The following is a 114,510-nucleotide window of genomic DNA, read 5'->3' on the forward strand; positions in this document are numbered from 1 at the left end:
ATACTGTACAAACATACAGTATTTTCCGCAACTGGCCTGCGATCTGCCTTTTGGCCGACTATACGCGCCGTCAGCGATGGATCACGATCAACAAGGCCCGCGCTTCGGTCTTGCCGGGGTTGCGGATCGCATGCGGCTCGTCGGCCGGGTAGCGCGCGGTGTCGCCCGCCTTCAGGCGTCGGCTGGCCGCGGCGGCCTCGATTTCCATCGCGCCCTGCAGCACGGTGAGGTGCTCGCGCGTGCCGGGTTCGTGCGCGTTCGATACCAGTGCGCCGCCGCTTGGCAGCGTCAGCTCGTACCACTCGAACTTGCCCGCGAGGTCGATCGGGCCCCATACGCGCAACTGGTACCGGCCGTCGTGGCCGGCGAGCGTCGGAATGTCGTGCGGGCCGTCCACGCGGATCGTCTCGGGCGCCTTCGGCTGCGAGAACAGTTCATCGAGCGTGATGCCGAGCGCGTTCGTCAGCCGCCACGCGACCGCGATCGTCGGGTTGGCCTTGTCGCGTTCGATCTCGGAGAGCATCGATTTCGATACGCCGGCTGCGCGCGAGAGGTCGTCGAGCGTCAGCTTGCGCTCGTTGCGCAGCCGCTGGATCTGCTCGCCCACGCGCGGCGGGGTCGCGGCCGGCGGTTGCGGGGCGGCGCCGGCAGGCGTGCGCCGCGATCCGGGGGAACTTGCCATTTGAATTCCGTTCGCTTAGAGTTGTTCGATATTTCGAATTCTAGTTCGGAATATCGGATAAATGCGGTCAACCGAACGACCGACTATAACAGTAGCAGGCCGTTGCGCCGCCACGAGCGGTGCGCTGCGGAATGCGAAACCCTGTCAGGAGCTTTGCGATGCGTGATGCCTTTCTCGCCCAGGTGCGCGGGACGCTCGACCAGATCCGCGCGGACGGTTTTTACAAGACCGAGCGCGAGATCGCGAGTCCCCAGGCGGCAGCCGTGCGGCTCGCCGGCGGTGCCGGCGTGCTCAATTTCTGCGCGAACAACTATCTGGGCCTGGCGAACGATCCGCGCCTGGTCGACGCGGCGAAGGCCGGCCTCGACCAGGACGGTTTCGGCATGGCATCGGTGCGCTTCATCTGCGGCACGCAAACCGTCCACAAGCAACTGGAAAGCGCGCTGGCCGCGTTTCTGGGCACCGAGGACAGCATCCTCTATTCGAGCTGCTTCGACGCGAATGGCGGGCTGTTCGAGACGCTGCTCGACGAGAACGACGCGGTGATCAGCGACGAGCTGAACCACGCGAGCATCATCGACGGTATCCGCCTCTGCAAGGCGAAGCGTTTTCGCTACAAGAACAACGATCTTTCCGACCTCGAGGCGAAGCTGAAGGAAGCCGACGCCGCGGGCGCCCGCCACAAGCTGATCGCGACCGACGGCGTGTTCTCGATGGACGGCATCATCGCCGACCTGAAGGGCATCTGCGATCTCGCCGATCGCTACGGCGCGCTCGTGATGGTCGACGATTCGCATGCGGTGGGCTTCATCGGCACGCATGGCCGCGGCACGCCCGAGCACTGCGGCGTCGAAGGCCGCGTCGACATCATCACGGGCACGCTCGGCAAGGCGCTCGGCGGGGCGTCGGGCGGCTATGTCGCCGCGCGTCGCGAGGTGATCGAGCTGCTGCGCCAGCGCTCGCGTCCGTATCTGTTCTCGAACACGCTCACGCCGAGCATCGCCGCGGCGTCGCTGAAGGTGCTGGAACTGCTCGGCAGCGACGAAGGCGCGAAGCTGCGCGAGCGCGTGCGCGAGAACGGCGCGCGGTTCCGCAAGCAGATGACCGAAGCCGGCTTCACGCTCGTGCCCGGCGCGCATCCGATCATCCCGGTGATGCTTGGCGACGCGCAGCTCGCGACGAACATGGCCGACAGGCTGCTCGGCGAAGGCGTCTACGTGATCGGCTTCTCGTTCCCCGTCGTGCCGCGCGGCCGTGCGCGCATCCGCACGCAGATGAGCGCCGCGCATACGCCCGAGCAGATCGACCGGACGGTCGCCGCGTTCGTGCGCGTCGGCAAGTCGCTCGGCATCATCTGACGGAAGCGCGACCATGAAAGCACTGGCAAAGCTCGAACGCGGCCCCGGCCTCACGCTCACGCGCGTGAAGCGTCCCGACGTCGGCCACAACGACGTGCTGATCAAGATCCGCCGCACGGCGATCTGCGGCACCGACATCCATATCTGGAAGTGGGACGACTGGGCGCAGAAGACGATTCCGGTGCCGATGCACGTCGGCCACGAATACGTCGGCGAGATCGTCGAGATGGGGCAGGAAGTGCGCGGCTTCGCGATCGGCGATCGCGTGTCCGGCGAAGGCCACATCACGTGCGGTTTCTGCCGCAACTGTCGCGCCGGGCGTCGGCACCTATGCCGCAACACGGTGGGCGTCGGCGTGAACCGCGAAGGCGCCTTCGCCGAATACCTGGCGATTCCGGCGTTCAACGCGTTCAAGATTCCGCCGGAGATCTCCGACGATCTCGCGTCGATCTTCGATCCGTTCGGCAACGCGACGCACACGGCGCTGTCGTTCAACCTGGTCGGCGAAGACGTGCTGATCACCGGCGCGGGGCCGATCGGCATCATGGCCGTCGCGATCGCGAAGCACGTCGGCGCGCGCAACGTCGTCATCACCGACATCAACGACTATCGGCTGGAACTCGCGCGCAAGATGGGCGCGACGCGCGCGGTCAACGTCGCGCGCGAGTCGCTGCGCGACGTGATGGCCGACCTGCACATGACCGAAGGCTTCGACGTCGGTCTCGAGATGTCCGGTGTGCCGAGCGCGTTCACGAGCCTGCTCGAGGCGATGAACCACGGCGGCAAGGTCGCGCTGCTCGGCATCCCGCCCGCGCAGACGGCGATCGACTGGAACCAGGTGATCTTCAAGGGGCTCGAGATCAAGGGCATCTACGGCCGCGAGATGTTCGAGACCTGGTACAAGATGGTCGCGATGCTGCAGAGCGGCCTCGACCTGTCGCCGATCATCACGCATCGCTTCGCGGCCGACGATTACGAGCAAGGCTTCGCCGCGATGCTGTCCGGCGAAAGCGGCAAGGTGATTCTCGACTGGACGGTCTGAGTCGGGTGTCGAGAGACGGGGCGGCGCGGCACGTTTGCCGGCTGCCCCGTTTTCGTTTGCACACACGCACCGTCGCGCCGCGGACGCACGATTGAACGCTTGAGGTGAGATTTTTCGGGAGCCGTGTTCGTGCGCCGAATCATCACACGATCGCACATAGGTGATGCGCAATAGCAGACTCGCGTCACCTGTCGGCAATTGCTTCGCTTCTCCCCGCCATAGCATTCGGCGCCCGTTTCTCCTCTTCCACGCGCTTCCCCGCTTCGCCTGGCGTGCGAGGGTTCGCTCGCGACCGTATGCGAGATCGTACCGACCCGGCACGTCCACCGTGAGCCGCACGCTGCGTTGCGACTCACTGATACGAGGCGTCATCGACATCGATCGGTGCGCCGACCCCTACCTGATCCGTTCACCTTCCCATCCGCACGGCTCGAACGGAAGGCTCACCCCGACGAGCCAGCGCTTCGGGCACGATTCAGCCCTCCCGCCGACAGGGCTTTTTCATCCGGATATTGACAGGGTAGAACGATCGTTCTACCGTAAACCCATGAATCCACTTCTCGACTCCTCCGGCGAACCGGGCGTTCGCGAGCGGCTGCTGGACGCGGCCGAAGCGCTGATCTATTCGGGCGGCATCCACGCAACCGGTGTCGATGCGATCGTCAAGCGATCCGGCGCGGCGCGAAAGAGCTTTTATTCGCATTTCGAATCGAAAGAGGCGCTGGTGGTCGCCGCGCTCGAACGTCGCGACGAGCGCTGGATGCGCTGGTTCGTCGACGCCACGCTGGCGCGGGGCAAGACGCCGCGCGCGCAACTGCTCGGCATGTTCGACGTGCTGCGCGACTGGTTCGGGCAGCCCGACTTTCACGGCTGCGCGTTCCTGAATGCGTCGGGCGAGATACCCGACGCCGAGGATCCCGTGCGCGTCGTCGCCCGTATGCACAAGGCACGCCTGCTGGCGTTCGTGCGCGAGCGCTTCGACGCCTATGCCGACGAAACCGGCATCGAGCGCCGCGGGCTCGCACGCATCGCGCGTCAGTGGCTCGTGTTGATCGACGGCGCGATTGGCGTGGCGCTCGTCAGTGGCGATGTAAACGCCGCGCGCGATGCGCGCGCGACGGCTGAACTGCTGCTCGATACCGTATCGCGGTAGCCGACGCAGCGAATCCGAACCGGCCGCGTGCGTTCGCGGCCGTCACCCTGAACAGGAGCAACCCATGTCCGCTTCCCCCGAAGTTCGTCCGCCCGTTCCGCCCTTCACGCTCGAAACGGCGCGCCAGAAAGTGCGCGCCGCCGAGGACGCATGGAACACGCGCGACCCGCAACGCGTGTCGCTCGCCTATACGCCGCAAAGCCGCTGGCGCAATCGCGCGGAATTCGTGACGGGCCGCGACGAGATCGTCGGGCTGCTGCAGCGCAAGTGGGCGCGCGAACTCGACTACCGGCTGATCAAGGAGCTGTGGGCGTTCGACGGCAATCGCATCGCGGTGCGCTTCGCGTACGAGTGGCATGACGATGCAGGCAACTGGTTCCGTTCGTACGGCAACGAGAACTGGGAGTTCGATGAAAACGGCCTGATGGCGCATCGTCACGCGAGCATCAACGATCTGCCGATTCGCGAGGCGGACCGTCTTTATCACTGGCCGCTCGGCCGTCGCCCCGACGATCATCCGGGGTTGTCCGACCTCGGGCTGTGATGCGAGCACGCGGTCAACGGACCGGCGAACGCATCACCGGGGTTCGATGGTGAGGAAATTCGGGAGCCGTCCGCTGAAGGTGAGATTTTTCGGGACGAGGTGAAATGTCGCGTCGAGCTGTGTGCCTCGAACAGGTCGACGCGGCGTTGCGCCCGGTGAGGCGGCGTATGTGGCGACGTGCAGCGGTGTGCTTCACCGCGTGAGGCATCTCACCGATCGCGTCGATGCGATCGTGTGTTGATGATCGGCGTGTGCGAGTGCGGCGTGCAACTCACCGGTCGGATCGACTTCGATTTTCAACGACAAACTGTGCAAGCAGTGCGCGTTGCGATGCGTCGTTGCTCACCGCTCGATTTGACTGCCGACGCATCGACGGAGTCCGCACAAGTGCGCAACCGTATCGCGTGTCGCTCACCGCAGCCGGATTCACGCGACGCCGCCCGGCGCGAGCGCCGGGCATGACCGTCAACCCGCGACCCGCGCGGCGATTGCCTCGCCCACTTCCTGCGTGCCCGCCTTGCCGCCGAGATCGCGCGTATGCGGCCCCGTGCGCAGCACGTCCTCGATCGCGGCGACGATCGCATCGTGCGCGTCGCGTTCGCGGCCCGTGCCGTTGCCGAGGAAGTCGAGCATCATCGCTGCCGACCAGATCATCGCGACCGGATTCGCGATGTATTGCCCCGCGATGTCGGGCGCCGAGCCGTGCACCGGCTCGAACAGCGACGGGAACGTCCGGTCCGGGTTCAGGTTCGCCGACGGCGCGATGCCGATCGTGCCCGTACAGGCCGGCCCGAGATCCGACAGGATGTCGCCGAACAGGTTCGACGCGACGACGACGTCGAAGCGGTCCGGCTGCAGCACGAAGCGCGCGCACAGGATGTCGATGTGCTGCTTGTCGACCGCGATCTCCGGATAGCGTTCGGCCATCTCGGCCGCGCGCGCATCCCACCACGGCATGCTGATCGCGATGCCGTTGCTTTTCGTCGCGACGGTGACGCGCTTCGCGCGCCGCTGCGCGAGCTCGAACGCGAATTTCAGCACGCGCTCGGTGCCGTGCCGCGTGAAGATCGACTGCTGCATCACGACTTCGCGCTCGGTGCCTTCGAACATCGTGCCGCCAACCGACGAATATTCGCCCTCGGTGTTCTCGCGCACGATCATGAAATCGATGTCGCCCGCGCGGCGGCCGGCGAGCGGCGACGGCACGCCGTCGAACAGGCGCGCGGGCCGCAGGTTGATGTACTGGTCGAATTCGCGGCGGAACTTCAGCAGCGAGCCCCACAGCGAAATGTGGTCGGGCACGGTCGCGGGCCAGCCGACCGCGCCGAACAGGATCGCGTCGACGCCCGACAGTTGGGCCTTCCAGTCGTCCGGCATCATCGTGCCGTGCTGCGCGTAGTAGTCGCAGCTCGCCCAGTCGATCTCGACGAAGTCGAAGTGGATGCCGAAGCGCGCGGTCACGGCGTCGAGCACGCGCCGGCCCTCGGGCATTACTTCGCGGCCGATGCCGTCGCCGGGGATCACGGCGATCCTGTAAGTCCTGTCGGTCATGCAAATCTCCTTGGCTGTTCGGCCGGCTACCGGGAAGGCAGCGGCCCGTCACGTCATTCTATTTGTTTCAATCTGGATTAAAATCACGCAAAAGTTAATCGACTTTCCACGAATCGTGAATAAATCGCCGAACCTCGACGACCTGCGCGTGTTCAGCCTGGTTGTCCGACTGATGAGCTTCAGCGCGGCCGCCGAGCAGCTCGCGGTGTCGCCCGCGTATGTCAGCAAGCGCATCGCGATGCTCGAGGCGCAGCTCGGCACGCGTCTGCTGCATCGCTCGACGCGCCGCATGACGGTGACCGAGGCCGGCGAGCGCGTGTTCGCGCGTGCGGAAAAAATTCTCGACGACGTCGATCATCTCGTCGAGGACGTGTCGACCACGCGCACGGTGCCGCGCGGCACGCTGCGCATGTCGAGCAGCTTCGGCTTCGGCCGGCACGTCGTCGCGCCGGCGCTGCTCGACTTCAGCGCGCGCTATCCGCAACTGAACGTGCGGCTCGATCTGTTCGACCGGCTCGTCGATGTGGCCGGCGAAGGCTACGACCTCGACGTGCGCATCGGCGACGACATCGCCGATCATCTGATCGCGCGCCGACTCGCCGCGAATTACCGCGTGCTGTGCGCGTCGCCCGACTATCTCGCGCGCCGCGGGACGCCGCGCTCGCTCGCGGATCTCGCGTCGCACGACTGTCTCGCGATCAAGGAGCGTGACCATCCGTTCGGCGTATGGCGGCTGAACGTGCGCGGCGAGACGGCCACGGTGAAGGTCGGCGGTGCGCTGTCGACGAACCATGGCGAGGTGGCCGTGCAGTGGGCGCTGGCCGGGCGCGGCATCGTGCTGCGCTCGATCTGGGAAGCCGGGCCGCTGATCGAACGCGGCGCGTTGTGCCGCGTGCTGCCGGACGCGATCCAGCCCGCGAACATCTGGGCCGTGTATCCGGAACGCGTCGCGGCATCGGCGAAGGTGCGCGTGTGCGTGGATTTTCTGGTGGAGACGCTCGCCGGCCTGAATGCGGCCGCGGGTGACGATGCGGCCTGAAACCGGCTAAAGGTGAGCTTTTGCGGGAGACGTGCGCAGGCACCGTCGACGATACCCGCGGGCGCGTCACGCCGCGCCTGACGCGCCGAGCATCAAGTCGAGATTCTGCACGGCGGCACCGGATGCCCCTTTGCCGAGATTGTCGAACACGGCGGACAGCAGCACCTGGCCACGATCTTCGTTGACGAACACGCCGAGCCGCAGGTCGTTGGTGCCGTTCAGCGCTTGCGGGTCGAGATGCGTTGCCGCGCGTGCGTCCGCGAGCGGCATCACGTCGACGTAATGCGCATCCGCGTAGTGATGCGCGAGACACGCATGCAGGCGCTCGCCCGTCACGCCGGCCGGAAGCAGGCGCAGCTCGATCGGGATGGTGAGCACGATGCCTTGCCGATAGGCACCGTAGGCCGGCACGAAGAACGGGCGGTGCGCGAGCCCCGCATGCTGACGGATCTCGGGCACGTGCTTGTGCTCGAGCGCGAGGCCGTAGACCTGCAGCGGCAACGCGTTGGCGGCGGCGTCGCCCGATTCGAATGCGTCGACGGCGGCCCTCCCGCCGCCCGAGTAACCGGACACCGCGTGGATGCTCACCGGGTAGTCGCGCGGCAGCAGGCCCGCCTGCAACAGCGGACGAAGCAGGCCGATCGCGCCTGTCGGGTAACAGCCGGGATTGGTCACGCGCTTCGCATGAGCGATGTGCCGTGCATGTCCGTCGGCCATCTCGGGAAAGCCGTAGACCCAGTCGGGCTGCGTGCGATGGGCCGAACTCGCATCGATCACGCGTACCGCCGGGTTGCGGATGAAGCCGACCGCTTCGCGCGCGGCCGCGTCGGGCAGGCACAGGATCGCGATATCGCACGCGTTGAGCGCGTCGGCACGCCGCGCCGCGTCCTTGCGTTCGGCGGCGGGAAGCGTGAGCAGTTGCACGTCGGTGCGGTCGCGCAGCCGCGCGTGGATCTGCAACCCGGTCGTGCCCTGGTCGCCGTCGATGAAGACAATGGGGAGGCTCATGATGGTCGTGTGCGTCGCGTTCGATCGTCGGGGGAAGCCGTATCGTCCACCGAACGCCTAGAATAGGAAAAGTTGAATTTACTGACCGTCCGATTCAGCTTTCCTGAACAAGAGGTGTGTGATGCGCGAGATCAGTCTGGACCGTCTGCGTACGCTGGTCGCGATCGCGGATCACGGATCGTTCGTGGCGGCGGCGCAATGGCTTCATCTCGCGCCGCCGACCGTCAGCCTGCATGTCGCCGAGCTGGAAAGCCGCGTCGGCGCGCCGCTGCTGTCGCGCACGCGCGGCAACGTGCGCCCGTCGGCGATCGGCGAAGTGCTGGTGGAGCGGGCGCGGCGTCTGCTGGCGGAAGTCGAAGCCACGCTGGACGACGTGCAGCGACAGGTGCAGGGGTTGACGGGGCGTGTCCGCCTCGGCGCATCGACGGGTGCGATCGCGCATCTGTTGCCGCAGGCGGTGGCCGGATTGCGCGCGCGGCATCCGGATATCGACGTGCAGATCGCGGTGCTCACGTCGCAGGACACGCTGGCGCGCATTGCACAAGGCACGCTCGATGTCGGGCTGGTCGCGCTGCCGCAGGCGCCGGTCGCGGGGCTGTCGATCCGCCCATGGCGTCGAGACCCGGTGATGGCTTTCCTGCCTGTGGACTGGCCGCTTCCGGCTCGGGTGACGCCGGCGTATCTGGCCGCGCGGCCGCTGATTCTCAACGATGCGACGACGCGTCTGTCGCGGCTCACGGCCGAATGGTTCGCGCTCGCCGGCCACCGGCCCGAGCCGCGGATCGAACTCAACTACAACGATGCGATCAAGAGCCTGGTCGCCGCAGGGTACGGCGCGACGCTGCTGCCGCACGAGGCCGGGGCTCCGCTGCCGGATGCGCGCATCGTCATGCGGCCGCTACGGCCGGCGTTGTGGCGCGAGTTGGGCATTGCGCATCGGGCGGGCTCGGTCGAACGGGCGACGCAGCACGTGCTCGATGCGCTGTGGGCGCTCGGTGCGCGATAGCGGGCCGTCGTGCGGCTGGCCCGTGCCGGCCGCGCGGCCCGCACGCGTTCAGAGCCGGTTGTCTTTCGCCAGCGTGAGCACGCGCGCCCAGCGCCGCGCATCGCGCTTGTCCATCATCGGCAGCCTCCATTCGCCGTGCACGGCGTCGCGCACGCGCACGACGAGATGCCAGCGGCCGTCGATCGGCGCGGCCTCGCAACCGTCGAGTTGCGACAGCGTATAGCGGCCGTCCGCGCCGTCACGCGACAGCCACAGCAGCCCTTGCGTCGCGGACACGCGCAACTCGCCCCACGCGCGATGCACGACGTGCGTCCAGCCTTCTTCCTTCGTGTTCGGCGCGATGTCGCGGCGGCGCTTGAGCCACCATGCGATCAGCGCGATCAGCAGCGCGGCGGCCAGCACGGCGGCCGCGATCGCGACCGGCTGGCCGAACTGCGCGGCGATGACGTGAAACAGATGAACGGCGCCCCAGCCCAGGGCGATGAGCGCGAATAGCGCAATGAAAATCGGCATGTCGAATCGGAAAGGAGGACGGGCCGGCGCACGCGGCGCACCGGCCCGTCGTACACGGCATTACCGGCGGCGGTGAATGTCGTGCGTGACGAAGCCCGCGTCGTTGACGGGCAGCGCGAGGCCGTCCTTCACCGCGAGCGTCTTGCGGATGTCGTCGAGACCCGCGGACCAGTGGTCGCGCATCGTCGACAGACCGAACTGATAGTCCTTGTAGTGATGCTCGTACGCCTTCTGCTGATAGATCAGGTGCTGGATGTTGTACTTCTTCCCGCTCGACATCGCTTCGGCCTCGACGCACCACGGGTCGTTCTTGCGCTGCGCTTCCGGCACCTGTTCGAGCACGTGGCGCAGCACGTTGCGGTAGCGCTGTTCGCGCTGCAGCGTGTCGGTGACGAAACGCGTGCGGCTCGAATACTGCACGTCCTTCGTGCGCTCGGCGACGTCGGCCATCGTGCGCGGCAGCGGCCCGCGCGCGCTCCACAGATCGACCTGGAACGCGAGCGTGTCGCGGCGCGGATGCGCGCGGAGCACTTCCATCAGCGGCGTGTTCGACACGACGCCGCCGTCCCAGTAATACTCGCCGTCGATCTCGACGGGCGGGAACGCGGGCGGCAACGCACCGGACGCCATGAAATGCTCGGGCGCGAGACGGATGCGCGAGTTGTCGAAGTACACGAAGTTGCCGGTGCCGACGTTGACCGCGCCGACCGACACGCGCGTCTCGCCCGAATTGATCCGGTCGAAATCGCACAGTTTCAGCAGCGTCGTGCGCAGCGCCGACGTGTCGTACCAGCTGATTTTCTCAGGATGGTCGGACACACCCGGCAGCGGCGGCGGAAAGCGCGGCACGAAGAAGCCCTGCTGGCCCTGCATCATCGCGCTGGCGGCCTGCGACGCGGTGAAGAACGTCCGGATCTGATCGATGCTGTTGAACAGCGCGAATTCGAACGCGGCCGGAATCGTCGGAAAGAACGCCGGCTGGCAGATCGTTTCCCAGAATTCACGCAGGCGCTCGACGCGGTGCTCGGGCGCATTGCCGGCGATCAGCGCGGTGTTGAGCGCGCCGATCGAGATGCCCGCGATCCAGTCGAGCGGAATGCCTGCTTCATGCAGCCCTTCGAATACGCCGGCCTGATACGCGCCGAGCGCGCCGCCGCCCTGAAGGACGAGCGCGATCGTTTCGTACGGCAGCGACCGCGCAGCGGCCGGCGCGCCGGCTTCGTGCTGCAGATCCGCCGCATCGACGGCCTGCTTTTCTGTACGCGCGTGCGGTTTCATCAGTTGCTCCGAGAAAGCCCGCCGTGGACGGCGGTGAGGGATGGCATGACGTCGATCGACGGGACGCCATCTCGAGAAGGGAGGCGCGGAAGTCGCCTCCCGTCGGGGGAGCCGACGGCGTTACTGCATGAACCAGCCGTGGCTGACGATGAACGACTGGCCCGTGAGCGCGGCGCTCGGGAACGCCGACAGGAACAGCACCGTCTGCGCGACGTCCTGCACCGTCGTGAACACGCCGTCGACCGTGTTGCCGAGCATCACCTTCTTGATCACGTCCTCTTCGCTGATGCCGAGCTCCTTCGCCTGCTCCGGAATCTGCTTGTCGACCAGCGGCGTGCGCACGAAGCCCGGACACACGACGTGCGAACGCACGTTGTGCTTCGCGCCTTCCTTCGCCAGCACGCGGGCCAGGCCGAGCAGCCCGTGCTTGGCCGTCACGTACGCCGACTTCAGCGGCGACGCCTCGTGCGAGTGAACCGAACCCATGTAGATCACGACGCCGCCGCGATCGTCCTTGTACATGTGCTTGAGTGCGGCCTTCGTCGTCAGGAATGCGCCGTCCACGTGGATCGCCTGCATCTTTTTCCAGTCGGCGAACGAGTAGTTCTCGATCGGGTTGACGATCTGGATGCCCGCGTTCGACACGAGGATGTCGACCGAGCCGAACGCTTCGGCCACCTTGTCGATGCCGCTGTTCACGGCGTCTTCATTGGTCACGTCCATCGCGACGCCGATCGCCTTGCCGCCTGCCTTGACGATCTCGTCGGCGACCGCGTTCGCGCCGTCCTGGTTCAGGTCGGCGATCGCGACGGCCGCGCCCGCCTTGGCGAGCTCGAGCGCGATTTCCTTGCCGATGCCGCTCGCGGCGCCCGTGACGACTGCGGTCTTGCCATTCAGGTTGCTCATGTTCGAATTCCCGTGGTGAAAGGATTGACAGGGAGAAGGGACTGCGGACGCGTTACTGGCCCAGGTAATCGTAGACGACTTCGCCGAGGCCCAGCGTCAAATCCGCGACGATGTGGCGGGCCTCGACGATCTCGAGCACGGGCAGATCGGCCACCGGCGCGAGCGCGTGCGGCGCCAGCTCGAGCGATGCGGGACCCGTCCATGCGCCCTTCATCTTGATGTCCTGCATGTAATAGCGCACCAGTTCGCAGACGCGCGCGGTGCCGTCGACGTGCGGAATGATCTTCAGCAGGAAATTGGGGCCGGCGAGCCGCTTTGCCTGCTCGTCGATGTCGAGTTCCTTATGCTTGTAGCCCATCGTGCCGGTCGCGACGCGCACCTTGCCGTAATCGAGTGTGCCGAGGAGGTGATCGGTGTTTACGTGCAGCGTGGGCGACGCGAGCTTCTTCGGGAAGCCCCACAGCTCGCGGCCGCCGGCGATCGGCGGGTGATCGTCGAGATACATCGCGAGCGTATAGCCGCCCGGCTGGCCGTCGTATTCGACGGGGATCACCTGGCCGCTTTCGGTGTAATCGCCGAAGCCGGTCGAATCGGCCATGCGGATGAATTCGTAATGGACGAGCGGCTCGGTAACCTGCAGCGGCTCGGGGACGATTTCACGAAGGCGGTCCGGATCGGTGCGGTACGTGATGATCAGAAACTCACGATCGACGAAACGGTACGGGCCCATCGGGAACGCAGGGCTGGTCAACGGCATCGCAAACGCTTTCGATCGGACATCGCTGGGTTTCATGCGGACTCCTTGTTGTTGATCGCTTCGTGGATGAGTGGTCGTAATCGTATGCCTGTGCGTTGCCGTTGTGCGATGCCGCATCTGGAATTAATTGTTGCCGATTTCGAATAATTTGCGGCGTCAATATTGAGATGAACGATGCAAACGGCCGGGGCGGCACGCCGGCCGGGGCGATGGTCGCACGCGCCGATGACGCCGTGACGTGAAAAGGTGAGCCTTTACGGGAATCGCGGTGAGCTTTTACGGGAGACGGTGGCGCCAGAATATGACAATTGTGTGAACTTGTGTTGCAGTGCAGGCTCTAAGTGCGTTCGCCGCGCGGGCCTTGTCCGGGCGGCGGCCGCATCAGGTACCGCTCGAGCGGCCACGCCCTGGCATCGTTCGTATCCGACCGGGCAACCGGCCGATCTTTTTACGCCCCACGCAACCCGATTCATGCAGAACGTCAATCTCGCCCTCTTTTCCGCCATCAACGCCGGGAGTGCACCGCACCCGGGCATTGCCCGCCTCGCGATCTTCGCCGCCGACTGGCTCGTTTATGCGCTGCCCGCGATGCTGCTGCTGACCTGGATCTTCGGCGCGCGCCCCGCGCGGCGTCAGGCGATCGAGGCAGGGGTCGGCGTTTGCGTGGCGCTTGCGCTCGCGCAGGTACTCGGGCATGTCTGGTTCTCGCCGCGCCCGTTCATGGCGGGCGTCGGCACGCAGCTGATTCCGCACGCGCCGGACAGCTCGTTCCCGAGCGATCACATGACGTTCGCGTGGAGCATGGCGGTTGGCCTGCTGCTCGGCGGTACGACGCGGGTGACCGGCTTCGTGATGGCCGCGATGGCCGTGGCGATCGCATGGGGGCGCATCTATGCGGGCGTGCACTGGCCGTTCGACATGGCGGGCGGCGTGCTGGTCGGCACGGTCGGCGCACTGGCCGCGCACCTGTACGGGCAACGCGTGACCGCGCTGCTCGAACGGCTCGGCGATGCCGTGCATGCGGTCGTGATGGGGCGCCGGCAGGCGCCGTAAGCGGAAGGAAGCCGGGACGACGCGGTCAGCCGGATTAGGGCCAGCGCAAGCCCGTTATTAGCGTGAGCAGGCCCTAGCCGGGTGTGCGGGCCGATTCGGCCGAGGCGGACGGGCCGCCGCCCGCATCGTGCAGTTCGGGCGTATCGGCCGGATGCCGCGCGGCATCGCGGTCGAGGGCGCTTTCCGTCAGGATCGCGCACATCGCGACGAACAGCGCGACGACTACCGCGGCGAGGCCGCAATAACCGGCGATCTTCAGGTGGCGAAGGAAAGGCGAAGCGTGGCTTTCTTTTGTCATGACCGGGCGCTCCTGGGCGGGCTGCGGCGGCTGTCGCCCGACAGCGGCGTCGCAGTCATAGATATATACCAGCCGCGATGCCGGTGCCAAGCCCGCCGCTGCGCCGGCGCCACGATTGTTTCAGCCGCCCGGCAACCGGGCGCCCATCCCCGGTCAGTCTTCCAGCGTTTCGTGCACGGCTGCCGCGCCGCGCTTCCAGTAGGCCGCCGCGCGGATGCGCGACTTGTCGACGCCGCGTTCGCCGGTCAGGTGCTGGCGCACCGCGCGTATCGACAGCGCTTCGCCGGCCGCCCATACGTAGCCGTCGCCGGACGACGGCAGCGGCAGGTCGCGCACGGCATTCAGCAGTACGTCGCCGTGCGCCGCGTCGGCTTCGGCGCGGAAGCGCCAGATTTCGTGCACGTCGGCACGCGTATCGAACGAGATCTGCGCGGTGCGATCGGCCACTTCCAGCACGACCGCCGCGCGCGCACCGGCCGGCAATTCCTCGAGACGCCGCGCGATGGCCGGCAGCGCCGTATCGTCGCCGATCAGCAGATGCCAGTCGAAATCGGTCGGGACCACGAATGACCCGCGCGGGCCGCCGATGCCGAGCCATTGGCCGACGCGTGCCTGCGCGGCCCACTGCGATGCCGGGCCCGGATGGTTCAGCACGAATTCCAGATCGAGCTCGCAGGCGGCGCGGTCGAAGCGGCGCGGCGTGAAGTCGCGCGCGACCGGCTTCGGTTCGCCTTCCGGAAACTCGGGGCCGTTCGCGCCGAGCGTCGGCAGCGCGGGCCGCTCCGCGCCGGGCGGCGGGAAAAATACCTTCACGTGATCGTCGAACGACGCGGATTCGAAGTCCGCGAGATCGGGGCCGCCGAGCGTGACACGCAGCAGGTGCGGCGTCACGGCATGCACGCGCAGCACCTGCAGCAGGCGGAACTTGAGGGTGTGGCGCACGCGGGTGACGGTGCGTTCGGACGTGTTCTGCATCAATCCGTTCTCCTTGGGTGGTGACGGGGCGGCGCGGCTCACGCGCCGGCGCCGCCTTCGATTTCGGCCGTCGCGCGGCGCAGGATGGCGGCGATGCGGCGCTGTTCGTCGGTATCGGCGGCGCTCTTGTGCAGCAGCGCGCGCTTGAGCGCGAGACGCGCCTCGACGAATTCCGGCAGCCAGCCGGCTTGCGATTCCTCCTGCGCTTCGTTGCCCGCCGATTCCCCGGCGAACGCGCGGCGCATGAATTCCATCTTGCGGGCAAGGTGCGTGAGACGCGCGAACAGCGTATCGACGCGTTCACGCTGGGTATCGAGGTGCGCGCGGCCCGCGTCGGTCAGCGCATAGCGCTTGCGGTTGCCTTCCGCCTGCGACGCGACGAAGCCGACTTCTTCGAGGTACGTGAGCGCTGGATACACCATGCCGGGGCTTGGGCTGTAGAAGCCGTTCGAACGCGTGTCGAGCGCCTTGATCAGCTCGTAGCCGTGGCTCGGTTGCTCGGCGAGCAGCGCGAGCAGCAGCAGTTGGAGATCGTCGGAGCTGAACTGGCGGCCGCGCGGCATGCCGTCGTCGCCGAAATCGCCGAAGCCGCGCCCGCCGCGGCCGCCGAACGGACCGCTGCCGAAAGCATCGGGGCCGCCGCGACGGTGGCGGCCGATCGCGTACCAGAGACCGGCGAACCCGTCGGGGCGGGCATACGTACCATGACTGTCGCAGCGGGCATGGCCGCGGAAGAGGTTGTGCCGCATGATCGTGTCCTATGTGTCGCAAAACATATCTAAAGATATATATCGAAAGATAGGGCGTCAAGGGGATTATTGGGGGCGGGATGGTGGCGTTGGGCGGGAGTGGAGGGCTTGTGGTTGACGTTTGCAGAAAAGGTCGCCTTGCCCGCAGTTGGCAGAATCTTCTGCCGAAAACGTGTCCAGCGTCTCGAGACGGAGATCGTGGCCGTAGCTTTGAGAACCCGGATCCGGTGATGGATTTTTCTCGGAGATGCTGTCCGGACCCTCATCGAGGAGGCGGCATGAGATTGGCGTTTTCAAAGTGCCGCCAATGAATGTTCGATGGCCGCAAGTAATTCGGATCGCGTACTAATGCGGGCAGGTGCATGCCTGGTAACGGCGCTATTTCAGATCAGCACATTGCTCAACGGAGCGTAATGGTAGCTGCGCCAGTCCGTCGTCCAGAGAGTCCGGGCCGGTGTCACGCTATGTACCGGCGGGGTAGGCGGGCGATCGGCCGATAAATATCCCTTTCGACATCGATCGGCAGTTCGAGTGGTACCACGAGGGAATGGATGCCGACGCTTTGCGGTGCATGTGGCCGCGGGCGATTCCGTGCAATACGGCGAGCCGGACGATTCGATCGCGCTGCGCCCGCGGTGCGACTATTAACACCATCGTATAAGGTCCAAACTCCCACGAGGTGATATTGCCGCGGCCGACTGTTCTCTAGACTTCCGGTTAATCCTTCTACCGCAACGATTTCCGGAGAACAGCATGGACCGTACTCTGCATGCGATGTCAGTGTTTAGTCACGTCGCCCGACTGGGCAGTTTCACAGCAGCGGCTGAGATGCTCGGTATCAGTGCAGCGTCGGCCAGCACGCTGGTCCGTCGATTGGAGGAGCATCTCGGCGTCACGCTGCTTCAGCGGTCCACCCGTTGTGTTCGCCTCACCACGGAGGGGGAGCAGTATCAGGAGCACTGCCAGCGCATTCTCGGCGAGATCGAGCATATGCAGCAGCAACTCAGCGGGGCGGGGAAGATCGCGCGTGGGCGGCTGGCGGTGGACCTCGACCAGGAGGTCGCGCATTCGGTTTTGCCGCTCGTGCCGGCTTTCCACGCTAGTTACCCCGAGGTGGGCTTGCGCGTGGACGTCGGCGGGGATGCGGACGGCCTGATCGCCAACGGCGTGGACTGCGCCGTCGTCGTCGGACAACTCGCGGATTCGTCGCTGCGTAGCCGGCGCGTCGGGAATTTTCACGTGGTGACCGTCGCCAGTCCGGACTATCTGCGTGTTCGGGGCACGCCGGCCGACCCGGATAGCCTTCATTGCCACGATGTCATCCATTACACCCCGAGGCGCTTCGGCCCAGCCCGGGAATTCCGCTACACCGTGGACGGAGCAGAGACACGGCTCAAGCTGGCGGAGCGCATTTCCGTCAATGACGTCCGTTCGGCGGTTCGTTATGCGGTGGAGGGTGTCGGTATTGCCCAGGTCAGCGAGCGTATGGTGACGGAAGAGCTCGCAAAAGGGCGGCTCGTCACCGTGCTCGACGAGTATGGTCCGCCGCCGCTACCGATTTCTGTCCTCTATCCGGACCGCCGGCAGGTGCCGATGTCGATACGGGCGTTCATCGACTGGATTCAAGCCCAGCTTCGCGATCTGGAGACTGCCAGCTTCGACGGCACGCCCGCGATCGACGGCGGGCGCGACGCAGCGCCATACTGGATGGCGGGCAGTGGCCGACACGACTCGCGGTTCATGCCCAAGGGGCTGCAGCAACTGGCAGCGACTGCCGCAACTGCATGACACACGCGGGCAACGCACGACGGTGTTGGCCGAGACGGCACTCATACCGAAGTATAGTTTGCGCGCCGATTGCCGGCGGCATAGGATGCGGTCGAGCCGCCGACCTCAAATGCTCGCGTTCTCGATATTTTTACTGAATTGAAGGTCAAGGACCGCTCGTATGCCGAACCAAGGTATTGTTTCCATCGTCGATGATGACCGGTCCATCCGCAGGGCCACGCGAAGCCTCGTTCGCTCGCTCGGCTGGGAGGTCAGGGTCTACGAATCCGGCGAGGAGTTCCTTGACGCCGACTTGATAATGGACGTCGCGTGTATCATTTCGGACGTCCAGATGAAAGGCATCACAGGGCTGGAGATGTATGAAGCGCTTCTCGAGCGCGGACCGGCTCCGCCCGTGATCTTCATCACGGCTTTTCCATCCGAAACCACCCGCGAGCAAGCGATGAAGCTTGGCGCGATCTGCGTATTCAGCAAACCGGTGGATCCGGCGCAGATCAAGCAGCGCCTGGAGGAGATCGGCTCGGAGAGCAATCGGACCTGATCCGGAAATCCGTCTTTACCGAGTGACTCTATGAATAACGACCGCCAGGCGGGTGACGGCCACGGCGCATACGCGGATCCGATCATCGCTCCGGCCGAACTCGCGGCGGCGCGTGCGTCCGAGCTCGGGCCCAATCTCCAGGCGCAGCTCCGAAACAGTCAGCCCGCGGTGTACGCGGTCGCGATCGCGTTGGGCCTCGCGGTATTCCTTGTCGACGCGTTTGCGCCTGTCGACGTCGCCGTCGCGGTCCTGTATGTCGTCGTGGTGCTGCTGGTCGCGTCGGTCGCGTCCCAAACGGTCACCGTCGGCGTGGCCTGGGCCTGCGTATCCCTGACGGTCCTCGGATTTCTTCTGGCTCAGAGCGACCAGATAGCCGTCAGTTCGCTCGCGCGCTGTATCGTGAGCGTCATTGCGATCGTGACGGTCTCGGCATTGGCGTTGCGCAATCAGAGCAGCAGGGCGACGCTGCAGAACCAGGTCGACTTGCTCAATCTGACCCACGACGCGATCGTGGTGTACGGGCTCGACGGGCGTATCCGATTCTGGAGCAAAGGCGCGGAGCGCCTATACGGATGGAGCGCGCAAGAAGCGTTCGGGAAAGCGTTCCATGAGCTGACGCGCACCGGCGCCGCGCTGCCGATTGCCGACCTGATCGAGAAGACGGTGACGCACGGCAACTGGCAGGGAGAGCTCACGCGCATTCGCAAGAACGGCGAGCGCGTCGTGATTTCCAGCCGATGGATCGTGTCGCGAGACAAGTCGGGCTTGCCCGTCGCCATTCTTTCCACCGATAGCGACGTCACTCAGGCGAAATCGCTGGAAGCCGAATTGCGCCGCCAGAAGGAAGAGCTCGTGGCCACCGTCGACGCGATTCCCGCGATGGTCTGGAGCACGGACGAAGACGGGCGCTTGCTGTACCTCAATCGGCGCTGGACGGATTACGGTGTGCGGACCAGTGACGGCACGGATGTATGGCGCGATATCGTTCATGCCGACGACATCGAGACGTTGCGCGCCGCGTGGCGCCAGGCGATTTCCACGGGAAGCCCGTTCGAGGTGACGGCGCGCGTGCAGCTCGGCAGCGGCGAGTATCGTTGCATGATCGTCGGTGCCGCGCCCTTGCGCGGCGGAGACGGCCGGATCCTGCGCTGGTACGGCGTCAACACGGACATCGAGGCGCGCCGGCAAGCCGAGCAGGCGCTCGAGCGATCGCGCGCGGAGCTGGCGCATGTCACGCGGGTAACGATGCTCGGCGAGCTGGCGGCTTCGATCGCGCATGAAGTCACCCAACCGCTGGCTGCGATAGTCACGTCGGGTGAGGCAGGGCTGCGCTGGCTGGACCACGACGTGCCGGATCTCGTCGAGGTGCGGGATTCCGTCGAGCAGATGACCGACGACGCGAGACGGGCGACGGATATCATCCGGCAGATCCGTGCGATGGCCAAGCGCAGAGACAGGGACGACGCGCTCGTCGACGTGACGTCCATCGTCGAACAATCGATCGATCTCGTGCGCCGCGAGCTTCAGATTCACGGCGTCGAGGTCGCGCAAAGCTGCGAGCCGTCGCTCTGGGTCCGCGGAGATCGTGTCCAGTTGCAGCAGGTCATCATCAACCTCCTGATGAATGCCGTTCAGGCGATGAGCGACGTCGCGGACCGCAAGCGGACCCTGGTCGTGTCGACCGGGCTGGTCGATGGCGCGAACGTGCAGGTACGCGTGGAGGATTCCGGCCCCGGCATTCGCAGCGAAGACGTCAATTCGTTGTTTACGCCGTTCTTCACCACCAAGAAGGAGGGCATGGGCATGGGGCTCTCGATTTGCCGTTCGATCGTTGAGGGGCATGGCGGCCGCATCTGGGCCGAGTCGCAAGAAAACAAGGGGGCATCGATGCAGTTCGTTCTACCGCTTGAAGGAATCACGCAGTCATGAGCCACGGTCCCGATCTCATCGCAACAAACTCCGTCGTGTACGTTGTCGACGATGACGATTCCATGCGCAAGGCGCTCGGCCGGCTGTTTCGCTCGGTTGGCTTGAGTGTCGAGCTCTTTGGCTCCGCGCAGGAGTTTCTAGATTTCGACAAACCCGATGTGCCGAGCTGTCTGATTCTCGACGTCCGGCTCAAAGGACAGAGCGGACTGGCGTTGCAGGAGCAGATCGTCGCGGGCGACGTGCAGCTGCCGATCATCTTCATTACGGCTCATGGCGATGTCGAGATGTCGGTGAAGGCGATGAAGAACGGGGCGCTGGATTTCCTGTCCAAGCCCTTTCGCGACCAGGACATGCTCGATGTCGTCCAGAATGCGTTGCTGAAGGATGAGAAGCGGCGGAAGTCGGAGAGCCGTGTCGCCGACGTGCGCCGCCGCTACCAGACGCTGACGCCGCGCGAGCGCGAGGTGATGAAATACGTCGTGAGCGGCCTCCTGAACAAGCAGATTGCCGCAGAACTCGGATTGAGCGAAATCACCGTGAAGATCCATCGCGGCCACGCAATGCGGAAGATGGGCGCGCGAACCCTGCCCGAGTTCGTGCTGGGCGCGCAATCGCTGGGGCTGGATCCTGCCGCGGAGTAGCAGTACCGATCTCGACGCGCGTCGGCGCCGCGCCGCGTCAGCGCAACGGAACACGCCGGTGGGGCGATCCGGCCGCATCGCCCTGTCGATCCGGAGCGAACCGGAATCGCGGCCCGGGGGCTATCTGTTGACGATGTGTTTCGGCAACGACAGCGTCAGGCAGAAGCCCAGCAACAGGCACGCGATCATGCACGAGACGGGAAGCGCGAAGCTCCCGGACGACTGTTTGAGAACGCCGACCACATAGGGGCCGAAAAAGCCGCCGATGTTGCCGATCGCGCTGATCCATGCGATGCCGCTGGCGGCGTTGCCGGGGCCGAGAACCGCCGTGGGCATTCCCCAAAACACCGGGGGAAGAGAAAGCAATCCCGCATTCGCGATGCACAGTGCCATCACGGTAAGCCACAGATTGCCGTGCCAGACGAGGGCGAGTGTCAGCCCCAACGCCGCCAGCAAGAATAGGGCGGCGGTGTGGATGCGCCGCTCTCGGCGGCGATCCGCGCTTTGTCCGGCCGTGATCATCACGATCATCGCGAACGCGTTGGGCAGCGCCGCAATCAATCCGATGAAGAGATCCCTGCCCACGCCGAGCGACTTGATCATCGTGGGCGCCCATAGCGTGTAGCCGTAAATGCCGACGACGTCGAGGAAATAGATCAGCCCGAATACCCAAAAGATCCAGCTGCCGAACATCGCGTTGTTGTTCGCCGAAGCGGCGAGAGCACGATCTTCGGCAAGCGTTCGGGTGAGGTAGGCTCGGTCGGCCTCCGTCTCGTGGCGGCTTTGGGTGACATCGTCCTCGAGATACTTCCAGCAGAGAAGCGCGGCGACGAACGCCGGCAGCGCCTCGACCATCAACATCCATTTCCAGCCGGAAAGCCCGCCGATTCCGTCGAAGTACTCCATGATGAAGCCGCTCAGCGGCGAGCCGATCAGACCGGACAGCGGCAGCGCCGCGTAGAAGGTGGACAGCACCCGCGCGCGGTGGTATCGCGGGAACGACTGGGAGATGTAATAAACGATACCGGGCACGAGCCCGGCCTCCGCCACCCCGAGCAGATAGCGCATGACATAGAACTGCTTGGGCGTCGCGATGAAGGTGGTCAATGCCGAAACGATCGCCCACGACAGGATGATTCGCGTGAGCCATCGCTTGGCGCCCACCCGCTGCAGGATCATGTTGCTCGGAACTTCGAACACCACGTAGCCCAGCGCGAAAGTACCCGCACCGAATCCGAACACCGCATCGGTGAAACCCAGGTCGACCCCCATCTGGAGTTTCGCGAAGCTGACGTTGATGCGGTCGACGTATGCGGCAACATACGCAAACATGAAAATGGGCAGGATTCGCAGCGCGAGATGCCGCGAAATACGATTTTCCCGCGCTTCGTCGTTCGGGTCGTTGCTATCGACCGGATGACCGGATGCGCGCGTCGCGTTCAGATCCAAGAGGTTCCCCCGTTGCTCGGCGAGCAAGGCCGCACAAATGTGTCGACATCGACGCCAGTGATCGTCGATATCGGATGCCAGCAGCAATTCATGTATCCACTCCACGACGCACGGCCGTGCCCGCACTTCGTTCGCGTCGGTAACGAGGCGCAGGCAATGCTGGATGAGGTGGAAGAACGGCGACTTTGCCCATCGTTCACTCGAGGCGTCCGGACCGGGACGCCGGTGTTGACGAAGGCATATTTTTCTCAGGGCCCGCGATCGCGGAACTGCCCGTGCGGCACATGACGGGCTGGCGTTGCGCGATTCGAACTCGTCCGGAGATTTTACCGGATAGTGTCGATCGCAGGAGAGCGGCTGTCAGCATTTTTATCGTGGCGGCGACGACTGAATTGGAAGCGCGAAAGCCGCCGCGACGCAAAGCGCGTCGTGGCGGCACGAGCATCGGGCTGGCCCCGCGTTCGGTGGGGCAAGCCAGGCAAATGGCAAAAGCACTCGCTTATTTGATGGTGGCGAAGAGCAGATTGAGGCCTTCGGCGAGAAGCGGATGGGCGATGATGGCGTCGCGCACGGACGTGTACGGCAGGTTTCCGATCATTGCCATTTGCACGACCGACATCACTTCGCCCGCCCCCGAGCCGACCATCGTGAACCCCAGGATCTGTCCGGTTTCGGGCGCCACGAGTGCCTTCATGAAGCCTCGCGTCGTTCCGTTGGTGCGGGCTCTCGGCACGGCCGCCATCGGCAATTTCGCGACGATGACGGGCGTGTTGCGCGCCTTGGCGTCCGCTTCGTTCAGGCCGATGCGCCCCAGTTCCGGATCGGTGAACAACGCGTACGGAATGATGCGCGCTGCCGTGCTGCCTGCCCGCCCTTCGATACCGGCCTTCAGTACGCGATAGTCGTCGAACGACGCGTGCGTGAACATCGGCGTGCCGGCGACCTCGCCGATCGCCCACGTTCGTTCCGCGGTGGTCGCGAGCGCGTCGTCGACCTTGATGAAGCCCCGCTCGTCGCGATCGACGCCTGCCAGATCCAGGCCGATGCCGTCGGCGACCGGCCGCCGGCCTGCCGCGACGAGCAGATGACTGCCGTCGATCGATGTGCCGTCGTCGAGCTTGACCGTGACGCCTGTACCCGAGCGCCCGGTTACGCCGGCAATCCGGGCAGACAGATGCAGCGAGATGCCGTCGTCCTCGAGCGCGCGCTGGATTTCGACGCTGACGTCCTCGTCCTCGCGAATGGCGACCCGCGGTGCGTCGTGAATGAGTGCGACCTCGCTGCCGAGGCGCCGAAACGCCTGGGCCATCTCCAGGCCGATGTAGCCGCCGCCGATCACGATGAGCTTTTTCGGCAGCACGTCGAGGTTCAGCGCTTCAACGTGTGTGAGCGGGCTCGAGTCACGCAGGCCGGGCACGTCCGGAACCGCCGCCACGGTGCCGGTGTTGATATAGACGTTCTCGCCTTCGAACAGCTGTTCGGAGCCGTCGCCGGCCCGAACGAGGATGCGTCGCGGCGCGACGAACCGACCGGAACCGATCACGAGATCGAGGCCCGACTGTTCGAAAGCGCGGCGGTTGATATCCACCATGCCGTCGACGACTGCGCGGACGTTCGCATGCACGCGCGCCATGTCTGCAAGATGGTGCGCGTCGGCAGACGCCGCTCGCCACGCATGCATGTTGCGCGCGTTCTGAATCAACGTCTTGCTGGGGATGCACGCGACGTTGATGCATGAACCGCCGATCATGCCGCGTTCGATGACGGCGACGCGCTTGCCGCTTCGGGCGAGGTCCATCGCCAGGGATTTTCCGCCCTTGCCGCCGCCGAGGAACAGGTATTCGTATTGCTTCGCGCTTTCCATAACGTTACTCCTTGATTAAAGACAGACGAATCCGCGAGATCGACGCGCGACGTCCGCTCGGCGCGCGCACGCCGGCCTTACTCGGCCCAGATCGCAGTACGGACACCGGCGGCATACGCCGGATCGATGCGCTCGAGATGGGCGAGCACTCTGTCGACCACGTCCTGCGGGACGCCGCTGATCGCCCGCCCGATGTTGGCGAACAGTCTCTCCTTCTGGTCGGCGCTGAACAGACGGAACAGCGCGCGGGGCTGGCTGTAATAGTCGTCATCGTCACGATGGTCGTAACGGTCGACCGTGCCTGCCTGCACCGGCGGTTCGGCCGCTGCTGGATTCGCGGCGAAGTCGCCGTGACGGCTGGGTTCGTAGTTCACGGTGCTGCCGAGGTTGCCGTCGACACGCATCGCGCCATCGCGATGGAACGAGTGAAACGGGCAGCGCGGCGCATTGACGGGGATCTGGTGATGATTGATGCCGAGCCGGTAGCGCTGCGCGTCGCCGTACGAAAACAGGCGCCCCTGAAGCAAGCGGTCCGGCGAAAACCCGATTCCGGGTACGACGTTCGCCGGCGTGAACGCGGCCTGCTCGACGTCCGCGAAATAATTCTTGGGGTTCCGGTTCAGCTCGATCGTCCCGACGTCGATCAGCGGGTAATCGTTGTGCGGCCAGACTTTGGTGATGTCGAACGGGTTGTACGGCACCTTCGATGCGTCCGCTTCCGGCATCACCTGGATGCGGAAATGCCATCTCGGGAAGTTACCGTGTTCGATCGCCTCGTAGAGATCGCGCTGCGCGGACTCGCGATCCTGACCGACCACGCGAGCGGCTTCCGCATCCGTATAGTTTTCGATGCCTTGTGCGGACTTGAAATGGAACTTCACGTAGAAGCGTTCGTTCGCCGCGTTGACGAACGAGAACGTGTGCGAGCCGAAGCCGTGCATTTGCCGGTAGTTCTTCGGGATGCCGCGATCGCTCATCAGGATCGTGACCTGATGCAGCGACTCGGGATGGCGCGACCAGAAATCCCACACCGCGACGTTGTTGCGCATGTTCGTCCGCGGATCGCGCTTTTGCGTGTGGATGAAATCCGGAAACTTGAGCGGATCCCGCACGAAGAACACGGGCGTGTTGTTGCCGACGATGTCCCAGTTCCCTTCCTCCGTGTAGAACTTGATCGAGAAACCGCGCACGTCGCGCTCCGCGTCGGCGGCGCCGCGCTCGCCCGCGACCGTCGAGAATCGCATGAAAATCGGCGTTTCCTTGCCAACCTGGTCGAAGACCTTGGCTTTCGTGTAGCGCGAGATGTCGTGCGTGACCTTCAGCGTTCCGAAGGCGCCCGATCCCTTCGCATGTACGCGACGCTCGGGAATTACCTCGCGGTCGAAATGGGCCAGCTTTTCAACGAGCCACATGTCCTGCAATACGACCGGGCCACGCGCGCCGGCTGTCATCGAGTTCTGGTTGTCGGATACGGGGGCGCCGGCGGCGGTCGTCAGGCTCTTGTCGGACATTGTTGTCAGCCTCAAGTCGTTTGTCGTTCGGTGAGTGATCGAATTGCGGGGGGCGGAAGGCGGCGTCGCAGGGCCGCCTTCCGGAGTCCTTCTTCGCGGCGGCTCAGGCTACCGGAATGGGGTTCTCGACGAGCGCCTGATTGAACTGATCGACGAACGCATACTCGTCGGGGCCGACGTTGTTACGCAGCGGCTGCGCCATCTCGACCACGACTTCCGTCGTCGCGGTTTCGAGACGCTGGATCGTCTCGGCGATGAAGGCGTCCAGCGGCATTGCTCGCGGATCACCGCTCTTGTGGATCAGATCCGTGTCGACCCACGGCGGGGCGATTTCCAGCACGCGGACACTCGTATTGCGCAACGCAAAGCGTTGCGACATCGTGTACGAGTGAATGGCCGCTTTCGTCGCGGAGTAGAGCGCCGTGGCGGCAAGCGGGACGAATGCCAGTACGGAGCTGTTGTTGATGATGAACGACTCGGGTTGCGCCTTCAGATGTTCGACGAGCGCGGCGCTGACACGCACCGGCCCGAGCAGGTTCGTGTTCACGAGCCGGACGGCTTGCGCGTCGTCCAGCGCACCGCCGGCGTCATCGAACGGCATGATGCCCGCGTTGTTGATCACGACGTTCAGCGTCGGATAGTCCGCGATCAGCTGTCGCGCGACACGCTCGATCTGCGTGGGATCGCCGACGTCCAGCTCCACGGTGTCGATACCCGGATTGGCCCGAGCGATCTCGTCCAGCAACGCCTTGCGACGCCCCGCGACAATGACCTTGTTGCCACGCTTGTGAAGGTTTTCTGCGAAAGCGCGGCCGATACCCGACGTGCCGCCGGTGATGAAGACAGTGTTTCCGGTGAGTTTCATGATCGGAGTTCCTTTGAATGGACGACTGGAGCGGTTGCGAAAAAGGTTTGCTGCGTTTATTGCGCGACGGCGTAACGCGCCGCGGGGGTATTGCTCGAGAGATGGGGAATCATCACGCGGCGGGCGGCGTCGTATGCGGCCCATTCGTCTCCTGCGTGCAGGGATGGAATCGTGACGAGTTCCTGACGGTCGAAGCCGGTCAGCGCTGCGTCGACCATGTCGGAAGCCGACATGACGATCTCCTTCGGGAGGTTGTCCAGCGGGAGCCCGCCGATCTCCCAGAATTCCGTCGCCGTCGCGCCCGGGAGAACGGCCTGAACCTGCACGCCCTTGTCTGCCAGTTCGTGATGAAGGGACTGCGTGAACGCGAGCGTGAATGCCTTGCTTCCGCCATACACGCCGTTCAGCAGCTCGGGCCCGATCGCAACGATGGACGAGATGTTGATGATCGCGCCGTGGCCGCGAGCGACGAAGCCGGGTGCTGCTGCATAGGTGAGGCGCGTCAGCGCCGTGACGTTGAGATCGATCATGCGCGTCATTGCGTCGACGTCGCTTTCGAGCAGCGGCTTATGCGTGCCGACACCGGCATTGTTCACGAGCAGCGTGATGCTCGCGTCCGTGCGCAGCTTCGCTTCGATGGCGGCCAGCGCGCGCGAATCGCCGAGATCCGCGGCGATCACTTCGACACTGCGCTGCGTGTCGTCGGTCATGCGCTTCGCAAATGCGTCGAGCCGATCCTTGTTGCGTGCAACGAGAATCAGATCGAACCCGCGGCGTGCGAGTCGTTCGGCATAGACCGCACCGATACCCGACGATGCGCCCGTGATCAGTGCGGTACCTTTGTGTGCTTGCGTCATGATGTTGTTCCGTCGATGGTTACGAAGTGAATGACATCTGCCGGGAAACGCCGAGCCGGTTGCGTCATCTCGGCCGGCTCGTTTCAGCCTTCTGTTTCTCGGCGATTGCGATGTAGTGCGATGCAGTTTATTGGCGAGGCGACGTGTCGATCAACGCGCTCCGCCCATAAAGTCATTTCACTTACTCCGAATATTCGTTCGCGCGAACTGCATAACGGCCGTCGACGTTCGCGGCGGTTTCGGTCGATACGCGTCGTCTACGCGTTCGTCACCGACGGTGCTCGCCCGTGGCGCCTCAGGTCGTTCGCGGCGAGCCGGTGCGTGAGAGGACATGGTCCAGACGGCTCGTTTCCCGATTGCCGAGGCTGAGAGTGCGTAGTTCGGACAATGCGGCCAACGGGATCGCGTCAAGCGACGCATTTCTGACGATCAACGTGGCGTCGTCCGTGCCGCCGAGCAGACCCTTCGGGTCCTTGAGTTCGCGGATGGTGTATTGCTCGTGAAGGTACTGTGGAGTCCAAAGCGGAACCACCACCCACCGGCGCGCGGCGACGGCCTCCTCGAAGGCGCGTACGCAATCGTCGAGCGTGCCGTTTTCGAAGTGATACCCTGCGTCCGCCAGGCCGTACTGCGCGACGATTTCGCGGGAAAATCTGCTGATGCCCGCGCCGGGATTGATGCCCTGGATCCGCTTCACCATCCGTGACGCCACATCCGGCCGTTTCAGATCGGAGATGGAGCTCACCGCGCTATCGGGCACATAGTCGGGTACGCCCCACAATGCATATGGCTGGTAAAGGACGGTGATCTTGTGCACGTCCTGCTCGAACGGAGCGAGGTAGAGACTATGACTGCTCGGGAGCCACGCGCTGCTCAGCATGTCGGCTCGCCCTTCCCGCAGAATCCGGAAGGCTTCTTCGTGTGGTGCGAATATTTCGTCGACCGTTACGCCATGCTCGTTCAATATCCGCCGCACGACGCCGGAGGCCGCGCGATGGAACGACAGGTCGATGGTAACGAGCGTGAGTCTGGGTTGAGTCGGGTCGAGATCGACCATGGCATTCTCCTGGTTCAGACGATCAAGGTCAGCGTGATGCGATAGAGAGCGCGATGCCGGCCACGATGAGAACGACGCTTGCCGCAAGCCCCATCGTGAGATGCTCGTGAAGAAAGAGGACCGACGTCATGAGGCCGACGACGGGAACGCCTAACATCGCCGTCGCCATGCTCGTGCTCGACATGCGCGTGTTGGCGGCATTCACCGCGCAAAAGCAAAATGCCGTCGCAATCGGACCGATGTAGATCAGCGCCGACGTCAGGCTGAGGCTGCCGTCGCCCGTGTAGGGCCCCTCGAGCACTCTGGCAAGCACGGCGAGCGGTACGGCGGCAACGAGCATTTGCCAGGGCGCGAGCACGTAGGCGCTCGACGCGCTGCGGAAATGCCGGAGATGAAGAATGCAGACCGCCCAGCACAGCGACGCGCCGAGCAGCATGACGTGTGCGACAACGGCCTGACGATCGTGCCAGTCGACATCGAGCGGATTGAAAAGCAGCAGCACCCCGGCCACGCCAAGTGCCGTGCCGAATGCTTTACGCGCGGACAGGTGCTCGCGAAATACCAGCACCGACACGGGCGTCACCCAGATCGGCGTCGTATAGGCGAGCACGGCGGAACGGCCGGCGCTCACGTGGTGCAGCGCGACGGCGCTCATCGCGGTGAACGCCAACATCTGAAGCAAGCCGACGCTGACGAGAAACGGCAGGTCGGCGCGCTTCGGCAAGCGCAGCGTCCCGGTCGCCGCTTGCACGACGAACAGGCACAGCGCCCCGGATGCGAACCTTGCTGCCGACAGCCACAGCGGTGTGACGTGCGCGAGGCCGAGCTTCATCGCCGGCCAGTTCGCGCCCCACAACAAAATCGCCGCGCCCAATAACAGCGCACCGCCATATCTGGACGAGGGCACGGTCGCAGTGCGGCCGTGCGTGTCCATCCGAATCAATTCGGACATGATGACGCTCCTCGAAGTCGTGCAGCCGAGCGTGCGCGAAACGGTAGCTCGGAACGCTTGCCGCGCGGGCGGCAAGCCTGCTTCGGGTGATCAGATGAATGTGAATATCCGTTCGCGCGGCAGCCGCGATTTGGGCAGATCCGCGTTGAAGTCGTCGCCGCTGCGGAAACCCAGGGACACGATGACGACGCTCGTCAGGCCCTGTTCGCGCAGGCCGAGGCTTGCATCGAGCGCGCGGCTGTCGAACCCTTCCATCGGCGTTGCATCGACGCCGAGGACCGCCGCGCCGAGCAGCAGGCCGCCCAGCGCCAGATAGACCTGCTTTTCCATCCATTGCGGCGTATCGCGCAGCTCGTATTTGTGCATGTCGACGTACGAGCGGCGGCTCTTGTTCTGCGCGGCGCGCATTTCGGCGGTCTTGAATCGGCCATCCACCGATTCGCGCTCCAGAATGGCGTGAAGGTGTTCGTCGTCCATGTCGGTCCGCATGCACATCGCGATGACGTGCGATGCATTGACGACCTTGGCCTCGTTGTACGCGTAGGCGCCCGTTGTGGCGGCCGCGATGCGCGCGCGGCCTTCCGGTGTCGCGGCCACCACGAAATGCCACGGTTGGGAATTCACCGAGGACGGCGACTGGTGAAGCAGCGACAGCAATGTTTCGACCTGCGCGGCGGGAAGCGACTTGCCGCCCTCGAAGGCTTTGACGGTATGGCGGGCATGAATGGCGTCGGCGAGATTCATGTGCGGAACTCCGGTTGTCGGCGATGGCGAAAGGGATTAACGGGTCGGTGCGGGACCTGCGCCGATGCGTACGCGGAACAATGCGTACGGCTTCTGGCGCTCGTCCTTGCCGCCGTGGAATACCGGTTGGCGGTGAAGCTGGTTCGCGGTGAAGTAGAGGTAACCGTCCGGGCCGACCGACAGCGTGTCGGGCCACAGCACGCGCGGATCGTGCAGGATCGTCTGCCATTCGCCGCCCGGTTCGAGCTTGCGAATCGAGTTGTGCTCGTAATCGCCGGCATAGACATTGCCGTTCGCGTCGCTGGCAAGACCGTCGGACGCCCCTTTCTCCCCGAGATCCTTCACCGCGGCCGCCAGTTGCGCGTCGCTGATCGCCGGATCGCGCAGCATCGCGGTCGGAATCGAGTAGAGATGGCGGCTCGACAGCGGGCAGTAGTAGAGGGTCTGGCCGTCCGCGGAGAGCGCGATGCCGTCGGACGCCACGGAAAAGGGCTTGGTGGTCCCGTTCGGGTCGCGGACTTTCAACGACTGGCCTTCGACGACCGGGACGAAGCGAGGATCCGCCGATGTCGACACGTCGCCGGTCAGGCGGCGTATCGCCTTTCCGCTGTCGAGGTCGATCACGATCAGGCCGCCGATGCCCGACAGCGAGGAGTCGGTCACGTAAGCGACCCCGGCCTTTCCGATGCGAAAATCGAAGCGCATGTCGTTTACATAGGTCTGGGCCCGCATCACGTTCGCGGGGAACACGATCGTCTTGACGACGCGGTTGGTCGCGAGATCGATGGCGACGAGCTTCGCGCCGCCCGCGACCGGCTCCGAAAAGTTCGGTGCGGCGGTATCCAGAACCCAGAGCTTGCCGTGACCGTCGGCAACGACGCTTTGGACACTCAGGAAGTGCGTGGACGGGTGCGCCGCATCGGCATGGTTGATCTCGGCGTTTGGATAGGCGACGACGCGGCCGTCACGCAACTCGCCAACGGTGAAAGGCACGGCGTCGCCCCAACGCGGGAAATTGACGAAAATCCGGCCGTTCTCGGCAACCGTCACGCCGGTGGGCATCGGGCCGGAAAAGGTGGCCACCGTGTCCATCGCGCCGATGGTGCGGTCGGTCGCCTGAACCGCCGGCGCCGTTGCCGGCGCGGACGGTTGCGCCAACACCTGGTTGACCAGCAGCGTGAAACTCAAGCCGGCTGCCAGTGCGGTTGCGGTTCGGCGGAGGGAAGTGAATCTCGTGATGCGTCGATGCGGGAAGTGCATGTTTGTTCTCCGGTCTTGTCCAGCATGTTCGGAATGGCGATACAGGGCGTCGTCGGCGTGCGTCAGAAGCCTTCCAGCACGATCTTTCCTCGCGCGTGACCGCTCTCGATGAGGGCATGGGCGCGCCGGAGATTTTCGGCATTGATGGTTCCGAAGTGATCGGCCATGGTCGTGCGTAACGTACCGTCGTCGATCAGGGTGGAGACGCGATCGAGGATTTCGTGCTGCCTGACCATGTCCGCGGTTTCGAACAGCGATCGCGTGAACATGAGTTCCCAATGAAGCGAAATCGACTTGCGTTTGAGCGGCATCGCGTCCAGCGTGTCGGGGTCGTCGATCACGGCAAGTCGGCCCTGCGGCGCCAGCGCCTCGACGAGCTGCGCGTAATGGACGTCCGTCTGAGTGAGGCTGGCGACGTAGCGCACTTGCGGGGCGCCGATGCGGCGCAGCCCCTCGAGTAGCGGCTGCGTATGGTCGATGACGTCGTGTGCACCGAGCGCTTGCGCCCATGCGCGCGTTTCGGGGCGGGACGCCGTCCCGATTACACGCAACCCCGTCAGTTGACGCGCCAGTTGCGTCAGCATGGAGCCGACGCCGCCGGCCGCACCGACGATCAGCAATGCATCGCCGGCACCGGCGCCCTCGGCGATCCCGAGGCGATCGAAGAGCAGTTCCCACGCCGTCAGCGACGTAAGCGGCAACGCTGCTGCTTGAGCATCGGAGAGCGTCGCGGGCTTGCGGCCTGCAATACGCTCGTCGACGAGAACATATTGCGCATACGCGCCGGGCCGGGCGATCGAGCCCGCGAAGAAAACCTTGTCTCCCGGAGCGAACATGGAAACGTTGCTTCCGATTGCCTCGACGGTTCCGACGGCGTCCCATCCCAGGATCCGCGGCTGCTCGGTGGGCGACCCCATACGAACCTTCGTGTCGACGGGATTGACGGCGATCGCGTCGACCTTCACCAGCAAGTCGCGCGGCTCGGCTTCGGGCTTGGACACCTCGGCATCGAAAAGGGACTCGGGATGGTCCGCGGGCAGGCCATGCTGTGTATAGACAACCGCTTTCATGGTTGAACTCCGAATGATGGTTGAGTGGCGCTGGGCTGCTCGCTGCAGACCGGGCGCCAGCGTGTGAGTGAAATACTGCTCGACCTCGACTGCGGGAAAAACGCGTTACATTAGGGAGGACTTTCACTCCAGGAATGAAAATGGTGCGGCTCGAGGACCTTCAACTATTCGTGAGAGCCGCGGCGCTCGGCAGCTTCTCGAATGCGGCGAGGGAAGCCGATCTGCTGCCAGGGCAGGTGAGCGCCGCGATTCAAAGGCTCGAGCGCGAGCTGGATACCCGTCTCTTTGCACGCTCCACCCGAAGCCTGAAACTCACCGCGGAAGGCGAGCAGTACCTGCCCTATGCGGAGGAAGTGCTCTCCATGGTTCACGAGGGGCGTGAGCGGTTGCACGGAGGAAAGCACGCGTTGCAAGGTACGTTGCGAATCGCCGCACCGTCGGATATCGGACGCAATGCATTGCTTTCCTGGCTCGGCGTGTTCCGCGATGCGCATCCGAAGCTGGTGCTGAAGCTTTCGTTGTCCGACTACGTGACCGACGTATTTCGCGATCCGGTGGACGTGGCTATCCGCTATGGCGCGCCGGAGGCCGCAAGCTACGTCGCGCTTCCGCTGGCCGAAAGCAACCGAAGAGTGCTCGTCGCCGCTCCGGAATACGTGAAACGGCACGGCGCGCCTGCGTCGCTCGACGAGCTGGTTTTGCACGACTGTTTGCCCTACGTGCTCGGTGGGCGTGTCTACGATCGCTGGCTGTTCCCCGCAAGCGGCGTGAGGCGGCAGGTCACGGTGAAGGGTGTGCTGCTGTGCGACGATGCCGAAATTGCGAGGCGCTGGGCTGTCGAGGGCAGGGGCATTGCCTACAAATCCTGGCTCGATGTCCATGACGACGTCAGAGCGGGGCGCCTGACAGTATTGCTGCCCGATCAGCGAGGCGAGGCGGCCCCGCTGAGCCTCGTGTGTCCGCATCGTCGCCAGTTCTCGCCGGCGGTCAGATACCTTCATGCGCACCTCCGCGAACGAATTTCGCCGATGATCGCCGCGATGCGCGACTACGTTGGCGACGCGATGGAGTAGCACGGCCTTTTTAGCCGCGCGAGCCGTGACGTGCGGAGGTGAACGGAGAACGGCGCGCAACGGGGTATTCATCGGCTTCTCGGCTCCAATTCGGGACGCTGTCTGGTCCGCAGGTTTCGTTAACGTCCAGTCGCGATAGTCCACGGCAACCGGGTTCCCGCTGGCAGATCGCCCACGTTCGAACGTCGTTCAGGCGCCTTTCGGGTCATCGGGCAACACATGCAGCCAGTTTGGCGTTTCGGAGTTGCCCGGAAAATCGTCTCGCCGTGTATTCGAGCTAGTCGAAAATAATGAATGCACCTATGCGCAGGTATAGGTGGCTTGCGAGCATCGGTGCGGGAAGGCGAAGAACGCGCGTTGAAAGCTGTTTTCAGGGAGAGGCCATTGAGGTCGCCCAATTGTCTTCCTACCATTCACTCGGGTTTTATCCCTTGATAACTTTACGTTCACGTTGTTTAAGGAGAGTGTGATGAAGAAGACGATCGCGTCGATGCTGTATGTCAGCTATTTGGCCTTCGGTATTTCAGCCCATGCGGCGGAGCAGAATACTGCTCCGCCGCCGGAGCAGGTCGTCAGCCAGAAAGATGTGACGAAGAGTGAAAAGAAGGCGCAACGCGCGGCCGATCGCGCGCTGTCGCGGAAAATCGTATGGGCGCTGTCGAAAACGAAAGGATTGAATGCAATCAACGTGCGGGTGCTCGCTCGCCGGGGAGCCGTCACCCTGACCGGATACGTGCCCGACAGCGAACAAGTCCAGCTTGCCGGCGATAGCGCCGCGCGGGTCGCGGGCGTGACGTCCGTCGTCAACAATGTGGTGCCGGGCGAACCGGGCCGTTGATTGCCGTCACCGGAGGCCGACGTGCGCGTACCGATGCGTTCGCGCGTCGCTCGGTGTTCGCGGCGGCTCGCAGGCCGAGTTCCGATTTTGAATGTTGCATGGCGCCATGCACGGAAAACGGGTGTGTTCGTCGCGCCGAAATAACGTCCTTTTTGCCGGGTAATTGGTGGGTCGATATCGCGCCGACACGTTCATGACGTGCCTGAAAATGAATGATCTGCACGCGAAATGGGCCGGCCCCGATGTTGACGAGCAAAGTCAGTTTTTCGGTAAATCGCATTCAAATTCAAGCGGCGAATTTTTATGATGACAACTGCTGCGATTAAATCGGGTCGTGGGTTTTCGATGTCGATAATTGTCGTGCGCGTTGCGTGACGCGACCTGTTCGGCATTTGGCGCGGTTATCTGGCAGTAAAACCAGGGGCGTGGGCTCCGACTCGTCATCGTCGCTATCCTGCCGGCCGTTTCCGGTCGGCACTTCGTTATCCAACTCGTTGAGAGATATATGACACGCTTGACTACCCTGAAGCCGTCGGAAGCTACCGGCGAAACCGCAGCTGTGTTCGGTCAGATCAAGGCCGCACTTGGGAAGGTCCCGAACGCCTACGCGACCATCGGCACGCACAGCCCGGCCGGTCTTTCGGCCATGTTGAACGTCGATGCGGCGATCGCGGCAAGTTCTCTGGATCAGGCCGATATTGAAACGGTGCGCCTTGCGGTAAGCGCGCTGTCCGGTTGCGACTATTGCCTGGCCGCTCATACGATGCTCGGCAGGATGTCGGGTCTCACGCCGGAAGTGATGAAGAATATCCGCGCCGGTCGCGCGTCGGGGGAGGCCCGGCGTGATGCGCTGCTCTCGTTCGTGCGATCGGTCGCGACGACGCGCGATACCGTGCCCCCGGGCGTGCTGGAGGCGGTGCTGGACGCGGGGTATACCGAGCGACAGGTCATCGAGATCATCCTGGTCATGACATCGATCACCTTCACCAACCTGGTGAACCGCGTGAACGACACTACGCTGGACTTTCCGGCAGTCGACTGAACGTGTCGGGCGTCGGCTCGACTGACGGCCAATACCCGGTGTCGTTCCGGAACGCCACACAGCGCCCGTCGGGCGCTGTGTGCATTGACGCTCGCGAAGCAGTTCGAAGACTGAATGAGCGACGGGGCGCCATGCGGACGAACCGATCTGTCCGATCGTGTCGTCGTACTGGCGTGTCAAACGAAAGCAGATGCTCGCAAGATCCCTTTACGATGGAGAATGAAAATGTCAAAGCAGTTTGTCGTTGCCACGATTACCGCGGATCCGCAACACGCGAAGGCGGTGGAAGCGGCGTTGTTGGCGGCCGTACCGGCCGTCCGGACCGAGGATGGGTGCGAGCAGTATGAGTTGCATCGAGACCGCGAGGCGGCTCATCGCTTTACGATGATCGAGCGGTGGCGGGACGAACGTGCGCTGAAGGTCCACGGCGAAGCACCGGCGTTCCAGAACCTGGCGCGCGAACTCGCGGGCAAGGCGACGCTCGATGTCGTGCTGCTCGAGAAACTGATCTAGGCGAACCGAAATCATTCTGGAACAAGCCTGCGGCCGGATCGATTTCCGGCCGCCGTTATTTTTCGTTCGTTCGATCGAGGCCGGACGTCGCGTGCGCGACGTCGATCATCGAACGAGCACCGCGAGTACGGGCGCGACGAGTGCGGTCAGGACGCCGTTCATTCCGATGGCCTGCTCGCGTATCCGCGGGCCGGTGCTTGTCTCGATCGCGTCATGATTGAAGCGATTCCCGACACCCGGCCGCGCAGGTCTTCGCGTTGACCGACGCACGGGACACGAGCAGGCTGCCGGTCGCCAGCGCGAGAAACGCCAGTGAACTGCCGATCGACCCTGCCAAACCGAACGCGGGATACACCCACCCCGCGACGGCGGAGCCGACGCCGATGCCGCAAAACACGAAGGATGCGGTCAAGGCCAACGCAATGCCTCGCCATTGCGGTACGAGTTCGACGATGCGCCGTTGCTGTGAAGGCCACAGCAGGTCGGTCGCGAACGCCCACGCCGTCAGTGCGACAAAAAGCAGGTGCAGGCTCGGGGGCGTGAACCAGAGAAACACCAGGTCCGCTGCAAGCAGGGCGAGGCCGGCGAGCAGCATCGTTTCCGCGCTATGGCGCCGCGCGGCGCGCGTCACGAACAGGTTGCCCGCGACGCCGGCGACGCCGAGCACCACGAGCGAAGTCGACACCATGTCGGCGCCTGCGTGGAATACGTCGCGAATGATGGGTGCGATAAAAGCGTACGTCGAATAGACGCCGGCCGCGATGAAGAACACGACCAGAAATGCACTGAGCGTAGCGGTGCGCGTCAGAAGAGAGACCATCGTCGCGAATTCGATGTTCTCGCCCCGGCTCGTGTCGGGTACGGCCCATACGATGAGAGCGGCGGTCACGGCGCCGGCGAGCCCGACGGCGACGAAGAGCGATCGTGCGCCCCATGCGTGCGCGATCCATGCGGACAGCGGCATGCCGACCAGGCCGGCGACGCTCAAGCCGAGCAGCACGGTGGCAATCGCGCTGCCCTGCTGGTCGCGCTCGACGAGGCTCGAACCCAAGGCGCCGAGCACGGGGCCGATGAAACCCGCGCCGAGCCCCATCAGCACGCGCGACAGCAGCAGCACGGGATAATTCGGCGCGGCCGCCAGCAGGAGGGCAGCCGTACTGAACAGCGCCAAGCCGAGCAAAACCTGGCGACGGCGTCGCAGATGTCCAAAACCGACTTGCAGCAGCGGAGCGGCGAAAGCGAACGTCACACCGAACACGGTAACGAGGTAAACGCTTTGCGAATCGGCGAGCCCCCATTGACGCGATATCGAGTCGAGGCTGCCGACGACGGAGAGCGCGCCCGTCGCCTGTACGAAGTACGCGAGGCTGAGGGTGTGGAGTGCGCGCGCCGTCCGCGCGGAAAAGGGCGTAGTCATGAGAGAGTCCTTTCGAGGCTTGAGAAGCACGCGGCGCCGCAGACGAGACGGGCACGCACCGATCAACCGACTAGCTGCCGAGCGCGTGCAGAACCAGCGCGGCCGCGGCGTGGAATGCGCCCGCGGCGACAATCAACAGTCCGAGCGTTCGACGCAGAAGGCCGGGCATCTGGGTTCAACCCTGCGTCAATGGCGTGTAATTCGACGCCTTCGTGACGTCGGCCCGCGGGTTCGAGATGGCGTTTTCCATCAGGCCGACCACCTTCCCGCCGCTCACCAGCGCGGGCACGTCGTGGCTTGGCAGCAGGAAGCGGCTCGTTGCAAGCGCGCGCTTGATCGCGCGCTTCTCGTCGAGCGTCGACATCGCGCGGTTCGCGGTAATGGTGGGTTCGTGCGCGGCCTGGTCGAGGATCGGGTCGATCAACTGATCCTTCAGGTTGTAGGCGATGTCGCCGCAGATGTTGGCAATGCCTTCGTCGGTTTCGACGAGCACCGACAGCGAACCCGGCGTATGGCCACCGGAGAGACGGACCGCGACGCCCGGAATGACCTCTTCCTCGAACGTGCCGTCCACGTCGAACAGCCGGATTGCGCCGCGCGTATGCAGGCGGTCGATCAGATGCTTCGTATCGGCCGCGGTGTACATCAGCGGGCCCATGATCCCGGATGCCGCGAATTCCAGCTCGCGACGCGAGATACCGACGGTTGTCGTCATGGGAAATCGGTCGGTCATGCCGACGTGATCGATATGTGCGTGCGTATGGACGATGTGACGGATGTCGCTCATCTTCAGGCCGTGTTGAGCGAGGTGATACTCGATCGTCATCTCTGGCGTGACTTCGTAGGGCAGACCGAATTCAGCGTACTGCTCGACGCTGCGCGAACCCGTATCGACGAGCACGGGATGCGCGCCACCCGTGATCAGAAACCCGAGCACCGGTATCGTCACCTGCTTGCCGGGTTCGCGAAACAGGACGAGGCCGCTCGAATCGAGCGACATGTTGCCGAAGTTGATCGGGTGAATCTTCAAGCTCATGGCTGCTCTCCGCTGTAGATCGGTACTTTATTGAACCGATCGGTTCAGTATGATCAAGCGGGCGAGGCGGGGCCAATTAAAAAAACCAATCGGTTCAAAACGATTGGTCTATCGCGAAGCGGGCCGACCGCGGACGAGCGTCAAAGGAGGCGTAGCGCTTGCATGAATGCGCCGACGGCGTCGCCTTCGGCCTCGGCGGGCAAATTGCGCTCGATGCAATAGCCGGCAAAGAACACCGTCACGATCGTGGCGATGGTCGCGGCAGGCAGGTGATGAGGCTCGGCCTCGATATTTTCGATGATCTGCGGGATCAGCCGATGGTGATACGCGCCGACGACTTCGCGCACGCGGTCGGACAACGACGGGAATTCACGCAGCGAATTGACGGAGAAACAACCTACGCAGCCGTCGTCTTGCGCATCGCCCAGCCGCAGGAAGCGCTCGATGTTGCCGTAACTTTTCGGCTCCGCGGTAAGGATCTGCAACGCCCCGCGATGTTCGTAGTAGTAGAGGAGGGTATGCAGGAACAAGTCTTCCTTGTCTCCGAACTCCGCATAGAGCCCGGACTTGTTGACGCCCGACGCCCGTTCCAGCTGCTGGAGCGACGTGCCGGCGAAGCCGTACTTCCAAAAGAGCGGGAGGACCTTTTGCAACACGCCTTCGCGACTGAATTTTTTGGGTCTGCCCATGCCCCTCACACCATGAGATGATTTGCAAACATTTTAAACCGAACGGTTTTTTTGGGGGGCCGGGCGAATCGATACGACGACCGGCGGGGTGCGGGGCTGTATCCGGTGTCGCGGCCGTTCGGTCGACTACCCCATGTGCATCGTCGCGCCGACATACCCGCGTTAGCCGGCTATCCCGAAAGGCATGAGCGGCGCGGCTTGATTTACGGACGGGTTAAACGGCATCGATTATAAAAACGCCAGGGAAAATTATTTAAACAATCGAAACGGTGTGATTTTATTTTCGCTCGGGCAAACAAAATTTCCGCGTTGGCAAAGGTCATTAATCCCGCTCTGTCATTCAATGTCGCCATACCGGTCAGATGTATGTCTGGTGGCGGTTTGCGAGACGATGAATAATTTCGACCCCTTATTGGCAACCCGGAAATTTATCGGAAACGTAAAGGATTGCAATATGAAGTCGTTATCCGTGCATTCCGGTTGCGGGGCATGATTTTATTTGGCAGGATTTCATCGGGCGCCCGATTTTAAAACAACAAAGCGATCGACAGTTCAATTTGCTGAAATAACGTGCGATGCCGGGGCGACCCCTTGCAAGACAGCTGATCGGAAAAACAGGTAACGAGGCGGCGAACGTGCGACCGTTCGCGATCATTGAATCAATCGCTTGTCCGGCAACGTCGATGCGGCACTCGAACGATCCGGGCGAATCCGACACGGGGCGGCCATGGCGATACTCAAGAACGACGCTTCCGGAGAAGCATGCCTGCTCCGCGCGTATCACGTGTTCGGCCGCGACGACGCGCGCTGCGACACGGTCATCCGGGACGGCTCGGTGTCCCGCGTCCATGCCCATGTCCGCTGGGCCGGCGGGCTCTGGGAACTCCACGATCACAGCAGCAACGGCACGTCGGTATCGGGCGTATCGTTGCGCGACGGCGAGCATGCGGTGCTGCGGCAAGGCGACGTGATTCGCTTCGGCAGGGCCGGCATCGCGCCCTGGCGCGTCGAATCGCTCGACGATCCGGCCGATACGCTGTGGCCGATCCGCGGCGCCGTCGCGCCGATCGTGCTCGCGCCGCGCCAGATCCTGCCGGCCCCTGCCGCGCAGCCGGTCACGATCGTCCGATCGCCGGCCGGCGAATGGCTGTGCGACGACACGCTGCCGCCGCGCGCGCTCCATGACGGCGACGAAGTGTCGACCGGCGACTGCGCATGGCGCCTCGCCCTCGCGCGCCAAGGCTCGACGGTGACGCTCGCCGCCCACGCCGATCCGGCCGCGCCGGCGCAACTGCTCGAATTCTTCGTCAGCCGGAACGAGGAGCACGTGCGCATGCTGCTGCATGTCCGCGGCGGCATGGTCGACCTCGGCGAGCGCGCCCATCACTACAGCCTCGTCACGCTCGCCCGCGCGCGCTCGGCCGACAGGCAGGCCGGCCACGACGCCGCCACGCAGGGATGGATCGAGCTCGACCGGCTCGCGCGCATGCTCGGCATCGACACATCCCACGTCAACGTGCAGATTCATCGCGCCCGGAGCCAGTTCGCGGCGCTGCCCGGGCTGGGCGCCAGCCAGCTCGTCGAGCGTCGGCGCGGCAGCGTCCGCTTCGGCGATGTTCCGTTCCGGATCGTGCGCGGCGAGCATCTCGAATGCGAGTGGGTGCCGAGCGGCGGGTCGCGTCCCGGCGCGCCGCGCGCGGTGCCGGGCCCGGTCGTCCATTGTCCGTGAACGCCGGAGGCCCGGCCGTGCTGCCGATCGTCTCCCGCGCGCCCGCCGGGCCGGATGCATCTGAACCGCCGAGGCATGCGGCGCCTTTCGCGACGCTCGCCGGCAGATGGCATTACCGGCTCGGCGCGCTGCTCGGCGAAGGCGGCAACGGCGTGGTGTTTCGGGCGACCTGCGACGAGACGGGGCTCGCGGTCGCGATCAAGCTGATGCGCGACGACGCCGCGTTGATCGCGCCGGAGCGCATGCGCCGGCGTGCGCGCTTCCGGCGCGAGACGAGCCTGTGCGAGGCGCTGCGGCATCCGAACATCGTGGCGCTGCTGGACCAAGGGCAGGCGCCCGACGGGCGGCTGTTCGCCGTATTCGAACTGGTCGAGGGCCGGACGCTGCGCGACCGGCTCGCGGCGGACGGGCCGCTGTCGGCCATCGACACCGGGCGGCTGATGACGGAAGTGCTCGACGCGCTCGCGGCCGCCCATCGGCGCGGCATCGTGCATCGCGATCTGAAGCCGCACAACGTCGTGATCGCGATGGCCGACGACGGGCCGCACGCGAAGCTGCTCGATTTCGGCATCGGCGCGTTGCTGCCCGGTACCGAAGACATCACGCGTCGGACCGCGACGCTCGCGACCGAGGTGCTCGGCTCGCCGCCCTACTGTGCGCCCGAGCAATTGCGCAACGAGCCGCCGACGCCCGCCAGCGACCTGTATGCGTGGGGCCTGATCGTGCTCGAATGCCTGACCGGCGAGGTCGTCATGCAGGGCGCGAGCGTGGCCGAGATCCTCCATCAGCAGCTGAGCCCCGTGGATGTCGCGCTTCCGCCGCCGATCGCGGCGCTGCCGCTCGGCGCGGTCCTGCGGCATGCGCTGAACAAGAATCCGCGGCAGCGCGCCGCGTCGGCCGAGGCGCTCGCGGCGCAGTTTCGTGCGCTCAACTTCGCCGCGCTCGTCGGCCGGTTCGACACCGGTCGCACCGGCCGCCGCGCACGTGCGCGCCCGCTTGGGCCGCGCGGCGAGACGATCGCGGAGGGGGGCGAGTACCGGCAGATCACCACGCTGTGCTGCTGCGTGACGATCGCCGGAGAGGGCCGCCAACGTCGTGCCGGAACCGAGCAGGGGATGGCGCTCGACGGCTACGAGGCGCAGTGGCTGACGAAGTGCGCCGATATCGCGATCGGTTACGGCGCGCACGCGGGTGGACGGCTCGGCGACACGCTGCTGTTCCATTTCGGCGTGCAAGGGGACATCGACTGGCCCGCGCGTCGCGCGGCGCGGGCGGCGCTCGACATGGTGCGCGTCGCCGAGCGTGCGCGGCTGCCGGTGCCGTCGGCCGCCGGCGGCAGTGCCGGCGGCGCGGAAGAAGGCTGGCGAGTCGAAGTGGCCGCCGCGATTCACGTCGGGCAGATGCTCGCGCATGCGTCGCACATGTCGGGCGCGTCGACGCCCGCCGCGGCGTCGCGGCTGCTGCGGCTGGCCAGGCCCGGACAGATCCTGATCAGCGACGATGCGCGGCTCGTGCTCGAACGGCATGCCGATTCGCGTCCGACCGCGTTGCGGCTGGCGCGCGCGGGCCTCGTGTCGCAGCCGGTTCATGAATTGCTCGGCGAGCGGTACGCCGATACGCCGTTCGATTCGCTCGACGCCGGCAGGCGGACGCCCATGGTCGGCCGCGCGCGCGAGTTCGATGTGCTGTTGCGCGCGTGGCAGGACACACACGAGCGGCATCGTCGCGCGATGCGTGGCGAGCCGCCGCCGCGCGGCGTGCCGCGGCTCGTCGTCGGCGATGTGGGCTTCGGCAAGTCGCGGCTCGTGCACGAACTGTGCGAGGCCGTGCGGACCCGCGGCCATGCCTTTGCGCATTGCGGGTGCCTGCCCGAACGCGAGAATCATGCGTTGTTTCCGGTCCTGCGATTCATCGCCGCGCACTGGCACGTCGACGCCGATCGCGCACCGGGCGCCGCGCTCGCGGCGATCGACGCGATGATCGCGCCGCTCGATTGCGACCATGCGGCGGCGCGTGTCGCGCTTGCGACCTGGCTCGGGCTGCCCTGCGATGCGAACGGGCTCCTGTGGTCGAGCGCGCGCAAACAGCACGCGCTGTTCGACGTCCTCGAGCAACTGATCGTGTCGCTCGGCAACGGCGCGCCGGTGCTGCTCGTGATCGAGGACGTTCAGTGGCTCGATCGCTCGACCGAGGAGTTTCTCGCGTATCTGCAGCACTCGCCGCGCGCGGCGGCACTCTGCATCGTGCTCACGTCGCGCCCCGACAAGCTCGCGCGCTGGCGCGGCGCGACCGACCGCCTGGTGCTGCGACGCCTGCCGCGCGACGACGCGCAGCGCCTGATGTCGGCGCATCTGGGCCCGGGCGCATTCGATCCGGCGTGGCTCGACCGACTCGCCGATCGCACGGCCGGCATCCCGCTGTTCATCGAGGCCGTCGCGCGCGAACTGACGGTGAGCGGCGCGGACGGTCCGATTGCCGAGCCAGCGGCAACGGACCCGTACCCGCTGCCGCTCAGTCTCGGCGGCATGCTCGGTCTCGCCTTCGACCGGATCGACGACGCGCGCGACACAGCGCAGCTGGCCGCGACCATCGGGCTCGAAGTGGATGCGCAATTGCTCGCCGACGCTTCGCCGCATGATCGCGCCACGCTCGACGAACATCTGCGGCTGCTGCTCGAAGAGCGGATCGTGTACGCGCAGCATCGGCGCGATCGCGTGTTCTATGCGTTCCGCCATGCGCTGATTCGCGACGCCGCGTACGAATCGATGCCGCCTGCCGTACGGCGCGGCAATCATGCGCGCGTCGGCCGTGCGCTGCTCGCGCAGGCCGATCGCGGTGCCGGTGCGCATGCGTTCGGCGTCGCCGCGCACTTCGCGCGCGCAGGCGCGTACGCGGACGCGATCGCGCACGGCATCGATGCGGCGCATCGCGCGCTCGAGCGTTCGCGATACGACGACGCGATCCGTTACGGGCAGGCCGTGTCCGACTGGCTCGCTACTGCCGATCACGCGCGGCGCGAGCACGACAGTGCGCGCATCCGCGCCACGTTGACGCACGCGACGATGGCGCGATTCGGCTGGGCCGACCCGCGGGTGCGCGAGCATGCGGAGCAGTTGCTGCGGCAGACGCAGACGCTCGACGATCCCGAACTCGAGATCAGCGCGCTGTGGACGCTGTCGACGTACTACCACGTCGCCGGCGACCGTCCGACCGTGCGCCGGATCGGCAAGCGGCTCGACACGCTGGCGACCGAGCGCGGCGATGCGGGCGTGCAGGTCGCGGCGGACGCGATGCGCGGTATGAGCCTGTGGGTCGACGGCGACTATGCGCGCGCCCGTGCCGCGTTCGACGCGGTGCTGGCTGGCTACGACGTGCGACGCGACGCGGGGCACCGGCGCGTCCTGGCGCTCGATACGCGCGCGTGGGCGATGGCGTCGCTCGCCAGCGTGCGCTGGTGCATGGACGACGATCCGCAGCCGTCGTTCGCGATGGCGCGCGAAGCCGTCTATTGCGCGACCTGTCTCGATCATCTGCCGACGCTCGGCGTCACGATGCTATACCTCGCGCGCACGCATCAGCTCACCGGAGACCGCGACGCGGCGCGAGCGGTGTCGGAAGCGATTCTCCGCCTCACGGGCACGCACCGGTTGCGGGCAGTCGGGCATTACGCCGCGATCATTCATGCGTGGGCGCAACGCGATCGCGCGGGCGTCGCCGCGCACCTCGATGCGCAGCGGCAGTCGGGCGGCCTGCTCGGCATGACCTACTACGCGTCGTTGCTTGCCGAGCTGGATGCCGAACGCGGCGACTACGGCGCGGCGCTCGCGCAGGTCGGGCAGTGTCTCGCCTTGTGCGAATCGAGCGGCGAACGGTATTACGAAGCCCAGCTGTTGCTCAAGCAGGCCGAGTTCTTGCGCCGGGCCGATCGGCGCTGCGGCGGCGTGGCCGCGCTCGATGCGTGCCGGCGCGCAGCCGAAATTGCAACGACGGCGGGCATGGGCCGGATCGCGAGGCTCGCCGAGGCGACGTTGCAGTCGTTGCCGTAAGTCGTTCAAACTGTCATTCAGCAGAGCAGACGACGAGCAGGGATCTTCGATTACCGACGTACGGACAGTTTCTCGAATACCGCGCGACCGTCATCCGGGCGATCGCCCTCGCCTGGCATTCGCCGACGTTTCTCGACAAGCTCGAGGCCGGTCCGATCCACGCATTGCGCGAGCAGTTCGACTATCACTTTCCGTTCAGGCTCGACCTGAAGGCGCAGCTCCAATCGTCGGAATGGCGCCGACCGTCAACGGCGATTGGACGGCCGGCCAGAAAAACAAGTTGACGCTGTACCTGCCGCCCGCGCTGGCCGACGAGGCGCGGTTCGCGCAGGCGCTGGCCGCGTACAACGCGGACCACGTCACCGTCATGGAATGATTCCGGGGAAACCGACATGACAAAGGAGACCCGGTTCAATCCGACAGCACCGCGTTGACCACGATCTCGATGCCCATGCCCGGCACGACGAGTGCCTTGACGACGACGCTCGAACGGTTCGGATAGGGCGCACGAAAGTATTCCCGGTACACCCTGTCGATGATCGGCATGCTATCGATCTCGGTCATCTGGATCTGCACCTGCGTGACGTCGTCGAGGGAGCCGCCCGCGGCGGCCATCGTTCGCGCCAGATTGGAGAACGTCAGCCGTGCCTGATCCTCGATCCGCCCGGTGTCGATGGTGCCGTCGGACCGGACGGGGCCGTGCGCGGTGAACACCAGATTGCCCGCGCGCACGGCCCACGAGAACGGCTGGCCGAGCGACGGCAGCCCGGTGTCGATGGTTTCCTTCATTGCGCATTCCCCCGCATCAGTTCACCCAGCATCGTGTACCAGTCGCAATTCGGATCGCGTAACGCGAGATGCGTTTCGAAGTGGTTCAGCTCTCGCGCGACGCGACAGACGACGGGTGCCGGCTGGCACGCGAGCAAGCTCGCCAGCCGGCGGTTCGACCGGATCACGCGCTCCGAATCGCGTTCGCCGTAGCTCAATGCGAACGGCACGGTATTCCCAGCGGTCCAGCAGACGGGACTGAACAGGACGTCGTCGTCCATGTCGTTCAACACCATGTCGTACACGCGTGCCTCGAGGCTGCCTGCCGGCGGTGCCGGATGCGCGAGATCCATGATTCCGCTGATCGGCGCGCATCCGCGTATCGTCACGCCGACGTCCGCCGCACGGCCGTACCCGTGCAGGCGCAAGGCCGTCAACGCGGCCAGATGGCCGCCGGCCGAATGGCCTGCGACATACACGCGCCGCAAGTCGCCGGTGAAGGTTCGCGACGCGGCGAGCGCGCGCAGGAGCCGCGCGCAGTCGTCGAATGCGGCGGGCATCCGGCTTTCGGGTGCGAGCCGGTAGTCGGGCAGCACGAGCATCGCCCCGAGGCCGACGACATGCTTGGCCATGAAATGGCCCCACTCCTTGTAGCCGTTCGTCCAGCCTCCGCCGTGCCAGAAGACGACGACGGGCGGTTTGTCGGCGCGGCCCGAGTGAAACATGTCATAGCGATGGAAGCGGGTCGGTCCGTAGCTGACGTTCCGCTCGGAAACGATGTCGGCCGGGACGTCCCGCGCCCAGGAAAGTGCGGTGCGGGCATAGTTTTCCGCTTCGGCCGTCGGTAGCGGCATTTGCGCATCCAGTTGAAAAGTGGACGGGATCAAAGGGTCTCCTCGTGGTCGCCCTGCCGGCGGCGGCGATCCCGCCGTGCATGGGATGGTTGGGATGCCAGCCATCATAGAGGAGCATTTAATTTATAAAAAGCACAAAATTTATATTGACGGTGCTTATTGACCGACCAACAATGCGCCACATCGGATGACCGCTGTCGTGCAACGCGGCGGAGCATCCGCCTTCGCGGGCGGCCTGATCGCGGGGGACGACAAACAAATCAGGAGACGACGATGGTTCAGCCGGTTGCCGTAGGCACCATGCGCAAGGTGACGCTCAGGATCGTGCCGTTGCTGTTCTTGCTGTGGCTCGTGAATTTCCTCGATCGAGTCAACGTAAGCTTCGCGGCGCTCGACATGACGAACACATTTCATTTCACGCCCGAGCTCTACGGCTTCGGCGCGGGCATTTTCTTCATCGGCTATATCCTGTTCGAGATTCCCAGCAATCTGGCGCTGCAGCGCTTCGGCGCGCGCCTGTGGCTGGCGAGAATCATCGTGACCTGGGGCATTGTTTCCGCATTGCAGGCGTTCGTTTTCAACGCGACGAGCTTCGTGGCGATCCGTTTCCTGCTCGGCGTGGCGGAGGCCGGATTTCTGCCCGGCGTGCTGTACTACCTGACTCGCTGGTTTCCGGCCGAGCAGCGGGCTCGCGCGATCGGGCAAGTGATGTCGGCCAACATGATCGCCGTCGTGGTCGGCGCGCCGCTGTCGGCCGCGATCCTGTCGATGGGGGACGTCGCGGGCCTGGCGGGATGGCAATGGATCTTCATCCTCGAGGCGGTGCCGGCTGTCGCACTCGGCGTCTTCACGTATTTTTTCCTGTCGGACGAGCCGGAACACGCGCGCTGGCTGTCGGCGCCGGAACGGGAATGGCTCGTCGACACGATGAAGCGGGATCGCGAGGCCGCCGCATCGCTGGGCACCGAGAGACTGGGCGTGGCGATGCGGGAGCCGATCGTCTGGCTGCTCGGGCTGCTGTATCTGCTGGTCGGAACGGGCTTCTTCGGCATCACGCTGTGGTTGCCGCAGATCGTCAGGCAGATGGCGGCGATGTCGACGATTCAGGTGGGCATGCTGAGCGCGCTGCCGTTCCTGCTCGGCGCAATTGCGATGGTGCTCAACGGCCGCCATTCGGATCGGACGCTCGAGCGTCGCTGGCACCTGGCCATCCCGCTTGCGGTCGGGAGCATCGGCCTGATGGCCAGCGCGCTCGTTCATTCGGCCGCGCTGGAGCTGGCGTCCGTCTGTCTCGCGATGCTTGGCATCGGCGCTTCGCTGAGCGTCTTCTGGTCGATTCCGTCGTCGTTCCTGACCGGTCGGGCCGCCGCCGGCGGGCTGGCGCTGGTCAACACCATCAGCGGCCTGTCGGGCTTCGTCGGGCCCTATGCGATCGGCTGGATTCGCGGGCACTCGCCCGACTTTTCCAATGCGTTGTTCTTCATGGCCGGCAGCATCGCGGCAGCGGCCGTGCTTGCCGCGATCCTGCCGTTTCCCGGCGTGCCGGGCCGAAAACTCGATCCTGCGCCTCGCTCCCCGGCTTGACGCGCACGCGGGCGATCCGCGTGGTTCCGAATCAGGGCAGCAGTTGCGCGACGACCTGCGCGGTTTCGTCGATGTGCGCGAGCAGAAGCTTGCGCGCGCGCGGCGCGTCGCGATCGAGCACGGCTTCCATCAGCGCCTGGTGTTCCCTGACGATGTCGCGGGCCAGCGCTTCCTTCGGAAGCGGCGCGGCGAAGCGCATGCGGCGGTATCGCTCCGAATGCCGAACGAGCTGCTCGTCGATGCGGCGCAGCCATGCGGAGCGGGCGGCGCTGATGAGCGATGCATGGAAGCGCCGATGAGCGAGTTCCCAGCGATTCGCACCGGGGATGTCGTCGGGGGCCGGCAGCGGCGTATGAACCAGCTTGTAGAAAGCCGCGGTGATCTGCGCGCCCCATTCCTCGTCGCCGTGCCTGATCGCGTCGACGAGCAGTTCGCCCTCGATCTTCTTGCGCGCCTCGAGGATGTCGAGCAGATCCTCCCGTGACGCTTCGGCCACCCGGAAGCCGCGCTGGCCTTCGTTCGTCACGAGCCCGTCGCAACTGAGCAGCATCAGCGCTTCGCGAATGGGACTGATGCCGACGCCATAGCGCGCCTGAAGCGTCTGCGGCTTGAGCTTTTCACCCGGCGGAAAGGCGCCGGAGAGCAGATCGTTCTGCAGGTATTCGTAAGCCTGTTCCGACAGCGTGGCCTTCGGTGTATCGGCCGCCGCGCGTTGCGGTGTTTGTGCTCTTTGCACCATGTCCTGCTCCTGAACCGTCGCCCGGTGCACCCGGACTCGTCCCAAATGTATATGCAGGCGCCCAATTTATAGGAAAAACCCCAGTTTTTGCAAGAATCCCATATTTTATATGGACGACAAAATTTATAAATTATATGGTTCGGTCGGAATCCTGACGATGTATGCCGTCCACCTTCTTGCTCGGGGAATCGCATGAAAAAGCATCTGGCCTTGCCTTGCCTGTTTCTGGTGTTCGCTGGAGCAGCACATGCTCAAAGCAGCGTGACGATGTACGGGGTGCTGTCGGAAGGCCTCATGTACACCAGCAATGCCGGCGGAAACCGGCAGTGGCAACTGGCCAGCGGAGTCCAGCAGGCGCCGCGATGGGGGATCACCGGCAAGGAGGACCTGGGCGGCGGCAACCGGGCGGTCTTCACGCTGGAGAACGGCTTCAACCTGTCGACCGGCACGCTCGGCCAGGGAGCGCGCCTGTTCGGACGGCAGGCATTCGTCGGCCTCGCGAACGACCGGCTCGGTCAGCTCACGTTCGGCCGCCAGATCGACACGATGGCGCAGACGCTCGCGCCCTACGAGGCGGCCGTGCAGTTTGCGACATACGGGCCGCCGATCGGCGATTCCGACAACATCTTCCCGACGTTTCGCGTGAACAACACGATCCAGTACAGGAGCCCCGAGGTGGCGGGCTTCCGGCTGCTGTCGGCCTATGCGCTTTCAAACCTGAGCGGTGGCTTTTCCGTCAATCGGGACTTCAATGCCGGCCTGAGCTATACGAACGGGCCGTTGAGTGCTGGTATCGCCTATCACACGGTCGACAGGCCGAACGATGCGGCCAACCCGTCGGGCGCCGTGTCGGGCGATTACGGATTCACGTCGCCGTTCGCGACGAGTGCAACGGGCGCGGGCGTCGACAAGCAGCAGATGGCCGGTATCGGCGCCGCCTATGCGATCGGCACCGCAAGGATTTCGCTGATGTTCACGCATGTGTCGTTCGACTACGCCGACCAGTCACGGCTCAGTCTCGGCAACTACGAAGCGACGGTCACCGACTATTTGTCGCCGACCGTCCTGATCGGGCTGGGGTACATCTATACCGCCGGTCGCTATCGGCCAACCGGCAACGCGCCGAAATGGCACCAGGTGGACGCCGGCGTCGACTGGTTCCTGTCGAAGCGAACCGATCTCTTTCTGGTCGGCATCTTCCAGAAGGCCGCGGGCGATGCGCAGTTCGCGCGGATCTATTACAACTCGCCGTCGACCTCGAAGCAGCAGTTTTCCGCGTCGATCGGCGTGCGGCACAAGTTCTGAGCCGACGGCTCCGGTTCAGGCGCGATCGGCCGCTGACCGCGGCACGGTTGCCCGTGCAACGCAAGGCTACACGTCATCCGGCGGCCCCTTCCGCAGCCATGCCGGACAGCGCCTGCGCCGTGCTCCGGTGCATGCCGCACGGGCAGCACGCGATGAATCGCGTCAGTCTCCCGACATATTTCGGTATGCGACACGATATGCGCCCGGGCTACATCCGAACCGCGCCTTGAAAGCCCGCCCGAAATGCGTGATGTCCGAAAACCCGCACGCGATCGCGAGCTCCAGCAGCGTGCGGCTGGTATCGGCCGGATCTTCCAGCGCGCGCCGGCTCGCCTGCAGCCGGTATTCCTGGATCAGGCTCTGCGGTGTTCGCCCGGTCGCGGCGAGCGCGCTGTACAGCGTGCGCCGCGACACGTTCAGCGCGCTCGCCAGCTTGTCCGGCGACAAGCCGGGATCGCTGCAGTGATGCGACAGATAGATTTCCGCGTTCATCCGCAGCGCGGCGCTGCGCGCGTCGGCGCCGGTCAGCGAATCGCTCGCCTCGCGGCGGATCACCGAATCGAGCAGCATCAGCGTCGACTGCTCGAAGCCGAACAGGCTTTCCGGATCGTTCGGCACCTGGCCTTCCATCAGGTAACGGATCGACTGAAGCGCAAGCTGCGCATTGCCGACGGTCGGGCGCACCTGCACGCCCGCGCGCTCCACGAACCAGCGCCACATCGTGCCGCTTCTCGGTGGCGTCAGCGCGGCGACGAAGTGCGATGCGTTCGCGGATTCGATCGAGTAGGGCTGCGTCGCGTCGTAGATCACCCACTCGCCCGGATTGACGGTGGAGGTCGCGTTGCGTTGCGTGACGCGGCTTTGTCCCGCGATCTGGAACAGGATCTTGTAGCAGTCGCTGTCGGCGCGCGACGCGAGCGAGCGGTCGCGGTCGACGCGGATCGCCGTGGTGTCGACGTCCGCCATGCGCAGGCCGCCGACCGCGGCCACCCGCGCCGACATCCGGAACAGCGGGCCGGTGTCGTGAAAGACCAGCGGCAGGAAGCTGTCCGCGATCAGGTCGCGCAGGTTCGCGCTGCTGCTGCTGGCGTCGACGACGAGTTCATGTGCCATTGCCGGAAGAAGGAGAAGGCTTGGGGAACGCGTCAAGGTTAATGCAAATGGCCGGGACGCGCGCTCGGGCGCAGTCATTGTCGGGAGCCCGGCCCCGTGGCGCCGATCGCGGTTTCTCCACATTCCGCGGCGGCATCGATCTGCACGCAGAGGCAAAAAGTGTGCACGCAATGCCGATCGGCACGGGCGGCGCGTCTCTAGAATCGAACAGCGGTCGGCAAGCTGTCCTGTCGAATCGGGCGTGCGCTCACACGCGGCCCGTCGGCGCGTCGAGCCGCACGGGCTGGCTCGCGCCATGAAAAACAACCACCGATTTTCAAGGAGAACCTGCGAAGGCCGGACGACGGACGCATGCGGTGCCAGCGCGCGCCGGCGAACGCCGTACGGACGACAGCGGGCGCATATCAGGATGTCCGACAGAACTTTCGACTACATCGTCATTGGCGCCGGCTCGGCGGGCTGCACGATCGCGACCCATCTTGTCGAGCGCCGCAAGGGCAGCGTGCTGCTGCTGGAGGCGGGCGGCCACGACAAGGACCTGTTCATCCACATGCCGGGCGGGCTGGCGAAGGCCATTCCGCGGCACACGTGGCCGTATGCGGCCGAGCCGTCGGACGACGTGAAGGGCCGCTCGATTGCGGTGCCGCAGGGGCGCGTGCTGGGCGGCTCGAGCTCCGTCAACGGGATGCTGTACGTGCGCGGGCACCGCGACGACTACGATCGCTGGGAGACCGAATTCGGCTGCAAGGGCTGGGGTGCGGACGAGATGCTGCGCTACTTCGCGAAAGCGGAGAACAACGAATCGCTGACCGAGCCGTATCACGGCAACGCGGGACACCTGCAGGTCACCGAGATCCGCTATCGTCATCCGCTGTCGCAGGCGTTCGTGCGGGCGGGCCAGCAGATGGGGCTCGACTATCTGGTCGACTACAACGGCGAGCGGCAGGAAGGCGTCGGGTTCTATCAGGCGACGATCTTCAACGGCGAGCGCGGCTCCACGGCGGCGACGTATCTGAAGTCGATCCGGAACCGTCCGGAATTCAGTCTCGAGGTCGATGCGCTCGTCGAGCGCGTGGAAATCGAGAACGGCCGCGCGACGGGCGTCACGTATCGGCACGGCAACCGTCGCGTGACCGCGCGCGCCCGGGCGGAAATCATCGTGTCGGCCGGCGCGATCGGCTCGCCGAAGATCCTGCAGCTGTCCGGCATCGGGCCGCGAAAGGTGCTGGAGGACGCCGGCGTGCAGGTCAGGCACGTGCTGCCGGTGGGCGAGAATTTCCACGATCACCTGCACATGTCGGTCAATGCGACGATCCGTACGCCGGTGTCCCTGTACGGCCAGGACAAGGGATGGCGCGCGTTGAAGCACGGCATCCAGTGGATGTGGTTCCGCTCGGGCATCCTGACGTCGCCGGTGCTCGAAGGGTTCGCTTTCGTCGATACCTGCCGGCAGGGGCGGCCGGATGTCCAGTTCCACTTCCTGCCGACGATCGATTCGTTCGACGATCCGGTCGGCGCGACAGCCGGGCGCACGCACGGCATCACGATCAAGACCGGCCACCTGCAGCCGCATTCGCGCGGCCGCGTGACGATCCGCTCGTCGGACCCTCAGGCGCTGCCGCGCATCGACGGCCGCTATCTGGCCGATCGCCGCGACGTCGACGGCCAGATCCGGGCCGCGAAACTCGCGCTGAAGATCCTGCGCCAGCCGGCGCTCGCGGAGCACGTCGACGAGATCTTCTCGCCCGATTGTCCGCCCGACGACGACGCGCGGATCGAGGACTGGGTGCGCGGCGCGGCCAAGACGGTCTATCACCCCGTCGGCACGTGCCGCATGGGCACGGATGCGGCGTCGTCGGTCGTCGATCCGCAACTGCGCGTGCACGGTATCGCGGGGCTGCGCGTGGCCGACAGCTCGACGATGCCGAGCATCCCGAGCGGCAACACGAACGCGCCGACCATCGCGCTTGCCGAGAAGGCGTCGGACCTGATCGCCAACGCGGCGTGATCGGCGGCCTTGCACACTCAATTGGATTTCCGGAGGAATACAGATGGCACTGGTTCGGATGCTGGACGAAGTCAACGCGTTTCTCGCGCGTGAACACGGTCATTACATCGACGGCCGCGCGGTGGCTGGCCGCGGCGAACGGATCGACGTATGCGATCCGTCGACACGTGCGGTGATCGGCTCGGTCGCACAGGCTACTGACGACGACGTCGAAACCGCGCTTGCGTCGTCGCGGCGCGCGTTTGGCGGCGAGTGGGCAAGCCTGACGCCGGCCGATCGCGAGCGCATCCTGCTGCGCTTCGCGGACTTGATCGAAGCACACGGCGAAGAACTCGCGCAGATCGAAACCGCGCAGTCGGGCAAGCTGATCGGGCTGTCGCGCGTGATCGAGGTCGGCTGGTCCGCCCGCTGGCTGCGCTATTACGCGGGCTGGGCCACGAAGATCGCGGGCGAGACGCTTGCGCCGTCGTTTCCGAGCATGAACGGCGAACGCTATACGTCGTTCACGCTACGCGAACCGCTGGGCGTCGTGTTCGGGATCATCCCGTGGAATTTTCCGGTGATGATTCCGGTGTGGAAATTCGGCGCGGCGCTCGCGACCGGCAACACGGTGCTCATCAAGTCGTCGGAGTACACGCCGCTCACGATGCTGCGCATCGCCGAGCTGGCGACCGAAGCCGGATTGCCGCCGGGCACGCTGAACGTGATCAACGGCACCGGCCAGGTCGGCGCGAAGGTGATCCGCGATCCGCGCGTGGCGAAGGTGTCGTTCACGGGTTCGGTGCCGACCGGCCGCATCATCGGCGAGCAGGCCGTCAACGCGAACTTCACGCGCTTCACGCTCGAGCTGGGCGGCAAGAACGCGGCGGCGTTCCTGTCCGATACGCCGGTCGACAAGGTGCTGGACGGCATCGTCGAGGCCGGGTTCCTGCATAGCGGGCAGGTATGCGCGTCGGCCGAACGCTTCTTCGTGCATCGTTCGAAGTTCGACGAGGTGGTCGGGAAAATGCAGGCGCGCCTGGACGGCTTCCAGCCGGCCGATCCGATGGACGACGCGGGGATGATCGGCCCCGTCTGCAACGAGTCGCAGTTCCGCAAGTGTCTCGACGCGTTCGACCTTGCGCGCTCGGAAGGCGATACGATCGTCACGGGCGGCGGCGCGTACGCGCGTGACGGCTTCTACGTGAAGCCGACGATCGTGCTGCCGCGCTCGCTGGAATCGGCTTCGTACCGCAACGAGATCTTCGGGCCGGTCGGCGCGTTCGTGCCGTTCGACGACGACGAGGAACTGATCGCGATGATGAACGACACGCCGTTTGGACTCACCGCGAGCCTGTGGACGAACGATCTCGCGAAGGCGCTGCGCTACGTGCCGCGCATCGAAGCCGGCACCGTATGGGTGAACATGCATACGCTGGTCGACCCGGCCGTTCCGTTCGGCGGCGCGAAGGGTTCCGGCATCGGCCGCGAGTACGGCTCGTCGTTCATCGACGCCTACACCGAGCCGAAATCGGTGACCATCCGTTTCTGACGGCATCTCGCCCCACGTTCATGCCCGCCCGGCATCGATCGGGCGGGCGTATCCGGCCAGGACCGGCGTGCGTCAGAACCGCGTACTGAACCCCAACCGCGCGATCGACTGCAACGCGCCACTCGACGCGCCGTTCGCATCCATCACGCCGCTGATCTGCGCGTTGCCGCCGTGGCTCGCACGTTGATGAATGCCCGCGACGTACACCATCGTGCGCTTCGACAGCCAGTACTGGACGGCGGCGAGCAACTGGTGCGCGTGCGCGTTGTCGAGCCCGCGCCGAACGGGCCGTTGTCGTAGCTTGCGCCGATGCTGCGGATCGCGCCGAAGCCGGGCGCGGGCGCGATGCTCGGCGCGACGTTGCGCGCGAGCGTCGAGCGGTTCATGAAGGCGCCGGTCGAGCGCGACGCCGCACGATTCGCCGAGCACACGCGCACGCTGGTCACCCATCTTGCCGCCGCGGAACTCGACGCTCACATGGCCCGGCCGCTGCGCGGCCTGCCGCCGGCGACTTCAGGGCGCGCTGGCTTCGTCGATCTGGCGGATGTCGTCCTGATCGAGCTTGACGCGGATCGCTTCGCCGAGCAGTTCGAGCTGCTCGAGCGACGTCGCGCTCGCGATCGGCGCGGTGATCGTCGGCCGCGCGATCTGCCATGCGAGCGCGATCGCGGCCGGCTGCGTGCCGTGCTTCGCCGACACGGCGTCGAGCGCCGCGAGGATGCGCAGGCCGCGTTCGTTCAGATAGCCGGCGACGCGATCGCCGCGCACGCTCTTCTTCAGGTCGGCCTCGCTGCGATACTTGCCCGACAGGAACCCGCTCGCGAGCGCGTAGTAGTTGACGACGCCGAGCTTCAGGTCGCGCACGACCGGCTCGAGATCGCGTTCGTAGTCGGCGCGGTTGAGCAGGTTGTATTCCGGCTGGATGACCTGATACGCGGGCAGCCCGTCGCGCGCGCTGATGGCGGCGGCTTCGCGCAGGCGTGCGCCGCTGTAGTTCGACGCGCCGATGATGCGCACCTTGCCCGCTTCGATCAGCGTTTGATACGCGCCGAGCGTTTCTTCGAGCGGGGCCGTGTCGGCGAGATCGCGGTGCGAGAAATACAGGTCGATGTAGTCGGTCTGCAGGCGGCGCAGCGAATCGTCGGCGGCCTTCAGGATGTTGTCTTTCGACAGCCCGGCACGCGCGCCGAGCATGCCGACCTTGGTCGCGATCACGACCTGCTCGCGCTTGCCGGAGCGCTTCAGCCACTTGCCGATGATCGTTTCCGATTCGCCGCCGTGGTTGCCGGGAACCCACGCCGAATAGACGTCGGCCGTGTCGATGAAGTTGATGCCGGTGTCGGCGAGCGCGTCGAGCAACGCGAACGATGCGTTTTCATCGACGGTCCAGCCGAAGACGTTGCCGCCGAACGCGAGCGGCGAAACCTGGATGCTGGATGTGCCGAGGGTGCGATGTGCCATGTTCCTCTCCGATAACTAGCAGGTAACGGGATTGAACTGCGGGATGGGTCGAAGCGATCGCGGCGGGACGGCAGGGTGCGCGGTGCGGTTCCGCCGTGGTCGCGGGACACCGGACATTCTCGCCGATCGTTTCGATTCGTGCAGGCAGCGCGCCGCCGCGATGGTGGATGGCTTGCGGCAGATGGCGGATACCGTGTCCGCTACGTGAGCGCTCCGTGCGGCTGCGTTCGATCGGGAGCGAATTTTTTGCGACGGGGTGCGCGACGGAAGGAGGCTGACTGCCCCGGTATTGCAGCGGAGGGGGGGAAAGACGGGCGGCAGGACGCCGCCCGTGCGCAGACGGTTCGCTCAGCGCAACTGCACGGCCGCGAGAAACAGCACCATGCCGCCGATCGCGCCATCCAGCACGCGCCACGCGACCGCCTTGCGGAACCACGGCGCCAGCAATCGCGCACCATAGCCGAGCCCGAGGAACCACACGACGCTGACCGTCATCGCGCCGATCGCGAACGCGAGCCGCGCGCCTTCCGGCTCGCGCGCGCCGGCCGTGCCGATCAGCAGGAACGTGTCGAGATACACGTGCGGGTTGAGCCACGTGAACGCGAGCGTCATCAGCACGATCGCGAGCGCGCCCTGCGGCGGCGGCGCGACCGCGTCGCCGCGCACGTCGAGCGTGTCGTGGCCCGGCTTGAACGCCCGGCGCAGCGCGTTGATGCCGAACCACGCGAGATACGCGAGGCCGACGTACAGCACCGCATGGACGAAGGTCGGATAGCGCTCGACGAGCGCCGATGCGCCGCCGACGCCCGCGCCGATCAGGATCATGTCGGACACCGCGCACAGCAGCACGATCTTGCCGACGTGCGACCGCATGATGCCCTGGCGCAGCACGAACGCGTTCTGCGCGCCGATGGTGACGATGAGCGACGCGCACAGTGCGGCGCCGTGGGAAAAAGCGAGCCAGTTCATGTTTTGGGGGAAAGCCGTGGAAGCAGTAGACGAATGAATCGGGTAGCGCTAGTCTGCGATCAGCACGGAAATAAGAGAAGCTAAATCACCTAATGCGGATTAAGGAAATCTAATGCTCGACTACGCGTTGCTCGATGCCCTCGCGGCCGTGATCCGGCACGGCTCGTTCGAGCGGGCGGCCAAGGAGCTGAACGTCACGCCGTCGGCCGTGTCGCAGCGCGTGAAGCTGCTGGAGGAGCGGGTCGGCAGCGTGCTCGTCAAGCGCGGGCAGCCGTGTGTCGCGACGACGTCGGGCGCGCTGCTGTGCCGGCATACCGAACGCGTGCAGTTGCTGGAAGCCGAACTGGGCGGCCGGATGCCCGCGTTGCCGGGCCAGATCGCCAGCGCGTGGCCGACGTTGCGCGTGGCCGTCAACGACGACAGCGTCGCGACGTGGTTCATCGACGCGGTCGGGCCGTTCTGCACGGCGCGCGAGACGCTGCTCGACCTCGTGATCGACGATCAGGATTACACGGCGTCGCGCATTCGCGACGGCAGCGTGCAGGGGGCGGTGACCGCACAGGCCGAGCCGATCCAGGGGTGCCGGTCGGAGCGGCTCGGGCGGATCCGCTATCGCGCGGTGTGCTCGCCGGCGTTTTACGCACGTTATTTCGACGCGGGGATCACGCGCGATGCGCTGCGCCGCGCGCCGTGCGTGATGTTCAATCCGAAGGACGGGTTGCAGGCGCGTTTCATCCGGCGCGTGACGCGCGCGGATCTCGATCCGCCGCAGCACTGGATACCGCACGTCGCGGGCTACCTGCGCGCGTGCGAAACGGGATTGGGATGGGGGATGTGCCCCGACCGGATGGTCGACCGCCAACTGGCGGCGGGCGAGTTGATCGACATGTCGCGCGGGCGAACCATCGACATCGATCTGTACTGGCAGAGCTGGCGTCTGTCGATCGGCTGGCTCGACGATTTCAGCGCGGCGCTGAAGGCGCGTGCCGCGCTGTTTCTCGATTGAGCGGCGGCGTCAGGACGTCACGCAGGCGGCGCGCGTGACGCGTGCGCGCGCCGCGCGGCGTCAGACGTGCTGCAGGCCGTCGAAGTCGACGATCTGCACGTGGCGGCCCTGCATTTCGATCAGGCCGCGCTTCTGGAATTTCGACAGCGTGCGGCTGACCGTTTCGAGCGTCATGCCGAGATAGCTGCCGATGTCCTCGCGCGTCATCCGCAGGTTGAATTCCGACGGCGAGTAGCCGCGCTTCAGGTAGCGCGACGAGACGTCGAGCAGGAAAGCGGCGACGCGCTCCTCGGCGTTCAGCGAACCGAGCAGCATCGTTTGCGACGTTTCGCGCACGATCTGTTCGCTCATCAGCTTGTGCATGCGCAACTGCATCGAGCCGGCTTCCGAGCACAGCGCTTTGAGCGCGCTGTACGGAATCACACACACCGAGCTGTCTTCCAGCGCGACCGCGGTGCGCGGGTGCGTATCGTCGCAGATGCCGTCGAGGCCGAGCGCTTCGCCGGCGAGGTGCAGGCCCGTGACCTGTTCGCGGCCGTCGTGGCGCGTCGCGACGGTTTTCAGCGAACCCGAGCGTACCGCGTACAGGTTGTCGAATGCGTCGCCTTCGCGAAACAGCGCTTCGCCGCGCTTGACCGGGCGAGCCGCGCAGATGACCGATTCGAGGCGGCTGAGCGCTTCGGGCGCCAGGCCCTGCGGCATGCACAGGTGCCGCATCGCGCACGACGAGCAGTGCGCGGCCTGGCGGGGAGCCCAGCTACCGGTATGGGCCGTGGCGGCGGGGCGGGTGGCGACGGGCGTCAGCATGATCGTTTACTCCGGCGTTGAATCGACGAAATCATTGTCCCACCGCAAGTTGCCGCTGTCGGGTGACAAAACGTCGCGACCGGCCGTGCGTGCCGAACGCCGCTCACGCAGCCGGCTCGTCCGTGTTGGCGGCCGCCGGGATCAGCAGCACGGGCAGCGTCGCGTGGCGCACGCATTGTTCGGCGATGCTGCCGAGCACGAGGCGGCGGAAGCCGCGGCGGCCATGCGTGCCGAGCACGAGCAGATCGGCGCCGAACGCCTTCGCGCCGTCGAGGATCAGCGACGATACGTCGTTGAGCGACGTCGCTTCGTTCAGCCGCGTCTCGCCTTTCACGCCGGCGGCCTGCATCCGCTTCGCGAAATCCTGCGCCAGCGCGTTGCCCTGCGCGACGAGCTGATCGCGCAGCACGGACGGATCGTAGCCGGGCACGTTGTAGTAGATCGCGGCGTTCTCGACGACGTAGAACGGCTGCAGCTCCGCGCCGTGCGCTTTCGCGAGCGCCAGCGCGGCGTCGAACGCGTGGCGGGACGTGTCGCTGCCGTCGACGGCAACCAGAATACGCTTGTACATAGTGTCTCCGAGTGGCGGGTTGGAACGAAGTCGGCCGGATGGCCGATCGGGCCGGGCAATGCGCGATGCTGCGAGGCAGAGTAAACCAACGTGCACGATCGTGCAGCGAGGTGTCGCGTGCCGCGCTGTCCCTGTTCAGCTCGTGAACGGACATGCGGTGGCCGCCTCAGTGGCGAAAACGCATGCGCGCGCATCGACCCGGCACGGCGATCACGCCGATGCGCCGCACGTATCGCCATTCAATCGCAATCGCGCCGGGGCGCCATGACTTCGGTCAATGCATGTGCGTCGATGCGATGCGCGGCATGCATGAATTGCGAAGGCCGATGCCAATGCGCGGCATCGTTCACTTCGGCATCGTGCGAGCGAGTATCGGCGCGCGGTCCGGTCGCACGCGCCAATGCACCGCCGTCGATCGCCGTCAGCGGCCGACGGCGATTCCCAAACGAACGATCGATTCAAACGCCGCGCCGGCTATTTCGGCACGGCCGTCAGCTCGATGACACGCTCCGGCCGGCGGCCGTGGCCGGGCCAGTACGCGCTGCCGTACATCCTGTGCACGGGACCGAACGGCGCGTCGCCCGCGGGCGGCGTGTCGAAGCCTTTCTCGATCACCACGTAGCCGGCGCGCAACGCGAACGCCGGATGGTTGCCGTCGGGGCGGCTGTCGAAACCCGCGAGGCCGTCGCCAGCTTCCGGCATCGCATTGACGAGCGACGCATTGCTGCGCGTGACCTGGTCGGGCGAGATCGGCCCGGCCCCGGCGACGCGCGCGGCTTCGCGGTTCTTGCCGTCGGTATCGACCGTGCTGTCGTGGGTGGCGTCGTTGTCGACTTCGATGCTGCGCGGATGCGCACGGCCTGTTTGAGCGGAGGATTCCATCGCGGCTCTCCTGGCGGCGACACGCTCCGGATCGAAGCAAATCCCGTTCCGGGCACGACGGGAAAAGGCGCGCGGGCGATCGCCGCGGTCGCGCGGCGCGCACTGATTTGTCATGATTTATTTCAGCTAGAAGACGCGTTTTCTACAGAGTATGATTCTTTTCCTGCGAAGCGGCGACAGGGGATGAAGTCTCGCCGCCTCTGCCCGCGCCGGGGCGCCGCAGCACCCTTAAAGACGGGTAGCGAACAACAAACAAGGGACTAGAGGTGGCGGACTCATGCAAGCGACTACTGCCTTCACGCACCGCGGTTATCTGTTGAATTGCGCGCCCGCACGCGCCAGTGACGGTTCGTTCAAGCCCTACGTCGTGATCTCCCGATCGAGCGACGGGGAACTCGTGGCGAACCGTTTTTTCCCGATCGAGCTCCAGTTCAACGACGAAGGCGACGCGATCGCGCACGCGCGAGACTGGGCCGTGCGCTGGATCGACGCGAGCAGCATCTCGATGTGATGCCGTCGCGCTCGTACGGCGTCGGCCGTCCGGCCGATCCCCCAGGGGCCGCTGCCGGACAAAAAACGCGGTAATCTTGCGGAACCCGTCACTTTATTAGCGGCCGCGCGACCGAGCGCGGCTGCCCGCTTTGGCCTATGTCGACATCAGCCGCCCGTCAGTGGGGCCTCGAAGAAATCGTCGCCGGCTTGCGCGAATCGCGCGAGGAACTCCATCGCACGCGCCATCCGCGTGGCATCCGCGAACTGCCGTCGCGCGATGCAATCTGCAAGATTGTGACCGGCCTGCGCGCGTCGATGTTTCCGACGCACTACGGCGCGCCCGACCTGACCGACGAAAGCGTCGACTACTACGTCGGCCATACGCTCGAAAGCACGCTGCGCATCCTGTCCGAGCAGATCCGCCGCGCGTTGCCGTTCCTGCCCGCGCACGTCGATACGCCGTTCGCCGAGCTCGACGAACGCGCGTTCGAGATCGCGCGCGAATTCGGCCGGCAGTTGCCGGCGATCCGCGCGCTGCTCGTCAGCGACATCCAGGCCGCGTACGCGGGCGATCCGGCCGCGCAGCACATCACCGAGATCCTGCTGTGCTACCCCGGCGTGTTCGCGATGATGCACCATCGGCTCGCGCACGCGCTGCACCAACTCGGTGTGCCGTTGCTCGCGCGGTTCATCAATGAAATCGCGCATTCGGCCACCGGTATCGACATCCATCCGGGTGCGCAGATCGGCCCGAGCTTCTTCATCGACCACGGCACCGGTGTCGTGATCGGCGAAACCGCGATCATCGGCGAGCGCGTGCGCGTGTACCAGGCCGTCACGCTCGGCGCGAAGAGCTTCCCCGCCGATGGCGAAGGCGCGCTGGTGAAGGGCAATGCACGGCATCCGATCGTCGAGGACGACGTGGTGATCTATGCGGGCGCGACGATTCTCGGCCGCGTGACGATCGGGCGCGGCTCGGTGATCGGCGGCAACGTGTGGCTCACGCACAGCGTGCCGCCCGGCACGAGCGTCGCGCAGGGCAAGGTCCGCGAAGGCGGGAGCGCCGAGAAGCCGTAACGCGGCGGGCGGCGCGCCCGGTTCCCCGGCGCGCGCCGCATGCGTCAGTGCTTGCCGTCCGGCGAGCGGTGCTTGTACAGCACGTCCTGGTCCACGCGGATCAGGTTCTGGCCCGCATCGACGACGAAATCCACGCCGTTGTACGCATTGCCCGTCAGCAGCAGGATCGCGCTTGCGACGTCGTCGGGGCCCGCGATGCGCGCGAGCGGTGTCGAGGCGCGGCTCGCGTGTTCGAAGTCGGCTTGCGTCTGATCGTCGCTCGGCAGCATCAGCCCCGGGAACACCGCATTCACGCGCAGCACCGGCGCGGACGACAGCGCGAGCATCTGCGTCAGGTTGCCGAGCGCGGCTTTCGCGACCGTGTAGCTGAAATGGTCGCGGTGGAAGTTTTCCTTGATCTTCTGGTCGACCACGTTCACGACGACGCCCTGCGTGCCGGCCGCGCGGGCCCGTTCGTAGAACGCGCGCGTGAGCAGGATCGGCGCGCGGCAGTTGACGGCCCATGCCTGGTCGAACGCCGCGAGATCGAAGCTCGGGAAATGGTCCTGCCAGAACACCGACGCGTTGTTGACCAGCACGTCGAGGCGCCCGAAGCGCGCGTAGACCTGGTCGATCAGCGCGGTGATCTGCGCGGCATCGGACAGATCGGCCTGCAGCGCCGCCGAATCGTGCCCGCGTTCGGCAATCGCGCGGGCGGCGGCCTGCGCGGCATCGGCCGAACGGTCGTAGTGCACCGCGGTGCGATAGCCGTGCGCGGCGAAATACTCGGCGAACGCGCGCCCGGCCCGGCGCGCGGCGCCGGTCACGAGCACGACGGGCGCGTGTGCCGTTTGCTTCGTCTGCTCCATCAGGTATTCATCAGGTTGACCGAGGAAGGATTCGCGACGATCGACAGGAATTCGCGACGCGTCGACGGATCGGTGCGGAACGTGCCCAGCATGCGCGACGTGACCATCTCGACGCCCGGCTTGTGCACGCCGCGCGTCGAGATGCACTGGTGCGCGGCTTCGAGGATCACGCCGACGCCCTTCGGCTGCAGCACGTCGAACAGCGTGTCGGCGATCTGCACGGTCATCTTTTCCTGGATCTGCAGGCGCTTCGCGAATGCGTCGACGAGACGCGCGAGCTTCGAGATGCCGACGACGCGATGGTTCGGCAGATACGCGACGTGCGCGCGGCCGATGATCGGCACCATGTGATGCTCGCAGTAGCTCTCGAAGCGGATGTCCTTCAGCACGATCATTTCGTCGTAGCCGTCGACCTCGCTGAACGTGCGCGCGAGGATGTCGCGCGGCTCCAGCGCATAGCCGGCGAAGAACTGCTCGTATGCGCGCACGACGCGTGCGGGCGTGTCGAGCAGGCCTTCGCGCGCGGGATCGTCGCCGGCCCAGCGCAACAGCACGCGCACGGCGTCTTCGGCTTCTTCGCGGCTCGGCCGGGAGGCGACCGCCTCTGGCTGCGCGGATTTCTTTCCCTTACCCATCTAGTGGCTCCATCGAAGGCCGCCTGCGGCGGCGGATATCCGGGCATTGTTTCATGCTTTCGCCGGTCGTGCGTGCGGGCCGCCGCGCGTGCTTCTTCACTTCGGCCATTCGTCCTGCTCGTCGTTGAACAGCGTCGCGACGACGCCGCGCAGCCACGCGGTGCGCGGGTCGTTGTGGTACTTGCGGTGCCAGTGCTGCTTCAGGTCGAAGCGCGGCAGCGCGAGCGGCGGCTCGACCGGCACGATGAACGCGTGCTCGGCCGCGTACGCATAGCCGATCGCGTGCGGCACCGTCGCGATCAGGTCGGTGCGGCTCAGGATGAACGGCAGGCTCATGAAGTGCGGCGTCTCGAGCACCGCGCGGCGCTGCATGCGCTGCTTCGCCAGATATTTCTCGAGCACCTCCTGGCTGCGGCCCTCGGCGCGCACCACCGCGTGTCCGCACGCAAGGAACTGCTCGACCGTGAACGGCGGCGTCTGCTCGAACGGATGGCCGCGTCGCATCAGGCAGACGAACCGGTGCGTGAACAGCCGCTGCTGGAAGAAGTTGTTGCCGTCGAGATCGGGGAAGTAGCCGACCGCGAGATCGATCGACCCGGCCTCGAGGCCGCGTCCGACTTCGTCGTGCGCGAGCGAGACCGAACGCAGGTTCGCGTGCGGCGCATGCGTCGCGAACGCCTGCAGCAGCTTCGGCAGGAACACGATCTCGCCGACGTCCGACAGCGCGATCGAGAACGTATGCGTGCTCGCGGCCGGGTCGAAATCGTGCGGCGCGACGAGGCCGCGCTCGATCTGCGCGAGCGCGTCGCGGGCGGCCGGCAGCAGCGCGAGCGCGCGCGGCGTCGGCTCCATCCCGCGCGACGTGCGCACGAACAGCGGATCGCCGAAGTACTCGCGCAGCCGGCCGAGCGCCGTGCTCACGCGCGGCTGGCTCACGCCGAGCAGGTCGCCCGCACGGCTCACGTTGCGCGTGTCGTCGAGGGCGACGAGGTAGGGAATCAGGTTCAGATCGAGCGCTTCCATCGCCGGGCCGGTATCTCCAGAACGTATACAACATATCTCCTGAATCGCGTTGCCGCATAGTCGGGAAAGCGCTCAAATGTGTTTCATTACTCGAACCAATGTTCTGGAGACGAACAATGCGCACCCAAGTCGCGATCATCGGCGCCGGTCCGTCCGGCCTTCTGCTTTCCCACCTGCTGCGCCTGCAAGGTGTCGATTCCATCCTCGTCGAAGCGCGTTCGCGCGAATACTGCGAGAACCGCATTCGCGCCGGCGTGCTGGAGCAGGGCACGGTCGACACGCTGAACGAAGCCGGTCTCGGCGACCGGATGCGCCGCGAAGGGCTCGAACATCACGGCATCGAGCTGCTGTTCGACGGCCAGCGCCACCGCATCGACCTGTCCGAACTGACCGGCGGGCGCGCGATCACCGTCTACAGCCAGCACGAAGTCGTGCGCGACCTGATCGCGGCCGGCGTCGAGCATGGCCATCAGATGCACTTCGAAGTCAGCGACGTCGCGCTGCACGATATCGAAAGCGAGCACCCGTTCGTCACGTTCGAGCATGCGGACGGCCGCGCGGACCGCATCGACTGCGATTACATCGCCGGCTGCGACGGCTTCCACGGCATCGCGCGCCAGACGATTCCCGCCGAGCGGCTGAACACGTTCGAGCGCGTCTACCCGTTCGCGTGGCTCGGTATCCTCGCCGACGCGGCGCCGTCGCTCGACGAGCTCGTCTACGCACATCACGACAACGGTTTCGCGCTGTTCTCGATGCGCTCGCCGACGGTCACGCGCCTGTACCTGCAGTGCAAGCCGGATGAAGATCTTGCCGAATGGTCCGACGCACGGATCTGGGACGAACTGCACACACGCTTCTCGAACGACACCGGCTGGACGCCGACCGAGGGCGGGATCACGCAGAAGAGCGTGACGCCGATGCGCAGCTTCGTGTCGGAGACGATGCAGCACGGGCGTCTGTTCCTCGCCGGCGACGCCGCGCACATCGTGCCGCCGACCGGCGCGAAGGGCATGAATCTCGCGGTGGCCGACGTCCGCGCGCTGTCCCGCGCGCTGGGCGCGCGCTACCGGACGGGCGACGCGACGCCGCTCGAACGCTATTCGGCGACCTGCCTCGAACGCGTGTGGCGCGCCGAGCACTTCTCGTACTTCATGACGAACATGTTGCACGCGTCGCCGGACGATTCGCCGTTCGTCAATCGCCTGAAGTTTGCCGAGCTGAAGTACGTGACGCGCTCGCGGGCCGCCGCGCAGTCGCTCGCCGAAAACTATGTCGGCCTGCCGTTCGAAGACGCGACGGCCCCCGAGGGAACCCGCCTTGACAATGCGCTGTGTGCGCCCCTATGATCGGCCCATCGTTCGCTAATCGAATCTAGGTTCGAATGGCGAACAAAAGCCGAGGGTCGACGAAGGCCTCCGGCGCGGCACGCGGCACGCGCGTGTCCCCTCGACAGGCCGCGCACGAGCCGCGGGTTCGCATCAGGAAGAGACATGGTCAACAAGATTTTCGAATCGCTTCAGTCGGCGGTCGCCGACGTCCACGATGGCGCGACAATCATGATCGGCGGTTTCGGCACGGCCGGCATGCCGTCGGAGCTGATCGACGCGCTGATCGAACAGGGCGCGCGCGACCTGACGATCGTCAACAACAACGCGGGCAATGGCGAGACGGGCCTCGCGGCGCTGCTGAAGGCGAAAAAGGTGCGCAAGATCATCTGTTCGTTCCCGCGCCAGAGCGACTCGCAGGTGTTCGACGCGCTGTACCGCGCGGGCGAGATCGAGCTGGAACTCGTGCCGCAAGGCAACCTCGCCGAGCGCATCCGCGCGGCGGGCGCCGGCATCGGCGGTTTCTTCACGCCGACGGGCTACGGCACCAAGCTCGCGGAAGGCAAGGAAACGCGCGTGATCGACGGCAAGCCGTATGTATTCGAGACCCCGATTCACGCCGATTTCGCGCTGGTGAAAGCGTACAAGGGCGACCGCTGGGGCAATCTCGTCTATCGCAAGACCGCGCGCAATTTCGGGCCGATCATGGCCAGCGCCGCGAAGGTCGCGATCGTCCAGGTGTCGGAAGTCGTGCCGCTCGGCGCGCTGAACCCGGAACACATCGTGACGCCGGGCATTTTCGTCCAGCGCGTCGTCGAGGTGCCGCAGGCCGCGCACGCGGCCGAGCTGGCCGCCGAACACGCTGCATCGCAAGCCGCCTGACCCGCCTGGAGAAAATCGACATGAAACGACTGACCCGCGATGAAATGGCCAAGCGCGTCGCCCAGGACATCCCCGAAGGCGCGTACGTGAACCTCGGCATCGGCGTGCCGACGCTGGTGGCGAACCACCTCGACCCGAGCAAGGAGATCTTCCTGCACAGCGAGAACGGCTTGCTCGGCATGGGCCCGGCGCCCGCGGCCGGCGAGGAAGACGACGAACTGATCAACGCCGGCAAGCAGCACGTAACGCTGCTCACCGGTGGTGCGTATTTCCACCACTCGGATTCGTTCGCGATGATGCGCGGCGGCCATCTCGACTACTGCGTGCTCGGCGCGTTCCAGGTGTCGGCGAGCGGCGACCTCGCGAACTGGCACACGGGCGCGCCCGACGCGATCCCGGCCGTCGGCGGCGCGATGGACCTCGCGATCGGCGCGAAGCAGGTGTTCGTGATGATGGAGCACCTGACGAAGCAGGGCGAGAGCAAGATCGTCGCGCAGTGCTCGTATCCGGTCACCGGCGTGCAATGCGTGAGCCGCATCTATACGGATCTGGCCGTGCTGGACGTGACGGCCGACGGCCTCGCGGTGAACGAGATCTTCACCGACCTGTCGTTCGACGAACTGCAGAAGCTGACCGGCGTGCCGCTGATCGACGCGACGCAGAAGGCCGCCGCCTGAACGGCAAGCGTGCCGGTGCGCGCATTCGAGCGCACGCCGGCGCGCTTGGGTAGACAATAGGCGCACGCCGTTTCCCCATCTTGATGCCATGCTCGAAGACAGCGCCCGCTTGACCTCCCTGATCTGCGGCACCGAGCCGCTCAACCGGATCTGGTCGCCCCGCGCGACGATCCAGCGCATGCTCGACGTCGAGGCCGCGCTCGCGCGTGCGCTCGCGGCGCAGCAGGTGATTCCCGCCACCGCGGTCGCGCCGATCGAACGCGCGTGCGACGCCGGCCGGCTCGACGCCGATGCGCTCGCGCACGGCGCGGCGCTCGGCGGCAATCTCGCGATTCCGCTCGTCAAGCAGCTCACCGCGCAAGTGAAGGCCGACGACCCCGAGGCCGCGAAGTTCGTGCACTGGGGCGCGACCAGCCAGGACATCATCGATACCGCGACCGTGCTGCAGTTGCGCGACACGCTCGACGTGCTCGAGCCGATGCTCGACGAAGCCTGTGCGTCGCTCGCGGCGCTCGCGCGCACGCATCGCGCGACGCCGATGATCGGCCGCACGTGGCTGCAGCAGGCGCTGCCGATCACGCTCGGCCTCAAATTCGCGCAGTGGCTCGACGCGCTGCTGCGCCATCGCACGCGTTTCCCCGAGTTGCGCGAGCGTTTGCTCGTGCTGCAGTTCGGCGGCGCGGCCGGCACGCTCGCGAGCCTGCGCGAGCATGCGGCCGGCGTGAGCGCCGCGCTCGCGTCCGACCTGAATCTCGCGCTGCCGGCCGTGCCGTGGCATACGCAGCGCGACCGCATCGCGGAAGCCGCGGCGTGCTTCGGCATGCTGACCGGCACGCTCGGCAAGATCGCGCGCGACGTGTCGCTGCAGATGCAGACCGAAGTGGGCGAGCTCGGCGAACCGGCGGCCGCCGGCAAGGGCGGCTCGTCGACGATGCCGCACAAGCGCAACCCGGTCGGCTGCGCGGCCGTGCTGACGGCTGCCGTGCGTGCGCCGAACCTCGTTGCGACCGTGTTCGCGGGGATGGTGCAGGAGCACGAGCGCGCGCTCGGCGGCTGGCAGGCCGAATGGGACGCGTTGCCCGATCTCGCCCGCCTGACGGGCGGCGCGCTCGCGCAGGTCGCGCAGATCGTCGCGGGCCTCGACGTCAACACCGAACGCCTCGCCGCGAACCTCGACCTCACGCACGGGCTGATTCTCGGCGAAGCGGTGATGCTCGCGCTCGGCGACAAGATCGGCCGGCTCGATGCGCATCACGTCGTCGAACATGCGTCGAAGGAAGCGGTGCGCACCGGCGCGACGCTGTTCGACGTGCTCGCGGCCGACGCAACCGTATCGGCCCACCTGTCGCGCGACGCGCTCGCGCGGCTGCTCGATCCCGCACATTACGTCGGCGAGGCGCAGGCCTACGTCGACGCCGTGCTCGCGCTGCACGCGGGTGCGCAATAACCAGGAGAACATTGATGCCTTTCGCCACTGTCAACGGCGTGAAACTGCATTACCGGATCGACCGTACCGCGCGCGACGACGCGCCGTGGCTCGTCTTCTCGAACTCGCTCGGCGCCGATCTGCAGATGTGGGCGCCGCAGATCCGCCCGCTCACGCAGCACTTCAACATCCTGCGCTACGACACGCGCGGCCACGGCCATTCCGATGCGCCGGCCGGCTCGTACACGATCGAGCAACTGGCGGGCGACGTGATCGGCCTGCTCGACCATGTCGGCATCGAACGCGCGCATTTCTGCGGGATCTCGATGGGTGGGCTGACGGGCGCCGCGCTCGCCGCGCGCTACCCGTCGCGCATCGTGCGCGCGGTGCTGTCGAATACCTCGGCCAAGATCGGCTCGCCGGAAGTGTGGGTGCCGCGTGCGCAGAAGGCGCGCGCCGAAGGGATGGCCGCGCTCGCTGGCGCCGTGCTGCCGCGCTGGTTCACCGACGCATTCGTCGAGCGCGAGCCGCGCCTGTTCGACGCGATCCGCGACACCTTCGTGCATACCGACAAGGACGGCTATGCGGCGAACTGCGACGCGCTGAACGCGGCCGACCTGCGCGAGGAAGTGAAGGGCATCGCGCTGCCGGTGCTCGTCGTGACCGGCGACAAGGACATGTCGACGCCGCCCGACCAGGGTCGCGCGCTGGCTGCCGCGATTCCCGGCGCGCGGCACGTCGAATTCGACGCCGCGCACATTTCGAACATCGAGTGCACGGACGGTTTCAACCGTGCGCTCGTCGAATTCCTGACTGCGTGAGGCTCTGCGATGGACGACCAGCAACGTTATGAAGCAGGGATGAAGGTGCGCCGCGCGGTGCTCGGCGATGCGCACGTCGACCGCTCGCTCGAGAACCGCACGGAGGTGACGGAGGAATTCCAGAACCTGATCACGCGCTACGCATGGGGCGAGATCTGGACCCGCGACGGGCTGCCGCGCCATACGCGCAGCCTGCTGACCATCGCGATGATGGTCGCGCTGAACCGCGGCGAGGAACTGGCGCTGCACCTGCGCGCCGCGCGCAACAACGGCGTGACGCGCGACGAGATCAAGGAAGTGCTGCTGCAGACCGCGATCTATTGCGGCGTGCCGGCCGCGAATTCCGCGTTCCATCTCGCGGACAAGATCTTTAAAGAACAGGATGGGGCCGCCTAGGTGGGGCCGCGCAAGACGGCCGGCTGAGTGCCGGCGGCGATCCGATCGCATGGCCGCTGATGCTGGCGAGCCGTGACGATCAACGAGCGCACCGGCAGCGAATCGGCGCGTGAACGAAGGAAAGGCGCGGCCACGAGGCCGCGCTTGTTGCATATATATCAATGTTGGATGCGACCGGTTCGAGCGCTGACGCGCCCACACCGGCCGACAAGGAGACAAGCGATGAACCGCACACCCGTGGTCGATGTCCAGACCTTCATCAACGAGCAGCCGTTCGGCGGCTTTCAATGGCTCGTATTCCTCATGTGTTTCGTGATCGTGCTGCTCGACGGCTTCGATACGGCCGCGATCGGCTTCATCGCACCGTCGCTGCTCGGCGAATGGAACCTCACCAAGCCCGATCTCGCGCCCGTGTTGAGCGCCGCGCTGTTCGGCCTGGCGTGCGGCGCGCTCGTGTCGGGCCCGCTGTCCGACCGGCTCGGCCGCCGCTCGCTGCTGCTCGGCTCGGTGTTCCTGTTCGGCGTCGCATGCCTGATGTCCGCGTTCTCGAACACGATCGGACACCTGACCATCCTGCGCTTCATCACCGGCGTCGGGCTCGGCGCCGCGATGCCGAACGCGGTCACGATGATGGGCGAATTCTGCCCGGACAAGCGCCGCGCGACCGTGATCAACCTGATGTTCTGCGGCTTTCCGCTCGGCGCCGCGTTCGGCGGTTTCCTCGCCGCGTGGATGATTCCGCATTTCGGCTGGCGCAGCGTGCTGGTGCTCGGCGGCGTGACGCCGCTGCTGCTCGGCGTGCTGTTGCTGCTGAAGATGCCGGAATCGGTGCGCTTCATGGTCGCGAGCGGCCAGGGCATCGACAAGATCCGCGCCACGCTCGCCCGCATCTCGCGCGACGCGCTGAACGCCGGCTCGTTCGCGCTGACCGAAGCCGCGCCGCAGACCGGCGGCAAGGGCCTTGGCGTCGTGCTGTCGCGCTCGTACATCGTCGGCTCGGTGATGCTGTGGCTCGCGTACTTCATGGGCCTCGTGATCTTCTACGCGTCGATCAACTGGATGCCGATCCTGCTGAAGGATGCCGGCCTGACGCCGAAGAGCGCGACGCTGATCTCGGCACTGTTCCCGCTCGGCGGCGTGGGTGCCGTGCTGTGCGGCGTGCTGATGGACCGCTTCAACGCAAACCGCGTGATCGCCGTGTGCTACGCGCTGACGGCGGTGAGCGTGTATGCGATCGGGCAGGCGGCCGGCAACGTCGGGCTGCTGGTGCTGGTGGTGTTCGTGGCCGGCGTGCTGATGAACACCGCGCAATCGTCGATGCCGGCGCTGGCCGCCGCGTTCTATCCGACCGAAGGGCGCGGCACGGGCGTCGCGTGGATGCTCGGCGTCGGCCGCTTTGGCGGGATCGCGGGGTCGTTCCTCGTCGCCGAGCTGACGCGTCGGCATTTCTCGTTCGCGGGCGTGTTCGCGACGATCGCCGTCGCGGGCGTGCTCGCGTGTGTCGCGCTGCTGATCAAGCAGATGGCGCGGCCGCATGGCGTGGCGCAGCCGGCAGGCAAGATCGAGTCGCTCGGGCACTGAGCGACCGGGGGCCGGTATGTTGTGCCGGCCCAGTGATGATGGATTCGGGGCAGTTGCAAGCAGATCGACCGACGCACGACAGCAGACCAGGCCGCCTTCGCGGCCCGTCGACATTCCGGCCGGCGCACCGTTACTCTTCCGCGTCGTGTTCCTTGACGAAGTTGCGCAGATACGCGCGCAACGCGGCCTCCCGGCGGCGATGATCGTCGTGGTTCGCGGCGCCCATTTCCTCCTCGTCGCCGAACAGCGTCGGCGGCGCGCAGTAAGTGCCGACTTCGATGTTCTCGCGCAGCACGCGGATATCGTGCGTGAGCGGATGATATTCGGCGATCCAGTGCATGCCTTCGATGTGCTCGCCCGCTCTCAGCATTGGCTTCATCGGCAATCTCCATACAGAGCAGCGGCGCAACCGCCGAAGCGGTTGCACGCGCCCGTATCGAAAGGGTACGCCTGCCTCACGTGAAGCTCAACGGGCGCTTGTGAGCGCTTACTGCGGCAACAGATGGGCGACGAGCGGATACAGCGACAGGATCAGCAGCACGGCCATCGTCACGTTGAAGACGCGCAGCGCGCGGGGATTCGACAGGAAGCGGCGCAGGCCCTGGCCGAACGCGGCCCACAGGCAGATGCACGGGAAGCCGATCAGGATGAACACGACGGACATCCATGCGGCGTTCATTCCGTAGTCGGCGGACAGGCGGACCGTCGTCGCGGCGGTCAGCACCATCATCCACGCCTTCGGGTTGACCCACTGGAACGCGGCGGCTTCGATGAACGTCATCGGCCGCGGCTTGGCGCCGTGAGCCTTCACTTCGCCGGAGGTGCCGATGCGCCATGCGAGGTACAGCAGATAGGCGACGCTCGCGGCTTCGAGGACGGTGTACAGGACCGGCACGCGACGGAACGCTTCGCCGAGACCGAAACCGACGCAGAGCATCAGGATCGCTACGCCGATGCTGATGCCGAACAGGTGCGGCATCGTGCGGCGGAACCCGAAGTTGACGCCGGACGCGAGCAGCATCGTGTTATTGGGGCCGGGCGTGATCGACGTGACGAGCGCGAACAGCATGCCGGCTGGCAGCGCGCTGAGGGTGAGGAATTCCATCGCGGATTCTCCGTTCAGTTCTAGGCTGGAATGGAGATCAGTGTAGCGACGGTTTTCTGTACAGTACCGGTACAGTTGGATTGACGAATGCCGGTACGGGGAGGAGGCGAAGTTTGGTAGGCGCCCGTTTATTTGTTGTTTCTCAGAAAAGATGTCCGCAGTCTCAATTAGTTGTCTTTGAATAATTGACTGCCATCCCGTGCGCAAAGGCTGAGACAAGCCTCGATTCTCGGAAAGTGATAGTGAATATTTTCCTGAATTGGATTCTGGCGCAATGCTTAATCAAGCCCGCTGTATCGTTGTTGCCACGTTGGAGGCGCTTACCGCCCGTTCACGTTTGAGGCTCATCCGCGCGAACGCGCCTGGAAAGTCATTTCTCTAACGGTCCACCGAAGCGTGAGGAGGCCTGAACGGTGACTGCGATGTAGGGCCTCGCGAACAAGTTGAAAATGAAGAGGGATGCAGTCCCTGGCCTTTGCCATGGTGCTGGTTGCCTCGGAACCGCAGTCTCAGATGACTCGACTGACGACGAGCGAATGAGCCTGAACAACGGCCTCCAATGAGCGCTTACGCGTTGTGCGAACCTGAGTTTGAACGAACGATCATCCCGTAGGGGCAAAAGTTCATCCTTCTCGTTCGACGCCCGAAGGACTTGCGGACGGCCCATCTGCCAAGTCGCGCGCTTCGTTCCTAAGCTCGTGAGATCGACTCGCGGACAACCAATTCGACGGAGGCTACCTGATGCCACGACGTGCTCGGCGCAGAGGGGCTGACGATTTGATCCACGAGTATTTCCCCAAGGAGCTCGCCGGATCGGCGGATCGCGACTTCCGTTGCGGTCAATTGAGGCGTGAACGACGACGCTTGAATTCCCCGAAGTTTGTCGTCGTGCGCGATCACCGAGACATCCCGACCAATTTTGAGTCCTCGGTCATGCACCGCTCGATAAACACCCTGTGCGAGAAACACCGATCCGCATAGAAATGCCGTGGGGGGCGAATGCGCTGCGAGCATCTCGCTTGCGACGGCATACCCGGATTCCTCAGTCATCGGAACACCGAATTGATATGCGGGATCGGGCCGTAACCCGTGTTCCTCGTAGGCCCGCAAAAAACCTCGAGCCCGCGCCGCGGCGTAACTGAATTCGGGCAGCCCGTTCAGCATTACGATTCGTCGATGCCCAAGGCTCAGCAGTAGCGATGCTGATTTGAAAAAGACGGCCTCGTTGTCGATGTCGACGAACGCGTAGTCCTCAGACGTTGACGTGCGACCGTGAACAACGAAAGGTATGCCCAGCGATTTGAGTAGCGGAACCCGGGGGTCATCAACCCTCGCGCGGGTAATGATGATCCCGTCAATCGAGCGCGCTGCAGCAAGACGGCGAATGACTGCCTCCTCGCCTTCTTCGCCAAATGGAGCAAGCACCAGGTCGAAGTGCTTGCGATTGAGTGCTTCCGTAATACCGGCCAGGACGTCCACGAAGTTCGTCTGCGCGAGCAACAGCCGTTGCAACGGAAAGACCAGCCCCGCCGCATTTGTCCGTCCCGTTGCCAATCGCCGTGCTGCCTCGTTTGGCCGGTAACCCAGCGCTTCAGCCGCTTCGGTCACGCGCTGGCGAGTCTTTGCGCTGATCTGCGTATGGCCCGCCAGAGCTCGGCTCACTGTCGCCTGGGACACGCCCAAATGGTTCGCAAGCGTCTTGAGATCAACTCTCCCTTTGCTCATGAGGACCGCGCTCCGTTCGTCTGGTTATCCATTGTAACCGCTTTAAATCTATCGAATGCTCGCGCCTGAGTCTTCCACCCGATCCCCGGCAACCCCAGCGCCCCATTCGCGGTGCGACCCCAACCTTCGACGTGCCCATAGATTGTGGAGTCGGCCAAGTAGGGTTGAGTCGAAGTAACGATGGATGCGCTGACTGGCCGAAATAGCGAAGGAGATTCGAACAAAGATGCGAAGAGCAGCATAAAAATCCAAACAGCCTTCGTCCTGGCCGGCCCAAAGGATAAGCGCTTTAATTTTTGTGGCTGCCATCGGAAGCGCCTAGCCAGGAAGCGCAGGCGTAAACCCCTATGTTTCAGGTAGTTTGCCGCTGTTGACAGCATGATTCGTTGGGAACAGTATACGCAAGCGCTTTAAATTATTGTGCGTGATCGAGGCTCAACGAGCCGCGGGTGCAATTGGTGCCAAAGCCGTGCACCAACCAGATATCAGCTTAGTAGTGCCAACCGAGCAGACTGCGGCGACGTCGATTGGTCGCGCCAGGCTCGACGTCAAGCGCAACGAGCCGAACGAATCACATACGGAGACATCTCGATGCAATTCCTCAAATCGACTGTGGCAACTGCGAGCGTCCTCGCTGCATTGCCCGTGTACGCGCAAAGTAGCGTGACCCTTTACGGTGTCGTGGACACGGGCATCGTGTACCAGAACAATCAAAGTTCGCTCGGCGCGACGTCCGGTGGCCACTCGGCTGTCAAATTCGCCTCCGGCATCTGGAACGGCAATCGATTCGGCCTGCTGGGTTCCGAGGATCTGGGTGGCGGCACGAAGGTCATCTTCAAGCTCGAATCCGGCTTCAATCTCAATACCGGTGGCCAGCAATATGCAAACGCGCTGTTCGGGCGGCAATCCTACGTGGGTGTAGCGAATACGAGTTTCGGTACCCTGACCGCGGGGCGTCAGTACACGTCGTACTACACGATGCTTTCCCCCTATAGTCCGACCACCTGGCTGACTGGTTACTTTGGCGCACACCCCGGCGATCTCGATTCACTTGACACAAACTATCGCGCCAACAACTCGCTGGTTTATACGTCGCCCAAGCTTCACGGATTCACTTTCAGCGGCTCGTATTCGATCGGCGGCGTTCCGGGCAGCTTGAATAGCGGCTCCACCTGGAGCGTCGGTGCGCAGTATCAGGCAGGTCCGATGGGAATTGCTGCTGCTGTTCAGCGCGTGAACAATTCGACGCCGGGTGGCGGCGTATGGGGAGCCGACTCGACCACAACGTCGGGCGGACAGGTCGGCGTTTCTTCGGTGACGAACGGTTATCAGACGGCCGCCGCGCAGCAGCGCATTGCGGTGACAGCCGGCTACGCGTTCTCGCCGCGGTGGGACGTATCGGCGTCGTATTCGAACGTTCAGTACATTCCCGGCGTGCACTCCAGCTTCGCGAACACGGCCACCTTCAACACAGCCGGGGCAGTCCTTCATTTCAAGCCGGTGTTGCAGTGGGACTTGGCCGCCGGATATAGCTTCACGCGCGCCACGAAGGCAAACGGCATGACTCATGCGGCGCAATATCAGCAGTTCAGTCTCGGCGAGTATTACAGTTTGTCGAAGCGCACCGCCATCTATGCCCTCCAGGCCTTCCAGACCGCGAGCGGGCAAACGCTTGGCACGGCGGGAGCCGGGCATGTCATCGATGCAACGGCGACCGTCGGCGACGGGACGCAGAGCACCCCTTCGTCCGGCCGTCGCGTGTTTGCGGCTGGCGTAGGCATCGTTCACCGGTTTTGATTGGGAAGGGTCACGAACATGAACTCGACCAACTCACAATCCCGTCGCACGGGATCAATCGAAACGGCACAGATTGCCGCTCCCTCGGCGGGGCATGACGCGAGCTATCAAGGGCTGCAAGCGAAGCGGGGCGGCGTCTATGCGTGGTTCGTTCTCGCCCTCCTCTCGGTCGTTTCGTTTCTCAACTACGCCGATCGGACCGTCGTCACGGCGATCATGCCGACCCTGCAGCACACCTTCAATCTGACCGACCTGCAGCTCGGCTGGCTCAACGTCGCGTTCAAGATGTTGTACGGCGTCGGATGTATCTCGACCGGCTATATCGCCGACCGTCTGGGGCGAGGCTATACGATCCTGTTCGGGCTCGTGTTCTGGAGCATCTGTATTCTCGTCAGCCCGATCCAGGCGTCGTTCATCGGCTTTCTGACGATGCGGGCGCTGACCGGATTTGGCGAAGGGTCGTATTTCCCTTCCGGAACGGCATTGATCAGCGGCATCCACAACGATCGCTCGCGGTCGACTGCCCTGTCGATTCACCAGGCCGCAACATTCATCGGCGGGCTCGTGGGCGCCGTGTCGGTCGCCTATCTGGCTGAACATTACACCTGGCACCTGGCGTTCTACGGATACGGCACGTTCGGCATCATCTGGGCCGGCATTCTCTATTTCGCCATCCGGCGCTACATGAAAAGCGGCAAGGCGACGCCAGCACGGGCCACAACGAATGGCGGAGCGCGGGTCAATACTTATCGTGTCGTGCTCGGAATTCCGTCGGCGGTCTTGCTCATCGTCGTTTTCTTCTGCGGGAACTTCGTGGCGGACGCGTTGTGGACCTGGGCGCCGACCTATTTCTACCGTCAGTTCAATACGTCGCTGACCGTATCCGCATTCTTCGGGAGCATCCAGAACATCTCGGCACTCGCCGCGGTGCTTCTCGGCGGAGTGATGGGCGACCTCATCTCTCGACGCTTCGTCCAAGGACGATTCATTGTCCTCGGCGCGAGCCTGCTGATCGCAACAGGCTTCGTTCTCGGGGCGGGATTATCGAGCAATGTCACAGTCGCCGTCTTGTGCCTCGTCGGTGCGGGCTTCTTCAAGGGTGCGTATGACGCGAACATCTACGCTGCGCTGCACGACGTAATTCCGTCATACGCTCGAGCGACAGCGACTGGCACGATGCTCGCGATTGGCGTTGTCGGCGCAAGTGTGTCGTCAATCACGTTTGGCGCACTCGCGAAACCGTTCGGACTCGGCAACTGCTTCGCGATCTTCTCGAGTCTGTTTTTCATCGGTGGCGTGCTGATCCTGACGCGACTCGGTGCGATCCGACAGGACGTCGAACGGGTGCGCAGCACTGCATCCTGACGTTCTCCAAACGATTCAGTTTCTGTATCGAGACTCCGCAACCGGCAGACGAACCTCGTGTTCGTCTCCCCATATTCATCCAATAGAGCGAGCTGCGGGCCGCAGCTCGCAAGAGGCACCATCATGAAAATTCAAGACTCCAGTCGTTTTCCCGCACCGGTCTATACCGAGACTGTCCTCTCCCCCCTCTTCGAAGGCGCCAAGCAGCACCATCGAAATTTTCAACGTGTCGACCGCGCGCATCTGGTCATGCTGAAGGAAACGGGCGTGATCGACCGCGAGACGGCATCGTCGATCGGCCGTGCGCTGCTGGATATCGAGCGCGAACTCGATGTCGACGCGTTGACGTACACGGGAGAGTTCGAAGACTACTTCTTCCTGATTGAAGGAGAGCTGAAGAAGCGGCTCGGCGTCGATATCGCAGGGCGGCTCCATACCGCGCGGTCGCGCAATGACATGGATCACACCCTGTTCAAGCTCGCCATGAAACCCCAGATCGACACGCTGCTGGTAAAGGGTCGCCTGCTCGCGCGGTCCCTGCTGGAGACCGCGCAGCGTGAGCAAGCAACACTGATCGTTGCCTATACGCATGGGCAGCCGGCACAACCGACCACGTTCGGACACTATCTGGCAGCAGCAATCGAGGTACTGTTGCGCGACATTGACCGCCTTCAGGGGGCGCGTGAACTCGTCGACTTGTGTCCGATGGGGGCTGCGGCGATCACGACGACCGGGTTTCCGATCGATCGACATCGCGTGGCAGAGCTTCTCGGATTCTCCGCACCGCTCAGAAATTCCTATAGCTGCATCGCGGCCGCCGACTATGTGACGTCGACGTATTCTGCAATTGAACTGATGATGCTGCACCTTGGCCGACTGGTGCAGGACTTCCAGTTCTGGTCGAGCTTCGAAGTCGGCCAACTCTACGTTCCGAATGCGTTCGTCCAAATCAGCTCGATCATGCCGCAGAAGCGCAATCCGGTACCGATCGAACATCTTCGACTGTTGGCATCGCATGCGATGACGCGCTCGCACGCGATGCTGACCGTCATGCACAACACGCCGTTCACCGATATGAACGACAGCGAGGGCGAAACCCACACGCAAGGCCACACTGCATTCGCTCTCGCCGGTCGGGTGCTGGATCTGCTCGCCGGATTCGTGAAGGTACTGACGGTGAATGAAGACAAGGTCCGCGCGAACATTGGAAGGAGTTGCATCACGGTCACGGAGCTGGCGGATACGCTGGTACGGACCGAGGGACTTTCGTTCCGGCAAGCCCATGAAATCGCCGCCCATACGGCTAAAGCCGTTGTATCGATCGAAAGCAGTCTTGCCGAGCGCGGTTACCCGTTTTTCCGAGAAGCATTCGTGGAAACATGTGATCGCGTGCCGAGCATCGACGAGTCAATGTTCCAGGAAATCGTCTCGCCCGAGCATTTCATCTCGGTTCGTGACCGTTTCGGCGGCCCGGCTCCAGCCGCACTCAACGCAGCCCTGGAGGCATATGCCAGCAGGCTAACTGAATTCGACGAGGTCGCCGCGGCGACGTCCGAGCGCGAGGGCCATGCCACCGCCAATCTGCGAACCGCCTTTGCGAGCGTCGTCGAAGCTTAGATTCGGATCGACTATCCACCTGCATCGCCCGCTGTTCTGTCCGAGGCGCTCTTGCCACGGGGCAGTCGCAGCGCGCGATGTTCTCCGCGATCAGCCGACGCGATACCCGATATGCGTTTTCCGGTCCATCGTTGGGCGAGCACAGCGCACAGATGCCTCGTTGGTTTTCTCAATCACGCTCTCTATGCAACACAGCCTCACTCGCGCCTTCACGTTCATTCTCTATGGCGGCACCGGCGATCTCGCGATGCGGAAGATCCTGCCGGCGCTCTATCAGGCACATCGCGACGGTAAGCTCGCCACGAATGGCAGAATCGTCGCCGTCGCCAAACCCGAATTGGACAGCCATGCGTTCTCGGAATGGGTCAATGAGCGCGTGCGCCCGCATGCGTTCATCGCGTGCGGTGATGAAGCAACGTGGTCCAGCTTTCTTGCGCGGTTGTCCTACGTCAGCCTGGACCTCGGCAGCGAGCGTCAATTCGAAAAACTGAGTGAAGTGCTGAATGCCGAGAATGCGCAGGATGCAGTTCGTGTGCATTATCTCGCCACGGCTCCGTCGCTGTTCGTCCCGATTTGTCGAGGTCTTGCCGCGACCGGCTTGAATGCTGGCGCTCGAATCGTATTGGAGAAGCCACTCGGCCATGACTTGGCTTCCTCTAGATCGATCAACGACACGGTAGGCGAAGTCTTCCGTGAGGACCAGATCTTCCGGATCGATCATTACCTTGGAAAGGAATCAGTTCAGAACCTGTTGGCCCTTCGCTTCGCGAACGCATTGTTCGAGCCGCTATGGCGTCGCGAATGGATCGACAATATCCAGATTACTATCGCCGAGAATCTCGGTGTCGAAGCGCGCGGCGCCTTTTACGATCAGACCGGTGCCCTGAGGGACATGGTGCAGAACCATCTTCTGCAATTGCTCGCGATCACCGCGATGGAGCCGCCACAGAATATGTCCGCGGACGCGGTTCGCAACGAGAAGTTGCAAGTCCTGCGTGCCCTGAAGCCCATCAATGTCGATGACATGCACCGTCAAGTGGTATTTGGTCAGTATCAACGCGGCTACTGGAAGGGCGAACCCGTGCCGGCCTATGCGGCCGAGACGGGCGTACCGACCAATACCCAGACCGAAACCTACGTTGCGTTGAGGGTTGAGATCGAAAATTGGCGCTGGGCTGGAGTCCCGTTCTTCCTCCGGACGGGAAAGCGAATGCCCGAACGAGTTACCGAGATTGTCGTCAATTTCAAGCCCGTTCCGCTTTCTGTTCTCGGGCCGTCTGTTTTCGCTGCGGGTGCGAATCAATTGGTGATTCGTCTGCAGCCCGATGAATCGATTCGTCTCTACTGTCTTGCAAAGCAACCTGGCGACGGTATGCGGCTACAGCGCGTGTCACTCGATCTCGCATTCGATCGTGTGTTTCCGGGGCGCAGTATGGACGCGTACGAGCGACTGCTGCTCGATGTAATCGATGGGCGCCTCTCACTCTTCGTGCGACGAGACGAACAAGAACAAGCGTGGCAGTGGGTACAACCGATCCTCGAGGCGCCGGCGCGTGATCTACACCCGAGGCCGTATGCGGCGGGAACGTGGGGGCCGGCTGCAGCCAGTTCACTACTTGCCGCTGCAAGGACATGCTGGCGGGAAGAAGAAAACTGACGAACTCACGCTGCCCCAAAGTTGCGACGAATTTGTACCTTGTATGAGATGCGAGATGAGCGATTTGAACTTGCAAGCCGACGACAGTAGCAACGTGGAGTACTGCGTCGATGAACCGCGATTACTTGCCGACGTCGGCGGAACCAACGCGCGCTTTGCGCTCGAGACGCGCCGCGGCCGATTCGATCATGTTCGCGTCTATCAATGCAGCGGCTTTCCAGGTATTTGCGAAGCCATTCACAGATACCTGCAAGAGGTGGCCGTCGCGCGTGTTCGTCACGCGGCTGTGGCAATCGCGAATCCCGTTGATGGTGACTGGGTGGCAATGACCAATCATGGTTGGCGTTTCTCGATCGACGCGACAAAGCAAGCGCTAGGCCTCGATGACCTTTGCGTCGTCAACGACTTCACTGCATTGGCAATGGCATTGCCGTATCTGCGTGAGTCTCAGCTCCGCCAAATCGGTAGCGGCGTGGTTCGTTCCGGCGGGGTCGTCGGTCTCATCGGCGCTGGTACCGGATTGGGCGTCTCGGGTCTGATACCAGCCAGTGGACAATGGATACCGCTCGCCGGCGAAGGCGGACACGCAACCTTTGCGCCTTCAGACGAACGCGAAGTCGCCGTCCTGCGGTATGCATGGAAGGTCTGGCCTCACGTATCGTTTGAGCGTCTTGCGTCCGGCCCTGGCATCGCAGTCATTTATCGCGCGCTCAAGGCACGATCCGATGGCCACGACGGTGATTTGCCGACGGAGGAAATTGTCCGCCGCGCACTCAATCTTGATCCTCTGTGCGCCGAGGTCCTTGATTGTTTTTGCGGCATGCTCGGAACGGTCGCCGGCAATCTCGCGCTGACGCTCGGCGCGACCGGCGGTATCTATGTCGGAGGAGGTGTTGTGCCTCGATTAGGGGAGTTTTTCGAACGTTCGCCATTCCGGCAGCGCTACGAAGAAAAAGGGCGATTCAACGCGTATCTGCGCAATATTCCGACGTTTGTGATTACCGACGAGTACCCTACGTTTTTGGGCGTGTCTGCCATTCTGGAAACGTACCTCAAGAGCGGCGCACGCCCCGGACATGCAGGTCAAGACAGGGGTTCGATTTAAGCCCGATTGCGAAGTTTTCGGGCGGGCGCAGATTTATTCTCCGGCCCGCTTGAACTCCATCAACGAATGGTCGATCTGTTCTGCTTCGCCTTAGCATTTCCATGGGCGTCCGTTGCACGACACTCCGCTGAGGCGGGCACGGCTCTACCGAGCTTCAGCTTGCTAGGCGTGCAGCCGCATATGGCGGCGCATGGAGTACTCCAGACTCCCGGCTTTTTGCTGCTGAATTGCATGCTCTGAGCAGCACATGCCACGCTGGCGTTCCCACGCCACGATGATCACGGGCCCCGTAACGCATCGGTGATCACCCGGGACGGGAAGTGAAATAAATGGGGCCACGACAAGGCACCGTGAGACTTGCCCGGACTAACGAGCCGTGCGAACTGCATGGGACGAGGAAATATCGCGTCCATCGTATAGCCACGAACGATCGAGATGCACGCCGAGTTCCGTCGAATTCTCATCGGATTCAGCCAAGATCCTATTCAAGGACCGAGTGTGGCCACCGCCGATAAGAGTCACACCGGCGCGCTCGCCGCTTTCTGCACGAGATGTACCGAGGGAGCCGGACAACTGTCCAAAGACAGCTTTTCTGAGAATTTTCGTGCCCAAGGACACTTTTTCTGAGACGAGCAGCGTGCACTCGTCTCAGAAAAGATGTCCAAGTCCTTGATTTTTCAAGAGGGGCAAAGACATCTTTTCTGAGAGCCCACATTATTTGTGTTGTTTCTCAGTCGGCGCATGACGACGCATGCTACCCGCCCGCCGCAACCCGCCCCTTCACACACTTGAACCACAGCCTCGCAGCCCCGACCCCACCCGCGACCGGAATCCGCGGCAACAGAAACGGATCGTCGGTCGCACCGGCGCATCCGCGCCGGGTCGTCGTCGCATTGCCGTAACCGGCGGCGATGACCTGGTCGCGCACGCGTGCGTCGAGATCGCCGTACGGATAGCAGAACGATTCGACGCATTGGCCGCTCAGCATTTCGAGCTGCCGCTTCGATTCGGTCAACTGAAACGCCGATACATGTGACGGCGCGTACGACAGTGCCACATGATCGAGCGTATGCGAGCCGATTTCATGGCCGTGATCGCGCCACGCGAGCATGTCCGCGCACGTCATCAGCGGCGAGCGCGCAGTCGGCGCACCGGCATCCCAGTCGTTCGCGCCGCCGAACCGACCGGCGACGAAATAGCAGGTCGCGGTGAACCCGAGCGCGTCGAGCACGGGCATCGCATGCGTCAGCACGTTGAGAAAGCCGTCGTCGAACGAGATGCCGAAGACCTTGCCCTGCCGTTCGCCGCGCAGGTACGGCTGCAGTTCGCGCACGCTCAACCCGCGGTAGCCGAGCCGACTGAACAAGGTCATCTGGCGGCGGAACGCGTCGGGCGCGACGCTCAGGCTGCGCAGTCGGTCGGTCGGCGGCGGGAGCGGGCGGATCTGGTGATACATCAGGATCGGATAGCGTGGGGTGCGCGCAAGCATCGGTGGATCGCAGGAAAGTGGGGTTATGCGGCCTTGCGGAAAATCCGCAGGGTCTTGAAGTCGCCGATCTCGGCGAAATCGGCATGCGCGGCCCACTTCGCGATGATCGGCTCGGCTTTCCGGTAGGCCGACGATTCCTTGTGGCGCCGGTCCCGGTACTTCTTCCAGATATTCATTGCCATTTCGCGGATCTCAACGAGGTCACCCAGCGGGAGGAGTTGTGTCGAACCGATTGCTGATAAACGGACAAGGTCGCGTCGACGAACGCGTCGAACGAGAACTCTCGCTTGCCTTTCCGCCGCGCGCTGCGTCCCATCGCGCGGACGCGGCCCGGATCCTCCGCGATCGCGCGCAGGATCGCTTCGATCGCCGCGGGCTCGCGTGGCGGGACGACCCAGCCGTCCACGCCCGGTTCGACGTTCTCGGGCAGCCCGCCCACACGCGTCACGATCGCGGGGCAGCCGAGCGACATCGCTTCGCGGCACGCATACGACAGGCTCTCGTGATACGACAGCACGAACGACACGTCGATGATCGAGAACGGCGCCCGCACATCGTCGAGTCGCCCGGTGAATGCGGTGCGCGACGCCATGCCGTGCCGCGCGAGCTGCTCGCGCTGTTCGCCGGATGGCTCCGCGCCGACCAGCAGCACGCGAAACCGCTCGCGCTCGGCTTCGGGCAGGCGGCCGAGTGCGGCGATCAGGTCCATCCACCCTTTTTCTGGCGCGGTGCCGGCGCTGCTGCCCAGCACGATCGCATCCGCGCCGGCCGCGCCGAACAGCGCGATCTTGCGGCGGCGGATCTCGTCGGCCGCCAGTCGTTCGGCGGCCGGCCGGCGCACGCCGTGCTTGACCACCGTGACGTTTCCGTATGGCGAGCGCAGCGCGAGCATGCTCGCGACGTAGTCGCTGACCGCGATCGTGTGGTCGGTGGCCAGCCGGGCGCGCAGCAGGTTGCCGAAGCTGTCGGCGCGATAGGTGTTGTGCTTGGTCAGCACGACCGCGGGCCGATACCGGCAACCGAGCAGCGCGAGCATGACCTGCCGGTGATCGGCGGACCCGTTCACATGGATCACATCGAAGCGCTCGGCGGCGATCCGCTGGCGCAGCCGGAGAATCTCCCGGCACAGCCGGTTCCAGCGCGGCTTGAATTCCATGTCGAAGATGGCCACGTCGGGAGTGTCCTTCAGCAGTCGCGACAAGCGGCTGCCTTCCGGCGACGCGACGGTCACGCGGTGATGACGGCTCATCGCGACGGCGAGATCGCGGACGTAGGTGTCCTGTCCGCCGCCATAGTCGCCGTGGAAATTAGTGTAAAGAATGTTCATCACGATGCCGCTTTTTCCCGATCCTTCATTTCAAGGAATACTGACGAAATGAATAACTCGGCCTGATGGAAGCCATGACGCGAACGCGGTCCCGCATTTCCCGCTCGGAATTGCGCGTTGACGTCGATGCACGATGTCGACGCGAATCATTTCCAAATATTACAGACCGTTTACGTGCCGTAGTGTCGAGGTCTGCGCAGGTTTGTGAGAATGTGTCGCGATCGCTTGATCGTGTCGCTGCCTGCGTGACGATTTCGGCAGGCCGGGCGTGGCAGGCGTCCCTTTCCCGGCGGGTTCGGGACGCAGATCAACCCGTGCTGCTTTCAGATTTGAAAGCCGGCGAGCCATTTGCGTTAGAATGCCCCCCCTGTCCGCCATGGCGAGCGCCGATGGCGGGCAGGTCGCACCCAGAGAGACGTGGGTTTCGATTCGCAGCCGGACGCGGAAGCTGTGCCAGCCGTTAGCAACATACGCTTTGTGATTTGGATTACTAATGAAGAAGAAGCACAACATCACCAGGTACATCGTCGTCGCGATGATGCTGGGTATCGCCGTGGGTTACGCCTGCCATAGCGCGTTTCCCGACCCGAAGATGGCGAAGGAGGTCGCCGGGTACGTGTCGTTGCTGTCCGATGTGTTCCTGCGCCTGATCAAGATGATCATCGCGCCGCTGGTGTTCGCGACGCTGACCGTCGGCATCGCGCAGATGGGCGACGGCAGCGCGGTGGGCCGCGTGGGCGTCAAGGCGTTCGGCTGGTTCTTCATCGCGTCGTTCACGTCGCTGCTGCTCGGCCTGCTGACCGCGACGATCCTGCAACCCGGCAGCCACCTGAGCCTGCCGCTTCCGGCATCCGATGCGGCGCTCAACCTGAAGACGGGTGCGTTCACGCTGAAGGATTTCGTCGTGCACCTGGTGCCGAAGTCGATTGCCGAGGCGATGGCGAACAACGAAATCCTGCAGATCGTCGTGTTCTCGATCTTCTTCGGCTCCGCGCTGTCCGCGCTCGGCGAAGCGGGCAAGCGCCTGACCGCCGTGATCGACGATCTCGCGCAGGTGATGCTGAAGGTGACGGGCACGGTGATGTGGTTCGCGCCCGTTGCGGTGTTCGCGGCGCTCGCGTCGACGATCACGACCGAAGGGCTCGGCATCCTGCTCACGTTCGCGAAGTTCATGGCGAGCTTCTATCTGGCGCTCGCGCTGCTGTGGGCCGTGCTGACGCTCGCCGGCGTGACGTTCCTCGGCAAGCGCGCGTTCACGCTGCTCCGGCTGATCCGCGAGCCGTTCCTGCTGTCGTTCGCGACGGCCAGCTCCGAGGCCGCGTATCCGAAGCTGCTGGACGCGCTCGACCGCTTCGGCGTGAACCGCAAGATCTCGAGCTTCGTGCTGCCGATCGGCTATTCGTTCAACCTCGACGGCTCGATGATGTACTGCACGTTCGCGGTGCTGTTCATCGCGCAGGTGTACGGCATCCATCTGCCGCTCGGCACGCAGATCACGATGCTGCTGATGCTGATGGTGACGTCGAAGGGGATGGCCGGCGTGCCGCGCGCGTCGCTCGTCGTGATCGCGGCGACGCTCAATCAGTTCAACCTGCCCGAAGCCGGCTTGCTGCTGATCATGGGCGTCGACATGTTCCTCGACATGGGGCGCTCGGCCACCAACGCCGTCGGCAACTCGATCGCGGCGGCCGTAGTCGCGAAGTGGGAAGGGCAGCTCGACGCGCCGCGCGATGGCGACGATCCGGACGGCGCGCGCGTCGCCGAGGTGAAGGTGAGGGAAACGTCGGCTTGACGCACGGCAATGCGGTGGCGCAAACGCTGCATTGCCTGACCCGCAGCAAATGATATTCGCCGGCCTGGATTCGACACGGATTCAGGCCGGCGTTTTCGTTTGGGGACAGTGGATTTTTCCCGATACTGCCGAAATGGCATTCGCCGTTTCAATCCATCGTCGTTGAATCCCCGGCGATATTCCCGGCGGCGAATGCCTGATTTTCTCCATTTCCGATCTGGCGCGTAAGTGACCATTTACTGACGCGAAGCCGCGCTCGCCGCAAGCGCGGGCGATTCGCAATTTTTTTCGATTTATATAACGCTATTCTCGCCCTGCGCATTATCGAACGCATGCCGTACGTCATACCGACTGCGCCGGATGATTCAGGGAAGAATTTACATCTCGCGGACTTCAAGCCATCTGGCCGGCCGATCCTTCATGTGAATGTTTATCCCATTCAGGAGAGCCTCCGTCATGGTCGCCAGACAACGAATCCGGGCCGCGCTTGTTGCCGCGGCGATCGCCGCATGTGCATCCGCCGCGCATGCAGCCAACACGACCGACTGGATCGCGAACACGTACGGCACGCTCGCGGCGCACGTCGGCAACGTGGCGCGTGCGATGTGGGTCGCACCCGAAGGCGTGATCTACACGGCGTCGATGTGGGACGAGGACGAAGGTGGCGTCGCGATCTACCAGAACGGCAAGAGCATCGGCTCGATCGGCGCGCATTCGGAATTCCAGGGCAGCGCGATCACCGGCAACGCGACATCGCTGTTCGTCGCGCTGCAGCCCGGCAAGACCTACGGCAGCGGCGCGGTGGGGCGCTACAACCGCGCGACGAAGTATCGCGACCGCGTGATCCAGATCAGCGCGGCAACCAACCAGCCGCGCATCGACGTCGTCACCGGGCTCGCGACGGCCGGCTCGCTGTTGTATGCGAGCGATTTCTACGGCAATCGCGTGCGCGTGTTCACGACCGATGGCGTGTGGCAGCGCGACATCGGCGTATCGGCGCCGGGCGCGCTCGCGGTGGACGGCGCGGGCAACGTGTGGGTCGCGCAGAAGCGTGCCGGCTCGATCGTCGGCTTCAGCCCGGCCGGCGCGCTGCTGAACACGATCCGCATGCCGGCCGGCTCGCAGCCGTCGGCGCTGTATGTCGACGCGGCGGCCGGGCAATTGCTGGCGGGCGACGAAGGCCCGGACCAGAACATCAAGCGTTATTCGATCTCGGGCCGGCCGGCGCTCGTCGGCACGTTCGGCGTGCGCGGCGGCTATCTCGACACGACGACGGGCATCAAGGGGCAGGTCGGCCCGCAACGCTTCACGCGCATCGTCGGGATCGGCAAGGACACCGGCGGCAATCTCTATGTGCTCAACAATCCGTGGGGCGGCAGCTGGGATCTCGGCCGCAATGGCGCGACCGACATTCACGCGTACAGCAGCACCGGCAGCCTGCGCTGGACACTGCAGTCGCTGAACTTCGAAGGCATCGCCGCGCCGGACCCGGTCACGGACGGCGCGCTGTTCTACGGCGGCACGCACATCTACAGCGGCAGCGCGGGCGGCAAGTTCGTCGCGAACACCGTCGACCCGTTCACGTATCCGTCGGACCCGCGCATCAACATGAGCGACACGCAGCGCGACGAACACTTCGGGCTGCTCACGTCGGTCGGCGCGAACCGGATTCTCGTCGCGGCCGGCCAGAACCCGCCGGTCTTCTACTTCTATCATTTCAACGCGGCGAACGGTTACGTCGCGATTCCGGACGGCTCGCTTCCCGGCCCTGCGTTCAACACGACGCAGCGCGTGACGGGCGGCTTCAGCCTCGACAGCCAGGGTGGCGTATGGGCCGGCCTCGACAAGACCGGCACGATCACGCATTACCCGCTGACCGGCTTCGACGCGAACGGCAAGCCGTCGTGGGGGCCCGGCGTCGCGACCCGCATTCCGGCCAGCATCCAGCCGCTCACGCGCATCGTCTATCTCGCGGACAGCGACACGATGGTGCTCGCGCAGGGCGCGCTCGGCAGCAACGACTGGACGTCGATCGGCACGCGCATCGAGGTGTATCACGGCTGGCGCGCGGGCAACACGACGAAGCCCGACCCGGTGATCACGCTGCCGCACAGCGGCGCGAAATCGATCGACGCGGCGGGCAACCATCTGTTCGTCGGCTACTGGTTCAGCAGCAGCGGGCCGCTGTGGCCGAACGTCGACGCGTTCAATCTGACCACGGGAAGCCTCGACACGACGCTGGTCAACACGAGCCCCGCGACCGTCGATACCAGCAGCGCGATCGATGCGATGTACAGCATCCGTGCGTATCGCCGGTCGAACGGCGAGTACGTGGTGATGAAGAACAACGTGAAGGGGAACAGCATCACCGTGTACCGGTGGACGCCCTGACGTCGATCACGCATGCGCGGCCGCGGTCCGCCGGCCGTGCCCGCGCGGCAACGACGGAATTCACCGCGTGTCGCCGGACGTCCATCGTGCTTCCACGCAATTTCCGCATCGCGCGCGCGTAATGAGCGGCGTGCGCAACGCGCGCCTCACCGCCCGCCGGGCGGCCGTTCCCAACCCCACGGCGCGGAACGCCCGATCCGGGCACAATAGCGGCGGCACCGGCAGGCAGTGCGCGTGCACACGACGATGAACCGAATCGACCGACCGGTTGCGCCGGCACATTGCCGCGCCGGTGAACTTGCGCGGCAGCCCGATGCCGCGATTTTTGAGCCGAAGTGACGACATGACGAAAATGAAAACGACACCGAACCGCCTGTTGCTGATCGCTGCGCTGGCCGGCACGCTGACGGGCCCCGTCCACGCGGAAACGGCGGCGGGCGCGGCGACCGTCGCGACCGTCAACGGCACGCCGATCACGCAGGCCGACGTCGATACGCTGCTGCGCGCGTCCGGGCAGGCCGATTCGCCGCAGATCCGCGAGGCGATCAAGAATCAGCTGATCACGCGCGTGCTGGTGCAGCAGGCGGCCGAGAAGGCCAACTACGCGGACAAGCCCGAGGTCAAGGCGGCGATGCAGCAGGCGAAGGTGACGGCCGAGGTGCAGCTGTACCTGCGCGACAACGTGAAGCCGGAGCCCGTGACGGACGAGCAGGTCAAGGCGCGCTACGACGAGCTCGTCGCCGCGCTCGGCAAGAACGAATACAAGCCGCGCGTGATCGTCGTCAAGGATCCGGTCGCGGCGGCCACCGTGCTGAGCGAGTTGAAAGCGGGCAAGTCGTTCGACGGGCTCGCGCGCCAGTACAGCGTCGCGCCGAGCCGCGATACCGGCGGCGAGCTGCCGTGGGTGAGCTTCAACACGCCGGCGGCGGCGGGCAAGACGGCCGGGTTGCCGCTGCCGGTCGCGCAGGCGCTCGAGAAACTGCCCGTTGGCGCGGTGACGAAGGATTCGATTCCCGTCGATGGCGTGCGGGCGATCGTGAAGCTGGATGCGAAGCGGCCGACGCAGGTGCCGGCTTTCGAAACCGCGAAGCCGACGCTTCAGCAGCAGTTGCAGGCGATCGCGGTCGAGAAGGCGAGTGCGCAGATGATCGGCAACCTGCTGAAGGGCGCGAAGATCACGCAGTAATGGAAAAGCGGTGCGGTCGCATCGATGCGCGTCACGCGTTCGCAGGCTTGCGGGCACGCCTGTCGTCCAGGTCGATACCTACCCGCTTGACGCGTGCTGCCAGGTTCGCCGACGGGGCGGGCCGGCAAATCTTCTCTTCTGCTGCCTATCAGGCCTGACAGCGCGCCGCTTCCGGCCGCCGCGCGACCCGCTCCCGAACTTCCGGCGCCGCCAGGCACGTGGCCACGGCTTCATACCCCGGCGCGCCCGGGTAAGGCGCCACGCGCACAGGCGGGCTGTGATTGACCGGGCACAGCAGAATGGTTTCGTCGGGGCCGACCGCCGCGAGATCGAGGATCGCCGACGAGCGCGTCAGCAAGAACAGCGGCCGCATGCCGGCGGCCGCGCATTCGCGCAGATGCGCGATCAACGCCAGTTGCGTGGCGCGATCGAGATCCTGTTCGATCATGTCGACGATCCGCACGCGCGGGCTTGCTGCTTCGAGGCCGACGAGCAGTGCGGTCAGCGCCGCCGACGGCGTCGCGCCTTTGCCGATGAGCAACGCCGACGTGCGGTCGACACGCGACTTCAGTTCCGGATCGGCACGCAATGCATCCGATGCGGCTGCACCATCGTCGTCGAGCCGATCGAGGCCGACGAACACGGCGCCGGGCAGCGCGTCGGCCAGCCGAAGCGCGAGCCGCGTCTTGCCGCTCCCGAGCGAACCGATGATGTAGTTCAACGGCCGGATATCGCGACACTCGAACCGTTCGCCGCCCCACGGCCACGGCAGGCTGAACGTGACGCCGGCGCTGCCAGCGTCGAGCAGCCGCGTGAGTTCCCCGTCCGCGGGCATCCGTCCCCGAGCCAGGCCGGCGCGCATCGCACGCACGCGGTCGAGCTTGCTCACGAGATCCTGAATTCCGCGATCGAGCGCCGCTTCGTGAGCGCCGAGCGCTGCATCGAGGCTGCGCGCATCGCCGCCGAGCACGCTCGCCACCTGCGCGAGACCGAGGCCGAGCTTGCGCAGCGCCGCGATGTCGGCGGCGCGCGCGAGGTCGTCCGGGCCGTACGCGCGGTATCCGGCCGGCGTGCGCTCGGGCGTGACGAGGCCGTGCCGCTCGTACAGCCGCAGCGCCTTGATCGAGACGCCGAGCCGCGCGGCGGCGGCCGATGCGTTCAAACGGGGCGTGGACGAACCCATCCGTCACCTCTTTGCTGTCGATTCGTTGCGGTCAGCATAAAGGCGATCCCAAGGGCCGGGTCAAGCGCGATCGCTCTAACGCTCAGTCGGCGGCCGCGAACTCGTCCCGCAGCGCGCGATACAGCCGCCGATACCGTGCAAGCCGCCCCGCCAGTAGATCGACCGACGCGGCATCGGGCGCGACCGTTTCCGTGACGAGCGGCGCGACACAGACTTCCGCGAGGGTGTCGCTCGTCGCAGCCAGCCGCGCGAGCCGCGCGGCGCCGAGTGCCGCGCCGACCGCGCCGTCCGCGTGGCGCTGCATCGCGAGCCCGGTCGCATTCGCGCACAGCCGCGCCCAGAACGCGCTCTTCGAGCCGCCGCCGATGAACGACACCGCGTCGAGCGTCGTGCCGGCCGCGCGCAGCGCGTCGTAGCCGTCGGCCATCGCGAACGCGACGCCTTCCATCACCGCATACGCGAGCTCGTCCGCACCGTGTTCGTTCGACAGCCCGAAGAACACGCCACGCGCATGCGCGTCGTTGTGCGGCGTGCGCTCGCCGCCGAGATACGGCAGGAACAGCGGCGCGCGGGCCGGATCGGCGCGTTCCGCACGCGGGGCGAGCGCGCCGGCCGTCGTGCCGTGCGCGCGCGCGAGCCAGTCGAGGCTCGCGGCGGCCGACAGGATCACGCTCATCTGGTGCCAGCGCCCTTCGACGCAGTGGCAGAACGCGTGCACGGCGGCGTCCGGATTCGGCGCGAAGCGGTCGTTGCCGGCGAACAGCACACCCGACGTGCCGAGCGACAGGAAGCCGCTGCCGGCGCCCGTGACGCCCATGCCGATCGCGGACGCCGCATTGTCGCCGGCACCGCCGGCGATCGTCACGGGCCCGGCGATGCCCCATTCGCGCCGCAGCGTGTCGCGCAGTTGCGCGGCGGCCGCGTTGCCTTCGACGAGGCGCGGCATCTGCGCGCGCGACAGCTCGGTCGCGGCGAGCATCCGGTCGGACCAGTCGCGGCGCGCGCAGTCGAGCCATAGCGTGCCCGACGCGTCGGACATGTCGGACACGAATTCGCCGGACAGCCGCCAGATCAGGTAGTCCTTCGGCAGCAGCACCTTGTGGACTGCGCGAAACACGGCCGGCTCGTATTTGGCGAGCCACAGCAGCTTCGGCGCGGTGAAGCCGGGCATCGCCATGTTGCCGGTGATCGTGCGCGATTCCGGCACCAGCGCCTCGAGCTCCACGCATTCGGTGCCGGCGCGCGTGTCGTTCCACAGGATCGCGGGGCGCAGTACCTGGTCCGCGCGGTCGATCAGCGTCGCGCCGTGCATTTGCCCGGACAGCGCGATGCCGCGCAGCGCGGCGAAGCCGGCCGGGTGCGCGGCCCGCACCGACGCGATCGCGTCGAGCATCGCGTGCCACCACGCCTGCGGGCTTTGTTCGGACCAGTGCGGATGCGGACGGCTGATCGACAGCGTGGCCGAGCCGGTCGCGAGCGGGACCGATCGGGAATCGGTGAGCAGAACCTTGACCTCGGACGTGCCGAGATCGATGCCGAGATATGTCACGTATGAAGCGTCCTGTCTGGGGCGCGCGGCGGCGCGCGTCGCGGGGGCGGCGCGTCGTCGCGGCCGTGTGGTTCGTTGAGCCGGTGCAGCGCGCGGAACTTCGACGGCGGCACCTGCTTCATCGCGAGAAACTGACGGTTGAAGTTCGACAGGTTGTTGAAGCCAACCCGGTAGCAGATGTCGGTCACCGTCAGGTCGGAAAACATCAGCAATTCGCAGGCCTCGTTGATGCGCAGCCGGTTCAGGTAGCGCACGAACGACGAGCCGGTGTGACGCCGGAAAAACCGCGTGAAGGTGCTCACGCTCATGCCGGCGAACGCGGCGACGTCGGCTTCGCGCAGCATGCCGGGCAGGTTCTGCTGCAGGTACGACAGCACCTGGTTGATGGTCGACGACATGTAGTGCTGCGCGTCGCTGCGGTAGCCGGGGCCCGCGAGCACGCGCCGCTCGCGGCACGACGACAGCCGGTCGAACAGCGACATCAGGATCTCGACGCGCCGGCAGCCGTGCGCGTTCGCGAGTTCGAGCATCAGCGGCGCGACCTCGAGGCCGACGCGATCGGGAAACTGCACGCCGCGCGCCGCGTCGTCGATCAGCTCGATCACCGGCTGCAGCTCGCTGAACGCGTCGACCATCTTCTCGATCGCATCGCGCGAGAACTGCAGCACGACGTCGCGCGACGGCACGCGTTCGCCGTCGGCGAGCTCGCTGACCCAGTTGTGCGGCAGGTTCGGCCCGGTGACGATCAGGTTGCCGGGGCCGAAATCGCCGATGTGGTCGCCGACGAACACCTTGCCGCGCGACGCCTGGATCAGGTGAATCTCGTACTCGGGATGGAAGTGCCACTTCGCGACCGAATGCGGATAGTCGTGGACCCACGCGCGGAACGATTCGTCGCGGTGGGTGGGAACGATCTCGAGATCCGGGTTCATCGTGTGCTCCGTCGGGGCGTGCCGGCGTGCTACGGGCGGGACATCGACCAGCCCGTCGCGGCAGGCGGCGTGGTGCGCGTCGCGGCCGCCGGCGGCGCCGCGTGCGCGATCGGGTTCGCGTCCGGCAGCGTGACGTTGCGCTCGGTGCCGGCGTCGAACAGATGCAGGGCTTCTTCGTCGAAGCGAAACGCTACCACGGCGCCCGGCGCCGGGGCCATCGGGGCCGGCACGAGGGCCGCGCACGGCTGGCCGCGCCAGTCCAGCGTGACGAGCGCCTCCGCGCCGAGCAGCTCGACGAGCTCGACCGTGCCGGTGAGCGACAGCGTGCCCGGGGTCGGATCGCCTTCGGTGGCGAGCCGCAGGTGGTTCGGGCGAATCGCCGCCTTGACCTGCTGGCCGTCCTGCAGCCGCGCGAAGCGTGAAGACGCGAGCGGCCAGCGCGCGCCGTTGCAGTCGAGCAGCACGTTCGCGCCGACGCGCTCGATGGTGCCGTCCGCGAAGTTCATCGCGGGCGTGCCGACGAACCCCGCCGCGAATACCGTATGCGGCTGGCCGTACAGCTCGGCCGGCGTGCCGATCTGCTCGATGTGGCCGCCGCGCATCAGCACGACGCGGTCGGCGAGCGTCATCGCTTCGAGCTGATCGTGCGTGACGTACAGCGTGGTCGTCTTCAGTTGCCGGTGCAGCCGCTTGATGTCGCCGCGCAACTGCGTGCGCAGCTTCGCGTCGAGGTTCGACAGCGGCTCGTCGAACAGGAACACGGCGGGCGTCTTGATCATCGCGCGCGCGATCGCCGCACGCTGCTGCTGGCCGCCCGACATCGCACGCGGGCGGCGATCGAGCAACGCATCGAGGCTCAGGATGCGCGCGACGTCGCGCACGCGGCGGTCGATCTCGTCGGCGGGCACCTTCAGCCGCCGCAGGCCGAACGCGATGTTGTCGTACACCGTCATGTGCGGGTACAGCGCGTAGTTCTGGAACACCATCGCGACGTTCCGCTCGCGCGACGGCAGATCGTTGACGACCGCATCGCCGATCACGAGCTCGCCGCCGGTGATCGCCTCGAGGCCCGCGATCATCCGCAGCATCGTGGACTTGCCGCAGCCGGACGGGCCGAGCAGCACGATGAATTCGCCGTCGGCGATCTCGAGGTCGAGCGGATGCAGCACGGCGGGGCCGCCGTCGTAGTGCTTCGACAAGGCTTTGCAGGTGATCTGGGCCATGGCTCAATCCATTTCGATCTGAATCTTGACGTCGCGCGGCTGCCCGCTCGCCGCTTCCTCGAACGCGCGCACGCCTTCGGAGAACGGGAACGTGCGCGAGATGAACGGCTTCACGTCGATCGCGCCGGACGCGATCAGCGCGAGCGCGCGCGGGAAGATGTTCGCGTAGCGGAACACCGATTCGATGCGGCCTTCCTTCGCCTGCAGCGCGACCACGTCGAGCGGCACCGGCGCGACCGGCATCCCGATCAGCACCGCGCAGCCGCCCGGGCACATCAGGTCGACGAGCCCCGCATACGCATTCGCGCTGCCGCTCGCCTCGAACACGACGTCCGCGCCCCAGCCGCCGGAGGCGTCGGCCACCGCGTCGGCCAGCGGCCGCGTACGCACGTCGACGGTCGTGACGGCCGGGTTGGCGGCGAACAGCGCGAGCTTCTCCGGCACGACGTCGGCGAGGATCACGCGCGCGGCGCCGCCGGCGAGCGCGGCGAGCGCCGTCATCGCGCCGATCGTGCCGGCGCCGATCACGACCGCGAGGTCGCCCGGCTTCATCGCCGCCTTCTTCGCGGCCTGCAGGCCGATCGACAGCGGCTCGACGATCGCGCCTTCGGCGAACGACACGTTGTCGGGCAGCCGGTACGTGAACGCGGCCGGATGCACGACGAACGGCGTCAGGCAGCCGTGGATGGGCGGTGTCGCCCAGAAGCGCACGTCGGGATCGAGGTTGTAGAGCCCGCGCAGCGTCGCGGGCGAATCGAGGCGAGGCACGCCGGGCTCCATGCACACGCGGTCGCCGACGCGCAGGTGCGTGACGTCGCTGCCGATTTCGACGACCGTGCCGGACGCCTCGTGGCCGAGCACCATCGGCGCGTCGACGCGAAACGGGCCGATCCCGCCGTGCACGTAGTAATGCACGTCGCTGCCGCAGACGCCGACCGTATGGACCTTGATCCGGACGTCGCCGGGGCCGACCTGTTGCGGCAGGTCGATGTCGCGCAGCGCGAGCTCGCGCGTGCGTTCGAGTACGAGTGCTTTCAACGTGTTCTCCTCATTTTCCCTTGACGATCGAATTGAGCAGCCGGCTCAGCATGCCGACGAAGACGAGCGGCGGCAGCGCGAGCAGCACCGTCGATGCGTTGATTACGCCCCACGGCACTTCCTGGCCGAGCGACGTGAACGCGGACGCGACCACCGGCAGCGTCGCGCTGCGCGACGACGTGAGTGCGAGCGCGATCATCAGTTCGTTCCACACCAGCACGAAGCTGAACACGATGCCGCCGAGCAGCGTGCTCGCGCACACCGGCAGCGCGATATGCCAGAACACCGCGTACGGGCCGTAGCCGTCGAGCGCGGCGGCTTCCTCGATCTCGCGCGGCAGCCGGCGGAACACGGGGATCGACAGCCACGTGATGGTCGACAGCGTGACGAGCAGGTACGTGACGATCATCGACAGCTTGGTGTCGTACAGCCCGAGATCGACCCAGATCGCGATCAGCGGCAGCGCGACCGCGACCGGCGGCAAAAAGCGCAGCGACAGCAGGAAGAACTGGATGTCGCGCTTGCCGCGCACCGGGTAGCGCGCGATCGCATACGCGGCCGGCACGCCGAGCACCGCGCCGATCAGTACGGCCGCGCCGACGATCGCGATGCTGTTGCCGAGGCCGATCAGCACCTCGGGGCTCGACAGCACCTGTTCGTAGTTCGCGAGCGTCGGCGTGAAGAAGAAACGCGGCACGGGCGTGACGATGTCGAGCAGGTGCTTGAGCGAATTGAGCACGGCCCAGAACAGCGGGAACGCGGCGACGAGCAGGATCGCGCCGGCGATCGCGGCGGTGGACACGGTGGCGGCGGGGCCGCGGCGGGCGGTCAGTCGTCCCATTTGTTGACCCTCTTCCAGATGAGCGTGAAGACCAGCGTGGTCGCGACCATCATCAGCACGGCCATGCCCGACGCATACGACACCTTGCCGGCGAGGCCGATGCCCTGCTGGTACGCGTAGAGATCGAGCGTTTCGGTCGCGATGCCCGGGCCGCCCTTGGTCATCACGTAGATCAGGTCGAACGAGCGCAGCGACTCGACCATCTTGATGAACACGAGGCTCACGAGCGGCGCCTTCAGCATCGGCAGCGCGATGTACGCATGCACCTGCCACGTCGTCGCGTAGTCGAGCCGCGCGGCTTCGAGCGGCTCGGGCGGCAGCGCCTCGAGCAGCTTCAGGATCACGACCGCGAAGAACAGCCCCCACTGCCACACGTCGACGAGCGCGACCGCGTACAGCGCGAGATGCGGATCGGCGAGGAACGCGGTGTGCTCGACGCCGAGCGTGCCGAGCAGCCAGCTCAGGATGCCGGTGAGCGGCGCGTACATGAACTTCCAGATGAACGCGGCCGACACGCGCGGCAGCAGCACCGGCATGATCAGCACCAGCGACGCGAAGCGGCGCCAGCGGCCGTGCACGCGCTCGAACAGGAACACCGCGAGTGCGATGCCGACGAGCACCGCGCCGGCGACCGTGACGACTTCCCACAGCACCGATACCTCGATCGCGTTCAGGAAGCGGCGGTCCGACGCGAGCCGGATGAAGTTGCGCAGGCCGACGTATTCGCTGTCCGGGTAGCGCAGCACGCGATTGCGCAGCGCGAGGTTGATCGCGGCGATCGTCGGGACGAGGCTCAGGACCGCGAGCAGCGCGAGCGTCGGCGCGAGGAACACCCACGGCAGGCTCGTGCGGTCGCGGCGCGCGCGGCCGCGCCGGGCCGACATTGCGGAAGGGGCCGGGCGGACGCCGAGCGCGCGTCCGCCGGCGCCGTCATTTGCGAGCGCCATGTTCGAGCGCGTCCTTCGCGTACTGGTCCGCGTCGTCGAGCGTGCCGCGGATATCCGTCTGCGTGCCGGTGAACACCTGTTCGAGCGCGATGCCGAGGTTGTCGCCGATATCCGGCCACTGCGGCGTGCGCCAGATCGTCACCTGCGTGACGGGGTTCGTGTCGTTCAGTCCGGCCTGGATCTGGGGCGCGACATGCTGCTTGAAGTACGGGCTGCCGATGGTGCTCGAACGGTTGTAGTCGCTGAACACGCCATTGCGCAGCCGCGCCTGTTCCTGGTCCTTGCTGGTCGCCCATGCGATGAAGCGGCCGGCGGCCGTCCGCGTGCAGTCGTCCTTCGCGCCGACCGCCGAGATCGCGAAGCCGTGGCCGTAAGCGGCCGACGGCAGCGGCGCGGGCGGGCGCGTGTAGCCGACCTTGCCGGCCACGCTCGACTTGCTCGCATCTTCCATCCAGTCGGCGAACGGCGTCGATTCGATCATGAACGCGACCTTGCCCGAACGGAACGCTTCGAGCGCGTTGCTCCAGTCGTAGGTCGCCGAGCCGGGCGGCGCGTACTTGAACAGGTCGCTGTAGAGTTGCGTGGCCTTCACCGCGGCCGGCGAGTCGAACGCGGGCTGGCCGCCCTTGTCGGTCCACGTGCCGCCCATGCCGAGCATGAACGGCGACCAGCGCCACACGTTCATTCCCGAGCCGCGCTGGCCGCGCGCGACCCAGCCGTACACCTTCGGCGGCGCGTTCAACTTCTTGATCGCGGCGACGAGCTGGTCGAGCGTCTTCGGCACCGGGATGTGCGCGGCGTCGAGCAGGTCGCGGCGGTAGAACAGGAAGTCGCCGCCGCCGATCAGCGGCGCGAAGTACGCGACGCCGTTGTAGCTCGCGACCGCGCGGCGGCCGGGCAGGAAGTCGTCGTAGTCGTAGTCCTTCGGGTAGTACTTGAGGAGCGGCACGATCCAGTTGGCCGACGCGAATTCGGCGACGTTCGCCTCGTCGACGTAGTAGATCTGGTAGGAACCCGCGCCGGTCGACGCGTCGAGGCGCGATTTCGCGCGGCGATCGTTCTCGCCGAAATAGCTGATCTCGACCTTGGTGCCGCTCTTCTTCTCGTAGTCGGCCAGCGATTTCTCCATCACCGACAGGCCGAGGCTCTTCTGCGCGAGCACCCGAAGGGTCGGCACCTTGCAGGTTTGCGCGGCCGCGACGCCCGGCAGACAGGCGCCGAGCAGCAGGCCGGCTGCGACGATTCGCATCTTGTTCACCCGTGTCTCCTTGATTCTGCTTGTTCGAATGCCGCCGATGACGGCAGGAACAATGGTGTGACGCGGGCGATGCGATCACCACATCAAAAGGATTCGTGAACCGATACTTTTTGCTCAGGGTCGGTCGTGCGATGCACAAAATGTGGTGGTGGGGGCGCGGCGCGGTGCCGGCCCGACGAGGCGGAACGGCGGGAAACCGGCGCTACCCGCCCGCGGGTTCATGCGGCGCGTCGAGTGCGATCCGGTACACCCGCAGCGCGTTGTCATGCCAGATCGCGCGGCGCGCGGCCGGGAAGCGGGGCGGTGCCCGTGATGGCGTACACGGCGCCGGGTTCAGCCCGCCGCTCGAACAGGTCGGGCGCGAACCGCGTGCGTGAGCGGGGAGCGGCGTCGCGCTACGCCGGAAAGCGCGCGCTGTCGGGCGCGGGCACGAGATCGTCGGGCCACTGCACCTCGAACCGCGTGCCGCCCGCGCCGGTCGGCACGCACAGCGCTTCGCCGCGGTGCGCGCGCGCGATCGCCGCGACGACGGCGAGGCCGAGGCCCGTGCCGCCGGGTTGCGTCTCGTCGACGCGCCGGAATGCCTGGAACACGTGCGGCGCGAACTCGGCCGGGATGCCCGGGCCGTCGTCCTCGACGCGCAGCCGGCACATCCCGTTCTCGATACGCGTCTGGATCCGGATCGCGCCGGGCACCGCGTGGCGGCGTGCGTTTTCCAGCAACGCGAGCAACGCCTGGCGGATGCGGACCGGATCGCAGCGCATGCGCCGCGGGTCGAGATCGAATTCCGGATGCTGGCCGGCGGCCTGCAGCGCGTGCGCGAACGCGTCGACCACGGCGCGCACCTCGGCGGCGAGGTCGGTGTCGCGGATCTCGATGCTCAGGTGGCCGCTGTCGGCGAGGCTGACCACGCGCAGATCCTCGATCAGCCGCGTCAGCCCTTCGACCTGCGCGAGCAGGCTGCGGTACAGCGCGTCGCTCGGCGTGAACACGCCTTCGGCGAGCCCCTGCAGCCGCCCGCGCAGCACGGTCACGGGCGTGCGCAGTTCGTGCGCGATCGCCGCGTTCCAGAAGGTTTGCTCGGCGGTCACGCGCTGCAGCTCGCTCGCGAGCGCGTTGAAGTTGTCGGCGAGCAGCGCCGCTTCCTTCAACGAACGGTCGCCTGCGACGGCGCGCGCCCCGAGATCGCCGCGCGCGACGCGGCGGATGCTGTCCGTCACCGAATTCAGCGGCACGAGGATGCGGCGCGACAGGTTGATCGCGACGACGACCGCGATCAACAGGCCGACCAGCGTGGTCGAGATGATCCACACCCACTCCGGCCCGCTCGGCAGCCAGCTCACCGCCTGGAACGACTGGGGCGAGTACTGGTACAGCAGGTAGTAGAACGCGTAGGCCGTCACGACGATCAGCACCGTGACGCCGAAGGCGATCGCGCCCATCGTCAGCGCGATCTGACGGCTCAGGCCATCGAGTCTCACTCGCCGCTCCACAGTTTGTAGCCGACGCCGCGCACGCTTGCCGGCACGCCCGCGACGCCGAGATCGTCGAGTTTCTTGCGCAGCTTGCTGACGTGGCTGTCGACCGTGCGCTCCAGCGCGTCGCCTTCCGGCAGGCAGGTGGCCATCAGCTCGGCGCGGCTGAACACGCGGCGCGGCGCGCGCGCGAGCTGCGCGAGCAGCTTGAATTCGGTGAGCGTCAGCACGAGCGTGCGGCGCGTGCCGTCGATTTCGACCGTCGCTTCGTGGTGCTCGAGATCGATCTCGAACGGCGCCGCGCGCAGCACGCGCTGTTCGTCCTGGCGCGCGCCGCCCATCGACCGGCGCAGCACGGCCTGCGCGCGCGCGACGACTTCGGCGGGGTTGAACGGCTTGACCACGTAGTCGTCGGCGCCGATGCGCAGCCCGGTCAGCTTGTCGATGTCCTGGTCGAGCGCGGTCAGCATGATGACCGGCGTGTCGCCGCGATGGCGAATCTCGGCGAGCACCTTCCAGCCGTCGACGTGCGGCATCTGCACGTCGAGCAGCACGAGGTCGGGCTTCAGCGACAGGTGGAGTTCGAGTGCGCGGCGGCCGTCGGCGGCGTGCACGGTACGCAGGCCGTTGCGCGCGAAATAGGCGATCAGGATCTCGGCGATCTCGGGTTCGTCCTCGGCGATGAGGACGAGCGCTTGCGCGCCTTGGCCGGCGCCGGCAGATGAAGAAAATTCGGGCATGGCCACTCGTTCGGATCCATCGGGGTTCCATTGGATCGCCATACTACCGTACGGCCCGGTCGATCGATTGGAGACGGGCGGCCACGCCCCGGCGAGACGCCGCCCCAGGCGGCGCAAACCGTCAGTGCCCGACTTCCTTCAGCAGCGCGGCGGCCGCGAGCTTGCCGACGCCGTTCGACGCGAGCGGGCTGTCGCCCGTGATCAGTTTGCGGTCCTGATGGCAGCGGCCGGTCATGTCCTTGTTCAGCACGCGCGCGCCGAGCTTTTCGAGGCTTTGCGCGACGAGCCACGGCAGCGGGCCCGGCATGTAGCCGATGTCGAGGTTCGGCCCGGTGTCGAGCGCATCCGGAAACACGCACATCTCGTAGTCCTTGAACGGATAGTCGCGCGGATCTTCGTCGACGGCGGCCGACAGCAGGCATGCGGGCCCGTGACACAGCGTGACGATGTGCCGGTCGTGGTCGAGCGCCCAGCGCAGCGTGCGCTTGACGTCCTTGCTGTGCGAAATGCCGGCGAGCACGCCATGGCCGCCGGGAATGAACACCGCGATATACGGCGACTCGGCGCCGGGATGCTGGTCGAGCACGTCGGACAGCTTGAGCGGCGTCTTCAGCTTCGGCAGGTACTTGCGGTAGGTGCTCTGCACGGCTTCGTCGTCCCGCGGCATCGCCCAGAGTTCGAGCTTGGCCGGATTGCCGGACAGCGTCGCGATGTCGATCTCGAAGCCGGCCTTGTCCATGTGGTGCATCGGCAGCAGCATCTCGACCGGATGATTGCCGGTCGAGAACATCTTGCCGTTCGTCATCAGGACGTAGCGCTCGTCGGTCGCGATCATCAGAACTTTCCACTTGCCGCCGGTGTACGGATTCGGATAATCCGCGCCGTCGAAGTCCGTCTTCGACGACGTGTACTGCGACAGCGAATACGGCGACGGGAAATACGCATTGTTCTCCGCCGGGTCGGGTGCGGGCGTGCGGCTCATCTGCGTCGTGTCGGAAGTCATGGCTGCTCCTTGCTGGGGAGATGGGGTAGGTGGCGGGCGCGAGCCGGTGGCCGCATGCGCGAGCCGCAGAGGGCGATCCGCATCGGCGGCGCGGCGTTCCGGTCATGTCCGGTCGGGTGAACGGGTACCCCACGGGAAGGATACGCGCTGCGATGCATCCTACAGCGGCGTGTTGCGGTGAGCGCCTCCCCGAACGGGTGGGTATCGCCTGCCAATCGCCGTGTTACGTGCACGGGCGGCCGGCGGCCGATTTCGACAAGGGCTGGCTCCCCCCGGACAGGGGGGACGCGAAAGCCGGGCGGTCCGGTATCGTGGCCGCACGCTCGACGACCCGACCGGTCGCCCATGGAGACACTCATGAATTCGTCGTACCCGTACCCGCAAGCCGAACCGGCGCCGTCCGCCCACGCGTATCCGCTGCTGATCAAGCAGTTGCTTCACGCGCCGCTGGCGACGCGGCCCGAGCAGGAGATCGTGTACGGCGACCGGGTCCGGCACGACTACTGGGCTTTCCGGCATCGCATCGGGCAGCTCGCGAGCGGGCTGTCGTCGATCGGCGTCGGCGCGGGCGACGTCGTCGCCGTGCTGGATTGGGACAGCCATCGGTACCTCGAGTGCTACCACGCGATTCCGATGATGGGCGCGGTGCTGATGACGGCCAATGTCCGGCTGTCGCCCGACCAGTTGCTGTATACGCTCGACCATTCGGGTGCACGCGTGGTGCTGGTTCACCGCGATTTCCTGCCGTTGCTGGCGGGCATGCGCGACCGGCTCGACTCGGTGCGGCACGTCGTGCTGATCGCCGACGGCGACGACATCGACCTGCCCGACGGTTTCGCCGACGAATACGAGCGGCTCGTCGCGGCCGGTTCGCCCGATTTCGCGTTTCCCGATTTCGACGAGCAGACCCGCGCGACGACGTTCTACACGACGGGTACCACCGGCCTGCCGAAGGCCGTCGCGTTCACGCATCGCCAGCTCGTGCTGCATACGCTCGCGGGCATGGCGGCGTTGTCGAGCGCGCGCGATCGCGGCCGCGTGCATCGCGACGACGTCTACATGCCGATCACGCCGATGTTCCATGTGCACGCATGGGGGATGCCTTACATCGCGACCGCGCTCGGGCTCAAGCAGGTCTATCCGGGCCGTTATTCGCCGGACGGACTGGTCGCGCTGATCGTGCGCGAAGCGGTAACGTTCTCGCATTGCGTGCCGACGCTGCTCGCGATGATTCTCGACAGCCCGGCGTCGGCGGCGGCCGACCTGTCGGCGTGGAAGGTGATCGTCGGCGGCTCGCCGCTGTCCGACGGGCTCGCGCGGGCAGCGCTCGCGCGCGGGATCGAGGTCTACACCGGCTACGGGATGTCGGAAACCTGCCCGCTGATGACGATCGCGCAGATCGACCCGCCGCGGGCGGGCGGCGGCGTGTCGGCCGACGACGACATCGCGCGCCGGACGAAGGCGGGCTTGCCGTTGCCGCTCGTCGACCTGCGCATCGTCGACGCACAGTGTCGCGACGTGCCGCACGACGGCCGGTCAGCGGGCGAGGTCGTCGTGCGGATGCCGTGGGCGACGCCCGGCTATCTCGGCGACGCGCAGGCGTCGGCCGCGCTGTGGGCGGGCGGCTACCTGCATACGAACGACATCGGCGTGATCGATCCCGACGGCCGGCTGCAGATCACCGACCGGATCAAGGACGTGATCAAGACGGGCGGCGAATGGGTGTCGTCGCTCGAACTCGAGGACATCCTGTCGCGCCACCCGGCCGTGCGGGAGGCAGCGGTGATCGGCGTGAAGGATGCGCGCTGGGGCGAGCGTCCGCTCGCGCTGGTCGTCCTGACCGACGAGCAGGTCGGCCGCGTCGGGCCGGACGAGCTGAAAGCGCATGTGAAGCAGGTGGCCGACCGCGGGCTGATCTCGCGCTATGCGGTGCCGGAACGGCTGCTGATCGTCGACGCGATCGAGAAGACGAGCGTCGGGAAGATCGACAAGCGCGCGCTGCGCGAGCGCTACCAGCCCGATTGAGCGGCGCGTCCGGCCGCCGTCGGCGCCGGCCGCTCGGGACGAGGCGACTTCCTCGCCGCCGGATACCCCCCGAATGGGGGGCTGAACAGCGCGCGCCGGTTCGAGAACAATGCGGGTCCCATGTCGCGGCCGATATGCGCAGCGTGCGCACACGCCGGTACGGACATCACCTACTTTTGACGGCCGGCGCCGAATCGTTATGCTGTTTGCGGCGCACGGCGAGACCGGGCCCGGTCGACGGCTTCGCTCGCGGTGCCGGCGGACACGCGATCAGCGCGAGGAGAACAGGAGCAGCATGGCGCCGACGGACAGCAGACAACCGGCCCACCCGCCGGACACCGATGCGATCGAAGTGCTGGTGCGCACGAAGCTGGCGCCGGCGTCGGCCCGCGGGATCGTGGCGCGCATCGCGCGGCTCGGGCGGCTCGGGCGTGGCCTGGACCGTCGGCTGACGCTCGTGAGCGCGCCGGCCGGTTACGGCAAGACCACGCTGCTGGCGGAGTGGCGCCAGGCACTGGTGGCGTCGGGCGTGAAAGTCGCGTGGGTGAGTCTCGACCAGGACGACGACAACGCGTCGATCTTCGCGTCATACGTGGTCGCCGCGATCGTCGACGCGACCGGCGGCGTCGGCGCCCGCGCGCGGCAGTTGTTGCGCGATCGCGCGCTGATTCCACTGAAGACCGTATTCGACGAACTGCTCAACGAACTGGACAGCGCGGGCGTCGACCTGTTCCTGATGCTCGACGACTTCGATCGCCTCGCGTCGCCGGTCATCCACGACGCGATGTTCGATCTGCTGCGCTACGCGCCGTCGAACCTGCATGTCGTGCTGTCGTGCCGCTCGGTGCCCGCGTTGCCGCTCAGCTATTTCGAGTCGCGCGACGAGCTGGTGCGGGTGGACGAGAACGACCTGCGCTTCGACGACGCGGAGACGCGCGCATTCTTCGAGCGGGTGGCCGGCAAGCCGCTCAATGCGGAAAACGTCGGGCGCCTTCGCGCGGCGACCGAAGGCTGGGTGTCGGGCCTGCAGCTGGCGGCCCTGGCGCTGCACGACGACAGCGACGCGGCGCGCGTGGCCGAACAGGTCGGCCGCGCGCGTGCCGGCATCGCCGCGTATATGAACGAGAACGTGATGACGCAGGTGCCGGACGCGATCCGCCACTTCCTGCTGCATACGGCGGTGCTCGACCGGATGACGCCGGCGCTGTGCGATGCGCTGACCGGTCGCGACGATGCGCTCGACTGCCTCGAATGGCTGAGCGCGCACAACCTCTTCATCCGGTCGATCGACGGCGACCGCCAGCGCTACCGTTATCACGCGCTGTTCCTGCACTACCTGCGGGAGGAGCTGGCGCTGCGGGAGCCCGGCGCGGTGGCCGCGCTGCATCGCCGCGCGAGCGCGTGGTACGCGGCCGAGCGGCAATGGCCGGACGCGGTCAGGCACGCGCTCGCGGCCGGCGACTTCGACGCGGCCGCCGGCTGGGTCGAGGCGTGCGCGATGAAGCTCATCGCGTCGAGCGACGTGCGTACCGTGCTCGACTGGGTGTCGCGCCTGCCCGCGCAGGCGCTGACGGGCCGCCTGCGGCTGCGGATCGCGCATACGTGGGCGCTCGCGCTGTCGATGCAGATCGTCGATGCGCGGCGCGCGCTGGAAGCGCTGGAAGCCGACATCGAGATCGGGCGGCTCGATACCGATGCGGTCACGGCGACCGAACTGCTGGCCGTGCGCGCGCTGATCGCCGGGCTGTCGGATCGCAGCATCGAATCGCTGCAGCTCGGCGAGCGCGTGCTGGCGGCCGCACCGCCGGCCGGTTCCTGGGTCGAGCAGATCGGGCAGACGACGCTGATCTTCGGGCTGGGCTACGCGGGCCGCCTCGGCGACGTGCTGGATCTCGGCGCGCGCGCGGAGCACGCGGCGTCGGGGCACGAGCCGCTTTACGCGAACGTGTACCGCCAGAACATGGCGGGCCTGGCCGAGTTCGTCGCCGGGCGGCTGCACGACGCGTCGAAGACGTTCGAGACGGCACTGCGGGCCGCCGAACGCTCGGCGGGGCGCCTGTCGGCGGCGACGGCGCTGTCGGCCGGCTACCTGTCGGCGATCTATTACGAATGGAACGACTGGGCGAAGGTGCGCGACGCCCAGGCCGACCGCTTCGACATCGCGATGCAGGCTTGTTCGCTCGGGCCGTTGCTGAGGTTCATGCAGACTGCCGCGCTGCTGCAATTCCGGTCGGGGAACGACGCGCGTGCGCACGACATGCTCGACGAAGCCGATCACATTGCATGCAGCCGGCAATGGCTGCGGTTGCGCGTCGCATGCATGGCGACCGGCATCCGGCTGCATCTCGCCGCCGGCCAGCCGACGCAGGCCCATCGTGTGGGGCGCGCGCTGGCGTCGCTGGTGTCGCCCGTGCCGCCGGACGAAGCGTCGAGCCACGTCGAGACGTGGCAGATGGCGCAATCCGCGCAGGCAAGGCTGCTGCTTGCCGATGCGCGCGCGAACGAAGCCGCGCAGTGCATGGCGACCGTGCATGCGGTGCTGGCCGCGCGCGGATTCGACTGGTTCGCGGCGCAGGCCGCCGTGTTGCATGCGATCGCGCTCGATCAGGCGGGCGACGAAAGCGCGGCGCTCGCGGCGTTGGCGCGTGCGCTCGAATACGGCCAGGGCAACGGGCTCGTCCGAACCTTCGTCGACGAAGGGACGGCGGCCGAGCGTCTGCTGGCGCGCGTACAGAAGCGTGCCGACCGCTTTCCGGCAGTCGGCGCGTGGTATCTGCGCGATCTGGCCCGTGCGTTCGACGCGCAGTGGGCGTCGAGCGGGGCGCCGGCCGCGCGGCAGGGTGCGCCCGGCAACCTCAGCGCCCGTGAAGTCGAGATTCTCGACTACGTCGCGCGCGGCCTGTCGAACAAGGAAATCGCCCGCGCGCTGCGCGTCGCGCCGGAGACGATCAAGTGGCACCTGAAGAACATCTTCGAGAAGCTCAACGTGACGTCGCGCATCCAGGCGGTGCGCAGCGGGCTGGCGCTCGATGCGTCACGGGTGCGACGCGACGACGAATGACCGGCTGACGCGGCGCCGCCCGCGTCAGCCGTGCGCGGCGAACGCGGCCACGATCTCGTCGATCGCCGCGCGGATCCGTGCGGTGTGGCGCAGGTCGCGGTGCGTGACGAGCCAGACCTCGTACGGCGACTCCCGCACGCGGTCCGGCCAGATGCGTGCGAGCCCGTCGCGCTCCCCCATGTGGACGGGAATCTCGCCGACGCCGAGGCCCGCGCGCAACGCCGCACGCAGCATCAGGTTCGAGTTCGTGCGCGTGACGATGCGCCCGCCGTCGATCGGTTCGCCGGCGAGGGTCGGCTTGCGGCTGGCCTCGACGTACGGCTGGTAGACGGCGAGGTCGTGGCCCGCGAACGCGCGGCCGCGCTCGGGTTCGCCGTGCCGGTGCAGATAGTCGGGCGACGCGAACAGGCCCATGTCCCAGCGTGCGAGACGGCGCGCGACCAGATCGGGGTTCTCGGGCCGCACCGTGCGGATCGCGATATCGGCTTCGCGTTTCGCGAGATTCAGGATGTGGGTCGACGTGTTCAGCGCGACGGAGACGTCGGGATGTTTCGCGTGCAGCCGCGCGATCGACGGCATCACGAACTCGATCGCGAGCGCGTCGGTCGTCGTGATCTTCACCTCGCCGGCGAGCCGCCGGTCGACGCCCTGCGTCAGTCGCACCAGCTCGTGCGCGTGCTGCTCCATCGCCTCGGCGGCGCGCAGCGCCAGTTCGCCGACCGGCGTGGGCAGATAGCCTTTCGACGAGCGCAGGAACAGCGTCGCGCCGAGCACGTGCTCGAGCGTCGCGAGCCGCCGCCCGACCGTCGCCTGATCGACGCCGAGCGTGCGCGCCGCGCGGCGCAGCGTGCGCTCGCGATGGATCGCAAGAAAGACGCGCGCGTCGTCCCAGTTCATCGTGTGTCCCGACTGATGCATTTTTGCATTCCCCGACCGGTAATTCGCTGCGTGCCCGCACGCGGCATCGCCCATAGACTGGCTTCACTTACATGGCGATGCCGCGATTCGGGGATGGCCCGCGAATCGGCCGCGCATCGACGAACGTTGAGGATCATATCGTGACTGATGACGCGAACGCCCTTCCCACTCACATGACGGCGATCGAAATCGTGCGTCCCGGCGGCCCCGACGTGCTCGTGCCCGCGACCCGCGCCGTACCGGCGCCTGGCCCCGGCGACGTGCTGATCCGGATTCACGCGGCCGGCGTCAACGGCCCCGACGTATTCCAGCGCAAGGGGCTGTACGATCCGCCGCCTGGCGCGTCCGACATTCCCGGCCTCGAGATCGCCGGCGAGGTCGTCGCGATCGGGCGCGACGTCACGCGGTTCGCCGTCGGCGATCGTGTCTGCGCGCTGATTCCCGGCGGCGGCTACGCGGAATACGCGGTGGCGAACGAGAGCAACACGCTCGCGATTCCCGACGGCCTCGGGATGGCCGAGGCGGCGGCGCTGCCGGAAACCTTCATGACGGTGTGGCTGAATCTGTTTCAGCGCGGCGGGTTCAAAGCCGGCGAAAGCGTGCTGATCCACGGCGGCGCGTCGGGCATCGGCACGACGGCGACGATGCTGGCGAAGGCGTTCGGCGCATCGGCGATCGTCACGACCGTCGGGTCGGACGCGCAGCGCGACGCGAGCATACGGCTCGGCGCGGATCTCGCGATCGACTATCGCAGCGAGGATTTCGTCGACGCGGTCGCGCGCTTCACGGGCGGCAAGGGTGTCGACGTGGTCGTCGACATCATCGCGGGCGACTACGTCGCGCGTAATTTCGCGGCGGCCGCGATGAACGGGCGCATCGTGCAGATCGGCGTGATCAATGGCCCCGCGAAGGAGCTCGACCTGTTTCCGATGCTGACGAAGCGGCTCACGCACATCGGCTCGACGCTGCGCTCGCGCACCTACGCGGAGAAGGCGCAGATCATTCGCGAGCTCGAGGAGGCCGTGTGGCCGCTGATCCGGCAAGGCACGGTCAAGCCGCAGGTCTATCGGCTGTTCGATCTGCGCGACGCGCGCGCGGCGCACGAGCTGATGGATTCGGGGCGGCATATCGGCAAGATCGTGCTGGCGACGCCGGCCGCGGATCGTTCGATTCGGGCGGCCGTCGATACAAACGCCAAGCATTCCACATGATCGGCCGACGCTTCAGCCCCCCGGTCGGGGGGCTGAAGCCGCGGCGCGGATGGCCCGACAATCGACGACATCGAATGCGCCGCCGCGCCCCGCCGGCGTGTCGCATGGATGCAGCACCGGACCGGACGATCAATCGAAATGGACATGCTCGAAAACATGCGGACATTCGTGCGCGTCGTGCAGGCCGGCAGCTTCACCGCCGTCGCGAAACAGGCCGATATGGCGACCGCGCAGGTGTCGCGGGCCGTCGCGAGCCTGGAGGCGTATGCGCAGATTCGGCTGCTGAACCGGACCACTCGAAAAATCGCGCTGACCGACAGCGGGCGCCGCGATTTCGAGCGCCTGCAATCGATCCTGGGCGAGGTCGACCAGGCGAATGCCGAGGCCCGGAACGCGCTGATCCGCCCGTACGGACGCTTGCGCGTGCACACGATGCCGGGGCTCGGACAGAGCCACGTGACCGCGTCGGCGGTCGCCTATCGGGCGCGCTTTCCCGAAGTCGCCATCGAGATGACTTATTCGCAGCGGATGCCCAATCTCGTCGAGGAAGGCTACGACGTCTCGGTCGTGACGGCCGCGAGCCTGCCCGACTCCGCCTGCATCGCGCATTCATGCGGCACGTCTTTCAGCGTGCTGGTCGCGTCGCCGGCCTACCTCGCCCGCTACGGCGCGCCGTCCGTGCCCGCCGACCTGGCGCGCCATACCTGCCTGCGCCTCGACACGCCGGCGGAAGCGAACGACGAATGGCTGCTGCACGGCCCCGGCGGCCAGACCGCGTCGCATGCGGTAACGGCCGCGCCGTTTCACGCGAATGCGCCGGAAGCGCTGTCGATCGCGCTGTGTGCGGGACTCGGCATCGGCTCGCTCGCGATCTATTCGGCGATCGACGACCTGCGCAGCGGGCGGCTCGTGCGCGTGCTGCCGGACTACCGGCTGACGATGCTCGACGTGTACGCGATGTATGCGTCGCGCCGCTTCGTGGACGCGAAGGTCCGCACCTTCGTCGATCATCTGCGTGCGACGTTGTCGCCCGCGCTGAAAGCCGACGTGCGTGCGCTTGACGCGCTCACGGCGCCGCACGGGCGTGACCGCGCCCGTGGGTTGTCCGGTGTCACGGCCTGACGGCCGGCCCATTCGTCGTACCCATTCGTTCCTGTCCGGGAGAATCCGATGAAGTCCCGTTTTGCAATCGTCGTTGCAGGTTTCGTTGCGTTGTCGCCGCTGGCCGGTCATGCGCAGTCCGCCACGGCCGCCGCTCCCGCCGAGCAGGCGGCGTCGGCGCCCGCGTCGCCACGCGCGGCGAAGAAGGCCGAGCGCGCGGCCGACCGTGCATTCGCGAAGAAGGTTCGCCAGGCGATCGTCAGAGCGCCCGGCGTCGGCCACGCGCAGGTCACCGTGTTCGCGAAGGCGAAGACGGGCGACGTGACGCTCGCCGGGCAGATCACCGACGAGTCCCAGAACCGGGCAGCGGTGGATGCGGCCCGCCGGGTACCGGGCGTGACGTCGGTGAAGAGCAGGCTCCAGTTGCGTCTGGAGGGCGGCCAATAACGGGCCGCGTCGACGGCATCGGGTGCATGTCTTTGCGGGCTTCGTCGTGTAAAGAATCCACGGCGAAGGCTGCGGAAGGCACGCACCCGTGCCGGCTGTGACGCGTCCCCTCGCCGGTGCCGGAGCGTCAGATCCGACCGAGCAGCACCAGTATCACGACAATGACGACGATCAGCCCGACGGTCCCCGATGGCCAGTAGCCCCAGCTTCGGCTATGCGGCCATGCAGGAAATGCTCCGATGAGCAGCAGAATCAGAACGATGATGAGGATCGTACCGAGCATCGCATCCCTCCTGGATTTATTCGACACGGTGTGGGCTGACGCAATTCGCGTGCCGCGACGCGGTGGCCGACGAAAGCGGGCGCGAGGGCGTCGTTTGGATGCTAGGTATTCACACGATGAATACGCGGTGATTCAAAAAATAAATTTCAAAAATGCCCGCCCGGTCGCTATGCTGGGCCTTCGGTTTTCCCTCAGGCGAGCGCAATGGCTGAACTCTTTCTGGTACGGCACGGGCAGGCGTCGTTCGGCACCGACGACTACGACCGGCTTTCCGCGGCGGGCGACCAGCAGGGCGCCTGGCTCGGCGAATACTTCGCGCGGCAGGGCCTGACGTTCGACCGCGTGATCTGCGGCACGATGAACCGTCATGCGCAGACGGTCGCCGCGATCCTGCGCGGGATGGGCCGCGAAGGCGTCGCGGTCGACCGCCATCCGGGCCTGAACGAATACGATTTCCACGGCCTGTTCGCGGCAGCCGCCAGCGACTACCCGGAGATCGCGCGGCTCGCGGCCGGCTCGATGAAGGAGCACTTCCGCGCGCTGCGGCAGGTGCTGCAACTGTGGACCGAGGACAAGCTCGGCGATGCGGCGCCCGAAACCTGGGCTCATTTCCAGCAGCGCGTGGCCGCCGCGCGCGCGGCGATCCGCGCAGGCGGCGGCCGGCGCGTGCTGGCGGTGAGCTCCGGCGGCCCGATCGCGGTCACCGTGCAGCAGGTGCTTGCGGCGCCGCCGTCGAGCGCGATCGCGCTGAACTTGCAGATCCGCAACAGCAGTCTTTCGCAGTTTTTCTTCAACGCCGACGCGTTCCACCTCGCGTCGTTCAACGGTATCCCGCATCTGGAGGATCCCGAACGACACGCGCTGCGCACCTACGGCTGACCCACGAACGATCGCGACGATGACGAACCCTTCCCAGCAACTCGACGTAGCCCGCCTCACGCGCTATCTGGAAACGCACGTGCCTGGCTTCGAAGGCCCGGTCGACACGGAGAAGTTTGCCGGCGGCCAGTCGAATCCGACTTTCCTGCTGAGCGCGAAGAGCGGCCGCTACGTGCTGCGCCGCCAGCCGCCGGGCGAACTGCTGAAATCCGCGCACGCGGTCGACCGCGAATTCCGCGTGCTCACCGCGCTGTCGGGCACCGCGGTGCCGGTCGCGCGTCCGTATCACCTGTGCGAAGACCGCGACGTGATCGGCAGCCTGTTCTACGTGATGAGTTTCGAGGATGGCCGGATCTTCTGGGATCCCGCGCTGCCGGAACTGCCGAAGGCCGAGCGCGCGACCTGCTACGACGCGCTCTTGCAGACGATGGCCGCGCTGCACGACGTCGACGTCGAAGCGGTGGGCCTCGCCGATTACGGCCGCCCCGGCAACTACTTCGAGCGGCAGATCGGCGTGTGGACGAAGCAGTATCGCGCGGCCGAAACGGGGCGCCTCGACGCGATGGAGACGCTGATCGACTGGCTGCCGAAAGCGTGCCCCGAGGACACGGGCCGGCCGGCGCTCGTGCACGGCGATTTCCGGATCGACAACCTGATGTTCGCGCGCGACGGCTATCGCGTGCAGGCCGTGCTCGACTGGGAGCTGTCGACGCTCGGCAACCCGCTCGCCGATCTCGCGTATTTCTGCATGTGCCTGCGGCTGCCGTCCGGCGGGCAGGTGCGCGGGCTCGCGGGCCAGGATCGTGCCGAACTCGGTATTCCCGACGAAGCGGCGATCGTCGCGCGCTACTGCGAACTGCGCGGCATCGCGCCGATCCGCGACTGGCATTTCTACCTCGCCTTCAGTTTCTTCCGGCTTGCGGCGATCGCGCAGGGCGTGAAGGCGCGCGCGCTGCAGGGCAACGCATCGAGCGAGCAGGCGCTGCGCGTCGGCGAAATGGCCGGCCGGCTGGCCGAACTCGCCGTCGGCGTGATCGACGCGCATCGCTGACCTCGCCGCGAATCGCCGCGATTGCGACGCTCGTCGAGCGGCGACACGACAACACAATCAATGGAGGAGCACAGCAACATGGCAACGAACCTGTTCGACCTGACGGGCAAGATCGCACTGGTGACGGGCGCGAGCCGCGGTATCGGCGAGGAAATCGCGAAGCTGCTCGCGGAGCAGGGCGCGCACGTGATCGTGTCGAGCCGCAAGCTCGACGACTGCCAGGCGGTTGCGGACGCAATCATCGCGGCGGGCGGTCGCGCCGAAGCGCTGGCGTGCCACGTCGGGCGGCTGGAGGACATCGCCGCGACGTTCGAGCACATCCGCGGCAAGCACGGCCGCCTCGACATCCTCGTGAACAACGCGGCAGCGAACCCGTATTTCGGGCACATCCTCGATACCGATCTCGCCGCGTACGAGAAGACCGTCGACGTGAACATCCGCGGCTACTTCTTCATGTCGGTCGAAGCCGGCAAGCTGATGAAGACGCACGGCGGCGGCGCGATCGTCAACACCGCGTCGGTGAATGCGTTGCAGCCGGGCGACCGGCAAGGCATCTACTCGATCACGAAGGCAGCCGTCGTCAACATGACGAAGGCGTTCGCGAAGGAATGCGGGCCGCTCGGCATCCGCGTGAATGCGCTGCTGCCGGGCCTCACGAAGACGAAGTTCGCGGGCGCGCTGTTCGCCGACAAGGACATCTACGAGACCTGGAAGGCGAAGATTCCGCTGCGCCGCCACGCGGAGCCGCGCGAAATGGCCGGCACCGTGCTGTATCTCGTGTCGGACGCGGCGAGTTACACGAACGGCGAATGCATCGTCGTCGACGGCGGCCTGACGATCTGAGCGCGCGATGAGACTCGACAGCTACGCGGGCCAGGCCGTGATGATCACCGGCGCCGCGAGCGGCTTCGGCGCGCTGCTCGCGAGCGAACTCGCCGCGATGGGCGCGCGGCTCGCGCTCGGCGACCTGAACGGCGACGCGCTCGAACGCGTGGCCGGGCCGCTGCGCGCGGGCGGCGCCGACGTGATCGCGCAGCGCTGCGACGTGCGCATCGAAGCCGACGTCGCAGCGCTCGTGCATGAAGCCGTCGCGCGCTTCGGGCGGCTCGACGTCGGCATCAACAACGCGGGCATCGCACCGCCGATGAAGGCGCTGATCGACACCGACGAAGCCGACCTCGA

Annotated in this window: 102 protein-coding genes and 4 pseudogenes (1 of these 106 running past the window's edge); 50 read left to right on the top strand and 56 right to left on the bottom strand. The window is 65.8% G+C overall.

Annotated elements, in window-relative coordinates; translation table 11 throughout:
* Window positions 1-70 precede the first annotated feature (70 nt).
* The gene (locus LGM42_RS09785; RefSeq protein ID WP_226232106.1) at window positions 71-682 is read right to left on the bottom strand and encodes a helix-turn-helix domain-containing protein; all 612 of its coding nucleotides are present in this window, start codon (window positions 680-682) and stop codon (window positions 71-73) included.
* Window positions 683-840: 158 nt separating this feature from the next.
* On the opposite strand from LGM42_RS09785, the gene LGM42_RS09790 reads away from it, so the two are divergent.
* The 4 genes from LGM42_RS09790 to LGM42_RS09805 all read left to right on the top strand — a co-directional run bounded on the left by LGM42_RS09790 (window position 841) and on the right by LGM42_RS09805 (window position 4,779).
* Window positions 841-2,040, top strand: a complete 1,200-nt coding sequence (locus LGM42_RS09790; protein WP_226232107.1) for a glycine C-acetyltransferase — start codon at window positions 841-843, stop codon at window positions 2,038-2,040.
* Window positions 2,041-2,053: 13 nt separating this feature from the next.
* Window positions 2,054-3,082 (top strand): L-threonine 3-dehydrogenase, encoded by a 1,029-nt coding sequence (gene tdh / locus LGM42_RS09795; RefSeq protein ID WP_060317659.1) that lies wholly within the window; start codon window positions 2,054-2,056, stop codon window positions 3,080-3,082.
* A 547-nt stretch (window positions 3,083-3,629) separates the two neighbouring features.
* Window positions 3,630-4,235 (top strand): TetR/AcrR family transcriptional regulator, encoded by a 606-nt coding sequence (locus LGM42_RS09800; protein WP_226232227.1) that lies wholly within the window; start codon window positions 3,630-3,632, stop codon window positions 4,233-4,235.
* A 64-nt stretch (window positions 4,236-4,299) separates the two neighbouring features.
* Window positions 4,300-4,779 carry a DUF1348 family protein gene (locus LGM42_RS09805; RefSeq protein ID WP_059581450.1) on the top strand — a complete coding sequence of 160 codons (480 nt, stop codon included), beginning with the start codon at window positions 4,300-4,302 and terminating at the stop codon, window positions 4,777-4,779.
* Between the two features lie 465 nt (window positions 4,780-5,244).
* On the opposite strand, the gene LGM42_RS09810 is transcribed toward LGM42_RS09805, so the two are convergent.
* A complete protein-coding gene (locus LGM42_RS09810; protein ID WP_226232108.1) occupies window positions 5,245-6,330 on the bottom strand; it encodes a tartrate dehydrogenase in 1,086 nt (361 codons plus the stop codon).
* 115 nt (window positions 6,331-6,445) lie between these two features.
* Here LGM42_RS09810 and LGM42_RS09815 point away from each other — a divergent pair, with 115 nt between their 5' ends.
* The gene (locus LGM42_RS09815; RefSeq protein WP_059581443.1) at window positions 6,446-7,369 is read left to right on the top strand and encodes a LysR substrate-binding domain-containing protein; all 924 of its coding nucleotides are present in this window, start codon (window positions 6,446-6,448) and stop codon (window positions 7,367-7,369) included.
* Window positions 7,370-7,435: 66 nt separating this feature from the next.
* Here LGM42_RS09815 and argC read toward each other — a convergent pair whose 3' ends face one another.
* Entirely contained in the window at window positions 7,436-8,377 is a 942-nt protein-coding gene (gene argC, locus LGM42_RS09820) for an N-acetyl-gamma-glutamyl-phosphate reductase (protein WP_060317658.1), read from the bottom strand.
* Between the two features lie 121 nt (window positions 8,378-8,498).
* On the opposite strand from argC, the gene LGM42_RS09825 reads away from it, so the two are divergent.
* Window positions 8,499-9,383 carry a LysR family transcriptional regulator gene (locus tag LGM42_RS09825; protein ID WP_060317656.1) on the top strand — a complete coding sequence of 295 codons (885 nt, stop codon included), beginning with the start codon at window positions 8,499-8,501 and terminating at the stop codon, window positions 9,381-9,383.
* A gap of 48 nt (window positions 9,384-9,431) precedes the next feature.
* Here the strand turns inward: LGM42_RS09825 and LGM42_RS09830 are convergent, their stop codons facing one another.
* The 4 genes from LGM42_RS09830 to LGM42_RS09845 form a co-directional block, all read right to left on the bottom strand.
* A complete protein-coding gene (locus LGM42_RS09830; RefSeq protein WP_060317653.1) occupies window positions 9,432-9,896 on the bottom strand; it encodes a hypothetical protein in 465 nt (154 codons plus the stop codon).
* Window positions 9,897-9,956: 60 nt separating this feature from the next.
* Complete coding sequence (locus tag LGM42_RS09835) at window positions 9,957-11,174, bottom strand: patatin-like phospholipase family protein (protein ID WP_060317650.1); 1,218 nt, start codon at window positions 11,172-11,174, stop codon at window positions 9,957-9,959.
* Between the two features lie 120 nt (window positions 11,175-11,294).
* On the bottom strand, window positions 11,295-12,080 hold the full coding sequence (locus tag LGM42_RS09840; protein ID WP_060317647.1) for a 3-hydroxybutyrate dehydrogenase: 786 nt from the start codon (window positions 12,078-12,080) through the stop codon (window positions 11,295-11,297).
* A 52-nt stretch (window positions 12,081-12,132) separates the two neighbouring features.
* Window positions 12,133-12,873 (bottom strand): acetoacetate decarboxylase, encoded by a 741-nt coding sequence (locus LGM42_RS09845; protein WP_060317644.1) that lies wholly within the window; start codon window positions 12,871-12,873, stop codon window positions 12,133-12,135.
* A 435-nt stretch (window positions 12,874-13,308) separates the two neighbouring features.
* Between LGM42_RS09845 and LGM42_RS09850 the strand changes: the two genes are divergently transcribed.
* Window positions 13,309-13,890, top strand: coding sequence for an undecaprenyl-diphosphatase (locus LGM42_RS09850; RefSeq protein ID WP_226232109.1), 582 nt, complete (start codon window positions 13,309-13,311; stop codon window positions 13,888-13,890).
* 73 nt (window positions 13,891-13,963) lie between these two features.
* Here LGM42_RS09850 and LGM42_RS09855 read toward each other — a convergent pair whose 3' ends face one another.
* The 3 genes from LGM42_RS09855 to LGM42_RS09865 all read right to left on the bottom strand — a co-directional run bounded on the left by LGM42_RS09855 (window position 13,964) and on the right by LGM42_RS09865 (window position 15,912).
* The gene (locus LGM42_RS09855; RefSeq protein WP_226232228.1) at window positions 13,964-14,188 is read right to left on the bottom strand and encodes a hypothetical protein; all 225 of its coding nucleotides are present in this window, start codon (window positions 14,186-14,188) and stop codon (window positions 13,964-13,966) included.
* Between the two features lie 153 nt (window positions 14,189-14,341).
* On the bottom strand, window positions 14,342-15,163 hold the full coding sequence (locus LGM42_RS09860) for a siderophore-interacting protein (protein ID WP_226232110.1): 822 nt from the start codon (window positions 15,161-15,163) through the stop codon (window positions 14,342-14,344).
* A 38-nt stretch (window positions 15,164-15,201) separates the two neighbouring features.
* Window positions 15,202-15,912 (bottom strand): PadR family transcriptional regulator, encoded by a 711-nt coding sequence (locus LGM42_RS09865; RefSeq protein ID WP_226232111.1) that lies wholly within the window; start codon window positions 15,910-15,912, stop codon window positions 15,202-15,204.
* 753 nt (window positions 15,913-16,665) lie between these two features.
* On the opposite strand from LGM42_RS09865, the gene LGM42_RS09870 reads away from it, so the two are divergent.
* From LGM42_RS09870 to LGM42_RS09885, 4 genes are all read left to right on the top strand, one after another.
* Complete coding sequence (locus tag LGM42_RS09870; protein WP_226232112.1) at window positions 16,666-17,700, top strand: LysR family transcriptional regulator; 1,035 nt, start codon at window positions 16,666-16,668, stop codon at window positions 17,698-17,700.
* 160 nt (window positions 17,701-17,860) lie between these two features.
* Window positions 17,861-18,241 (top strand): response regulator transcription factor, encoded by a 381-nt coding sequence (locus LGM42_RS09875; protein ID WP_059581410.1) that lies wholly within the window; start codon window positions 17,861-17,863, stop codon window positions 18,239-18,241.
* 30 nt (window positions 18,242-18,271) lie between these two features.
* Window positions 18,272-20,170, top strand: coding sequence for a PAS domain-containing sensor histidine kinase (locus LGM42_RS09880; protein ID WP_226232113.1), 1,899 nt, complete (start codon window positions 18,272-18,274; stop codon window positions 20,168-20,170).
* Window positions 20,167-20,811, top strand: coding sequence for a response regulator transcription factor (locus LGM42_RS09885; RefSeq protein ID WP_059644999.1), 645 nt, complete (start codon window positions 20,167-20,169; stop codon window positions 20,809-20,811). Before LGM42_RS09880 ends, LGM42_RS09885 begins: the two co-directional genes overlap by 4 nt.
* A gap of 120 nt (window positions 20,812-20,931) precedes the next feature.
* Here LGM42_RS09885 and LGM42_RS09890 read toward each other — a convergent pair whose 3' ends face one another.
* The 10 genes from LGM42_RS09890 to LGM42_RS09935 form a co-directional block, all read right to left on the bottom strand.
* Window positions 20,932-22,260, bottom strand: a complete 1,329-nt coding sequence (locus tag LGM42_RS09890) for an MFS transporter (RefSeq protein WP_060317625.1) — start codon at window positions 22,258-22,260, stop codon at window positions 20,932-20,934.
* Between the two features lie 499 nt (window positions 22,261-22,759).
* On the bottom strand, window positions 22,760-24,124 hold the full coding sequence (locus LGM42_RS09895) for an FAD-dependent oxidoreductase (protein ID WP_226232114.1): 1,365 nt from the start codon (window positions 24,122-24,124) through the stop codon (window positions 22,760-22,762).
* A 77-nt stretch (window positions 24,125-24,201) separates the two neighbouring features.
* A complete protein-coding gene (locus LGM42_RS09900; RefSeq protein WP_226232115.1) occupies window positions 24,202-25,635 on the bottom strand; it encodes a catalase in 1,434 nt (477 codons plus the stop codon).
* Between the two features lie 103 nt (window positions 25,636-25,738).
* Window positions 25,739-26,500: an SDR family oxidoreductase gene (locus tag LGM42_RS09905; RefSeq protein ID WP_050012423.1), complete on the bottom strand. Its 762-nt coding sequence runs from the start codon at window positions 26,498-26,500 to the stop codon at window positions 25,739-25,741.
* Window positions 26,501-26,556: 56 nt separating this feature from the next.
* Window positions 26,557-27,357, bottom strand: a complete 801-nt coding sequence (locus LGM42_RS09910) for an SDR family NAD(P)-dependent oxidoreductase (protein WP_226232116.1) — start codon at window positions 27,355-27,357, stop codon at window positions 26,557-26,559.
* 295 nt (window positions 27,358-27,652) lie between these two features.
* A complete protein-coding gene (locus LGM42_RS09915) occupies window positions 27,653-28,414 on the bottom strand; it encodes a glycine betaine ABC transporter substrate-binding protein (RefSeq protein ID WP_226232117.1) in 762 nt (253 codons plus the stop codon).
* Window positions 28,415-28,442: 28 nt separating this feature from the next.
* Window positions 28,443-29,366, bottom strand: coding sequence for a DMT family transporter (locus LGM42_RS09920; RefSeq protein ID WP_226232118.1), 924 nt, complete (start codon window positions 29,364-29,366; stop codon window positions 28,443-28,445).
* A gap of 90 nt (window positions 29,367-29,456) precedes the next feature.
* Window positions 29,457-30,110 carry an oxygen-insensitive NAD(P)H nitroreductase gene (gene nfsB / locus LGM42_RS09925; RefSeq protein ID WP_226232119.1) on the bottom strand — a complete coding sequence of 218 codons (654 nt, stop codon included), beginning with the start codon at window positions 30,108-30,110 and terminating at the stop codon, window positions 29,457-29,459.
* A gap of 36 nt (window positions 30,111-30,146) precedes the next feature.
* Complete coding sequence (locus tag LGM42_RS09930; RefSeq protein ID WP_226232120.1) at window positions 30,147-31,370, bottom strand: SMP-30/gluconolactonase/LRE family protein; 1,224 nt, start codon at window positions 31,368-31,370, stop codon at window positions 30,147-30,149.
* A 62-nt stretch (window positions 31,371-31,432) separates the two neighbouring features.
* Window positions 31,433-32,440, bottom strand: coding sequence for a zinc-binding alcohol dehydrogenase family protein (locus LGM42_RS09935; RefSeq protein ID WP_226232121.1), 1,008 nt, complete (start codon window positions 32,438-32,440; stop codon window positions 31,433-31,435).
* Between the two features lie 140 nt (window positions 32,441-32,580).
* Between LGM42_RS09935 and LGM42_RS09940 the strand changes: the two genes are divergently transcribed.
* Both LGM42_RS09940 and LGM42_RS09945 read left to right on the top strand, forming a co-directional pair.
* The gene (locus tag LGM42_RS09940; RefSeq protein ID WP_059581376.1) at window positions 32,581-33,513 is read left to right on the top strand and encodes a LysR family transcriptional regulator; all 933 of its coding nucleotides are present in this window, start codon (window positions 32,581-32,583) and stop codon (window positions 33,511-33,513) included.
* Between the two features lie 469 nt (window positions 33,514-33,982).
* A complete protein-coding gene (locus LGM42_RS09945; RefSeq protein ID WP_226232122.1) occupies window positions 33,983-34,351 on the top strand; it encodes a BON domain-containing protein in 369 nt (122 codons plus the stop codon).
* Here LGM42_RS09945 and LGM42_RS09950 read toward each other — a convergent pair.
* Complete coding sequence (locus LGM42_RS09950) at window positions 34,317-34,631, bottom strand: hypothetical protein (RefSeq protein WP_226232123.1); 315 nt, start codon at window positions 34,629-34,631, stop codon at window positions 34,317-34,319. The two genes, LGM42_RS09945 and LGM42_RS09950, sit on opposite strands and share 35 nt — an antisense overlap.
* Window positions 34,632-34,856: 225 nt before the next feature.
* On the opposite strand from LGM42_RS09950, the gene LGM42_RS09955 reads away from it, so the two are divergent.
* Window positions 34,857-35,393 (top strand): carboxymuconolactone decarboxylase family protein, encoded by a 537-nt coding sequence (locus LGM42_RS09955; protein WP_226232124.1) that lies wholly within the window; start codon window positions 34,857-34,859, stop codon window positions 35,391-35,393.
* Window positions 35,394-35,618: 225 nt separating this feature from the next.
* Window positions 35,619-35,906: a putative quinol monooxygenase gene (locus LGM42_RS09960; RefSeq protein WP_060317923.1), complete on the top strand. Its 288-nt coding sequence runs from the start codon at window positions 35,619-35,621 to the stop codon at window positions 35,904-35,906.
* 211 nt (window positions 35,907-36,117) lie between these two features.
* On the opposite strand, the gene LGM42_RS09965 is transcribed toward LGM42_RS09960, so the two are convergent.
* The 3 genes from LGM42_RS09965 to LGM42_RS09975 form a co-directional block, all read right to left on the bottom strand.
* Entirely contained in the window at window positions 36,118-37,353 is a 1,236-nt protein-coding gene (locus LGM42_RS09965) for an MFS transporter (protein WP_226232125.1), read from the bottom strand.
* Window positions 37,354-37,498: 145 nt separating this feature from the next.
* On the bottom strand, window positions 37,499-38,359 hold the full coding sequence (locus LGM42_RS09970; RefSeq protein ID WP_059581364.1) for an N-acyl homoserine lactonase family protein: 861 nt from the start codon (window positions 38,357-38,359) through the stop codon (window positions 37,499-37,501).
* Window positions 38,360-38,499: 140 nt separating this feature from the next.
* A complete protein-coding gene (locus LGM42_RS09975; protein WP_059581361.1) occupies window positions 38,500-39,048 on the bottom strand; it encodes a TetR/AcrR family transcriptional regulator in 549 nt (182 codons plus the stop codon).
* 727 nt (window positions 39,049-39,775) lie between these two features.
* Here LGM42_RS09975 and LGM42_RS09980 point away from each other — a divergent pair.
* The 3 genes and pseudogenes from LGM42_RS09980 (at window position 39,776) to LGM42_RS09990 (ending at window position 45,199) form a co-directional block, all read left to right on the top strand.
* On the top strand, window positions 39,776-40,777 hold the full coding sequence (locus tag LGM42_RS09980) for an FHA domain-containing protein (protein ID WP_226232126.1): 1,002 nt from the start codon (window positions 39,776-39,778) through the stop codon (window positions 40,775-40,777).
* Window positions 40,774-44,823 carry a TOMM system kinase/cyclase fusion protein gene (locus tag LGM42_RS09985; RefSeq protein ID WP_226232127.1) on the top strand — a complete coding sequence of 1,350 codons (4,050 nt, stop codon included), beginning with the start codon at window positions 40,774-40,776 and terminating at the stop codon, window positions 44,821-44,823. Before LGM42_RS09980 ends, LGM42_RS09985 begins: the two co-directional genes overlap by 4 nt.
* A gap of 92 nt (window positions 44,824-44,915) precedes the next feature.
* Window positions 44,916-45,199: pseudogene (locus LGM42_RS09990) on the top strand (BMA_0021/BMA_0022 family TOMM bacteriocin).
* 35 nt (window positions 45,200-45,234) lie between these two features.
* Here the strand turns inward: LGM42_RS09990 and LGM42_RS09995 are convergent.
* A complete protein-coding gene (locus LGM42_RS09995; RefSeq protein WP_060317586.1) occupies window positions 45,235-45,612 on the bottom strand; it encodes a RidA family protein in 378 nt (125 codons plus the stop codon).
* Window positions 45,609-46,445, bottom strand: a complete 837-nt coding sequence (locus LGM42_RS10000; protein WP_060317583.1) for an alpha/beta hydrolase — start codon at window positions 46,443-46,445, stop codon at window positions 45,609-45,611. Before LGM42_RS10000 ends, LGM42_RS09995 begins: the two co-directional genes overlap by 4 nt.
* A 159-nt stretch (window positions 46,446-46,604) precedes the next feature.
* On the opposite strand from LGM42_RS10000, the gene LGM42_RS10005 reads away from it, so the two are divergent.
* Complete coding sequence (locus LGM42_RS10005) at window positions 46,605-48,029, top strand: MFS transporter (RefSeq protein ID WP_226232128.1); 1,425 nt, start codon at window positions 46,605-46,607, stop codon at window positions 48,027-48,029.
* Between the two features lie 31 nt (window positions 48,030-48,060).
* Here the strand turns inward: LGM42_RS10005 and LGM42_RS10010 are convergent, their stop codons facing one another.
* Window positions 48,061-48,768, bottom strand: coding sequence for a GntR family transcriptional regulator (locus LGM42_RS10010; protein WP_060317576.1), 708 nt, complete (start codon window positions 48,766-48,768; stop codon window positions 48,061-48,063).
* A gap of 192 nt (window positions 48,769-48,960) precedes the next feature.
* On the opposite strand from LGM42_RS10010, the gene LGM42_RS10015 reads away from it, so the two are divergent.
* Window positions 48,961-50,073, top strand: coding sequence for a porin (locus LGM42_RS10015; RefSeq protein ID WP_060317573.1), 1,113 nt, complete (start codon window positions 48,961-48,963; stop codon window positions 50,071-50,073).
* A 162-nt stretch (window positions 50,074-50,235) separates the two neighbouring features.
* Here the strand turns inward: LGM42_RS10015 and LGM42_RS10020 are convergent, their stop codons facing one another.
* Window positions 50,236-51,186, bottom strand: a complete 951-nt coding sequence (locus LGM42_RS10020) for a helix-turn-helix domain-containing protein (RefSeq protein ID WP_060317569.1) — start codon at window positions 51,184-51,186, stop codon at window positions 50,236-50,238.
* 409 nt (window positions 51,187-51,595) lie between these two features.
* Here LGM42_RS10020 and LGM42_RS10025 point away from each other — a divergent pair, with 409 nt between their 5' ends.
* Together LGM42_RS10025 and LGM42_RS10030 are read left to right on the top strand one after the other, a co-directional pair.
* Window positions 51,596-53,194, top strand: a complete 1,599-nt coding sequence (locus LGM42_RS10025) for a GMC family oxidoreductase (protein ID WP_226232129.1) — start codon at window positions 51,596-51,598, stop codon at window positions 53,192-53,194.
* A gap of 43 nt (window positions 53,195-53,237) precedes the next feature.
* Entirely contained in the window at window positions 53,238-54,725 is a 1,488-nt protein-coding gene (locus LGM42_RS10030; protein ID WP_060317562.1) for an NAD-dependent phenylacetaldehyde dehydrogenase, read from the top strand.
* A gap of 72 nt (window positions 54,726-54,797) precedes the next feature.
* Here the strand turns inward: LGM42_RS10030 and LGM42_RS10035 are convergent.
* Window positions 54,798-54,998 (bottom strand): annotated as a pseudogene (locus LGM42_RS10035) (porin); the annotation flags it as partial.
* A 39-nt stretch (window positions 54,999-55,037) separates the two neighbouring features.
* On the opposite strand from LGM42_RS10035, the pseudogene LGM42_RS10040 reads away from it, so the two are divergent.
* A pseudogene (locus LGM42_RS10040) lies at window positions 55,038-55,196 on the top strand (AraC family transcriptional regulator); the annotation flags it as partial.
* Between the two features lie 42 nt (window positions 55,197-55,238).
* Here the strand turns inward: LGM42_RS10040 and LGM42_RS10045 are convergent.
* Window positions 55,239-56,186 (bottom strand): aldo/keto reductase, encoded by a 948-nt coding sequence (locus tag LGM42_RS10045; RefSeq protein WP_060968138.1) that lies wholly within the window; start codon window positions 56,184-56,186, stop codon window positions 55,239-55,241.
* Window positions 56,187-56,534: 348 nt separating this feature from the next.
* Window positions 56,535-57,155 (bottom strand): LysE/ArgO family amino acid transporter, encoded by a 621-nt coding sequence (locus LGM42_RS10050; protein WP_059581314.1) that lies wholly within the window; start codon window positions 57,153-57,155, stop codon window positions 56,535-56,537.
* Between the two features lie 112 nt (window positions 57,156-57,267).
* Between LGM42_RS10050 and LGM42_RS10055 the strand changes: the two genes are divergently transcribed.
* On the top strand, window positions 57,268-58,161 hold the full coding sequence (locus LGM42_RS10055; RefSeq protein ID WP_059581311.1) for a LysR family transcriptional regulator ArgP: 894 nt from the start codon (window positions 57,268-57,270) through the stop codon (window positions 58,159-58,161).
* Between the two features lie 60 nt (window positions 58,162-58,221).
* Here the strand turns inward: LGM42_RS10055 and fnr are convergent, their stop codons facing one another.
* From fnr to LGM42_RS10070, 3 genes are all read right to left on the bottom strand, one after another.
* Entirely contained in the window at window positions 58,222-58,968 is a 747-nt protein-coding gene (fnr, locus tag LGM42_RS10060; RefSeq protein WP_059581308.1) for a fumarate/nitrate reduction transcriptional regulator Fnr, read from the bottom strand.
* A 103-nt stretch (window positions 58,969-59,071) separates the two neighbouring features.
* Window positions 59,072-59,539, bottom strand: coding sequence for a universal stress protein (locus LGM42_RS10065; protein ID WP_059645047.1), 468 nt, complete (start codon window positions 59,537-59,539; stop codon window positions 59,072-59,074).
* 474 nt (window positions 59,540-60,013) lie between these two features.
* A complete protein-coding gene (locus LGM42_RS10070) occupies window positions 60,014-60,421 on the bottom strand; it encodes a DUF3005 domain-containing protein (RefSeq protein ID WP_060317550.1) in 408 nt (135 codons plus the stop codon).
* Window positions 60,422-60,698: 277 nt separating this feature from the next.
* Between LGM42_RS10070 and LGM42_RS10075 the strand changes: the two genes are divergently transcribed.
* Together LGM42_RS10075 and epsC are read left to right on the top strand one after the other, a co-directional pair.
* Window positions 60,699-60,932, top strand: coding sequence for a hypothetical protein (locus LGM42_RS10075; protein WP_006480138.1), 234 nt, complete (start codon window positions 60,699-60,701; stop codon window positions 60,930-60,932).
* A gap of 137 nt (window positions 60,933-61,069) precedes the next feature.
* Window positions 61,070-61,990, top strand: a complete 921-nt coding sequence (epsC, locus tag LGM42_RS10080; RefSeq protein ID WP_226232130.1) for a serine O-acetyltransferase EpsC — start codon at window positions 61,070-61,072, stop codon at window positions 61,988-61,990.
* A gap of 44 nt (window positions 61,991-62,034) precedes the next feature.
* Here the strand turns inward: epsC and LGM42_RS10085 are convergent, their stop codons facing one another.
* From LGM42_RS10085 to LGM42_RS10095, 3 genes are all read right to left on the bottom strand, one after another.
* Window positions 62,035-62,838 carry an SDR family oxidoreductase gene (locus tag LGM42_RS10085; RefSeq protein ID WP_034203083.1) on the bottom strand — a complete coding sequence of 268 codons (804 nt, stop codon included), beginning with the start codon at window positions 62,836-62,838 and terminating at the stop codon, window positions 62,035-62,037.
* Window positions 62,838-63,473, bottom strand: a complete 636-nt coding sequence (gene folE / locus LGM42_RS10090; protein ID WP_226232131.1) for a GTP cyclohydrolase I FolE — start codon at window positions 63,471-63,473, stop codon at window positions 62,838-62,840. Before folE ends, LGM42_RS10085 begins: the two co-directional genes overlap by 1 nt.
* A 96-nt stretch (window positions 63,474-63,569) precedes the next feature.
* Window positions 63,570-64,496, bottom strand: coding sequence for a LysR family transcriptional regulator (locus LGM42_RS10095; RefSeq protein ID WP_226232132.1), 927 nt, complete (start codon window positions 64,494-64,496; stop codon window positions 63,570-63,572).
* Window positions 64,497-64,612: 116 nt separating this feature from the next.
* Here LGM42_RS10095 and pobA point away from each other — a divergent pair, with 116 nt between their 5' ends.
* From pobA to LGM42_RS10130, 7 genes are all read left to right on the top strand, one after another.
* Entirely contained in the window at window positions 64,613-65,845 is a 1,233-nt protein-coding gene (gene pobA, locus LGM42_RS10100; RefSeq protein WP_226232133.1) for a 4-hydroxybenzoate 3-monooxygenase, read from the top strand.
* A 144-nt stretch (window positions 65,846-65,989) separates the two neighbouring features.
* Window positions 65,990-66,706: a 3-oxoacid CoA-transferase subunit A gene (locus LGM42_RS10105; protein WP_034205770.1), complete on the top strand. Its 717-nt coding sequence runs from the start codon at window positions 65,990-65,992 to the stop codon at window positions 66,704-66,706.
* Window positions 66,707-66,726: 20 nt separating this feature from the next.
* Complete coding sequence (locus LGM42_RS10110; protein ID WP_226232134.1) at window positions 66,727-67,383, top strand: 3-oxoacid CoA-transferase subunit B; 657 nt, start codon at window positions 66,727-66,729, stop codon at window positions 67,381-67,383.
* Between the two features lie 88 nt (window positions 67,384-67,471).
* Window positions 67,472-68,830 (top strand): 3-carboxy-cis,cis-muconate cycloisomerase, encoded by a 1,359-nt coding sequence (locus LGM42_RS10115; protein WP_226232135.1) that lies wholly within the window; start codon window positions 67,472-67,474, stop codon window positions 68,828-68,830.
* Window positions 68,831-68,844: 14 nt separating this feature from the next.
* Complete coding sequence (pcaD, locus tag LGM42_RS10120) at window positions 68,845-69,630, top strand: 3-oxoadipate enol-lactonase (RefSeq protein WP_226232136.1); 786 nt, start codon at window positions 68,845-68,847, stop codon at window positions 69,628-69,630.
* Window positions 69,631-69,639: 9 nt separating this feature from the next.
* Window positions 69,640-70,026, top strand: coding sequence for a 4-carboxymuconolactone decarboxylase (pcaC, locus tag LGM42_RS10125; protein ID WP_059581279.1), 387 nt, complete (start codon window positions 69,640-69,642; stop codon window positions 70,024-70,026).
* Between the two features lie 222 nt (window positions 70,027-70,248).
* Window positions 70,249-71,607 carry an MFS transporter gene (locus LGM42_RS10130; protein ID WP_060968130.1) on the top strand — a complete coding sequence of 453 codons (1,359 nt, stop codon included), beginning with the start codon at window positions 70,249-70,251 and terminating at the stop codon, window positions 71,605-71,607.
* Between the two features lie 130 nt (window positions 71,608-71,737).
* Here LGM42_RS10130 and LGM42_RS10135 read toward each other — a convergent pair whose 3' ends face one another.
* From LGM42_RS10135 to LGM42_RS10145, 3 genes are all read right to left on the bottom strand, one after another.
* Complete coding sequence (locus LGM42_RS10135; RefSeq protein ID WP_059581274.1) at window positions 71,738-71,986, bottom strand: hypothetical protein; 249 nt, start codon at window positions 71,984-71,986, stop codon at window positions 71,738-71,740.
* A 108-nt stretch (window positions 71,987-72,094) separates the two neighbouring features.
* On the bottom strand, window positions 72,095-72,712 hold the full coding sequence (locus LGM42_RS10140) for a LysE family translocator (protein ID WP_059581272.1): 618 nt from the start codon (window positions 72,710-72,712) through the stop codon (window positions 72,095-72,097).
* Between the two features lie 690 nt (window positions 72,713-73,402).
* Window positions 73,403-74,437, bottom strand: a complete 1,035-nt coding sequence (locus tag LGM42_RS10145) for a substrate-binding domain-containing protein (protein ID WP_205782488.1) — start codon at window positions 74,435-74,437, stop codon at window positions 73,403-73,405.
* Window positions 74,438-75,028: 591 nt separating this feature from the next.
* On the opposite strand from LGM42_RS10145, the gene LGM42_RS10150 reads away from it, so the two are divergent.
* From LGM42_RS10150 to LGM42_RS10170, 5 genes and pseudogenes are all read left to right on the top strand, one after another.
* Window positions 75,029-76,234: a porin gene (locus tag LGM42_RS10150; RefSeq protein WP_060317512.1), complete on the top strand. Its 1,206-nt coding sequence runs from the start codon at window positions 75,029-75,031 to the stop codon at window positions 76,232-76,234.
* Between the two features lie 18 nt (window positions 76,235-76,252).
* Window positions 76,253-77,599, top strand: coding sequence for an MFS transporter (locus tag LGM42_RS10155; protein ID WP_226232137.1), 1,347 nt, complete (start codon window positions 76,253-76,255; stop codon window positions 77,597-77,599).
* Window positions 77,600-77,722: 123 nt separating this feature from the next.
* Window positions 77,723-79,216, top strand: coding sequence for an argininosuccinate lyase (argH, locus tag LGM42_RS10160; protein ID WP_060317506.1), 1,494 nt, complete (start codon window positions 77,723-77,725; stop codon window positions 79,214-79,216).
* A gap of 184 nt (window positions 79,217-79,400) precedes the next feature.
* Window positions 79,401-80,873 (top strand): glucose-6-phosphate dehydrogenase, encoded by a 1,473-nt coding sequence (gene zwf / locus LGM42_RS10165; protein ID WP_226232138.1) that lies wholly within the window; start codon window positions 79,401-79,403, stop codon window positions 80,871-80,873.
* A 55-nt stretch (window positions 80,874-80,928) separates the two neighbouring features.
* A pseudogene (locus LGM42_RS10170) lies at window positions 80,929-81,933 on the top strand (glucokinase); the annotation flags it as partial.
* 799 nt (window positions 81,934-82,732) lie between these two features.
* Here LGM42_RS10170 and LGM42_RS10175 read toward each other — a convergent pair.
* The 3 genes from LGM42_RS10175 to LGM42_RS10185 are packed head-to-tail and all read right to left on the bottom strand — an operon-like array spanning window position 82,733 to window position 84,794.
* The gene (locus LGM42_RS10175) at window positions 82,733-83,467 is read right to left on the bottom strand and encodes a polysaccharide deacetylase family protein (protein ID WP_226232139.1); all 735 of its coding nucleotides are present in this window, start codon (window positions 83,465-83,467) and stop codon (window positions 82,733-82,735) included.
* A gap of 23 nt (window positions 83,468-83,490) precedes the next feature.
* Window positions 83,491-83,643, bottom strand: a complete 153-nt coding sequence (locus LGM42_RS10180) for a hypothetical protein (protein WP_155634572.1) — start codon at window positions 83,641-83,643, stop codon at window positions 83,491-83,493.
* Window positions 83,640-84,794: a glycosyltransferase gene (locus LGM42_RS10185; protein ID WP_060314635.1), complete on the bottom strand. Its 1,155-nt coding sequence runs from the start codon at window positions 84,792-84,794 to the stop codon at window positions 83,640-83,642. Before LGM42_RS10185 ends, LGM42_RS10180 begins: the two co-directional genes overlap by 4 nt.
* Before the next feature lie 493 nt (window positions 84,795-85,287).
* Between LGM42_RS10185 and LGM42_RS10190 the strand changes: the two genes are divergently transcribed.
* From LGM42_RS10190 to LGM42_RS10200, 3 genes are all read left to right on the top strand, one after another.
* Window positions 85,288-86,586, top strand: coding sequence for a dicarboxylate/amino acid:cation symporter (locus tag LGM42_RS10190; RefSeq protein ID WP_059645106.1), 1,299 nt, complete (start codon window positions 85,288-85,290; stop codon window positions 86,584-86,586).
* 456 nt (window positions 86,587-87,042) lie between these two features.
* Window positions 87,043-88,977 (top strand): SMP-30/gluconolactonase/LRE family protein, encoded by a 1,935-nt coding sequence (locus LGM42_RS10195; protein ID WP_226232140.1) that lies wholly within the window; start codon window positions 87,043-87,045, stop codon window positions 88,975-88,977.
* A 343-nt stretch (window positions 88,978-89,320) separates the two neighbouring features.
* Entirely contained in the window at window positions 89,321-90,163 is an 843-nt protein-coding gene (locus LGM42_RS10200) for a peptidyl-prolyl cis-trans isomerase (protein ID WP_226232141.1), read from the top strand.
* Window positions 90,164-90,311: 148 nt separating this feature from the next.
* Here LGM42_RS10200 and LGM42_RS10205 read toward each other — a convergent pair whose 3' ends face one another.
* From LGM42_RS10205 to hchA, 11 genes are all read right to left on the bottom strand, one after another.
* Entirely contained in the window at window positions 90,312-91,346 is a 1,035-nt protein-coding gene (locus LGM42_RS10205; protein ID WP_226232142.1) for a MerR family transcriptional regulator, read from the bottom strand.
* An 82-nt stretch (window positions 91,347-91,428) separates the two neighbouring features.
* Entirely contained in the window at window positions 91,429-92,895 is a 1,467-nt protein-coding gene (gene xylB / locus LGM42_RS10210) for a xylulokinase (RefSeq protein ID WP_226232143.1), read from the bottom strand.
* Window positions 92,892-93,827 (bottom strand): AraC family transcriptional regulator, encoded by a 936-nt coding sequence (locus LGM42_RS10215; protein WP_226232144.1) that lies wholly within the window; start codon window positions 93,825-93,827, stop codon window positions 92,892-92,894. Before LGM42_RS10215 ends, xylB begins: the two co-directional genes overlap by 4 nt.
* 29 nt (window positions 93,828-93,856) lie before the next feature.
* Window positions 93,857-95,050 carry an ABC transporter ATP-binding protein gene (locus tag LGM42_RS10220; protein ID WP_060314651.1) on the bottom strand — a complete coding sequence of 398 codons (1,194 nt, stop codon included), beginning with the start codon at window positions 95,048-95,050 and terminating at the stop codon, window positions 93,857-93,859.
* 3 nt (window positions 95,051-95,053) lie between these two features.
* The gene (locus tag LGM42_RS10225) at window positions 95,054-96,088 is read right to left on the bottom strand and encodes an NAD(P)-dependent alcohol dehydrogenase (RefSeq protein ID WP_226232145.1); all 1,035 of its coding nucleotides are present in this window, start codon (window positions 96,086-96,088) and stop codon (window positions 95,054-95,056) included.
* A 10-nt stretch (window positions 96,089-96,098) separates the two neighbouring features.
* Window positions 96,099-96,929, bottom strand: coding sequence for a carbohydrate ABC transporter permease (locus tag LGM42_RS10230; protein WP_226232146.1), 831 nt, complete (start codon window positions 96,927-96,929; stop codon window positions 96,099-96,101).
* Window positions 96,917-97,813 (bottom strand): carbohydrate ABC transporter permease, encoded by an 897-nt coding sequence (locus tag LGM42_RS10235; RefSeq protein WP_226232229.1) that lies wholly within the window; start codon window positions 97,811-97,813, stop codon window positions 96,917-96,919. The genes LGM42_RS10230 and LGM42_RS10235 overlap by 13 nt, the downstream gene beginning before the upstream one ends.
* 46 nt (window positions 97,814-97,859) lie before the next feature.
* Window positions 97,860-99,125, bottom strand: a complete 1,266-nt coding sequence (locus LGM42_RS10240; RefSeq protein ID WP_264160034.1) for an ABC transporter substrate-binding protein — start codon at window positions 99,123-99,125, stop codon at window positions 97,860-97,862.
* A gap of 404 nt (window positions 99,126-99,529) precedes the next feature.
* Window positions 99,530-100,615: an ATP-binding protein gene (locus LGM42_RS10245; protein ID WP_060314657.1), complete on the bottom strand. Its 1,086-nt coding sequence runs from the start codon at window positions 100,613-100,615 to the stop codon at window positions 99,530-99,532.
* Complete coding sequence (locus LGM42_RS10250) at window positions 100,612-101,349, bottom strand: response regulator (RefSeq protein WP_059574782.1); 738 nt, start codon at window positions 101,347-101,349, stop codon at window positions 100,612-100,614. Before LGM42_RS10250 ends, LGM42_RS10245 begins: the two co-directional genes overlap by 4 nt.
* Before the next feature lie 121 nt (window positions 101,350-101,470).
* Window positions 101,471-102,352, bottom strand: coding sequence for a glyoxalase III HchA (gene hchA, locus LGM42_RS10255; RefSeq protein ID WP_226232147.1), 882 nt, complete (start codon window positions 102,350-102,352; stop codon window positions 101,471-101,473).
* A gap of 357 nt (window positions 102,353-102,709) precedes the next feature.
* On the opposite strand from hchA, the gene LGM42_RS10260 reads away from it, so the two are divergent.
* Both LGM42_RS10260 and LGM42_RS10265 read left to right on the top strand, forming a co-directional pair.
* Entirely contained in the window at window positions 102,710-104,377 is a 1,668-nt protein-coding gene (locus LGM42_RS10260) for a fatty acid--CoA ligase (RefSeq protein WP_226232148.1), read from the top strand.
* 295 nt (window positions 104,378-104,672) lie between these two features.
* Window positions 104,673-107,438: a LuxR C-terminal-related transcriptional regulator gene (locus LGM42_RS10265; RefSeq protein WP_226232149.1), complete on the top strand. Its 2,766-nt coding sequence runs from the start codon at window positions 104,673-104,675 to the stop codon at window positions 107,436-107,438.
* Between the two features lie 24 nt (window positions 107,439-107,462).
* Here LGM42_RS10265 and LGM42_RS10270 read toward each other — a convergent pair whose 3' ends face one another.
* On the bottom strand, window positions 107,463-108,335 hold the full coding sequence (locus LGM42_RS10270) for a LysR family transcriptional regulator (protein ID WP_060314761.1): 873 nt from the start codon (window positions 108,333-108,335) through the stop codon (window positions 107,463-107,465).
* Window positions 108,336-108,427: 92 nt separating this feature from the next.
* Between LGM42_RS10270 and LGM42_RS10275 the strand changes: the two genes are divergently transcribed.
* From LGM42_RS10275 to LGM42_RS10285, 3 genes are all read left to right on the top strand, one after another.
* A complete protein-coding gene (locus tag LGM42_RS10275; protein ID WP_196493611.1) occupies window positions 108,428-109,567 on the top strand; it encodes an NAD(P)H-quinone oxidoreductase in 1,140 nt (379 codons plus the stop codon).
* Window positions 109,568-109,705: 138 nt separating this feature from the next.
* On the top strand, window positions 109,706-110,689 hold the full coding sequence (locus LGM42_RS10280; RefSeq protein ID WP_226232150.1) for a LysR family transcriptional regulator: 984 nt from the start codon (window positions 109,706-109,708) through the stop codon (window positions 110,687-110,689).
* Window positions 110,690-110,737: 48 nt separating this feature from the next.
* A complete protein-coding gene (locus LGM42_RS10285; protein WP_060314677.1) occupies window positions 110,738-111,115 on the top strand; it encodes a BON domain-containing protein in 378 nt (125 codons plus the stop codon).
* Between the two features lie 127 nt (window positions 111,116-111,242).
* Here the strand turns inward: LGM42_RS10285 and LGM42_RS10290 are convergent, their stop codons facing one another.
* Window positions 111,243-111,398: a DUF3309 family protein gene (locus tag LGM42_RS10290; protein WP_006483086.1), complete on the bottom strand. Its 156-nt coding sequence runs from the start codon at window positions 111,396-111,398 to the stop codon at window positions 111,243-111,245.
* A gap of 204 nt (window positions 111,399-111,602) precedes the next feature.
* On the opposite strand from LGM42_RS10290, the gene LGM42_RS10295 reads away from it, so the two are divergent.
* The 4 genes from LGM42_RS10295 to LGM42_RS10310 form a co-directional block, all read left to right on the top strand.
* Window positions 111,603-112,277, top strand: coding sequence for a histidine phosphatase family protein (locus tag LGM42_RS10295; RefSeq protein WP_059574768.1), 675 nt, complete (start codon window positions 111,603-111,605; stop codon window positions 112,275-112,277).
* A gap of 19 nt (window positions 112,278-112,296) precedes the next feature.
* Entirely contained in the window at window positions 112,297-113,328 is a 1,032-nt protein-coding gene (locus LGM42_RS10300; protein ID WP_226232151.1) for a phosphotransferase, read from the top strand.
* Between the two features lie 78 nt (window positions 113,329-113,406).
* On the top strand, window positions 113,407-114,171 hold the full coding sequence (locus LGM42_RS10305) for an SDR family oxidoreductase (RefSeq protein ID WP_226093831.1): 765 nt from the start codon (window positions 113,407-113,409) through the stop codon (window positions 114,169-114,171).
* 7 nt (window positions 114,172-114,178) lie between these two features.
* Window positions 114,179-114,510, top strand: partial view of an SDR family NAD(P)-dependent oxidoreductase gene (locus LGM42_RS10310; protein ID WP_226232152.1) — the 5' end (the start) only. The gene runs 427 nt beyond the window's last position; only the first 332 of its 759 coding nucleotides appear in the window; the start codon lies at window positions 114,179-114,181; the stop codon falls past the right edge of the window.

The organism is Burkholderia sp. AU39826, from assembly GCF_020419965.1.
Classification (GTDB): domain Bacteria; phylum Pseudomonadota; class Gammaproteobacteria; order Burkholderiales; family Burkholderiaceae; genus Burkholderia; species Burkholderia semiarida.

Coding starts and splice junctions, on each gene's coding strand:
- LGM42_RS10240 (WP_264160034.1), bottom strand. CDS start 99,125: ATGCGAATCGTCGCAGCCGGCCTGCTGCTCGGCGCCTGTCTGCCGGGC.
- LGM42_RS10205 (WP_226232142.1), bottom strand. CDS start 91,346: ATGGGTTCGTCCACGCCCCGTTTGAACGCATCGGCCGCCGCCGCGCGG.
- LGM42_RS09950 (WP_226232123.1), bottom strand. CDS start 34,631: ATGCGATTTACCGAAAAACTGACTTTGCTCGTCAACATCGGGGCCGGC.
- LGM42_RS09800 (WP_226232227.1), top strand. CDS start 3,630: ATGAATCCACTTCTCGACTCCTCCGGCGAACCGGGCGTTCGCGAGCGG.
- LGM42_RS09895 (WP_226232114.1), bottom strand. CDS start 24,124: ATGGAAAGCGCGAAGCAATACGAATACCTGTTCCTCGGCGGCGGCAAG.
- LGM42_RS10280 (WP_226232150.1), top strand. CDS start 109,706: ATGGACATGCTCGAAAACATGCGGACATTCGTGCGCGTCGTGCAGGCC.
- zwf (WP_226232138.1), top strand. CDS start 79,401: ATGCAACACAGCCTCACTCGCGCCTTCACGTTCATTCTCTATGGCGGC.
- LGM42_RS10075 (WP_006480138.1), top strand. CDS start 60,699: ATGCAAGCGACTACTGCCTTCACGCACCGCGGTTATCTGTTGAATTGC.
- epsC (WP_226232130.1), top strand. CDS start 61,070: ATGTCGACATCAGCCGCCCGTCAGTGGGGCCTCGAAGAAATCGTCGCC.
- LGM42_RS09935 (WP_226232121.1), bottom strand. CDS start 32,440: ATGAAAGCGGTTGTCTATACACAGCATGGCCTGCCCGCGGACCATCCC.
- LGM42_RS10285 (WP_060314677.1), top strand. CDS start 110,738: ATGAAGTCCCGTTTTGCAATCGTCGTTGCAGGTTTCGTTGCGTTGTCG.
- hchA (WP_226232147.1), bottom strand. CDS start 102,352: ATGACTTCCGACACGACGCAGATGAGCCGCACGCCCGCACCCGACCCG.
- LGM42_RS10015 (WP_060317573.1), top strand. CDS start 48,961: ATGAAAAAGCATCTGGCCTTGCCTTGCCTGTTTCTGGTGTTCGCTGGA.
- LGM42_RS10000 (WP_060317583.1), bottom strand. CDS start 46,445: ATGCCGCTACCGACGGCCGAAGCGGAAAACTATGCCCGCACCGCACTT.
- LGM42_RS09910 (WP_226232116.1), bottom strand. CDS start 27,357: ATGACGCAAGCACACAAAGGTACCGCACTGATCACGGGCGCATCGTCG.
- LGM42_RS09870 (WP_226232112.1), top strand. CDS start 16,666: ATGGACCGTACTCTGCATGCGATGTCAGTGTTTAGTCACGTCGCCCGA.
- LGM42_RS10020 (WP_060317569.1), bottom strand. CDS start 51,186: ATGGCACATGAACTCGTCGTCGACGCCAGCAGCAGCAGCGCGAACCTG.
- LGM42_RS09995 (WP_060317586.1), bottom strand. CDS start 45,612: ATGAAGGAAACCATCGACACCGGGCTGCCGTCGCTCGGCCAGCCGTTC.
- LGM42_RS10065 (WP_059645047.1), bottom strand. CDS start 59,539: ATGTACAAGCGTATTCTGGTTGCCGTCGACGGCAGCGACACGTCCCGC.
- LGM42_RS10235 (WP_226232229.1), bottom strand. CDS start 97,813: ATGTCGGCCCGGCGCGGCCGCGCGCGCCGCGACCGCACGAGCCTGCCG.
- LGM42_RS10055 (WP_059581311.1), top strand. CDS start 57,268: ATGCTCGACTACGCGTTGCTCGATGCCCTCGCGGCCGTGATCCGGCAC.
- LGM42_RS10175 (WP_226232139.1), bottom strand. CDS start 83,467: ATGCTTGCGCGCACCCCACGCTATCCGATCCTGATGTATCACCAGATC.
- LGM42_RS10030 (WP_060317562.1), top strand. CDS start 53,238: ATGGCACTGGTTCGGATGCTGGACGAAGTCAACGCGTTTCTCGCGCGT.
- LGM42_RS09785 (WP_226232106.1), bottom strand. CDS start 682: ATGGCAAGTTCCCCCGGATCGCGGCGCACGCCTGCCGGCGCCGCCCCG.
- LGM42_RS10200 (WP_226232141.1), top strand. CDS start 89,321: ATGACGAAAATGAAAACGACACCGAACCGCCTGTTGCTGATCGCTGCG.
- LGM42_RS09930 (WP_226232120.1), bottom strand. CDS start 31,370: ATGCACTTCCCGCATCGACGCATCACGAGATTCACTTCCCTCCGCCGA.
- LGM42_RS09825 (WP_060317656.1), top strand. CDS start 8,499: ATGCGCGAGATCAGTCTGGACCGTCTGCGTACGCTGGTCGCGATCGCG.
- fnr (WP_059581308.1), bottom strand. CDS start 58,968: ATGCTGACGCCCGTCGCCACCCGCCCCGCCGCCACGGCCCATACCGGT.
- LGM42_RS10050 (WP_059581314.1), bottom strand. CDS start 57,155: ATGAACTGGCTCGCTTTTTCCCACGGCGCCGCACTGTGCGCGTCGCTC.
- LGM42_RS10215 (WP_226232144.1), bottom strand. CDS start 93,827: ATGAACCCGGATCTCGAGATCGTTCCCACCCACCGCGACGAATCGTTC.
- LGM42_RS10265 (WP_226232149.1), top strand. CDS start 104,673: ATGGCGCCGACGGACAGCAGACAACCGGCCCACCCGCCGGACACCGAT.
- LGM42_RS09970 (WP_059581364.1), bottom strand. CDS start 38,359: ATGAGCTTGAAGATTCACCCGATCAACTTCGGCAACATGTCGCTCGAT.
- LGM42_RS09830 (WP_060317653.1), bottom strand. CDS start 9,896: ATGCCGATTTTCATTGCGCTATTCGCGCTCATCGCCCTGGGCTGGGGC.
- LGM42_RS09810 (WP_226232108.1), bottom strand. CDS start 6,330: ATGACCGACAGGACTTACAGGATCGCCGTGATCCCCGGCGACGGCATC.
- LGM42_RS10130 (WP_060968130.1), top strand. CDS start 70,249: ATGAACCGCACACCCGTGGTCGATGTCCAGACCTTCATCAACGAGCAG.
- LGM42_RS10270 (WP_060314761.1), bottom strand. CDS start 108,335: ATGAACTGGGACGACGCGCGCGTCTTTCTTGCGATCCATCGCGAGCGC.
- LGM42_RS10150 (WP_060317512.1), top strand. CDS start 75,029: ATGCAATTCCTCAAATCGACTGTGGCAACTGCGAGCGTCCTCGCTGCA.
- LGM42_RS09905 (WP_050012423.1), bottom strand. CDS start 26,500: ATGAAACTCACCGGAAACACTGTCTTCATCACCGGCGGCACGTCGGGT.
- LGM42_RS09845 (WP_060317644.1), bottom strand. CDS start 12,873: ATGAAACCCAGCGATGTCCGATCGAAAGCGTTTGCGATGCCGTTGACC.
- LGM42_RS09805 (WP_059581450.1), top strand. CDS start 4,300: ATGTCCGCTTCCCCCGAAGTTCGTCCGCCCGTTCCGCCCTTCACGCTC.
- LGM42_RS09860 (WP_226232110.1), bottom strand. CDS start 15,163: ATGCAGAACACGTCCGAACGCACCGTCACCCGCGTGCGCCACACCCTC.
- LGM42_RS09915 (WP_226232117.1), bottom strand. CDS start 28,414: ATGGTCGATCTCGACCCGACTCAACCCAGACTCACGCTCGTTACCATC.
- LGM42_RS10070 (WP_060317550.1), bottom strand. CDS start 60,421: ATGGAATCCTCCGCTCAAACAGGCCGTGCGCATCCGCGCAGCATCGAA.
- LGM42_RS09980 (WP_226232126.1), top strand. CDS start 39,776: ATGGCGATACTCAAGAACGACGCTTCCGGAGAAGCATGCCTGCTCCGC.
- LGM42_RS09940 (WP_059581376.1), top strand. CDS start 32,581: ATGGTGCGGCTCGAGGACCTTCAACTATTCGTGAGAGCCGCGGCGCTC.
- LGM42_RS09955 (WP_226232124.1), top strand. CDS start 34,857: ATGACACGCTTGACTACCCTGAAGCCGTCGGAAGCTACCGGCGAAACC.
- LGM42_RS10095 (WP_226232132.1), bottom strand. CDS start 64,496: ATGGAAGCGCTCGATCTGAACCTGATTCCCTACCTCGTCGCCCTCGAC.
- LGM42_RS10275 (WP_196493611.1), top strand. CDS start 108,428: ATGGCGATGCCGCGATTCGGGGATGGCCCGCGAATCGGCCGCGCATCG.
- LGM42_RS10025 (WP_226232129.1), top strand. CDS start 51,596: ATGTCCGACAGAACTTTCGACTACATCGTCATTGGCGCCGGCTCGGCG.
- LGM42_RS10135 (WP_059581274.1), bottom strand. CDS start 71,986: ATGAAGCCAATGCTGAGAGCGGGCGAGCACATCGAAGGCATGCACTGG.
- LGM42_RS09880 (WP_226232113.1), top strand. CDS start 18,272: ATGAATAACGACCGCCAGGCGGGTGACGGCCACGGCGCATACGCGGAT.
- LGM42_RS10195 (WP_226232140.1), top strand. CDS start 87,043: ATGGTCGCCAGACAACGAATCCGGGCCGCGCTTGTTGCCGCGGCGATC.
- argH (WP_060317506.1), top strand. CDS start 77,723: ATGAAAATTCAAGACTCCAGTCGTTTTCCCGCACCGGTCTATACCGAG.
- LGM42_RS10220 (WP_060314651.1), bottom strand. CDS start 95,050: ATGGCCCAGATCACCTGCAAAGCCTTGTCGAAGCACTACGACGGCGGC.
- LGM42_RS09840 (WP_060317647.1), bottom strand. CDS start 12,080: ATGAGCAACCTGAATGGCAAGACCGCAGTCGTCACGGGCGCCGCGAGC.
- argC (WP_060317658.1), bottom strand. CDS start 8,377: ATGAGCCTCCCCATTGTCTTCATCGACGGCGACCAGGGCACGACCGGG.
- LGM42_RS09945 (WP_226232122.1), top strand. CDS start 33,983: ATGAAGAAGACGATCGCGTCGATGCTGTATGTCAGCTATTTGGCCTTC.
- LGM42_RS10300 (WP_226232151.1), top strand. CDS start 112,297: ATGACGAACCCTTCCCAGCAACTCGACGTAGCCCGCCTCACGCGCTAT.
- LGM42_RS10045 (WP_060968138.1), bottom strand. CDS start 56,186: ATGGCACATCGCACCCTCGGCACATCCAGCATCCAGGTTTCGCCGCTC.
- pcaD (WP_226232136.1), top strand. CDS start 68,845: ATGCCTTTCGCCACTGTCAACGGCGTGAAACTGCATTACCGGATCGAC.
- LGM42_RS10305 (WP_226093831.1), top strand. CDS start 113,407: ATGGCAACGAACCTGTTCGACCTGACGGGCAAGATCGCACTGGTGACG.
- LGM42_RS10230 (WP_226232146.1), bottom strand. CDS start 96,929: ATGGGACGACTGACCGCCCGCCGCGGCCCCGCCGCCACCGTGTCCACC.
- LGM42_RS09900 (WP_226232115.1), bottom strand. CDS start 25,635: ATGTCCGACAAGAGCCTGACGACCGCCGCCGGCGCCCCCGTATCCGAC.
- LGM42_RS10295 (WP_059574768.1), top strand. CDS start 111,603: ATGGCTGAACTCTTTCTGGTACGGCACGGGCAGGCGTCGTTCGGCACC.
- pobA (WP_226232133.1), top strand. CDS start 64,613: ATGCGCACCCAAGTCGCGATCATCGGCGCCGGTCCGTCCGGCCTTCTG.
- LGM42_RS09975 (WP_059581361.1), bottom strand. CDS start 39,048: ATGGGCAGACCCAAAAAATTCAGTCGCGAAGGCGTGTTGCAAAAGGTC.
- LGM42_RS10260 (WP_226232148.1), top strand. CDS start 102,710: ATGAATTCGTCGTACCCGTACCCGCAAGCCGAACCGGCGCCGTCCGCC.
- LGM42_RS09855 (WP_226232228.1), bottom strand. CDS start 14,188: ATGACAAAAGAAAGCCACGCTTCGCCTTTCCTTCGCCACCTGAAGATC.
- folE (WP_226232131.1), bottom strand. CDS start 63,473: ATGGGTAAGGGAAAGAAATCCGCGCAGCCAGAGGCGGTCGCCTCCCGG.
- LGM42_RS10140 (WP_059581272.1), bottom strand. CDS start 72,712: ATGGAATTCCTCACCCTCAGCGCGCTGCCAGCCGGCATGCTGTTCGCG.
- LGM42_RS09920 (WP_226232118.1), bottom strand. CDS start 29,366: ATGTCCGAATTGATTCGGATGGACACGCACGGCCGCACTGCGACCGTG.
- LGM42_RS10085 (WP_034203083.1), bottom strand. CDS start 62,838: ATGGAGCAGACGAAGCAAACGGCACACGCGCCCGTCGTGCTCGTGACC.
- tdh (WP_060317659.1), top strand. CDS start 2,054: ATGAAAGCACTGGCAAAGCTCGAACGCGGCCCCGGCCTCACGCTCACG.
- LGM42_RS09790 (WP_226232107.1), top strand. CDS start 841: ATGCGTGATGCCTTTCTCGCCCAGGTGCGCGGGACGCTCGACCAGATC.
- LGM42_RS10115 (WP_226232135.1), top strand. CDS start 67,472: ATGCTCGAAGACAGCGCCCGCTTGACCTCCCTGATCTGCGGCACCGAG.
- LGM42_RS10180 (WP_155634572.1), bottom strand. CDS start 83,643: ATGAATATCTGGAAGAAGTACCGGGACCGGCGCCACAAGGAATCGTCG.
- LGM42_RS09875 (WP_059581410.1), top strand. CDS start 17,861: ATGCCGAACCAAGGTATTGTTTCCATCGTCGATGATGACCGGTCCATC.
- LGM42_RS09885 (WP_059644999.1), top strand. CDS start 20,167: ATGAGCCACGGTCCCGATCTCATCGCAACAAACTCCGTCGTGTACGTT.
- LGM42_RS10110 (WP_226232134.1), top strand. CDS start 66,727: ATGAAACGACTGACCCGCGATGAAATGGCCAAGCGCGTCGCCCAGGAC.
- LGM42_RS10290 (WP_006483086.1), bottom strand. CDS start 111,398: ATGCTCGGTACGATCCTCATCATCGTTCTGATTCTGCTGCTCATCGGA.
- LGM42_RS09835 (WP_060317650.1), bottom strand. CDS start 11,174: ATGAAACCGCACGCGCGTACAGAAAAGCAGGCCGTCGATGCGGCGGAT.
- LGM42_RS10250 (WP_059574782.1), bottom strand. CDS start 101,349: ATGCCCGAATTTTCTTCATCTGCCGGCGCCGGCCAAGGCGCGCAAGCG.
- LGM42_RS10145 (WP_205782488.1), bottom strand. CDS start 74,437: ATGAGCAAAGGGAGAGTTGATCTCAAGACGCTTGCGAACCATTTGGGC.
- LGM42_RS10155 (WP_226232137.1), top strand. CDS start 76,253: ATGAACTCGACCAACTCACAATCCCGTCGCACGGGATCAATCGAAACG.
- LGM42_RS09865 (WP_226232111.1), bottom strand. CDS start 15,912: ATGCGGCACAACCTCTTCCGCGGCCATGCCCGCTGCGACAGTCATGGT.
- LGM42_RS10105 (WP_034205770.1), top strand. CDS start 65,990: ATGGTCAACAAGATTTTCGAATCGCTTCAGTCGGCGGTCGCCGACGTC.
- nfsB (WP_226232119.1), bottom strand. CDS start 30,110: ATGAATCTCGCCGACGCCATTCATGCCCGCCATACCGTCAAAGCCTTC.
- LGM42_RS10190 (WP_059645106.1), top strand. CDS start 85,288: ATGAAGAAGAAGCACAACATCACCAGGTACATCGTCGTCGCGATGATG.
- LGM42_RS09850 (WP_226232109.1), top strand. CDS start 13,309: ATGCAGAACGTCAATCTCGCCCTCTTTTCCGCCATCAACGCCGGGAGT.
- LGM42_RS10185 (WP_060314635.1), bottom strand. CDS start 84,794: ATGAACATTCTTTACACTAATTTCCACGGCGACTATGGCGGCGGACAG.
- LGM42_RS09960 (WP_060317923.1), top strand. CDS start 35,619: ATGTCAAAGCAGTTTGTCGTTGCCACGATTACCGCGGATCCGCAACAC.
- pcaC (WP_059581279.1), top strand. CDS start 69,640: ATGGACGACCAGCAACGTTATGAAGCAGGGATGAAGGTGCGCCGCGCG.
- LGM42_RS10010 (WP_060317576.1), bottom strand. CDS start 48,768: ATGGTGCAAAGAGCACAAACACCGCAACGCGCGGCGGCCGATACACCG.